Consider the following 112,312-nt stretch of genomic DNA (forward strand, 5'->3'; position numbering starts at 1 on the left):
CCGTGCGATCTTGGATGCCGAGCTGTGCGGCGATGTCGGCACGCTCGAGGGCAAGGGCGACGCCCGGATCACCGCGAAGGCTAAAGAGATCGCCTGCCGCCTCGATGTGCAGGCCGTGGTCGACCGGGCGGGCAAGGCGGAGGCGGATCGCACGGTGACCATTCGTCCGGCGCCGGATTGCATGACGTATGTGACCGTGCTGCTGCCGGTGGCCAAGGGGGTGGGGATGTATGCGGCGCTGAAACGGGCGGCCGACACCACCTTTGATGAGCGTTCGCGGGGGCAGGTGATGGCCGACACCGCCTATGAACGGGTGACCGGCAAGCCCGCTGACGAGCCTGCGCCGGTGGCGCTGAATGTGGTGATGTCGGATGCGGCGCTGTGGGGCCAAGACACCGCGCCTGCCGTGCTCGACGGGTATGGGCCGATTCCGGCGTCGCTGGCGCAACGGTTGGTGCGTGATGCGGTCGTTGATGACCGGTCGTTGGCGACGTTGCGGCGGCTGTATCGGCACCCCAGGAGTGGGGCGTTGGTGGCGATGGAGTCACGATCGCGGTTGTTCCCCAAAGGTCTGGCGGCGTTTATCGGCGTGCGGGACCGAACCTGTCGCACCCCGTATTGTGATGCGCCGATTCGGCATCGCGATCACGCCACCCCGCGTAACCGCGGTGGTCCGACCAGTGCGGTCAATGGGTTGGGGGAGTGCGAACGGTGCAACTACACCAAAGAAACACCCGGCTGGCGCGTGAGCACATCCGACGAGAACGATACGCACACAGCCGAATTCGTCACACCGACCGGTGCGCGTTATCGCTCGACAGCACCACCACTGCCCGGCGCTCCACTCATCACGGTCAGCGAAGTAGAGATCCGCATAGGCGTCGAACTCACCGACCTACACGCCGCGTAGCGTCAGATCGTCTGATCGCGGCACGCCAGCGCAGCGCTGACGAATGCGTCGCGGGCCGGGTTCTCGGTCGCGGCGTCCCAGATCAGCGTGACCTGGCTCGGACTGACGTCCTCGATCGGCAGCACCCTCACGTCAGGCCTGCGGTAGTAGGCCGTCGTTGAGCGCGGCAGGATCACGAATCCCTCACGCGCAGCGACGTGTTCGAGTTTCTCTTCCACGGTGTGCGCGGTCTGTCCTGCGCGTCGATGCTCGGGGGTCGCGACCGCATACCACTCCGGCACCGTCGCCGGATCCTGCAACAAGCGCTTGGATGCCAGATCGGCCAACCGCACGGAATCGTTCTCGGCGAGTGGATCACCGGCGGACAAGACGGCGACCCGTGGCTCCTCCAGCAGCGGCGCGGTGCCCAGTCCGTGGTGATCGATCGGCTCGCGCGCGTACACCACGTCGACTTCGCCGCGACGGACCACGTCGACTTGTTCGGCCCAGCCGACTTGCACCACGACGGCACGCCGCGAGGGAGCGTCGGCTTCGAACGCCGCCGCCGCGGCCGTCGCCAACAGGCCGGGCATGACGCCGACGGTTACCGTCACCGTCGGATCGGCGGCACGAGAAAGCCGCTGCTGCAAGGTTTTCGACTCGGCTAGCAGGAAACGGCCGTCCTCGAGTAGTTGCTTGCCCGCGATGGTCAATTCGGTTCCACGCGAGTCGCGTTCGAACAACCGCACGCCGAGTTCGTTTTCGAACGAACGAATCTGGCGCGAGAGCACCGGCTGTGCGATGTGCAGCCGCTCGGCGGCGCGGCCGAAGTTCAGTTCCTCGGCCACCGCGATGAAATAGCGGAGCTTGCGCATGTCGAGGTCGGCCGAGGCCATACCAAGAGGGTATCGCTTGGCGACGAAAAGAGTCTTGGACGCCGGCCACAGCTCGAACCGACAGTGGATGTATGAGCCTGAAGAACGCACGAGTCCTCGTCATCGGCGGCACCTCCGGCATCGGCCTGGGTGTCGCGTCCGCAGCGGCCGAACGGGGCGCCATCCCGATCGTCGTGTCCCGCCGGCAGTCCAGTGTCGAGCGCGCCCTTGCCCAACTGCCCGAAGAAGCCCGCGGCGCCACTGTCGACCTCACCGATCCGTCATCACTGGACCGGCTGGCCGGCGATGTCGGGGACATCGAGCACCTGGTCTTCACGGCGGGTGAGTCGCTGGCACTGGCGCCGCTCGCCGACCTCACTCCGGAAATCGTCAACGGGTATTACCAGACGCGGTTAGTGGGAGCGCTGAGCGCGGTGCGCAAATTCGGCCCACGCATCACCGCCGGCGGCTCCATCACACTCACCAGTGGCACGGCCGCCGAGCAGCCCGGCTTCGGGGCCATGCCCGTCAGCATCTGCGGCGCGATGAATGCGTTGACAAAGGCCCTCGCCGTCGAGCTCGCGCCCATCCGCGTGAACGCCGTCGCGCCCGGCGTCGTCCGTACCCCGTTGTGGGACTCGTTCAGCGATAAGGACCGGCAGACGTTGTTCGACCAAGCGGCCAAACGACTTCCGCTCGGACATGTCGGCGAGGTAGCCGATGTCGCCAGGGCCTACCTGTACTGCATGGAGCAGGAGTGGGGCACCGGCACCGTGCTTACGGTCGACGGCGGGACGCTATTGACCTAGGCCGCTGCCGCCGACGAGGCCGCTGATGCGGCTGGTGCGGTTCCGGTCGGGCGACGGCGATGGGTCCACCGAATTTCCGTTCGCCTGGCGCGATTTCGTGCAGCACGGGATGTGACCCGCCGCTGAACCTGGTGATCGTCGGCTTCACGCCGGCTTTGCGGGTCAGCTGGCGCACATCCGAGACCTGCTCGTCGATCATCAGCGTCACCACCGTGCCGTCGGCCCCGGCACGGGCCGTGCGGCCAGACCGGTGCAGGTACGCCTTGTGCTCGATGGGCGGGTCCGCGTGGACGACGAGGCTCACGTCGTCCACGTGGATACCGCGCGCGGCGATGTCAGTGGCCACCAGAACCACGGCCGTTCCGTCGGAGAAGGCCGCAAGATTGCGGGTACGGGCGTTCTGCGAGAGGTTGCCGTGCAACTCGACTGCGGCGACGCCTCGCGAATTCAACTGGCGGGCAAGGTTCTTGGCGCCGTGTTTGGTGCGTGCGAAGACGATCGTCCGCCCGGGCGATGCGGCGAGGTCGGCCAGCACGTTGATTCGGGCCGCCTTGTCTACGTGCAGCACGTGGTGGTCGATTTCGGCCACAGGCGATTGCGCCGAATCGACGCTGTGCACAACGGGTTCGGTCAGGTAGCGCTTGACCAGCACGTCGACCCCGCCGTCGAGCGTGGCCGAGAACAGCATTCGCTGACCGCTGCGCGGGGTCTTGTCCATCAGCCGCTTGACCGGCGGCAGGAATCCGAGATCCGCCATGTGATCGGCCTCGTCGAGGATGGTGATCTCGATTCCCGACAAGTCGGCGTGGCCGGACCGCACGTGGTCCTCCAGCCGGCCGGGGCAGGCAATGACGATGTCGACACCCTGACGCAGCTTCTGAATCTGTGGGCCGGGGCTGACTCCACCGAAGATGGTGACTGAGCGAAGGTTCGTCGCAGCGGCCAGGGGCGCAAGCGCCGCGTCGATCTGAGCGACGAGTTCGCGGGTGGGGGCGAGGATTAAGGCCCGAGGGCGGCCTGGGGCGCGCTTCGACGGGCTGGTTGTGAGTCTCGTCACCATCGGCAACAAGAACGCATATGTCTTGCCCGATCCGGTGCGGCCACGGCCTAAGACATCGCGCCCGTTCAACGAGTCGGGCAGCGTCGCCGCCTGAATCGGGAATGGGCTTTCGATGCCGTTGGCACTGAGTACGGCGACCACAGCCTGGGGCAGGCCGAGGTCGGAAAAGGTGGGCATGGTTGTCCCACTGGTGATTTGAACAGACAAGGGTTAAAGCTCCGAAAGTTAGAGTGGTCGTCCTGCCCGGCGCGGATGATCCGCGGCGCTCGGTATGACGATCGAGAAGCGGCAAAAGGCAGAACAGACGTTGCCGCTGCAGAACAGTCTACCGGTTCACAGGCGAACGGCTGTAATCGCTATGGCAATAGGTCGCGCAATTCCTCTACATACCGCACAGATTCGCGGCGGTCACCGGAGAGTGGATGCACCAACAGCGTCGTCACGCCGGCTTCGGCATAGGCGGCCAGGCGCTCCTTGACGAACCCGCGCGGGCCGACGAGCGACGTGTGGCGCACCAACTCGTCGGGAACCGCCTCGATGGCTTCGGCCTTCTTGCCGCTCAGATACAGATCCTGAATATGGTTGGCGACCTCGCCGAACCCGTAACGGGTGGCCAGGTCGTGATAGAAGTTGCGGCCACGCGCGCCCATGCCGCCGATGTAGAGCGCCAATTGTGGCTTCGCCCAAGCCAATCGGTCTTCGACGTCGTCGCCGATCGCCAAGTTCGCGCTCACCATGACGTCCAACGGACCCAGCGCCGGATCACGCTTGGCGAATCCCGCCTTCAGCGACTCACCCCACACGTCATCTGCCTTCTCCGGATAGAAGAACACCGGCTGCCAGCCCTCGGCGATCTCGGCGGTCAGCTCGACGTTCTTCGGGCCGAGCGACGCGATCGTGATCGGAATACGTTCGCGGACAGGGTGATTGATAAGCTGCAGCGGCTTGCCCAGACCGGTGCCCGCCTCGGGCGGCAGCGGGATCTTGTAGTACTTGCCGTCGTATTGCACCCGCTCGCGCCGCCACACCTGCCGGCATATCTCGACCACCTCGCGCGTACGGCCCAGCGGTGCGTCGAACGGGACGCCGTGAAACCCCTCCATCACCTGTGGGCCCGACGTGCCGATGCCCAGTCGGAACCGGCCGTCGGACACGTAGTCGAGCCCGGCCGCCGTCATCGCCAGCAGTGAGGGAGTGCGCGTGAAGATCGGCACCACGCCGGAGCCGAGCTCGATTCGCGACGTCCTCGCGGCCAGGAAGCCCAGCTGGCTGATCGCGTCGTACGAATACGCCTCGGCCACCAGCGCGATGTCGACGCCGAGCTTTTCCAGCTCGACGACCTCGTCGACGGCTTCGAGGAAGCCGCCTGCGTAGTTGAGAAAGATGCCGGTGCGCATAGTGTTGATGTATACACCCAACCGGTTGGTTGGCCGTCCTCAGGGCTTCAAAAGAGCGACGACCTTGTTTTCCAGGTCGACCGGATCGTCGGCGAAGGGATCCATCACGGGGGCCTTTGGCAGGTCGACCTCGGGATCGGCGAAATCCCGATATGCCTTATCGCCCGTCAGCGTGTACAGCAGATAACCGGTCATCAGCGCCCTGACAATCTTTTGGGTGCCGCGGTCGGCGCCTGGAAGGCCCACCACCCGGGCCAGCCGCCGTCCTTCGATCAATCCGCCGGCCTTCACCTTGTTCACCGAGCGCAGGGTCGCCGTCTTCCACACCCGCGCCAATTCGACGGCATTGGACCGCAGCGACATCGGATCGCCAGGATCGGCCAGTATCAAGCCAGGAACCTGCAGCGACACCGCCGGTTGTTCGGCCGGTGGCCTGGTCACCGTGGGAAACGCCGCGACGACAGCCTTCGGTTTGGCCGGCATGCCCGCGGCCGCGAACACCGCCGCCGATCCACCGAAACCGTGCCCGACGATGCCCAGCTTCGTCGGGTGCACGCTGATCTTGCCCGTCCCCAAACGCACGCCGGCGATGATGTCGAGCGTCGTGCCCAAGTCGAACGCGAGATTGAGGACCGACGGCGCCACGCTGGTCTCCGTGCCGGGCGCGGCCGCCACGATCCCCCACGACGCCAGGTGCTCGAGCGTGCCGTGATACCGGAATGCTCCTGCAAGCCAATCGTGACCAAAAGCAACCCCGGCTAGGTTCATGCCGGATTCAGGGGTGTACACGACGCCAGGCAATCCGGCGAAGGCCAGGTCACCGCGCAAAACGCGGTGCGGGCCGCGGCGGGTCAACGCGTTGAAGAGCTTCTTCGTGCCGGCCACGATCAGACCGTAGCGCAGCAGGGGTGACCGGGCTCTTGCACTACCCTGAATGGCTATGTGCGGAATCGTCGGCTACGTCGGGCAGCGCCCTGCCTGCGAGATCGTCGTCGACGCGCTTCGCCGCATGGAGTACCGCGGCTACGACTCGTCCGGAGTCGCGCTGCTCGACGGTCGAGGTGGCCTGACGGTGCGCCGTCGCGCGGGTCGGCTGGCCAACCTGGAGGCAGCGATTGCCGAGACGGACGCCGCCGGCTTGGCCGGCAGCACCGGGTTGGGCCACACGCGCTGGGCCACTCACGGCAGGCCCACCGACCGCAACGCGCACCCGCATCGCGACCCCTCCGGCAAGATCGCGGTCGTCCACAACGGGATCATCGAGAACTACGCCGCCCTGAAGCATGAACTCGAGGTCGTCGGGGTGGAGTTCGCCAGCGACACCGACACCGAGGTCGCGGTCCACCTAGTCGCGCGCGAGTACCACCACGGAGACACCGCCGGTGACTTCACCGCGTCCGTGCTGGCGGTGCTGCGCCGCCTGGAAGGCCACTTCACCCTCGTCTTCGCCAACGCCGACGAACCCGGCACGATCGTCGCGGCCCGCCGCTCCACGCCGCTCGTCGTCGGCGTCGGCGACGGCGAGATGTTCATCGGCTCCGACGTCGCGGCGTTTATCGAGCACACCCGCGACGCGATCGAACTCGGTCAGGACCAGGTGGTGGTGATCACCGCCGACGGCTATCGAATCAGCGACTTTTTCGGCAATACCGACGTCGATTTCCGAGAGTTTCACATCGACTGGGATCTGTCCGCCGCCGAAAAGGGCGGCTACGAGTACTTCATGCTCAAGGAGATCGCCGAGCAGCCCGCCGCGGTTTCCGACACCCTGCTCGGTCATTTCGTCGACGGCCGAATCGTGCTCGACGAGCAGCGGCTCTCCGATCAGGAGCTGCGCGAGATCGACAAGGTGTTCGTGGTGGCCTGCGGCACGGCGTATCACTCTGGGCTACTGGCCAAGTACGCGATCGAACACTGGACGCGGTTGCCCGTCGAGGTGGAGCTCGCGAGTGAGTTCCGCTACCGCGACGCGGTGTTGGACCGCCACACGCTCGTCGTGGCCATCTCGCAGTCCGGCGAGACCGCCGACACGCTCGAGGCGGTCCGGCACGCCAAGGAGCAGAAGGCCAAGGTGCTGGCCATCTGCAACACGAACGGTTCGCAGATTCCCCGGGAATGCGACGCGGTGCTCTACACCCGCGCCGGGCCGGAGATCGGCGTCGCGTCGACCAAGACGTTCTTGGCTCAGATCGCCGCGAATTACCTTGTGGGGCTTGCCCTTGCGCAGGCACGCGGCACCAAGTACCCCGACGAGGTCGAGCGCGAATACCGAGATCTGGAAGCGATGCCGGACCTCGTCGCGCGCGTGCTCGACACGGTCGAGCCGGTTTCGGCGCTGGCCCACCACTTCGCGAAGTCGCAGACCGTGCTGTTCATCGGCCGCCACGTCGGATATCCGGTTGCGTTGGAAGGCGCGTTGAAGCTCAAGGAACTGGCGTACATGCACGCCGAAGGATTCGCCGCCGGTGAGCTCAAGCACGGCCCGATCGCGCTGATCGAGGACGACGTGCCGGTGATCGTGGTCATGCCGTCGCCGAAGAACTCGCCGACGCTGCACGCCAAGCTGCTGTCGAACATTCGTGAGATTCAAGCCCGCGGCGCGGTCACCATCGTGATCGCCGAGGAAGGCGACGACACCGTGCGGCCCTACGCCGACCACTTGATCGAAATACCCGCGGTGTCAACGCTTTTCCAGCCGTTGCTGTCGACGATTCCGCTGCAGGTGTTCGCTGCCGGTGTCGCGCAGGCCCGCGGATATGACGTGGACAAGCCGCGCAACCTGGCCAAGTCCGTCACCGTCGAGTAGTGCCGTACCCGGACCAGATCGCCGAACGCGCGGCGGCATTCTGGGAAGAGGCGGGCGCCAGTAAAAATGGGGAGTTCACCCCATAGATCGTGCCGACGACTGGCCGCATTATTGGGATCGGTAGCCGTGCAGGCGGCTTGTGATGAGCCAATGCGGCGCACTGGTCGTCGCGCTGACCGGAGGGACGATGAACAGAACATTTATCGCCGGCGTAGCAGCGGCCGGCTTCATGGCATGCAGCCTGTCTCTGGGGGCGGGTACCGCCCACGCCGACGGACCCCACCGCTGGTGCCCAGGAGATCCCAAGAACATGCCGTACGTGGTGAACAGCATGATCGACTGGGATTGGAGTGTCTGCCACACCTGGTATTCCGCAAACTACGGGTGGGGAAATGTGACGATGAACGGTCAACCCACGTCGATCTGGGATGGCGATAACCCGCCGCCCGAGGCAATCGCGCCTCGGGTGTGCCCGCCCATCGCATTCATGTGTCCGTAACGGCCTCGCTGAACCCGAAACATTTGCCCTGCGAATCGGCCTGTCGCGCATAGGCTTCAGCGTCGCGGTGACACGATGACACCCATGGCTCTGGTCGACATCATCGAGGGCATCGGCACGGTGATCGACGCCATCGGTGTCGCCGTCATCGCAGGCGGCGCGCTGCTCGCGGTCTTCATGACGGTTGGCCGGATTCGTGGTGACGACGGAGGCGCCTACGAGTACTTTCGTCGGCGTCTGGGCCGCGCGATACTTCTCGGTCTCGAATTCCTGGTAGCCGCAGATATCATCCGCACCGTCGCCGTCACGCCGACCGCCGAGAGCGTCGCGGTGCTGGGGGGCATCGTGCTGATCCGAACATTCCTCAGCTTCGCCCTTCAACTCGAAGTCACGGGCGCCTGGCCGTGGCAGCAGCGCGCGGCGGCCTCTGACAAGCCGGCGGCGCGCCCAAACGACTAAACCCGAAACGTCGCTGTCAACGAGGTCGGCGTGGAATCCTGACAACGATGCGGCACTACTACACCGCCGATGAGATCCGCGAAGCCGAAGCGCCGCTGCTCGCGAGCCTTCCCGAAGGCGGACTGATGCGCCGGGCGGCGTTCGGATTGGCCACCGCGATCGCTCGCGAACTCGACACCCTGACCGGTGGCATCGCAGGACGCAAGGTCTGCGCCGTCGTCGGCTCCGGCGACAACGGTGGCGACGCGCTGTGGGCGGCCACCTTCCTGCGTCGCCGCGGTGCGGTTGCGGCAGCTGTTCTGCTCAATCCCGAACACACACACAAGGCAGCGTTGGCCGCGTTCATCCGCGCGGGCGGCAGGGTCGTGCAAACCGTCCCGGCGGCAACCGATCTGGTCATCGACGGCGTCGTCGGCATCTCCGGCTCCGGTCCACTCCGGCCCAATGCGGCCGAGGTGTTCGCCGCGGTCGACGACGCCCAGATCCCCGTCGTGGCCGTCGACATCCCCAGCGGCATCGACGTGCAGACCGGCGCCGCCGACGGCCCACACGTACACGCCGCGCTGACCGTGACCTTCGGCGGCCTCAAACCCGTTCACGCCCTTGGGGATTGCGGTCGAGTCGAGCTGATCGACATCGGCCTGGACCTGCCACACACCGACCTGATCGGATTCGATGCCGGCGACGTCGCCGCGCGCTGGCCGAAGCCCGGGCCCAAAGACGACAAGTACACCCAGGGCGTCACCGGCGTTCTGGCCGGTTCCGCGACATATCCCGGAGCGGCCGTCCTGTGCACCGGCGCGGCGGTGGCCGCCACGTCCGGCATGGTTCGCTACGCGGGAACCGCGGCGCAGCAAGTGCTTTCGCATTGGCCCGAAGTCATCGCCGCGCAGAGCCCGCAATCGTCGGGCCGCGTACAGGCGTGGGCGGTCGGTCCGGGCATCGGCACCGACGAGGCCGGTGCGGCGGCGCTGTGGTTCGCGCTCGAGACCGACCTGCCGGTCATCGTCGACGCCGATGCATTGACGATCCTGGCCGCTCACCCCGACCTCGTCGCGAACCGCAAGGCGCCCACCGTGCTGACGCCGCATGCGGGGGAGTTCAAGCGTCTCGCCGGCTCGCCGCACGGTGACGATCGTGTCGCGGCCACGCGCAAGCTCGCCGACCACCTCGGCGTCACCGTGCTGCTCAAGGGCAACATCACCGTCATCGCCGAACCCGACGGGCCCGTATACCTCAATCCCGCCGGCCAATCCTGGGCCGCCACCGCCGGATCCGGAGACGTCCTGTCCGGCATCATCGGCGCGCTACTGGCCGCGGGTCTGCCCGCCGGTGAAGCCGCCGCGGCGGCCGCCTTCGTGCACGCGCGCGCCGCGAACCTCTCGGCCGCCGATCCCGGGCCTAAGCCCGCGCCGACGTCAGCGTCGCGCATCCTCGCTCACGTTCGTGCTTCCATCGCCTCCCTATAGAAAGGCCTTTCCATGCCCCCCAAGCTCACTCACACGTCGAGCATCAACCCGGCCTACACCGGCCGGCTGGCGATGGCGCCCGTTCCGTCGCTGCGCATGCCCGACGAGGCGATGGATCCCGATGCGGCGTACCGGTTCATCCATGACGAATTGATGCTCGACGGCAGCAGCCGGCTGAATCTGGCGACGTTCGTCACCACGTGGATGGATCCGCAGGCCGAGGTCCTGATGGCCGAGACGTTCGACAAGAACATGATCGACAAGGACGAGTACCCGGCCACCGCCGCGATCGAGCAGCGCTGTGTGTGCATGGTTGCCGACCTGTTCCACGCCGAGGACCTTCGCGACGACGACCCCTCCAGCGCCACTGGCGTGTCGACGATCGGCTCGAGCGAAGCCGTCATGCTCGCGGGGCTTGCGCTCAAGTGGCGCTGGCGCGACAAGGTCGGTAAAGACTGGAAGGGCCGCACGCCAAATCTGGTGATGGGCTCGAATGTGCAGGTGGTGTGGGAGAAGTTCTGCCGCTACTTCGACGTCGAACCGCGGTACCTGCCGATGGAGAAGGGCCGCTACGTCATCACTCCCGAGCAGGTGCTGGACAACATCGACGAGGACACCATCGGCGTCGTAGCGATACTCGGCACGACGTTCACCGGTGAACTCGAGCCGATCGGCGAGATCTGCGCCGCGCTGGACAAACTGGCCGCCGGCGGCGGACTGGACATTCCCGTGCACGTCGACGCGGCCAGCGGCGGCTTCGTCGTGCCGTTCCTGCACCCCGACCTCGTGTGGGATTTCCGGCTGCCCAGGGTGGTATCGATCAACGTCAGCGGCCACAAGTACGGCCTGACGTATCCGGGCATCGGCTTTGTGGTGTGGCGCAGCAAGGAGCATCTGCCCGACGATCTGGTGTTCCGGGTCAACTATCTCGGCGGCGACATGCCGACGTTCACGCTGAACTTCTCCCGGCCGGGCAACCAGGTGGTGGGCCAGTACTACAACTTCCTGCGCCTGGGCCGCGAAGGTTATGCGCAGGTGATGGGGTGTCTGTCGACGACGGCGCGTTGGCTCGGTGATCAGCTGCGCGAAAGCGAGCATTTCGAGGTGATCTCTGACGGCTCGGCCATCCCCGTGGTGAGTTACCGGTTGGCGGGTGATTTCGGCTACACCGAGTTCGATGTCTCGCACGCGCTGCGTTCGTACGGCTGGCAGGTGCCCGCCTACACGATGCCGGACAACGCCACAGACGTCGCGGTGCTGCGCATCGTCGTGCGCGAAGGCTTCTCCGCCGACCTGGCGAGAGCCCTGCGCGACGACACGATCACGGCGCTCAGCCACCTCGACGAGCTCAAGCCGCGCGGCCACTTCGACCAGCTGCAGCCGTTCGCCCACTAGACGGCCCACCGCCGTCTCGGCCGGTTCTGGGACAATCGACAAGACCATGCAAACGACCGAGCTTTCGCTGACGCCCACCGCGGCCGCCGAGGCGGTGGTGGACCTCGACGCCATCGCCCACAACGTGCGGCTACTGCGTGAGCTTGCCGGATCCGCGCAGGTGATGGCCGTCGTCAAGGCCGACGGCTACGGCCACGGCGCGATACCTGTCGCCAGGGCCGCGCTGGCCGCCGGGGCGGCCGAACTCGGCGTGGCCACCATCGACGAGGCGCTCGCGCTGCGCCGCGACGGCATCCGCAGTCCCGTGCTGGCGTGGCTGCACCCCCCTGGTACCGACTTCGCGCCCGCCCTGACCGACGACATCGAGCTGGCGGTGTCCTCGGTGCGTCAGCTCGCGGACGTGCTCGACGCGGCCGAGCGGACCGGCCGCACCGCGACCGTCACCGTCAAGGTCGACACCGGGCTCAACCGCAACGGGGTCGGCGTCGCCGAGTATCCGCAGGTGCTCGCCCTGCTGCGCCGTGCGCACGCCGACGGTGCGGTCCGGCTGCGCGGCATCATGTCGCACCTCGTGCACGGCGACGACCCGGACAACCCCTTCAACGACCTGCAGTCTCAACGCCTGACCGACATGGTCGCCCACGCGCGCGATCAAGGTGTGCAGTTCGAGGTGGCGCATTTGTCCAACTCACCGGCGGCGATGACGCGGCCGGACCTGGCCTTCGACATGGTTCGTCCAGGGATCGCGGTCTACGGGCAGACTCCCATCCCTGAGCGTGGTGACATGGGGCTGCGGCCCGCGATGACGTTGAAATGCCCTGTGGTGCTTGTTCGTTCGGTACGCGCCGGTGACGGTGTGTCCTACGGCCACACCTGGATCGCCGAGCGCGACACCACGCTGGCCTTGTTGCCGATCGGATACGCCGACGGCGTGTTCCGCACGTTGAGCGGCCGCATCGACGTGCTGATCAACGGGCGGCTGCGCCGTAGCGTGGGCCGGATCTGCATGGACCAGTTCGTCGTCGACCTCGGCCCCGGGCACGCAGACGTCGCCGAGGGTGACGAGGCCATCTTGTTCGGGCCTGGCACCCAGGGCGAATCCACCGCGCAGGATTGGGCCGAATTGCTCGACACCATCAACTACGAAGTCGTCACCAGCCCCCGCGGCCGGGTCAGCAGAACGTATCGTGGGACGGCAGCGACGGGTCAAAGTCGTTGAGCGATAACAAGATCAGGCAACCGCGCAGCCGGAAGTCCAACGCGCGGTGGCTGGCAGGGGCGGCCGGGCTGACCGCTGTCGGCACGGCGGCCGGTGTCTCGGCAGCCCGGTCCATGCGCAGGCGCGTCACCAACGACGACCCCTATGCGGATGAGGACTTCTATCTCCTCGACGCCGACCGCGGCTACGTGGTGACGACGCCCGACGGCGTGGACCTCGCTGTGCGTGAGGTCGGACCCGAGGACGCGCGGCTCACCGTCGTCTTCGCGCACGGCTTCTGTCTTCGTATGGGCGCCTTCCACTTTCAGCGGGCACGGCTGGCCGAACAGTGGGGGCCGCAAGTGCGGATGGTGTTCTACGACCAACGCGGTCACGGGCAGTCGGGTGAGGCTTCGCCTGACTCGTACACCGTCCCGCAGCTGGGCCAGGACCTCGAAACCGTGCTCGCCGTGATGGCACCCCGCGGCCCGGTGGTGTTGGTCGGGCATTCGATGGGCGGAATGACGGTGCTGTCGCACGCGCGGCAATTCCCCCACCGGTATCCCACCCGCATCGTCGGCGCGGCGATCATCGCCTCTGCCGCTGAAGGAGTTTCGCGGTCTCCGCTCGGCGAGATCCTGAAGAACCCGGCGCTGGAAGCCGTTCGCTTCGCGGTCCGCTATGCCCCCAAGACCGTGCACCGCACCCGCGGCGCCGCGAAGTCGGTGATCGGGCCGATCCTGCGGGCGGCGTCCTACGGCGACGAGAAGATCAGCCCGAGCGTCGTGGCGTTCTCCGAAAAGATGATGCACGACACGCCGATCGCCACGCTGGTGGAATTCCTGCACGCGCTCGAGGTGCACGACGAGACGGCGGCATTGCCCACGCTGGCGAAGGTTCCCACCCTGATCGCGTGCGGTGACCGCGACCTGCTCACCCCGATGGAGTACTCGCAGCACATGGCCGCGGCCTTGCCGAAGTCGGAGCTGGTGATCGTCGGTGGCGCAGGGCATCTGGTGCAGCTGGAAGCCCCTGAGGTCATCGACGACGCGTTGGTGCGGTTGGTCGAGCGGGCTACACCGTCCAAGCTGGTTGCGCTGACCCGCCGCGTGCGCGAACGAGTACGCAACTATGGATGAACATCACTCCGGCACTGCCGAATTGCCGACCGCGCAGGACACCATTGCGCTTGGCGCGCGACTGGGCAAAGACTTGCGCGCCGGCGACGTCGTCGTGCTGTCCGGGCCGCTCGGTGCCGGAAAAACGGTGTTGGCCAAGGGAATCGCCGAAGCGATGGATGTCGAAGGTCCGGTGATCTCGCCGACCTTCGTGCTGGCGAGGGTGCACCGGGCCCGCCGCGCCGATGCTCCGGCGATGATCCACGTCGACTTGTACCGGCTGCTTGACCACGGCTCTGTCGACCTGCTCGCCGAACTCGACTCGCTGGACCTCGACACCGATCTCGACGACGCCGTCGTCGTCGTGGAGTGGGGCGAAGGCCTGGCGGAACGGCTCTCCGAAAGCCACCTCGACGTCCGGCTCGAACGCGGACACGACACCGACGTACGCACCGCCATGTGGCAGTGGAGCCGGCCATGCTGATCCTGGCCATCGACACCGCAACCCCTGCGGTCACGGCGGGGGTGGTTCGACGTGACGGCGACGCGGTCGATGTGCTCGCCGAACACGTCACCGTCGACGCCAGGGCGCACGCCGAACAGCTCACTCCCAACGCGGTGGCCGCCCTGGCCGACGCTGGTGTATCCGCCGATGACCTGGATGCGGTCGTGGTCGGTTGCGGCCCAGGCCCTTTCACAGGTCTGCGCGTCGGCATGGCCAGCGCTGCCGCCTACGGCCACGCGCTCGGCATTCCCGTGCACGGTGTCTGCAGCCTCGACGCGATAGGCATCGATACGGCGGCAGAAGCACTGGTGGTCACGGACGCGCGTCGCCGCGAGGTGTATTGGGCGCGTTACCGCGACGGTGTCCGCGTCGACGGGCCCGCCGTGAACTCACCCGCGGATGTGCCGGGCGCAACGAAGGTGTTGCAGCGGCCGCCGGCCTATCCGACGGCTGCCGGTCTCGTACGGGTCGTGCCCGACTGGACAGCCGAGCCAGCTCCGTTGGTGCCCCTGTATCTGCGGCGACCAGACGCCAAGCCGCAAGTGGTGGCCCGATGACCGTCGTCTATGGTCACCTCACGCGCGACGATGCCGCACGATGCGCGGAGCTGGAAAAGCAGTTGTTCGACGGCGACGATCCTTGGCCCGCAAGGGCTTTCATCGCCGAACTGGAAGCCAAGCACAACCACTACGTTGCGGCGCGCGACGACGACAAACTCATCGGGTACGGCGGCATTGCCCGGCTGGGCCGGCGCCGTCCGTTCGAATACGAAATCCACACCATCGGAGTCGACCCCGCCTACCAAGGTCAGGGCATCGGCAGGCAGCTGCTCATGGGCCTGCTCGAATATGCCAAGGGCGGAACCATTTTCCTCGAGGTTCGCACCGACAACGAGCCGGCCATCAACCTGTACGAGAGCGTGGGCTTTGTCCGGATGGGACTGCGCCGCAGGTATTACCGGGCCAGCGGCGCAGACGCCTACACCATGAGACGGGATCCGGTATGACGATCGTCCTCGCCATCGAAAGCTCCTGCGATGAAACCGGTGTCGGCATCGCGCGCCTCGACGACGACGGCGCGGTGACCTTGCTGGCCGACGAGGTCGCCTCCAGCGTCGACGAGCACGCCCGCTTCGGCGGTGTGGTTCCCGAGATCGCGTCGCGCGCACACCTCGAGGCGTTGGGCCCGACGATGCGACGGGCGCTGGAGGCCGCGCAGATTGACAAACCCGACATCGTCGCCGCGACCATCGGCCCGGGCCTTGCGGGTGCATTGCTGGTGGGAGTGGCTGCGGCCAAAGCCTATTCGGCCGCGTGGCAGGTGCCGTTCTACGCCGTCAACCATCTGGGCGGTCATCTGGCCGCCGATGTCTACGACCATGGCCCGCTTCCCGAGAGCGTGGGGTTGCTGGTGTCGGGCGGGCACACCAACCTGTTGCATGTGCGCTCGCTCGGCGAGCCGATCGTCGAACTCGGCAGCACCGTTGACGACGCCGCGGGCGAGGCCTACGACAAGGTCGCGCGGCTGCTTGGCCTCGGCTACCCCGGCGGCAAGGTGCTCGACGACCTGGCCCGCGAGGGCGATCGCGATGCAATCGTGTTCCCGCGCGGCATGACTGGGCCGCGCGACGACCCGTACGCGTTCAGCTTCTCGGGGCTGAAGACCGCCGTCGCCAGATACATAGAGAGCCATCCCGACGCGCCGCAGGCCGACGTCGCGGCGGGCTTCCAGGAAGCCGTCGCCGACGTGCTCACGCGCAAGGCGGTGCGCGCCGCCACCGACCTGAACGTCGACACGCTGCTGATCGCCGGTGGGGTGGCGGCGAATTCGCGGCTGCGTGAACTGGCCGAGGAACGCTGTCAGGCCAACGGCCTGACCCTGCGCATCCCGCGGCCGCGGCTGTGCACCGACAATGGCGCGATGATCGCGTCGTTCGCCGCACATCTGATCGCCGCGGGCGCTGCGCCGTCACCGCTGGATGCGGCGAGCGACCCGGGCCTGCCAATCGTGAAGGGACAGGTTTCATGACCGTCGAGGACCGGTTGGCCGTCACCGAGCTGCTGTACCGCTACGCCGAGCTGATCGACGCCGGGGATTTCGACGGAGTCGGGCAGCTGCTGGCCCGCGCCACGTTCGCAGGCACCCGTTCGCCGTCGACATCCGGCGCCGAGGCGATCGCCAAACTGTTCGCGATGACCACGCGCCGCTACCCGGAGACGGGCAATACCCCGCGCACCCGGCACCTCGTGCTCAACCCGATCGTCGACGTCACCGACCGGACGGCCACCGCCCGGTCGACCTTCTGCGTCGTGCAGAACACCGAGACCGTGCCGCTGCAGCCCATCGTGGTCGGCCGCTACTTCGACACCTTCAGCTGCGATGATGCCGGCTGGTACTTCACTGAACGGCAGGTCGACGTCGAGATGATCGGCGACATCTCCGCTCACCTGATGTTCAATCCGAGCGACTTCGACCGTTAGTCACGGGGTGACCTTGAGTGCTAGCACTCTCATGTATAGAGTGCTAGGTGGCAGGCGCCCAGCTCCTGTGCCGGCACCCGCGACGACGGCGCGAGGGCACGGACGCATGCCGAAACCTGTAACTCCCGCATCCGGGGATCCGCCCCGGATCGACACCCGAACTAAGTGGAGGGCTCCATCGTGGCGAGCGTGAACATCAAGCCACTCGAGGACAAGATCCTCGTACAGGCCAACGAGGCCGAGACCACGACCGCGTCCGGTCTGGTTATTCCCGACACCGCCAAGGAGAAGCCGCAAGAAGGCACCGTCGTCGCAGTCGGCCCCGGCCGCTGGGATGAGGACGGCGAGAAGCGGATTCCGCTGGACGTGTCGGAGGGCGATGTCGTCATCTACAGCAAGTACGGCGGCACCGAGATCAAGTACAACGGCGAGGAGTACCTGATCCTGTCGGCCCGCGACGTGCTGGCTGTCGTCAACAAGTAAGCACACGTATTCCGCCCCGGAGATCCCCGTAACCGCGGGCGATGTCCGGGGCGGCATGCGTATGAGCGAAAGACAACTATGAGCAAGCTGATTGAGTTCGACGAAACTGCGCGCCGCGCAATGGAAGCCGGCGTCGACAAGCTCGCCGACGCGGTACGCGTGACGCTCGGACCGCGCGGTCGGCACGTCGTGCTGGCCAAGGCATTCGGCGGTCCGACGGTGACCAACGACGGCGTCACCATCGCCCGCGAGATCGACCTGGAAGACCCGTTCGAAAACCTCGGTGCCCAGCTGGTGAAGTCGGTGGCCACCAAGACCAACGACGTCGCAGGCGACGGCACCACCACCGCGACCGTGCTGGCGCAGGCGCTCGTCAAGGCCGGTCTGCGCAACGTCGCGGCCGGCGCCAACCCGATCGCGCTGGGCTCGGGCATCTCCAAGGCCGCCGATGCCGTGTCGGAGGCGCTGCTTGCGTCCGCCACGCCGGTCAAGGACAAGAAGGGCATCGCACAGGTCGCCACCGTCTCCTCGCGTGATGAACAGATCGGCGAGCTGGTCGGCGAGGCGATGACCAAGGTGGGTCACGACGGCGTCGTCACCGTCGAGGAGTCGTCGACGCTGAACACCGAGCTGGAGATCACCGAGGGTGTCGGCTTCGACAAGGGCTACATCTCGGCGTACTTCATCACCGACTTCGACGCGCAGGAAGCGGTGCTCGAGGACGCCCTGGTGCTGCTGCACCGCGAGAAGATCAGCTCGTTGCCTGACCTTCTGCCGCTGCTCGAGAAGGTCGCCGAGGCGGGTAAGCCGCTGCTGATCGTCGCCGAAGACGTTGAGGGCGAGGCGCTTTCGACGTTGGTGGTCAACGCGATCCGCAAGACGCTCAAGGCCGTCGCGGTCAAGGCGCCGTTCTTCGGCGACCGCCGCAAGGCATTCCTCGACGACCTCGCCGTCGTCACCGGCGGTCAGGTCGTCAACCCCGACGTGGGCTTGGTGCTGCGCGAGGTCGGCATCGATGTGCTGGGCACCGCCCGGCGCGTCGTCGTCGACAAGGACAGCACGGTCATCGTCGACGGCGGCGGCACCAAGGAGGCCATCGACGCGCGCACCGCTCAGCTGAAGGGCGAGATCGAGAACACCGACTCCGACTGGGACCGCGAGAAGCTCGAGGAGCGGCTGGCCAAGCTGTCGGGCGGCGTCGCGGTCATCAAGGTCGGCGCAGCCACCGAGACGGCGCTCAAGGAGCGCAAGGAAAGCGTCGAGGACGCTGTCGCGGCGGCCAAGGCGGCGGTCGAGGAAGGCATCATCGCAGGCGGTGGCTCTGCCCTGGTCCGCGCTCGCAAGGTGCTGGCCAAGCTGCGCGGCGAGCTGACCGGCGACGAGGCGCTGGGTGTCGGGGTGTTCGAGTCCGCACTGCCGGCACCGTTGTACTGGATCGCCACCAACGCCGGGCTGGACGGGTCGGTCGTGGTGAACAAGGTCGCCGAGCTTCCTGACGGGCACGGCTTCAACGCCGCCACGCTGTCGTACGGCGATCTGGCCGCCGACGGCGTCGTCGATCCCGTCAAGGTGACCCGCTCGGCGGTGCTCAATGCGGCGTCGGTGGCCCGGATGATCCTCACCACCGAAACCGCGGTTGTGGAGAAGCCGGCCGAGGAAGACGACGCCGGCCACGGCCACGGGCATCACGGCCACGCGCACTAGAAGTTGAAAACAAGAAGCACCCCCGGCTTTTGGTCGGGGGTGCTTCTGTTTTGGGGCGGCGAGCCGCGAGTGGAACTTCAGGACATGTCTGCGCGGTCGTCAACCTCGCGATTGTGCTTGTATCGCACCACCTCGGACGGGAAAAGGAGCGCGGCCACCCAGAAGACGAGCTCGATACCCGCGAAATGCGACGACGCGCGAAGCGACAAGCCAAAGAGAACCGCACCGATGGCGACCACCACGGTCGCGGCGAAAACGGCCCAGAACGGAACAAAATTGAGTCGCCGCCAGGTCCACGGGAACCCAATGCGATGCTCCGGGTCGCGCTTTGACGCGTGCCAGGTGAGAACAGTCATCGAGCCAGAGGCGAGAACCGCACTCACCGTGAAGGCGATGAGCCACATGTCTACCTCGGGCTCAAGTCCCGCGGTTCACCCGCAGGGCATCCTGGCTAGTCATTCTTAAGAGCAGCCTTCCCCGCTGAGGACCCCACCGATGGCGGCGAGAGCGCCGCCTGAGCACTGCGGCAGGTCGCCGTAACCGAACGCAGGTTGCACTGGCGTATACGCAGGTTCAGGGGCTGGCGTATTAATCCCGGCAGCGGGGGAACAGTAATAACTGCCCTCCAAGGATCCGTAACAGGGGTCATCCGCGTGCGCGGTTCCTGCACCGGCGAACAGCAGGCCGGGTGCCACCGCGGCGCCTGCTGCCACCCCCAATGCCGCAATGAGCCGCTTTGTCTTGGTGTCGTGGGTGGTGTTCATGATCGTGTTTTCTCCTATCTGGTCGCACCCGAATGGGTGCGCCCACAGGTATGGACAGCAACCGGCCGCAGTGGGGACACTTTTTCGTGAAATTCGTGCACCACGGTCTGGGCCGGGTCACGAGCTCTGCGTGGCTTCGTCAAGCCGCACTACACGAACACGAAGCAGTCGACTACTCGGTTCACAGAGGATCTCGCGTGCACGCCCGGCCGACGGCATACGCTGCCAATGAAATCGGGCAGCTAGAGGACGAGGAAGTATGCCCCTAACGCGTCTGCGTCACGCAGCGGCCGGGCTTGTAGCAGCTGTGGCCGGGATCGTGTTCGCATCACCGGCCGGTGCAGCTCCGATGGATCCGATCCCGGGGAATGGTTTCTTTCTGGTCGGCCCCGACATTGCGCTGGGCCTTTATCACTCGGACGGGTCGGCGTCGACCTTCGGGGTGTGGATAAACGATGTGCCGACACAGGACTCGATGTGCGTGTGGTTTACGTACAGCACGCCTGATGCGAACAAGGACCATGTGGTCGCGACGAATATGTCTATCGGTCCGATGTACGCGAATATCAATCCGACGGTGAAGGCCTTCGAGTCGCAGAACTGTCAACCCTGGAGCCGGGTCACGTGACCCGGCTCGACGGCTAGGCGGGCATCCCCTTCAGTTCACCCTCGGGCGCCAAGTATCACTTGAGAACCCGCCAAGGCACCTTCTCCACTCTTTGGGTTACAGGCCACCACGGCCCGACCGACCCCGGAGAGGACCAATCATGAAGATCAAGATGATCGCGGCGTTTTCGATTGCGACCGCCGCAGCGTTGCCCCTTGCGGCCATCGCGAACGCCTGCGGCGGAGGCGGCGACTTCCCAACCGCCTACGAGTTTCTAACGCCGTCGGGCAACATCGCCTGCACGATGTACGGCGATGGGTCAGGCGCGAATTGCGAAGTCCGGGAACACACTTGGGTGGTACCGGCATCGACACACGGCCCGTACGGCAGGGCGTGCGACTTCAGCTTCGGAGGTCTGGAGGTCTACGTGAGTCAGGCCAAGCCAGCGAACCTCGGTTGCTACGAGGGGGTCAGCAAGTTCGACGGGCCCGACATGGAGACGCTCGACTATGGCCAGAGCTACTCGCGCGGCGCCATGACGTGCGACAGCGAGTTGTCCGGTGTGACCTGCACCGACACCGCCACCGGGCACTTCTTCCGCGTCTCACGCGAGAATTACGAGTTGGCGTGAACCGGAAAAGGCCCCATCCCGTGATCGTCGGGGTGGGGCCTTTTCGACGCTGGCGACTCAGGCGGTGCGGCGGATGCCTCGCTTGAGCAAGAGCTCGCGCTCGGACTCACTCAGGCCGCCCCAGATGCCGTAGGGCTCGCCGACGGCCAGCGCATGAGTGCGGCACTGGGTGATGACGGGGCAGCGACGGCACATCTCCTTGGCGCGCAACTCACGCTGGGCGCGAGCGCGGCCGCGCTCGCCGTCGGGATGGAAAAACATCGACGAGTCGACGCCCCGGCAAAGACCGGACATCTGCCAGTCCCAGATGTCGGCGTTGGGGCCGGGTAGTTGCTGCGGCTGTGGCATTGGAAAACCCCTCTCTACACACTCTTTTCGCGCACGCGCGAGTGCGTGAGTCGTGGAACCGATCCGAGCACATGTCGCCGATGACTACTCGTGCACACAAGGTAGGGGGGCTCTAGAAATTCCGTCAATAGCCCGCACATGTGCTCAACCACATAACCGCAGGCCCAGAATTTACATCACGTTCATCGTTGCGCCTCCCGCGCAAAGAGATGGGTGGTAACGAAACGCGCGCCGACCGATCACGACTTGTGTTTTCGCTGATCGCATCGAGCTGTGTCGCGCGCATCTTTTGCAGCGCTCAGTAGGCCGTTGACATCGAAGTAACACGGCCACCACAAAGTGTTAACGAGAACGGATTTTGGCCGGGGTCGCAATTGCGGGTCCGCCGGTATCGGTATTTGCGCGACGAATTGATAGCGTCGCGAGCCGATGAGCACAGTGCTGTCCAATGCCGCGTTCGGAGACGATCCGCAACGCTGGCCGCTTCCCCCGGCCACGACGCCGCACGCACTGTGGTTGCGCGCCGTCGTCGCCGGCGGCCAAGGCCGCTACGGCAGCGCCCTCACCGACTTGGGCAGCCTGCTCCGGCTGCAGCGCGGCGGTTCGGTGGTGTCGCTGGCACACAGCACTCGTGCGTCGTTTCTTCGTCAACTCGGGTGGCACGGCCACGCCCGCACTTGGGACGGGCGGGCGTTGGCGTGCGCCGGATCAGACGTCGAGGCGTCGGCGGACGCGTTCGTCGGTCTGGCCGCAGACGCGCTCGGAGTGGGCCGGTTCGCGGCGTCGGCGCGGGCGCTCGACCGCGCGCGGGAGCTCGTGACGGAATCCGCGCCTGCGCGCCTACCGGTGCGGTTGGCGTGGGTGTCTTCCGAGTTGGCGATGGCGCGCGGCGACGGGGAGACGGCCGTCGAGCAGGCCCGGCGAGCCGTCGACCTGGCCGCCAGCCTTGGCTCGGTGCGTCACGCCGTGAAATCCGACGTTGTGCTGGCCGCCGCATTGTGCAGCGCAGGCGACGTCGACCGGTCCAGACAGGTCGCCGACGACGCGCTGTCGGCATCGGAACGCCACGGAATGATTCCGTTGCGCTGGGCGTTGGCCTGCCTGCTGACCGACATCGGCAGCGCCACGCACTCGGCCGGTGACGTCGTCGCGATCCGGGACGAGTCCGCCGACACAGTACGGTCACGGGGCGGCGTGTGGGCGCTGCGGTGAGCCGGTTCACCCCATCCTGAAAGTTATTGTTTAGCTGAGCCACCCCTACCGGAATATGTCCGGTTCGTAACGCTGGAGAGATCGCCCACGATGACAATTTCGGGAGAACGTCTCGATGCTGTCGTTGCTGAGGCTGTGGCGGGCAACCGGGACGCGCTCCGGGAGGTGCTGGAGACCATCCGTCCCATCGTTGTTCGGTACTGCCGGGCAAGGGTTGGGGCGACCGAGCGAAGCGGTCTTTCAGCAGATGATGTCGCACAGGAGGTGTGCTTGGCCGCCATCACGGCGCTGCCGCGCTACAAGGATCAGGGACGACCGTTCCTGGCCTTCGTGTACGGCATCGCTGCACACAAGGTTGCTGACGCGCACCGCGCTGCCGGCAGGAACCGCGCTGACCCGACGGACGTCGTCCCGGAGCGGTTTTCGGTCGAGGCCGGTCCCGAGCAAATGGCCCTCGACTCCGAATCGTCGGCGCGGATGAACAAGCTGCTGGCGGTCCTGCCGGAAAAGCAGCGAGAAATTCTGATCCTGCGCGTCGTCGTCGGCATGAGCGCCGAAGAGACCGCCGAAGCGGTCGGCAGCACGCCTGGCGCCGTCCGGGTCGCACAGCATCGCGCACTTGCGCGGCTGAAGGCCGAAATCATTGCGACGGGGCACGACTATGCCTGACTTCGGACGCTGGACTTCCAACGGGGGCGATCCGTCGCTCAACGAGATCAACCGCACGGATCGGTTCCTCGACTCGTTGGCCTACAAGGAACCGGTGTATTCAACGGATCCCGGCGAGGCCGAGCTCGCGCAGCTGTTCGCCGGGTGGCGCGACGAGTTGCGCGATCCGCCGTTGATGGCGCCGGTGACACCTCGGGACGCGGCGATCACGTTGCGGCGCGCCGTCGAGTCGCGCAAGCGCACCCGCACGTCGATGGCCGTGGTGGGTTCCCTTGCCGCAGCGGTGTTGTGCCTCGGCGGCTTCGGCGCAGTCGTGGGCAGTGCGGGGCCCGGCGATGCGCTGTACGGCTTGCGCACCGCGCTGTTCGGCGAGCAACAGACCACCCGTACCGACGCCGTTGCTCTTGCCTCGCAGCAGCTGGCCGAGGTGCAGCAGCTGATCGACACGGGCCAGTGGGACGCGGCGCAAGACAAGCTGCAGACCCTCACCACAACCGTCGCGACGGTCAATGACGTTGAGCAGAAACAAGATTTGGTGGACAAGTGGCAGCAGCTGACCGTCAAGGTCGACGCCAAGGATGCGAATGCGACGCTGCCGCCGGGGGTGCCGCCTCCGGTGATGCCCGAGCCGGCGGTCGTCGAGCCGGGATCGTCGACGTCGACGAGTGCGACGAGTTCGTCTCCCTCGTCGGAAACCTCGACGAGCACGTCGCCGTCGTCTGACACCAGCACGTCGACCACGACGAGCCCCAGCACGTCGGTCGTCGAGCCGCCGCCCGTCACCACGACGCTGCCGGTGACGACGACCACGCCGCCGCCGGTGACAACGACCACGCCGCCGCCGGTGACCACGACGACGCCGCCGGTGACCACGACAACGACGGTCGCGACCACCACGCATGTGGTCACCACGACCACGACCGCACCGCCGGGTCCGGTGGCAGGTGGCAGTCCCGAGGTGGTCGCCCCGCCGACGGCAGTTGTGGAGGCACCCAAGTCGCAGTCGCAAGCGGTCGAGGCCCCGAAGACGCCAGCACCCCAGAGCCCCGTCATCGAAGCGCCTGCGACGGAGACCGTGCCGGTCACCACGACGACGTTGGTTATCGCACCGCCCAAAGCGGGCGCGCGGGGCGAATGACGGCTAAGCCGTCAGCGATATCCGTCGGACTCGGACGTCGCCTCGTTGAGTGAGGCGTCCGCGTAGCCCCGGCAGTAATCCCAGGTCACGTACGCGTCGGGTTCCGGATCATAGGCCGGCTCGTGTGGCCGCACCGTGCCATCGACCAGCAGCTGCAACAGGTTGGCGCGCAGCATGTCCCAGTCGTGGTAGTGGTCCTGTTGGCATTCGTCGCAGCAAACCACGAGGCCGCGAATCCCCTTGTGCGCCAACAGCGCCTCGTATACCGCCAGATCGGCGAGATCCGCCTCGACCGCCGTCCGCTCCTGCGGGTCCAGCGGCTGGCCCGGCTCGAGGGCGTCAAGCGCCGCCGATGGGTCGCACGGATCGTCGGCGAACGGATCGGGCGGCAAACCTGGTGGCAGGTGATCTCGCACGACTCCACATTACGCAGCCGCACGGGGATCGCGCCAGCCGTCGAGCCGGTCCCCACCTGGGTATCCGCAACGCAGTGCTGCAGCCAAAGCAGCGAGGTCAATGCCGATAAGATAGGTATCTAGCTCTGCCGATGGAAGGCCCCGCCCATGTCGATCGCTGAAAGCAGCATCCCCATCGCCGTTCCGGTGCCCACCGGCGGCGATGATCCGACCAAGGTCGCGATGCTCGGGCTCACCTTCGACGACGTGTTGCTGCTGCCCGCCGCCTCCGATGTGGTGCCCGCCACAGCCGACACCTCGAGCCAGCTCACTTCCAAGATCCGGCTGAAGGTGCCGTTGGTCAGCTCGGCGATGGACACCGTGACCGAGTCGCGGATGGCCATCGCGATGGCGCGCGCCGGCGGGATGGGCGTGCTGCACCGCAACCTTCCCGTCGCTGAACAGGCCGGCCAGGTCGAGACCGTCAAGCGCTCCGAAGCGGGCATGGTGACCGACCCGGTGACGTGCTCGCCGGACAACACCCTGGCCGAGGTCGACGCCATGTGCGCGCGGTTCCGGATTTCCGGGCTGCCCGTCGTCGACGACACCGGCTCGCTCGTCGGCATCATCACCAACCGCGACATGCGTTTTGAGGTCGATCAGGGCAAGCCGGTCTCCGAGGTGATGACCAAGGCACCGCTTATCACTGCGCAAGAGGGTGTTTCGGCCGAAGCGGCGTTAGGCCTGTTGCGCCGCCACAAGATTGAAAAGCTGCCGATCGTCGACGGCCACGGCAAGCTGACCGGGCTCATCACCGTCAAGGACTTCGTCAAGACCGAACAGTTCCCGCTAGCCACCAAAGACAGCGACGGTCGGCTGCTGGTCGGCGCCGCCGTCGGCGTGGGCGACGACGCGTGGACGCGGGCGATGACGCTGGTGGACGCGGGCGTCGACGTGGTGATCGTGGACACCGCGCACGCACACAACCGACTGGTGCTGGACATGGTGCACCGGCTCAAGACCGTGGTGGGCGACCGCGTCGAGGTGATCGGTGGCAATGTGGCCACCCGGGCCGCGGCGTCCGCGCTGGTGCAGGCCGGCGCCGACGCGGTCAAGGTCGGTGTCGGGCCCGGCTCGATCTGCACGACGCGCGTGGTCGCGGGCGTCGGCGCGCCGCAGATCACGGCGATCCTGGAGGCCGTCGCGGCCTGCGCGCCGCACGGCGTGCCCGTGATTGCCGACGGCGGATTGCAGTACTCCGGGGACATCGCCAAGGCCCTGGCCGCCGGGGCGTCGACGGCCATGCTGGGTTCACTGCTGGCAGGCACCGCCGAGGCGCCCGGTGAGCTGATCTTCGTCAACGGCAAGCAGTTCAAGAGCTACCGCGGCATGGGTTCGCTGGGTGCGATGCAGGGCCGGTCAGGCGCCAAGAGTTACTCCAAAGACCGCTATTTCCAAGACGATGCATTGAGCGAGGACAAGTTGGTGCCGGAGGGCATCGAGGGACGCGTGCCGTTCCGCGGTCCGCTCTCGACCGTCATCCACCAGCTCACCGGCGGGCTGCGCGCGGCCATGGGCTACACCGGCGCGGCCACCATCGAGCAGCTGCAGCAGGCGCAGTTCGTTCAGATCACCGCAGCGGGTCTGAAGGAGAGCCATCCGCACGACATACAGATGACCGTCGAGGCGCCGAACTACTACACCCGCTAGGGGTTCTGCATGCGAGACATGGTTGAAATCGGCATGGGCAGAACCGCCCGTCGCACTTACGAACTCGACGACATCAACATCGTGCCGTCGCGGCGCACCCGATCCAGCCAGGACGTGTCGACGGCCTGGCAGATCGACGCCTACCGGTTCGAGATCCCCGTCGTGTCGCATCCGACCGACGCCTTGGTATCGCCGGAGTTCGCGATCGAGCTGGGCCGCATCGGCGGGCTGGGGGTGCTCAACGGCGAAGGCCTGATCGGCCGCCACGCCGACGTCGAGGAGAAAATCGCGCAAGTCGTCGAGGCCGCGGAGAAGGAGCCCGAACCTGCCGCGGCGATCCGGCTGCTCCAGCAGCTGCACTCCGCGCCGCTGGACCCCGACCTACTCGGTGCCGCGGTGGCGCGTATCCGCGACGCGGGGGTGACCACGGCGGTGCGGGTCAGCCCGCAGAATGCACAGGCGCTGACGCCGTCGCTGGTCGCGGCCGGCATCGACTTGCTGGTCATTCAGGGCACCATCATCTCCGCCGAACGCGTCGCGCAGGACGGCGAGCCGCTGAACCTCAAGACGTTCATCTCCGAGCTCGACGTGCCGGTGGTGGCCGGCGGCGTGCTCGACCACCGCACCGCATTGCATTTGATGCGCACCGGCGCGGCCGGCGTGATCGTCGGCTACGGCTCCACATCCGGCGTCACCACCAGCGACGAGGTGCTTGGCATCAGCGTGCCGATGGCCACGGCGATCGCCGACGCGGCAGCGGCCCGGCGTGAATACCTCGACGAAACGGGCGGACGCTACGTGCACGTGCTGGCCGACGGCGACATGCACACCTCCGGCGACCTGGCCAAAGCCATTGCCTGCGGAGCCGACGCGGTGGTGCTCGGCACGCCGCTGGCGACCGCCGCCGAGGCCCTGGGCGACGGCTGGTTCTGGCCCGCCGCCGCGGCGCACCCGTCTCTGCCGCGCGGCGCATTGCTGCAGATCGCCCTCGGTGAGCGGCCGTCGTTGCGCCAAGTGCTCATGGGCCCGTCCGATGACCCGTTCGGCTCTCTCAACCTCGTCGGTGGCCTGCGCCGGTCGATGGCCAAGGCCGGCTATTGCGACCTGAAGGAATTCCAGAAAGTCGGCCTGACGGTCGGCAGCTGAGTTCCTCGGCGAGCAGACGCGAAGTGCACCTTTTCCTCGGCGTGTCGGGGACCTTTGGGTCTGTTCGCGGTGAGAACTGCTTTACAAATTAGGCCCCCCTGTCTAGAAGTTGCCTAGCGGTGAGTTCATACTGGTCGGATGAAACCTGACTATGACGTCTTGATCATCGGTTCGGGGTTCGGGGGGAGTGTCACCGCGCTGCGGCTCACGGAGAAGGGCTATCGCGTCGGGGTGCTCGAGGCGGGCCGGCGATTCAATGACGAAGACTTCGCCAAGACCTCGTGGAATCTGCGCAAGTTCTTGTGGGCGCCGAAGCTCGGGATGTACGGCATTCAGCGGATCCACCTGCTGCGCAACGTGATGATCCTCGCCGGCGCAGGCGTCGGCGGCGGGTCGCTCAACTACGCCAACACTTTGTATGTGCCGCCGGAGCCGTTCTTCGCCGACGGGCAGTGGTCGCACATCACCGACTGGCGCGCCGAGTTGATGCCCCATTACGACCAGGCGCAGCGGATGCTCGGTGTGGTCAAGAACCCGACGTTCACTGATGCCGACCGCATCGTCAAAGAGGTCGCCGACGAGATCGGCGTCGGTGACACGTTCGTGCCAACGCCCGTCGGGGTGTTCTTCGGTCCCGACGGCACCAAGGCCCCTGGCAAGACGGTGCCCGACCCGTATTTCGGGGGAGCGGGTCCCACGCGCACCGGCTGCATAGAATGCGGCTCCTGCATGACGGGCTGCCGTTACGGCGCCAAGAACACATTGGTCAAGAACTATCTCGGGTTGGCGGAAAAGGCTGGGGCAGAAGTCATTCCGATGACCACCGTCACTGGCTTCGAGCAGCGGCCCGACGGACTGTGGAAGGTGCGCACCACGAGGACCGGCTTGCTGCCCCGCAAGCGGCGCACCTACACCGCCTCACACGTCGTGCTGGCCGCCGGCACGTGGGGCACCCAGAAGCTGCTGTTCAAGATGCGCGACAAGGGCAAGCTGCCGAAGCTGTCCGACAAACTGGGCGTGCTGACCCGCACCAACTCGGAGTCGATCGTCGGCGCAGGACGCTTCGAAGTCTCGCCGGATCTGGACCTCACCCACGGCGTGGCGATCACGTCGTCGATCCACCCCACGCCGGATACACATATCGAACCGGTGCGCTACGGCAAGGGCTCAAATGCCATGGGCCTCTTGCAGACGCTGATGACCGACGGCGACGGGCCGGAGGGCAGCGATGTGCCTCGCTGGAAGCAGTTCTTCCGCAACGCCGCCGAAAGCCCGCGAAGCACACTGCGGATGCTCAACGTCAGGCAGTGGAGTGAGCGCACGGTGATCGCGTTGGTGATGCAGCATCTGGACAACTCGATCACGACCTTCACGGAGCGCACCAAACTCGGGTTCCGCCGGATGACCAGCAAGCAAGGTCATGGCCAGCCGAACCCGACGTGGATCCCGGTCGGCAACGAAGTCACTCGCCGCATCGCCGAGAAGATCGACGGCGTGGCAGGCGGAACCTGGGGTGAACTGTTCAACATCCCGCTCACCGCGCACTTCCTCGGCGGCGCGGCGATCGGTGACAGCCCGCAGACCGGTGTCATCGACCCATACCAGCGGGTGTACGGCTATCCGACGCTCGCCGTGATGGACGGTGCGGCGGTTTCAGCGAATCTCGGTGTCAACCCGTCGCTTTCGATCACCGCTCAGGCCGAGCGTGCGGCATCGTTGTGGCCCAACAAGGGGCAAGACGATCTGCGGCCGGCCCAGGGCGAGCCGTACAAGCGGCTGGCGCCTATCATGCCCGACAATCCCGTTGTGCCCGCTGATGCGCCTGCGGCGCTGCGGCGGCTGCCGATCGAGCCGGTCAGTTCGGCGGGTTAGAACGCCGCGGCCGCGGGTACCTACTAGTGCCATAACTGGCCGAGCAGGAGGTCGACCTATGCGGACCACTTTCCACCAGCAGTTGTCCGCGTTGTGCTCGCAGACAAGCGAAATGTGTGGCCTGGCAGCAGACGCGATGGAACATGCGACCCACGCCTTGCTGGAGGTCGACCTCTCCTTGGCCGAACAGGTCATCGCCGACCAGGAGCACATCGCCGTGATGAACCGGCGGGCCGAGGAGAACGCACTCAAACTGCTGGCATTGCAGCAGCCTGTTGCGACCGATTTGCGGATGATCGTTGGCTCCCTGCACATCGGCGCGGACATCGAGCGGATGGGCGCGCTCGCCGTGCACGTCGCCAGCATCACGCGGCTGCGACACCCCGACTGCGCGTTGCCGGGTGAGGTGCGCGCCAGCTTCACCGAAATGGGTGACATGGCAGTCCAATTGGCCAGGACCGCACAAGAAGTGTTGCTGACGCGCGATCCGCACAAGGCCGCCCGGCTGCGCGATCACGACGACGCAGTCGACGCCGAGCACCGGCACCTGTTCACCCTGCTGATCGATCACAAGTGGCAGGACGGTGTCTGCTCCGCAGTCGACGTCGCGCTGCTGGGACGCTTCTACGAACGGTTCGCCGACCACGCCGTGGAGATCGGACGTCGGGTGGTGTTCGAGGCGACCGGGGGCCTACCGCTGAACAAGCAGATGGCCTAGCTGCACTAGAGCAAAATCTCGGCGGCGATCATCGACGCCGAGATCGCTGCCGGGAAGCCGCCGTAGAACGCGCAGTGCGTGATGAGCGCAGAAATCTCATCGACCGTCAGGCCATTCTCGATGCCGCGGCGCAGATGTGCCGGGAACTCCTCCGGCCGGTAGAGCACGGTCAGCGCGGCCAGCGTCGCGATGCTGCGATCGCGTGGGCTCAGCCGTTCATCGGTCCATACGTCCGAGTACAGCGGGTTGTTGATCAGGTCTGTCAGCTCGGGTGTGAAGCGACGGGCGGCCTCGCGCGGCGAATCCGGGTAGTTGGTCATGGCTTATCCCTATCAGGACCGGGTTCGTCGGAATCGCTCCGAACAAAACATTGAGTACTTTATGGTTTGCGCGTGCAGACCTACAACGTCGCAGTCTGGGCGACCGGCGGAGTCGGGCGGTTCGCGATCCGCACGATCGTCGACCGGCCGAACCTGAAACTCGTGGGTGCATGGGTGCACTCGGCGCACAAGGACGGTGAGGACGTCGGCACGCTCGCCGGTATCGGGCCGGTCGGTGTGAACGCCAGCCGCCACGCGTCGGTGATTCTCGACGGTGACGCCGACTGCGTGATGTATGCGGCCCCTGCGGGTTCTCGCCCCAGGGAAGCGCTCGATGACCTCTGCCGAATATTGGCCGCTGGCAAGAACATCGTCACCACGTCCTTGCCGGGACTGGTGTACGAGAAGGGGTCACTTTCCGAGCGCTACCTCGACGCGATTCGCCAAGCCGCGCAAGCCGGTTCGAGTTCGATCTTTTCGTCGGGCATCGAACCCGGATTCGGTTGTGACCTGTTCCCGATCGCGTTGATGACGATGTCGCACAAGGTGTACTCCGTACGCGGCATCGAGATCACCGACTACTCGCGATACCCCGTCGAGTTCGACATGCGCGAACTGTTCGGCTTCGGCCAGCCTCTCGACTACCAAGGCGGTTTGAAGAGCCCGGGCGTTCTGAGGTGGGGTTGGGGCGCCGCGGTCACCATGGTCGCCGACGCGCTCGGCGTACAGCTCGACGAGATTCGCGAGGAATGTGACTTCCTGCCAACGCCGCGGCGGCTCGAAACCGCGTGCGGCGTCATCGAAGCCGGCACTGTTGGGGCGACCTACGCGCGGTGCATCGGTGTCGTCGACGGTGTCGACGTGATCACCATCGAGCATGTCGATCGGATGGCCGACGACCTCGCTCCCGACTGGCCGAAGAGCCGGACCGGGGGCATCGACGGCACGTGGCGCGTCATCATCGACGGCGAACCCAGCTTCGACGCCGAATTCGAAGTCGGCCATCGACCCGACGAGGATTCCAGTGAGCAGGGCCTGCTGGCCACCGGGATGCGCGCTGTGAACGCGATTCCATGGGTATGTGCAGCCGAGCCGGGGATCGTCGATGTGCTGCATCTGCCGCTGACCTCACCGCTGGGTGCGCTTCACCCACATCGCGACGGAATTCCGGCGTTCTGACATGGGCACACTCGATGGCAAGGTCGCGATTGTCACCGGCACCAGCCGCGGAGTCGGGGTGGGTATCGCGCATGAGCTGCTGCGTGCCGGCGCCACCGTCATCGGTTGCTCCCGCTCGAAGCTGGATGCGATACCGGGCATCGAACCGGAATGGGCGCAGCGAGCGTCGCAAATGGTTTGCGATCAAGGCGATTACCGCGCCATCGACGAGTTGGTGTCCGACGTGGCTGCGACGCATGGCCGCATCGACATCCTGGTGAACAACGCGGGCGGTACGGTGCCGACACCTCATGTCGAACACGTGCCTGCGCTGGTGCAGCAGATCCAGGGTGCACCTCGTAGCGATGACGACTTCGAACGGACCGTCCTGTTCCACTCGTTTGCGATCCAGATGAACCTGATCAGCCCGCTGTGGTTCGCCATTCGCGTCTGTCGCCAGATGCGCGACCAAGACGGCACCGGGGCGATCGTCAACATCTCCAGCGGCGCTGGGCATCCCGCCGGTTCGCCGACGCTGGTGTCCTACGGCGCCGCGAAGGCCGGGCTGAACCACATGACCCGATCGCTGGCGGAAGAGTGGGGGCCGCAAATCCGCGTCAACGCCTTGGCTCTCGGCCCGACCATGACCGACAACTTCCGCAGCTTCGTCCTGCCCCGCGACGATCCCGACGGCGCCGAGTATTTCCGCAACGTTCCGCTGCGCCGCGCGGGCGAACCCGCCGAAGTGGGCCGTGTCTGTGTGTTCTTATGCAGTGGCGCAGCCGATTTCATCAATGGAACCACGATCGAGATCGACGGCGGAATGCTGCCCGGGGTGCTGTACGACGCCGGGCTGAAAACCATCACCGATCTGCTCTGAAGGACACCGCATGCGACGAGTCATCCAGTTCTCGACGGGCAACGTGGGCCGCCACGCATTGCGGACGATCATTGAGCGGCCCGACCTCGAGCTGGTTGGCTTGCACGCCAACGGCGCCGACAAGATCGGCCGCGACGCCGCGGAATTGTGTGGCCTGGAAGCCAGGACCGGCGTGGTGGCCACCAACGACGTCGACGCCCTGCTCGCGCTGGACGCCGACTGTGTGGTCTACACCTCGCAGGCGGAGATGCGGCCTGCTGCCGCGATCGAGGAGATTTCACGGTTCTTGGCGGCGGGCACCAATGTCGTTGGCACATCGATGGTCTGGCTCGTCGCGCCGCAGCACGCCGACGACTGGCTTCGCGCGCCGCTGGAAAGCGCATGCAAGGCGGGCGACACGTCGCTCTATATCAACGGCATCGACCCGGGTTTCTCGGGCGACACCCTGGTCTACACCGCGTTGAGTCTGACCGCTCGCGCCACCGCGATCACCGTGCAGGAGATCTTCGACTACGGCAGCTACGACGACGCCGAATTCACCGGCGTCAGCATGGGATTCGGAACCACACCGGACCACACCCCGATCATGTTCCAGCCGGGTGTGCTGGCGTCGCTGTGGGGTGGCCAGGTCCGCAGCCTCGCCGACGAACTCGGCGTCGAGCTCGACGAGGTTCGCGAGCGTCACGAAACCTGGGTGACGCCCGACCCGATCGAGTGCGCGATGATGACCGTGCCGCCGGGCCATGTAGCGGCTGTGCGGTTCGCGGTCGAAGGGCGGCGCGACGGGGAGCCTGTCATCACGATGGAACACGTCAACCGGCTGACGGATGCGGCCGCGCCTGACTGGGCCTACCCGCCCGATGGACGCCCCGGCGTGCACCGGGTCACCGTCACAGGGGACCCCGGCGTCCAGATCAACACGCACGTCGGATTGGACGGGGTGGACCACAACCAAGGCGGGGTAATCGCCACCGCAGCCCGCGCCGTCAACGCGATCGATCCGGTATGCAGCGCGGCCAGCGGACTTCTTGCGGCCAAGGATCTGCCTGCCGGGCACATCCGCGGAGTGATGTGGTGAGTCAGGTGCGGGCGGAGCGCACGCGGGCCCTGGTAATCGACGAGACCATCCGTTGCATCCTCGACGAGGGCTTCGCCGCCGCGAGCGCCAAACACATCACTGAACGAGCCGGCGTGACCTGGGGCGTGGTGCAATACCACTTCGGAGACCGTGACGGCCTGCTGATGGCCGTCGTCGACAAGGGTTTCGCCGAGCTGCTGGACACCCTGCGCGGCTTGCCGATTGACGCTGAAAATGCCCGCGACCGAACGGAATTCATCGTGACAGCCGCGTGGGAGGCGTTCTCCAGTCCGACCTCCATGGCAGCGCTGGAGATCCTCATCGCCACCCGGGCCATGCGTGACGAGGGCGCCAGCCAGCACCTCGCCGAGTTGGGCAAGGCATTCGGCAAGCTCGGCAAGCACATCGGTGAAGGCCTTGATGCCCGGCACGCCGCGGCGATCGGCAATCTGATCTGGGCCACCCTGCGCGGGCTGATCGTGGCCCAGTTGGTGGTCCCCGAGCCGCTGGACACCCGTCGCGAGCGTCGCGCACTCGTCGACATGATCAGCCGATACGTCGTCGGCGCGGCGACATTGGATCGATAGCGCCGCACGCAGCAAACTCGTGCCTTATATTGAGCGGGCTTAGCGCCGGAGCTCGCTAACCTGCAGCGCCGAAACGGTTCTAGACAAAGGACTCTCAATATGACGTACCAGCCACCGCCATCCCCGCCTCCGCAACCGCCGTACGGACCGCCGCCGTACGGCGCGCCGCAGGGCGGTGTCCCGGCCCAACAGCCGGACAGCAATCTGGTGTGGGGCATCCTGTGCGCGGTGCTGTGCTGTCTGCCGCTGGGCGTCGTGTCGATCGTCTACTCGAGCAAGGTGTCCGGGTTGTGGGCACAAGGCCGCTACGCCGAGGCGCAGGCCGCGGCCGACACCGCCAAGAAGTGGGCCATTTGGGGTGCTGTCGCCGGAGTCGTCGTCGGCGTCATCTACGCCATCATCGCCGTCGCGGCCGGCGGCTTTTCCTACATGTCCTACTCATGATGAACGCGCGCTCGCTTGCCGCCCCGGTCGGCGTCGCCGCCGCGGCGGCGGGCGGGTGCGTATGTGTGTGGCTGGCCAACCCGACCGTGCCGGGCGGCATCCTTCCCGTATGCCCGACCAAGGCACTGCTGGGCATCGACTGCCCAGGCTGCGGCAGCCTGCGGATGATCTACTCCCTGCTGCATCTCGACTTCACGGCTGCCGTGCGCTACAACGCGGTGGGAATGGTGGCGGTGCTTCTGCTGGTGTGGGCGTTCGCCGCATGGACCTACGGCCGTGTCGCGGGCCGGCAGGTGCTCAGCTGGCAGCACCTGCGCTGGTCCGCGCCGACGGCGCTGGCCGTGACGCTGGCGTGGTTTGTGGTGCGTAACTTGGGTTTTGGGCCCTTCTCCGCGCTGTACGTCTAGAAGTCGCGTGGGTTGGGCCGTTCAACAGAACGGGGAATCAGGCCCAGTGTGCGGACGTGTGCCGCGATTGTGCCCAAATTGGTGACCCACACATCGTCATGTGAGCACACGTACTCGATCAAACCGTCCAGCGCGTGGGCCCGCGACGGACGCCCCGATAGGAACGGGTGGTTGGTCAACACGAAGCAACCGTTGGCGGCGCGCATCGCGTCGAACTCCAGCCGCCACATCTCGATGGTCTTGACCGGACTTTCGATCAGCCCGGAGCCGGAGAAGTCCGGCACATAGCAGTACTGTTCCCAATCGTCGAGGGCCCATTGGATCGGGATCTCGACGAGGGGGCCGCCCGAGCCGACGTCGAGCTCGTAAGGGTGGTCGGTGTCCATCAGACTGCTGTCGTACAAAAAGCCCCTGTCGCGCAGCAGCTTTGGTGAGTGCCAATTCAGTTCCCACATCGGTGCGCGATAGCCGCTGGGCCGCACACCAGCGACGGCGTCCAAGGCATCCAGGCCGCGGTCGAGTATGGCTGCCTCTTGGTCTTCCGTGAGCCCGAACATCGGTTCGTGCAGGTAGCCGTGGTGCGCGATCTCGTGTCCGCCGTCGACGATCGCCTTGATGACGTCCGGGTATCGCACGGCGGTGTAGCCGGGGACGAAGAAGGTTGACGTGACACCATGTCTAGCAAGGATTTTCAGCAAGCGTGGCACGCCGGTAAGTGGCCCGTAGGCCTGATGGCTGATCGCTGACATCCGGCTGGCGTGCTTGGTGGACACGCCGAGCATCGCGGACTCGGCGTCGACATCGAAAGTGAACGACGCGGCGGAGCGCGCTCCGTGCGGCCACGAGACGGGGGCTGCCGGGACACTCATCGGCTGGCCTTGCCTGCCAGCAAGGAGACGAATTCGTACGCCAGATACGCTGCGGCGATCCCGGTGATTTCCGCGTGATCGTAGGCAGGCGCGACCTCGACGATGTCCGCCCCAACCAGGTTGAGTCCCTCGAAACCGCGTACCAGTCCCAGTAGTTCGCGGCTCGACAGGCCGCCGATCTCGGGTGTGCCGGTGGCAGGAGCGTGGGCTGGGTCAAGGACGTCGATGTCGATCGAGACGTAGAGCGGATGGTCGCCGATGGTCGAGCGCAGCTGTTCAACCACGTCGGCGACCGCGCGGGACTCGAAGGCCGAACAATGCACGATGGTAAAACCCAGTTCGGCATCGTCATCGAGGTCGTCGGGCGTGTACAACGCGCCACGAATGCCGACATGCGCACTGTGGCCCGCGATGAAGAGGCCCTCCTCGGCTGCGCGCCTAAACGGCGTCCCGTGGGTCAACGGCGCGTCGAAATACGTGTCCCAGGTGTCGAGGTGTGCGTCGAAATGCACCAGTGCTACCGGCCCGTACTGGCGGTGATGCGCTCGCAGCAGCGGGTAGGCGATGGTGTGATCGCCGCCGAGGCTGACAAGCTTGACGCCGCTTTCGATCAGCACCGACGCTTGCTCCTCGATCTGGCGCACGGCAGCGGCGATGTCAAATGGGGTGCACGCGATGTCACCCGCGTCTACGACCTGCTGACTGGCGAATGGGGAAACGTCCAAGGCGGGGTTGTACGGCCGCAGCACGCGTGAGCACTGCCGGATGTGGGCAGGTCCGAATCGCGCTCCCGGCCGGTAGCTGACCCCGGTGTCGAACGGAATCCCGACCACCGCGACGTCGCAGCCGTCGACGTCTTCGATGCGGGGCAGCCGCGCGAACGTCGTCAGCCCGGCATACCGTGGCACGACACGGCCGTCGACCGGCCCGACCGGGTCGCTCATGCCCGGCATCGCGTCGAGCCGCCGTTGATCTGGATCGTCTGTCCGACGAATGCACCGAGGTCCTTACGGACCAATAGTGCTACGGCTGAAGCAATTTCGTCGGCTCTGCCGATTCGGCCGATTGGTATGCCGCGGCTGTATTCCTCATGCATCTCGGCCAAGCTCACTTTCGCATTGTCGGCGTCCACCTGTAGTTGCGGGGTGTCGATCACCCCCGGTGCGACGGCGTTGACTGTGATGTTCTCGGGCGCCAGCTCGCGGCCAAGCGTCTTCGTGAGCGCGATGAGTCCCGCTTTGGACGCCGAATACGCGCTGGCCTCCGGCCACCCGATCACTCCCCATTCGGACGCGATGATGACGATATGTCCGCTGCCGGCCCGGCGCATCCCGGGTAGCACCGCCTGGATCAGATAAAACGTGGCCGCGAGGTTCGTGTCGATGATCTTCCACCAGTCCTCCTCGTCGTGGTCGAGGAAGGGCGCCATGGTCATGTAGGCGGCGTTGCACACCAAGATGTCTACGGGCCCGCGCGTAGTCTCGATGTCATCGACGAGCCGGGAGACCACATCGGGATCCGAAATGTCTCCGGCCGCAGGGAATCCCGCGGTTTCGGCGACGACAGCACCCATCCGCTCGTCGGATGAGCGCCCATTGACCGCGACGATGGCGCCTTCGCGCGCCAGCTTTCGCGCGATCGCCGCACCGATCCCCTGGGTGGCGCCCGTGACCAGCGCGATGCGTCCTCGCTGTACCGGCATCGATCAGATCACCACCCCGCCGTTGGGCGAGAGGACTTCACCGACACAGAAGTTGGCATCGTCGTCGCACAGGAACCTGACGACTTCGGCAACCTCATCGGGACGGGTGAGTCGCCCGTTGGGGATTGTTGCCAGGTATTCCGGTGCACGCCAGGGCGAGTCGGCGGTGAGCAGAGGAGTGTCGGCGGGGCCCGGCGCGATCGCATTGACGCGCACACCGCAGCCGGCGACCTCGACCGCGAGGCTGCGGACCAGCCCGATGATCGCGCCCTTGGCCGCCGCGTAGTGAGCGTCGCCGTCACCGCCACCAACTGCCAGTTCCGACGTGATCGCGATGATCGAGCCGGTGCCCCGCTCGAGCATCGATGGCAGCACGCTGCGGACCAAGTTGCGCAGCCCACCGAGGTGCACCCGCAGCATGCGATGCAACTGCTGTCGCGTGATCTCCGACATCGGCACCATTTGGTAATGGCCGGCCGCGGACACCACGACGTCAACGGGACCGATGGCGGCGGTCACTCGCGCGACGGTTTCGGCGACCGCGGCCGGGTCTGCGACGTCGACGACGTAGGGGGCCTCAGCGCTGATATCAAGTCCCGCAACGGTGTACCCGTCTTTCGTCAGCGACGTGGCGACGGCGGCGCCGATTCCGGAGGCCGATCCGGTGACGATTGCGGTACGGGTCACGAAGCGTCTGCGCCCAGCCGTTGTGCGATCGGGTCCTCGATGCGATGGCGCACCGTGAGGTAGATGATCAGACCGACAACCGCCAGCGCAACGGTCGTGATGATGCTGGCCCAGTTGATGTACCAGGGCTGTTCGGGTTGTGTGCGCGGCCAGGCCACGTTGACGGTTTCGAAGATGATCCACAGCGACGCCAGGTACGTCACCGGCGCACCCCACCGGCCCAGGTTGAACGGCCCGGGCCGCCACTTGCCTGTCAGTCGTGCAATAGCCGCGCCGATCACAGGAACGCCGAACGCGATGTAAAACCCGATGATGTTGAAGTTGACCAGCACGCTATAGAACTTCGAACCGGCCATCAGGACGAACACGACCGCGACGATGGCGGTCAGCGCGATGGCGTAAACGGGCAGCCGCTCCGGACCCGCCAGACCGCCGAGCAGCTTCGAACCGGGAAGACTGCGATCGCGCGCCGCTCCCCAGATGCATCGCGATACCGCGGCCTGCACAGCGAGAAAGCTTGAAACAAAACCAATTACGAACATCGCCAGCAGCGGCTTGGTGACTCCAGTCCCGAGATGCGCGGCGAGGGTGTCAGACACAACGTCACCGGATTGGGCCGCGACGACCGAAGGTAGGTCGGGGATGGACAGAATGAGCGCCGCGCTGGAGAACATCACGACCAGTCCCACGAGGAGCAGTGCCAGGATGATCGCTTTGGGCACGTTACGTTCGGGCTCGTCGACCTCTTCTGCGACCGACCCGGCGGCCTCGAAGCCGAGGAATGACCAGCCGACGTAGGCAATCGCGAGCAACATCGGTCCTGAGACCCACGCGTCCGCGTCCGGTATCCCGGCGCTGGAGAACAGCGCGGAAAATGGATTCTCCCGATAGAACAACAGGAGCACCGCCCCAAGGCCGACCGAGCCGACGACTTCGCACGTGATGCTAATGGCCACAACGATCTTCAGGAATCTGCGACCGACCATATTGATCAGCGTGCCCAGCGCGATGATGCAGATGGCGACGCTGGCGATCTGCCAGCGATTGGGTTCGCCGACACCGAAGATCTGCAGCAGGAACCCGCTTGCGGCGTACGACAGCGTGCCGAGGGCCAGGGTGAGGCCCCACATGTATGCCCATGCGGCGGCCCAGCCCCAGGTTGTGCTGCGGACATGGCGTGACCACTGGTAGACGCTCCCGGCGTACGGCCAGCGTGATGCCAACTCGCCGAAGACCGCCGCGACGAGCAGCTGACCGACGAGCACGATCGGGAAGGCCCAGAAGAACTTTGGCCCCGCGGCGAACAACCCCAGGGTGAAGATCGCGTAGACCGCGGCGATCGGCGATACATCGGCGAACGCCAGTGACAGCGCTGACCGGAAGCTGAAGCCGCGCATCAGCCGGGGCGGTTGGTGCTCGGGGAATGCCTGCATTTCCAGCGGCTGGGCCATCGTCGCCTCCCATGGTTTATGGCACTGAGGCGTCACTGTGGGCCCGCCACTGCGAGAACTGAAGTAGCTGTTCGTATAGATAAACCATAAAGATTTAGATGATCGTCTAGCATCGACGATCGAAGCGACACGTCGTCGACGCGGATCGACTTCATACACGAGCCCTGAGCAGGCGCTTTTCGTGAAACGACCCGCCACGACAGACACGCAACCGCACATTTCGGTTACGTGAAACTTCTCGAGAATGTGATGACAGCGATGGCTTACCGGGTTGCCGATCTGGTCGACACCCCGCATCTACGCGTAGAGGTACGTGCTGGTGCGGCCGGCTTGGACCGGCCGGTCGCGTGGGCGCAGACATCCGACCTCGAGGAGCCATGGTCGTATATGGCAGGTGGAGAGCTGCTGATGAAAAACGGCCAGACACTGCCTGAATCGACCCGCGGGCAGACAGCATTGATCAGAGGCCTCGCCGAGAGAGGTATGTGCGGCCTGGTGATCGGACTCGATGCGGCAACGCCCGAACTTACCACTGCCGCAAAGGCTTTGGCTGACGAGCTGCGCTTCCCGGTAATGGTGGTGCCCTATTCGATCGGCTTCGGAGCGATAGGGCGAGCCGTGGCGGACGCCGACGTAAACAGCGGCAGGGTCGTCGCAACCGAGCGTGTATACAACGTCATCCGGAAGTCGGTCAGCGACTCCTCCCGCTCGAATGTGTTGGGCCAGCTTGGACGGGACCTGTCCTGTCGCCTGGCGGTGCTCGATGCGACGACAGGGGAGGTGGCGCTGGACGGTTCCAAACCGGTGCCAGCCGACTTGCGCCGGGCGATCGTCGATGAAATCGCGGGCCGGCGCGGTGCGGTTCCCGGCGTCTTGCATGTGAACGTCGACCGCGGTAGGGCACTGGTCGTGGAAGTTCCTGACGAGGAACCCACGGTCCTCGTCACCTACGACTTCCGCGGTCCTGCAATCGATCTCGTTTATCTACAGCATCTGGCGTCGGCCGCAGCCGTCCTGCTGGCGCAACAGAACGTCCGACTCGAGCACGAACGACGCATCGGCGGAGAGGTGATGGCGCAACTGTGTGACGGCAGGCTGACCACTCGCGAGGCCGACCGGGAACTCGCTGAGCGGGGGCTAAGGCCGCAAGATTGCTCGATCGTGGCGGCCGGCGGTGTCTTGCCCGCCGGAGAGCGGGAACTGCACCTCAAGCTCGGCCGGCGCGCCGTGCCGCACCTGTTGCTTCGCCGTGGTGACCTGCTGTACGCGCTGATGCCGATCACCGATAAGTCGTTGGCGGCGTTGCGCCAGCGGCTAGGAGGCCAGGCGACAGTAGGTATCAGCGATCCACTGGCTCGTCCCGGTCGCGCCCCGACGGCGGTGCGGGAGGCGACATGGGCGGCGCGGGTCGCGCGGACAGCCCCCGAGCGCATCGCCCGCTTCCACAACGCAACGATGTTCTCGGCGCTGCGCGACACGGAGGAGGCCCAAGTAGTCGTCGACCGTGTGCTGGGTCCCTTGATCGCCTACGACGCGCGCCATTCCGTCGAGATGATCAAGACGCTGGACGTCTATCTGCAGTGCGACAGATCGTGGGTCCAGACGGCGGCGGCGCTGAACGTGCACCGCCAGACCGTCGTGTACCGGATCCAGCGCATCGAACAAATTACTGGGCGCGCCATCGCGGAAACCGCCACGATCGCGGAGTTCTGGTTAGCCTTGCGCGCAAGAGACTTGCTGGCACTGCCGCGCCAGTAGGGCGAGTCGCCCGCCTCTAGACTGGGCCGGTGGAATCAGCATCGCCCCGCCCTGTGTTGGTGGTCGACTTCGGCGCGCAGTATGCGCAGCTGATCGCGCGGCGGGTCCGCGAAGCCAGGGTGTATTCGGAGGTCATCCCCCACACCGCCAGTGTCGAGGAGATCAAGGACAAGGATCCGCAGGCCATCGTGTTGTCGGGCGGACCGGCCAGTGTTTACGAGGACGGCGCGCCGCAGCTGAATCCGGGGGTGTTCGATCTCGGGGTGCCGGTGTTCGGCATCTGCTACGGATTCCAGGCGATGGCCCAGACACTCGGCGGGACGGTCGCGAGGACCGGAACCAGCGAGTACGGCCGCACGGAGTTGAATGTCTCTGGGGGACAGCTACATTCAGATCTTCCCGCCACCCAGCCGGTGTGGATGAGCCACGGCGATGCTGTCACGGCCGCGCCAGAGGGATTCGAGGTGGTGGCCACCAGCGCCGGAGCGCCGGTGGCGGCGTTCGAGAACCGGGCGCGCCTGCTTGCGGGTGTGCAGTATCACCCCGAGGTGTTGCATTCGCCGCACGGACAGCAGGTGCTGAGCCGTTTCCTGCACGAGTTCGCCGGGATCGGTGCGACGTGGACTCCCGCGAATATCGCCGACTCCCTGGTCGAACAGGTGCGAACCCAGATCGGCGACGGCAGGGCTATCTGCGGTCTGTCCGGCGGGGTGGACTCCGCGGTGGCGGCGGCGCTGGTGCAGCGTGCCATCGGTGACCGGTTGACCTGTGTGTTCGTCGACCACGGCCTGTTGCGCGACGGCGAGCGGGCGCAGGTGCAGCGCGATTTCGTGGCCGCTACCGGCGCCAATCTGGTCACCGTCGATGTCGCGGACCGCTTCCTTGACGCGCTGGCCGGTGTGACCAATCCCGAAGGCAAGCGCAAGATCATCGGACGCGAGTTCATCAGGGCGTTCGAGGGTGCGGTGCGAGACATCGTGGGAGACAGCGGGTCCGATGTCGAGTTCCTGGTCCAGGGCACGCTGTATCCCGACGTGGTCGAGTCTGGTGGGGGCACTGGCACCGCAAACATCAAGAGCCACCACAACGTCGGCGGCCTGCCCGGCGATCTGAAGTTCAAACTCGTCGAGCCGCTGCGGCTGTTGTTCAAGGACGAGGTGCGGGCGGTGGGCCGCGAGCTCGGCCTGCCCGAGGAAATCGTTGCGCGCCAACCATTCCCGGGTCCCGGGCTGGGTATCCGCATTGTCGGTGAGGTCACCGCCGCGCGGCTGGATACGTTGCGGCGGGCCGACGCGATCGCTCGCGAAGAGCTGACGGCGGCCGGGCTGGACAACCAGATATGGCAGTGCCCAGTGGTGCTGCTTGCCGACATCCGTTCGGTCGGGGTGCAGGGCGACGGCCGTACCTACGGCCACCCGATCGTGCTGCGGCCGGTGTCCAGCGAGGACGCCATGACCGCCGACTGGACTCGGGTGCCCTACGAAGTGCTCGAACGCATCTCCACCCGCATCACCAACGAGGTTCCCGAGGTCAACCGGGTCGTGCTGGACGTCACCAGCAAGCCGCCCGGCACCATCGAATGGGAGTGATTTCTTCTCGCTGAGCAGACGCAAACTGCCCCCTTTTTGCGGCGTGTCGGGGACCTTTTGCGTTCCCCTACCTGCGGTGTGGGCCCAGCTCGCGCAATCAAAGTCCGCTTGACGGTGTCGGTGGCCCGGTGTTTACTCGATGTATCGAACATACTTTCGAATATAGAGTGATTCGCGTGATGCAGGAGGTGCTGCTGTGACGGCAGCTATGACCCTCGATCAGCGCCGGCTTAACCGCGCTGAGCAGGTAGAACACCTGCGTCGCAAGATTGCGGCGGTATCGAGCAAGGTGGGCGGCGGGCGTCGCGGCCCCGAGCCGTCAGTCGATGTGTTGCCGGACTCGGAATCTTTGCTGCCGCTCCCCGAATCCCTGGCCGAACTCTCCCCCTGCCCTTCGGGCGGGCGGTACCCCCAGCCAACGTCGTTGCCCCGCGGGACGGTCGCAGTGGTGTCGGGCGCCCGCTCACTGTCGCTGAGCATGGTCGCGGCGGTGACGGCGGAAGGCGGGCACGCCGCGATCGTCGGCCAGCCCGACGTCGGCCTGCTGGCGGCGGTCGAGATGGGAGCGGATCTGAGCAGGATCGCGGTCATCCCCGAACCAGGAACCGATCCGGTCGAGGTGGCCGCGGTGCTGATGGACGGGATGGATCTGGTAGTGCTCGGCCTCGGCGGTCGGTCGGTACCGGTCACCCGCGCGCGGGCCGTGGTGGCGCGCGCCCGGCAGAAAGGCTGCACACTCTTGGTCACCGGCGGCGATTGGCAGGGGGCGGCCACCCGGCTGGAGGCCAGGGTCTGCGGCTACGAGATCGCGGGTCCCGGCCGTCCCGGTGTTGGCCGCATCAGCAAGGTGCGGCTGGCCATGCGGGGCAGGGGACGGTCGTTCGGGACCGTGCGTGCGGTAGGCGGATGAGGTGGCTTCCGGGTCTGCCTCCCGGGTGCTGGCCATCTGGTGCATGGACTGGCCCGCGGTCGCCGCCGCGGTCGCGGCAGGCCTAGCCCCCACGGTGCCTGTCGCGGTCACACTGGCCAACCGGGTCATTGCGTGCTCCGCGTCGGCTCGCGCTGCGGGGGTGCGCCGTGGGCTGCGCCGCCGGGAAGCGCAGGCGCGATGCCCGGAACTACACGTCGTCACCGCCGATCCCGCGCGCGACGCCCGCCACTTCGAAGGGGTGACGGCCGCGGTGGACGACCTCGTTCCGCGGGCAGAGGTGCTGCGGCCCGGTCTGCTGGTGTTGCCGGTGCGCGGAGCGGCCCGCTACTTCAGGTCCGAAGAGGCCGCCGCCGAACGGCTGGTCGACGCGGTGGCCGCGGCCGGGGCCGAATGCCAGGTCGGCATCGCCGACCAGTTGCCCACCGCCGTGTTCGCCGCACGGGCAGGACGGATCGTCGAACCCGGCAAGGATGCGACGTTCTTGTCCGCGCTGTCGATCCGGCAACTGGCCACCGAACCGAGCCTGGCCGCGCCTGGGCGCGAGGACCTGGCAGACCTGTTGTGGCGCATGGGAATCCGCAACATCGGGCAGTTCGCGGCACTATCTCGCAGCGATGTGGCTTCGCGGTTCGGTGCCGACGCGGTGGCCGCGCACCGATTCGCCCGCGGTGAACCCACCCGCGGTCCGTCGGGACGTGAGCCCGCGGCCGAGCTCGACGCCGTGATGAACTGCGATCCGCCGATCGAGCGGGTGGATGCCGCCGCATTCGCGGGACGGTCGCTCGCCAGCACCCTGCACCGCAGTCTCGAGGCGTCCGGCGTGGGTTGCACCCGGCTGGCCATCCATGCCGTCACCGCCAACGGCGAAGAGCTGGAACGGGTTTGGCGATGCGCCGAGCCGCTGACCGAGGACGCCACCGCCGACCGGGTGCGGTGGCAGCTGGACGGCTGGCTCAACAAGCGTAATCCGGGGGACCGGCCGACCGCGCCGGTGACGGTGATACGGCTGCGCCCGGTGGAGGTGGTTTCGGCCGAGGCCCTGCAACTGCCGCTGTGGGGTGGTGTCGGTGAAGAAGATCGGCTGCGGGCACGGCGGGCACTGGTGCGGGTGCAAGGCTTGCTCGGACCCGAGGCGGTGCAGATGCCGGTGCTCAGCGGCGGTCGCGGGCCTGCCGAACGCATCACCTTCACACCCCTTGGCGACGAACTCGTGCCACGTGCCGATCCGGGCCAGCCGTGGCCGGGGCAGCTCCCCGAGCCGTCGCCGACGGTGCTGCTCGACGACCCGGTCGAGCTGCTCGATGCCGACGGCAACCCGGTGCGGGTGAGTAGTCGCGGGCTGTTCACCGCCCACCCGTCACGACTGTCCGCGCCAGGACGGGAAGGCCTGCTGTCGTGGTGGGCCGGGCCCTGGCCCGTCGACGAACGGTGGTGGGACCCCGAACAAGCCAAGGCGGGACGCACCGCAAGGGCGCAGGTACTGCTGGGCGGCAATCCTGCACAGGCACTGCTGCTGTGTTACCGGCAGCGGCGGTGGTACGTCGAAGGGATCTACGAATAGTTTAGTTGTGCACAATTGAATTGTGCGCTACTGTAGCCGCATGGCCGCAATGAGCCTCGACCGTCAACTCTGCTTCGCCCTGTACTCCGCGTCACGGGCTATGACGGCGGCCTACCGGCCGATCCTGGCCGAGCTGAACCTCACATACCCGCAGTACTTGGTGCTGCTGGTGCTGTGGGAAGAGGGACGCGTCACCGTCGGCAGGCTGGGGGAGCGGCTGCAACTGGACTCCGGAACGCTCTCGCCGCTGCTGAAGCGCTTGGAAGCCAACGGGTTTGTCCGACGCGAACGTTCGCCCGACGACGAGCGCCTGGTCGACGTCACCCTCACACCCGCGGGCCGTCGGCTCGAACGCAAGGCCCAGTGCATTCCCGAACAGCTCTTCAGCTCGACCGGGGTGAACGAACGAGAAGCCGCGGACCTGCGCGATGCGGTCCGTCAACTCACCGATGCGCTCATCGCATCACAACGAAAGGAATCCGCGTGAAATCGCTCTACACCGCCGAAGCCCTCGCTACCGGAGAAGGCCGCGACGGCCACGGCCGCACGTCCGACGGCAAGCTCGATCTCGACCTCGCAATCCCGAAGGAAATGGGTGGCAGCGGCAACGGCACCAACCCCGAGCAGCTGTTCGCTATCGGCTATGCCGCCTGCTTCCACTCCGCGCTGCGGCTGGTCGGCCGTCAAGAAAAGGCCGATGTCTCGGATTCAGCTGTCGGAGCGCGGGTTTCACTCGGCCAGCTCGACAACGGCGGCTTCGGTCTTGCCGTCGAGTTGGAGGTCACACTGCCCAACCTCGACCACGACGCCGCACAGCAGCTCACCGAGAAGGCTCACCAGGTGTGTCCGTACTCGAACGCCACCCGCGGCAACATCGACGTCAAGCTCGTCGTCACCGACGACTGAACGTCAGCCCAGCCGCTTCGCGAACGGGCCCACCCGGCCGATGAACCGGTCGAAGAACGCGCCGGGGTCGACCTCAACCCCGATGAGCGCGTTGGCTTCTCGGCCCCAGTGCCCGCTCCAGTCGGCGACCGTCATGCCGCGGGTCAGGGTGCCGGTCAGTTCCACGTCGATCGCGGCGGGCCTGCACCGCACCAGATCCGGATCCAGTGCCACGGCCGCTGCCAGGGGATCGTGCAGGTGTGCCAGATAGCCTTCGCCCTGGTCGAAGTGGAACTCGAAGTAGAACCGCATCGCGTCCTCGAGCACCCGGATCAGCGGGTTCGATGCCGCTGACCGGGTGCCGCGGTCGTCGAGCACGCTCATTGGCGCCGAGGACGACTCGGCCGCGGCCGCAAGCCTGCTCAGGATGGCCGGCGTCATCGCGATGTTCTCGGTGAGGTTGAGGCCCAACACGATCGGAATGTGCTTCGGTGGTTCCAGTCCCCACGCCGCGCCCCATACGGCGAACACCTCCGCCGCGGCCTCGGGGTCGACGCTGATGTTCCATTCGGCCACCGGCGTGGTGTTGCCGCGGTAGTCGAAGGCGCCGCCCATGATCACCAGCCGCCGTAGCAGTTTCGGCAGCATCGGTTCGCGCCGCAGAGCCAGCGCCAGGTTGGTCAGCGGCCCGGTCGCCACGGCGATCAGCTCGCCGGGATAGGCGTGCGCCGCGCGTACCCACGCCTCGGCGGCGTCGTGGGCGGTCAGCTCCCACTCGCTCGCCGGCAGCTGGGCGTAACCCAAACCCTCGGGGCCGTGCGTGTCCTCGGCGGTGCGCAACGGCGCGCTGACCGGCTGTTCGGACCCCTTCGACACCGGCACGCCCGTGATTTGACACAACTCCATCAGGGCGAGATTGTTCTGGCAAACCTGTTGCACCGGAACGTTTCCCGCGGTTGACGCGATGCCGACGACATCGACATCGTCACTGGCGAACAGGTACACCAGCGCCATCGCATCGTCGACGCCGGTATCGACGTCGACGAACACCGGCAGCGGAGTGGTCACCCCGTCACGATAAGGCGCGTCAATTACCAGTGCACACCGGGCACCAGTCGCACAGCGCGCTTGACCGGGCGGGTAACCGGCCGCAGGGCCTTGAGTGTCTTCGCAGCGCGTGCCGGGCGTTTCGGCCGCCGAGACGGCGTGTGCTCGACGCGAGGCTCCTCACCGCGCGCGGCCGCGGAGTCCGGATAGCCCAGGTAGAGCTGATGCAGGATGCGCCGCGACAGCTTGGGTGTCATGTAGTTGCCGAAATCGGCGAGCGTGCCGACCGGCGTATCGATCCGCGCCGGCTTCTCCACCAAACCGCGCACCACCATCGCCGCGGCGTGCTCGGGGCTGATCGGCGGAATCGGATTGAGCCGTCGCGACGGCACGATCATCGGTGTCTTCACCAGTGGCATGTGAATGTTGGTGAACGTGATGTGGTCCGACAGTGTCTCCGTCGACACCACGTCGGCGAACGCATCCAGCGCCGCCTTGCTCGGCAGATACGCGCTGTACTTCGGGCCGTTGGCCTGCACGCCGGCACTCGACACGTTCACCACGTGACCGAACCGTCGCTCGCGCCAGTGCGGCAGCAGCGCGAGCACCATCCGCACCGCGCCGAAATAGTTGACCGCCATCACCCGCTCATAGTCGTGCAGCCGGTCGGTGGAGTTGACCACCGAGCGGCGGATCGACCGCCCGGCATTGTTGACCAGATAGTCGACGTGACCGAAGCGGCCCAGGATGTCTTTGACCGTGTGCTCGACCGACGTGGAATCGGTGACGTCACACGTGAATGCGTACGCATTCCCGCCCGCAGAACGGATCTCGGCGATCAGGTCATCAAGTGCTTCGGCGTTGCGCGCCAACGCGAACACGGTCGCTCCGCGTTCGGCGACCGCGATCGCCGACGCCCGTCCGATACCGCTGGACGCACCGGTGATGATCACATGCTTGCCGACGAGCGGTCCGTCTGGGTCATCGCGGCGGGCCCGATCAGGGTCCAGATGCTCGGCCCAGTAGTGCCACAATTTCGGTGCGTACGAAGGGAATTCAGGGACCGTGATCCCGGTACCGCGCAGCGATTCCGCCGTGTTGTCGGATGTGAACGTCGGCATTAGGTCGACGACGTCGAGGATCTCCGCCGGTATGCCGAGCTGTGTTGCCGCCATATTCCGCCACACCTTCGCCCGCCCCGTCGCCTTCAGCACCGGCGCGGCGACTGAACCCGGCAGCGAACCGCGTAGTGGCGGTAATCCCGCCGCGTCGGCCACGCCACGGTAAATGCCACGCAGCCCAACGGGTTTCGATGCAACCAGGTGAAAGGTCTGGCCGTCGCGCTCCTCGGCATGCATCAACGCCACAAGAGCATCGACAACGTAGTCGACAGGAACGATGTTGGTGCGTCCGGTGTCTGGCAGCACCATTGGCGTGAAGCCTGGCAGCATCGCCAGCTTCGCCAGGAGCGGGAAGAAGTAGTACGGGCCGTCGACCTTGTCCATTTCGCCGGTGCGCGAATCGCCGACGACGACCGCCGGCCGGTACACCCGATACCGCAGCCCCGGCGTAGACCGGACCAGCAGCTCGGCCTCGAACTTCGTCTGGTGATAGGGCGTCGGCAGATCCTGCGCGACGTCGAAGTCGTCCTCGGTGAACTCGCCGCGGTAGGTGCCCGCGACGGCGATGGACGACACGTGGTGCAGGGTCGCGTCGAGGCGGCGCGCAAGATCGATGACTGCGCGAGTGCCCTCCACATTGGCGGCGCGCTGCGCGGCCTCGGCCGCGGTGAGGTCGTAGATCGCCGCGCAATGTACGACGTGGTCAACGGCGCCCAACTCGGCGAGGTCGTCGTCGGTGAGGCCAAGGCCCGCGGCGGTCAGGTCGCCGACCAGCGGTTTGGCCCGCGGGCCCCAGTCCAGAGCGAGGCGCTCAAACCGTGCCAGCGATTCGCGTCTGACCAGCACCCACACCTCGGCGTCCTCGCCACGGGCCAAGATCTGCGACACCACTCGGCGGCCAATAAACCCGGTACCGCCGGTAACGACATAGCGCATGCGAGCCATGGTCACCCCTGACGGGACAAAGGTCAACTGGGCCCACCGGGTGAGTGGGAGAAACTTCCACTCACCGGGGGAGGACGCGGTCGGCGGGCGGCCGATATCGTCCGACTATGCCGATCGACGCAGGCGCCATAGGCGCGAAAACAAAACCACAACTGTTCGAATGGACCGACCGCGACACCCTGCTCTACGCGCTCGGCGTCGGTTGCGGTGCCGCGGACCTGGCCTTCACAACCGAGAACAGCCACGACATCAAGCAACAAGTGCTGCCCACCTATGCGGTCATCGCCTGCCTGCCCTTCGCGGCTGCGGGCAAGATCGGCTCGTTCAACTTCGCGATGCTGCTGCACGGATCCCAGGAGATCCGGCTGTTCAAGCCGCTGCCGGCGGCGGGCAAGCTCAGCGTGGTCGCCGAGGTCGCCGACATCCAGGACAAGGGCGAGGGCAAGAACGCGATCGTGATGTTGAAGGCGACGGGCACCGACCCGGATACGTCGGAAGTCGTCACAGAGACGCTGATGACCGCGGTTATCCGCGGCGAGGGCGGTTTCGGCGGCCAGCCCGGACAGCGTCCGGTCGCCCCGGAGATTCCAGACCGCGAGCCCGACGCCCAAGTGGCGCTGCCGACTCGCGAAGACCAGGCGCTCATCTACCGGCTCTCCGGCGACCGCAATCCGTTGCACAGCGACCCGTGGTTCGCGCGCGAAATGGCCGGATTCCCAAAGCCAATCCTGCACGGGCTGTGCACATATGGGGTCGCCGGCCGCGCCTTAGTCGGCGAGCTCGGTGGCGGCGACGCGACGAAGGTGAGCGCGATCGCGGCGCGGTTCACCTCGCCGGTGTTTCCCGGTGAGACGCTGACGACGTCCATCTGGCGCACGGAGTCTGGGCGGGCAGTGTTCCGCACCGAGGCCTCCAACCCCGACGGATCGAATGCCCGGCTGGTTCTCGAGGACGGCGCAGCCGAATACCACACCTGACAATTGCTTGAACCGCCCATAATCGCCGTCCCGTATTGACAGGATGTCTGGGGGCGGGGTGTCAGAACGGCGGTGGTTCCTAAATGAAATTGGTCGTCGGTTACCTGGCAACCGGGGGCGGCGCGGACGCCATGGCGCTCGCCGTGCGGCTTGCCCGCACGCTCGGAGCCGCTGTCGAAGCCTGCATGGTCCTGCCGCCCGATCGGCCGCTTCTCGCAGCTGCCACCGGCTACGACGAGCTCCTGACCGAACAGGCAGAGAAATGGCTTGCCGAAGCGCTCGCAACGGTCCCCGATGGGATTGACGCGCACGGCCACGTGAGTTTCGACGACTCTTTCGCCGACGGGCTGATCCGGGAGGTCGCCCGCCTCGAGGCCGACATCATGGTGGTGGGTGGCTCGGGTGGCGGCTTGGCCGGCAGCTATTCCTTGGGTTCTGTCGTCAACGAGCTGTTGCACTCTTCTCCGGTTCCGGTAGTCGTGGCGCCGCGCGGTACGAGGGATTCGTCGGTGGATCGGGTTCGCGAGGTGACGTGTGCGATCGGCCGGCGGCAAGGCGCGGATCTCTTGCTAGACACCGCGGTCCGATTCAGCAAGGCGGCGGGCACACCGCTGCGACTGGTTTCGCTGGTGGCGCTGGACCCGACGTTCGGAAGTCTGCGCGGCGACGAAGAGGCCGTTCGTGAGCGCGCGATGGCTCACGCCCGCCAAGCGTTGGAAACCGCGAAAGCTGGACTGCCGGAAGGCTCTTCGATCACCTCCACCATTGTCGACGGTTCCACCGTTGAGGATGCGGTCAACAAGCTCGAGTGGCACGACGGGGATCTGATCATGGTGGGGTCCAGCCGGCTGAGCGCGCCCAAACGCCTGTTCCTCGGATCGACGGCCGCAAAGATGCTGCGGGTGCTCGAAGTGCCGATGATGGTCGTGCCGAGGGATCAACTCGGCGTAGAGGATTTGCCTTGATCCACAGAAGCCAAGTGATGTCGCGAGCGTGTTTGCTGCGGCTGGTAACCTTCGGCTGTGCGCCGGCGCATGTTTCTGACGAAAGCACTTGACCGGCCGATGCGCGAAATTTTCACGGTTCCGGGTGATAGTCGATGACCACAACACGGGTTTGGCTGGCTCGCCCAGACCACTACTACTGGTTTACTGCGTTACTCGCCGCGCGCGGTTTGAGGGCGACGACGTCCCGCATCGTGGCGGGGATCATCTTCGGCCTCGGCGCAATTCCGGTGATCCTGATCGGCAGCGATGTCGGTCCACAGACACGGCTTGAACGAATCCTGGCAATCGGTGTGGCGACCTGTTGCGTCGTCATGGCGCTGAGCTGGTTGCGTCATCAGTGGCCGACGAGGTTCCAGTCGCTGCTGTGTGTGGTCGCCGGAACGATATGTATCGCTGTGGCAGCGCTCATCGTCGCCAGTCCGATCTGTGGGGTTCTCGGCACGACGACGTTTGCTGTACTCGGCGCCTATGTGGTGTGCTTTCACACCACGCGGCTACTGGCCTTCACGTGGACGGTTGCCGGAATCACGTTGGGCGTGCTGTTTTTTCGGTTGGCCCAAAGCGACATAGCCCTGGCGGTGACCAGCATCGCCGTGGCGTCGATGGTCAACGTCTTCGTCGTTTACGCCTGCCGGGCGGCTATTCGGTTGATTCGTCCGGACATCCACCATGGTGACATCGAGCAACTCACAGGGCTATTGCACCGTGACGGCTTTTACCAGAAAACCGCAACGCTGTTGGCTTCCCGCAACCGCCTCGACGACCGCTACCTCGTCGTCATCGCCGTCAACATCGACAGCTTTTCGCTCCTGCTCGGAATCGCAGGCGCACGCGGTGGCAATCAGGCCCGCGTCGCGGTCAGCGAGGCCCTGCGCGAGACCGTGCGCCACGACGCAGTGCTGGCACATGTCGCCGACGACGACTTCCTGATCGCCGACAGCTTCTTGACGGCCGAACCGACGGCGCTCGTCGAGCGCGTTCGCGGTTCTATCGCCACCACGCCGCCGCATCTGACGGCCAGCATCGGCGTCGTCAGCACGCTTCTTGGTCCGTTGACCGACTACCCGCCGTACGACGTCATCGACACCCTCGTCGGCATCGCCAACAACGCGATGGACGAGGCCCGCAGGGCCGGGGGTAACCAAGTCCGGTATGTCGTGCGGCCCACGCTCGCGATGGGGCACGACGAGGACAGTTCGGTCTAGCTCCGGGGTTTCTCTTCGAACATGCGTTCGATACACTTGTAAGGTGGGCTGGCATAACGGGCCGCCGAGCTGGACGGAAATGGAGCGGGTGCTCAACGGCAAGCCGCGCCGTGCCGGGTGGCCTATTGACGAGCAAGCGGGCGACGGCGGTGACAGCCCGGCCTGGTCGCGCAAGCGCGGGGAGTATCAGCCGGTCGAGATCGACAGGCCTATGTCGTCGGTCCCGTACGCCGAACTGCACGCGCATTCTGCATACAGCTTTCTCGACGGCGCCAGCACACCAGAGGAACTGGTCGAAGAGGCCGCCCGGCTCGATCTGCGCGCCATCGCGCTGACCGATCACGACGGCCTGTACGGCGTGGTGCGCTTCGCCGAGGCCGCCAAGGAATTGGATGTGGCCACGGTGTTCGGCGCGGAGTTGTCGCTCGGCGGCGGTGACCGGACAGAAGTGCCCGACCCGCCGGGACCGCATCTGCTGGTGCTGGCTCGCGGGCCGGAAGGATATCGGCGGCTGTCACGTGAGCTCGCCAAGGCGCATCTGGCGGGTGGCGAGAAAGGCGTGCTCCGCTACGACTACGACGCACTCACCGAGGCGGCAGGCGGGCATTGGCATATCCTGACTGGTTGCCGCAAAGGTCATGTGCGCCATGCCCTTTCGTCGGGCGGTTCCGAAGCCGCAGGAAAGGCGCTTGCGGATCTGATCGACCGCTTCGGCCGCGACCGGGTCAGCATCGAGCTGAGCCACCACGGTCATCCGCTCGACGATGAGCGCAATGCCGCACTGGTCGAGCTGGCACCGAAGTTCGGTGTCGGTATCGTCGCCACCACCGCAGCCCACTTCGCCGAACCGTCACGCGGGCGACTGGCCATGGCGATGGGGGCGATCCGGGCCCGCAATTCGATGGACGAGGCGGCCGGTTTCCTTGCGCCGCTTGGCGGCTCACATCTGCGGTCGGGGGAGGAGATGGCGCGGCTGTTCGCGCACTGCCCAGAGGTGGTGACGGCCGCGGCCGATCTCGGCGAGCAGTGCGCGTTCGGCCTGGCATTGATCGCCCCTCAGTTGCCGCCGTTCGACGTCCCCGACGGGCACACCGAGGACAGCTGGCTGCGACATCTGGTGATGCAGGGCGCTCGCGGCCGGTATGGCCCGCCGGAACGGGCGCCACGTGCCTATGCACAAATCGAGCACGAGCTGAAAGTTATTGAGGCGCTGAAGTTCCCAGGCTATTTCCTGGTGGTGCACGACATCACGCGGTTCTGCAAACAGAACAACATCCTGGCCCAGGGCAGGGGATCGGCGGCGAACTCGGCGGTCTGCTACGCCCTCGGCGTGACCAACGTCGACCCGATCGCCAACGAGCTGCTGTTCGAACGCTTCCTGTCTCCGGCGCGCGACGGTCCACCGGACATCGACATCGACATCGAATCGGACCTGCGGGAGAAGGCCATCCAGTACGTATACGACCGGTATGGCCGCGACTACGCCGCGCAGGTCGCCAACGTCATCACCTATCGCGGTCGCAGCGCGGTCCGCGACATGGCCCGCGCGCTGGGATTCTCGCAAGGTCAGCAAGACGCGTGGAGCAAGCAGATCAGCAGGTGGAACGGACTCGACGATTCACCCGACATCGAGGACATCCCCGAACCGGTGATCGAGCTGGCCACGCAGATCCACAACCTGCCCCGCCATATGGGCATCCACTCCGGCGGCATGGTGATCTGCGACCGGCCGATCGCCGATGTGTGCCCGGTGGAATGGGCGCGTATGGAGAACCGCAGCGTCTTGCAATGGGACAAAGACGACTGTGCGGCAATCGGTTTGGTGAAGTTCGACATGCTCGGCCTTGGTATGCTCTCGGCCCTGCACTACGTCATCGACCTGGTCGCCGAGCACAAGGGCATCGAGGTGGACCTGGCCAAGTTGGACCTGTCCGAACCGGCCGTGTACGAGATGCTGCAGCGCGCCGATTCCGTCGGAGTCTTCCAAGTGGAGTCACGGGCACAGATGGCCACGCTGCCGCGGCTGAAGCCGCGCGTGTTCTACGACCTGGTGGTCGAGGTCGCTCTGATCCGTCCCGGGCCGATCCAGGGCGGGTCGGTGCATCCCTACATCAAGCGGCGCAACGGCATCGAACCGATCACCTACGACCATCCGTCGATGGAGTCCGCGCTGCGGAAGACATTGGGGGTGCCGCTGTTTCAGGAACAGCTCATGCAGCTCGCGGTCGACTGCGCGGGCTTCTCCGCCGCCGAGGCAGATCAGTTGCGGAGGGCGATGGGATCCAAGCGGTCTACAGAGCGGATGCGCCGGCTGCGCGGCAGGTTCTACGACGGCATGCGCGAGCGGCACGGCATCACCGGCGAGGTGGCCGACCGGATCTACGAGAAACTGGAAGCGTTCGCGAACTTCGGTTTCCCGGAAAGCCACTCGTTGTCCTTCGCGTCGCTGGTGTTCTACTCGTCGTGGTTCAAGCTGCACCACCCGGCCGCGTTCTGCGCCGCGTTGCTGCGGGCACAGCCGATGGGCTTCTACTCACCGCAGTCGCTGGTGGCCGACGCGCGCAGGCACGGGGTGACGGTGCACGGACCTGACGTCAATGCCAGCCTGGCCCACGCGACACTGGAGAACGAGGGCCTCGAGGTGCGGATGGGGCTTGGCAGCGTTCGCCACATCGGCGACGAGCTTGCCGAGCGGATGGTCGAGGAGCGAAACGCCAACGGGCCGTTCACATCTCTGCTTGACCTAACCGGACGGCTGCAGTTGTCCGTACCTCAGACCGAGGCGCTGGCCACCGCGGGAGCACTGGGTTGTTTCGGGATCACCCGCCGCGAGGGGTTATGGGCCGCGGGCGCTGCGGCCACCCAGCGTCCGGATCGGCTGCCGGGGGTCGGGTCGTCGTCACACATCCCGTCGTTACCCGGTATGACCGAACTGGAACTGGCCGCCGCCGACGTGTGGGCAACCGGTATCTCACCGGACAGCTATCCCACCCAGTTCCTGCGCGAGGACCTGGATGCGCTTGGCGTCGTGCCAGCGGCCCAATTGTTGGACGTTCCCGACGGGACCAGGGTGCTGGTGGCCGGGGCGGTGACGCATCGCCAGCGGCCCGCGACGGCCCAGGGAGTGACGTTCATCAACCTCGAGGACGAGACAGGGATGGTCAATGTCCTTTGTTCGCCTGGGATTTGGGCACGGCATCGCCGGTTGGCGCAGACGGCGCCTGCGCTGCTGATACGAGGTCAGGTGCAGAACGCAAGTGGTGCGGTGACCGTGGTAGCCGACCGCCTGGCGAAGCTCGCCATGGCGGTCGGCTCCCGCAGCCGCGACTTTCGCTAACTCGCCCCTCTCGAGTCCGACTCGCCCGAACCCGACGTTGCCGTCGAGCCCGTCGTGCCGCCGGTCGTGTCGCCGTTCGATGTGGAGGTCGCTGACCCCTCAGTGCCGCCGGTGGCGGCCTTCGTCGGGCGGACTACCACCTCTGTCCGCGTGGGTTCGCGCGACTCCGTGCTTGTGGCAGCCCCTGTAGTGGAACCCGTATCCGTTTGTGCCGACGGTGGTGTCTTGGTTGCTTCCGCGTCCGTCTTCACCGTGGTGTCCGACTTGGTGGTGCCGTCGGTGGACGACTTCGCGTCGGCGGTGGACGACTTCGTGCCTTCGGTCGTCGACTTTTCTGTGTCGGAGGCCTTGGCATCCGCTGTCGCAGGCGTGGACTCCTCGGTCTTGGCCGTCGTCGCCGATATCGTGGAAGCTTCCGCCGCGGCCGTCGTCGTAGCAGTCGAAACATCTTCTGCTGCAACGTCTGCCGTAGCGGTGGCCTCCGCGGCGTCGGGCTTCGCCGCGTCAGACCCCGATGTATCCGAGGCTGTGGTCGTATCTTCCTTCACCGCCTTGGCGGCCATGGTGGTTCCTTCGGCGACCTGGGCCTGCATCGTTGCGGGCACCGAGGACGCGGCTGCACCGCCCGGGTTGAAGATGTTGGCTATTGCCTGGGCGATGGAGTTGACAAACGAGTTCCAGGAATTGACGAAGCCCTGGAAGGCCGTTCGTACTTGGTCGAAGAACGCCTGCAGCGCCTGGGATAGCTGGGTGCCGAGATCCGGCGGAGTCGCGGGGCCCCCGGGGTCGGTCGGTGTCTGGTGGGCCGCGATGAAGTCCTTGATGACTTGAGCGGCCAGCTTCGCGGTCCAGTCGTAGTTGAACAGGCCGAAAGATCCGTCCTCGGTCTGGGTGCCGTCGATGCGGTCGCGAGTGGTGTAGATGAACGACGGGCCCGTGTAGTCGAGCTTTGACCACGCGTTCAGGAAGTCCTTGATGAACGCAGACTGCTGTTCCTGCGTGACGGCATTCGGACCGGCGGTGGGCAGCCCGTACTCGCTGGCCCAGATCCGCAAGGCCGCGTCCCCGTTATCGATCATCAGCTGCCGGATGGCGATCAGCTGCTGCAGTGGCGAGTCGGCATTCCACGGCTTCCACCACGTGTAATCGCCCTCCGAGAACTTCGTCGTGTACTGGTACGGGTGGATCGACAGCGCGTCGAAGAAACCCTTCGCGCCGTTCGCGTACATCGTCTCGACGAAGTCACGTGCATCCATCGTGACGCCGCCGAAGTTGACGACCGTGCCGAGCACGCCGGCAACGACCAGCGCGTCACTGTTGGCGGCCTTGATCGCCGTGTAGACCTGTTTCAGAACCTCCGTGTATGACACGGGATCGATTGCTGGAGACCAGGATTGGATGTAGTTCGGCTCATTCCACACTTCGTAGGCCGAGATGTCGCCCCCGAAATGTGCGGCGACTTCTGCTGCGAAGGCGGCGAACTTCTGCGGGTCGGGCGCTGCGCCGTAGCAGCCGAGGCAGCCATTGCCATCCTGTGCGCCCCAGTACGGCGTGGAGTTCAGCACGCCAAGCACGGCCATGTTGCGCTCGACCGCCTGATTGACGATGAAGTCGACCTTGGACCAGTCGCGGTACCCGGAGAAGAGACCGAACAAGGCATTGGGGTCGTACGGCTGTACCCCGCCCCACGGAACCAGCACCCGAACCGTGTCGACGCCAAGCGACTGCATTTCGTCGAATGTCTTGATGATGTCGGCGTCAGACATGCCATATAGATCGGAATCGGCGATGCCGACCGTTGTCGACGATTCCTCGATTGCTACGACGGGCATGAAGTCCAGCTCGATCGGTTTGGGTTTGGGGTTGAGCAAATAGGCCATCGCAGCACACATAGCCGCCAGCGGCATTGCGGCTATTACCGCCGCGATCGCATATCGCTGGAGCCGACGAGTTGTTTGACGCCTCATATCGCTCCCCCTGAGTCCCCGATCAGTGAATCTTTGACTGTGGAACAACAAATTAACCGACATGACAGTTAATTACGAGCCGAATGTTGATATTGAACTTTCGTCGGTTTCTGGTGACCTCTGGGTCAGCCTTCGCGTGGTTCTCCGGGTCGGGTTGCGCGGTGAAATACGTGACCCGAATGGGCAGGTTTGGCAACTGTCTTAGCGGCGCAGATGGCCGAAGTATATAAATTGGCTAAGAGGACAGGCAATCGGCGTCGGTACTGCTCACAACCATAATATGGCGTAGTTTATCGGTAACTCCAATGGGCTAAAGTAGTTGAAAACGATATGAAAATGCGAAGTTAGCAACATTTGAGAACGCTCGTCTAGTCGAATTGCATGGTGGTTGTTTCGGGCTTGAGCATTTGCTCTAGCTGACCGGTACCGTCGTATTCTGATCTTGATTGGATCGGTATTGGCGGCCGGCGAAGGGGGTCGGGCAAGCCGCGACCGTCGGCCGCGTCCGATATTCGGCGGCGTATGGGCCCACCCGGACTGGTCGCTCAAACCCACACAAACGGACACAAACCGCGACGGCTCCCCGGCGTGTGCTGGCCTGGCACCTTGTGACTTCCGAAAGCAAAACGCTCTGGGCCCCTCGTAAAGCCGCCCCGGCGATATATTCCATTTCGCTGTGGACGGCTCGAGGTCGATCCCTCGGTTGGAGTCGTCCAGACCTTGTCGGATCGACTGCCGTGAGACCGAATGTAATCTCGGCGAAATGACAGCCGAAGAGACACTGAACTTGTCCGTCGACGAACTGCTGACCACGACCCGCTCGGTTCGCAAGCGACTGGACTTCGAAAGGCCGGTGTCCCGTGAGGTGTTGATGGAGTGCCTCGAACTCGCGCTGCAGGCGCCCACTGGGTCCAACGCTCAGGGATGGCAGTGGGTATTCGTCGAAGACGCTGCCAAGAAGAAGGCGCTCGCGGACATCTACCGAGCCAACGCGACGCCCTATCTCGACCTTCCCAAGCCCGAGCGGGGCGACATCCGTGATGAGCAGATCGGCGCGGTGATGAGTTCGGCCAAGTACCTCAACGAGCACATGCAAGACGCGCCGGTGTTGATGATCCCGTGTCTGGAGGGCCGGCCAGACGGCGCACCGTCAGGTATGTCGGCCTCGTACTGGGGATCGCTATTGCCCGCTGTGTGGAGCTTCATGCTCGCGTTGCGGTCACGCGGGCTGGGATCGGCGTGGACGACGCTTCACCTGATCGGCGACGGTGAAAAGCAGGCGGCGGAGCTACTGGGGATCCCGTTCGACCAGTACGCGCAGGGCGGGCTGTTCCCGATCGCCTACACCAAAGGAACGGACTTTCGTCCAGCCAAACGGCTGCCCGCCGAGCAGCTGACGCACTGGGACACCTGGTAGACCGTCACACCGCGCCGCTGAACCCGTGTTGCCGCCACGCCTCGTAGACTGCCACCGCCGCGGCGTTGGACAGGTTCAGTGACCGTCGGCCCGGCAGCATCGGGATGCGCACCTGCGCCGTGATGTGAGGGTCGGCCAGCGTTTCGTCATGCAGCCCGGTCGGCTCAGGGCCGAACATCAAGACATCGCCGGGGCGGTAGCTGATGTCGGCGAACGACGATGTCGCGTGCGCGGTGAACGCATAGACCCGTTCGGGTGACAGCGCGTCCCACGCGGACCCGAGGTCGGGGTGCACGGTGACCGATGCCAGGTCGTGATAGTCAAGGCCGGCTCGGCGCAACTTGGGTTCGGACAGGTCGAATCCGAGCGGCTCGACAAGATGCAATTCGCACCCCGTGGCGGCGACCATCCGGATCGCGTTGCCGGTGTTGGGCGCGATCCGCGGCGAGTAGAACATCAGCCGAAACATTCGACGATGATGTCAGTCGTGAATGCGGCCGAGCCATCAACCATTTGCTCGTATGGCACAAAAGAGCTTGCCGCAGCGGTTATGAACTCTGTCTGTTCAGTAAGAATTGTGGAAACGACCGGGTGTGACTGGCATACTCGACCAATTGCCAGGCGTAGAACGCCCGCCCGCAGGAGGGCGAAATCAGCAGGAAGCCTTATGAACAACGCTGGACTACTGAAATGCGGACAGGCGGCCGATAGCACCGGCGGGCGCCGATGACCGCGTTCTCGCAGCTGAAGCAGGCTGACGGCACGCTCGTCGATTTCGAACCCAAGACGCAGCCGCCGGCTAAGCGGCCCTCACGTTGGGCGCTCTCAAATTGGTCGGTGCGCTGGAAAGTGTTCGCGATCGTTTTGGTGCCGCTGGTGTTGGCCGGAACGTTCGGCGGATTACGCATCTACTCGTCCGCGACCGCCGCGTCGGATTTGCGGCGCGCCGCCGATCGCGCGGAAATGGTGCCGGCCATCGAGGGCTATATGGCCTCGCTCGAGGGCGCAATGCTGGCAAGTTCGACAGGCGGCGACACCCAGTCCGCGCTGACCAAATTCGACTCGAGCAGGCAGGAACTGCAGCGCCGGCTCGCCGACACCGACGTCGCACCCGATGTGAGCAAGGGCGTCAACGCGATGATCGCCGGCGGCCAGGGCCTGATCGACAAGGTCACATCGAACAGCATCGGACTGCGCGACCGCGTGCAGGCGTACACGCCGATCCTGCTCACCGCCGAAGACGCCATCAACGGCTCCGTTCGAGTCGACGACGAACGCATCCGCGCCGAAACGCTCGGCCTGAGCCGCGCCGTCGGCGCCCGCGGGCAGATGATGATTCAGCAGCTGCTCGTGAACCTCGGCGGCGAGCTGCCCGACCCCGAGCTGCGCCTGTCGATGACGACGGTGGCAGGTACCGAACCGTCGACGCTGTTCGGCATGAGCCAGGTGCTCGGGGTCGGGTCACCTGAGGCCCAGAAGCTGCAGCAAGAGTTCGTCAAGCGGATGGCAATCATGTCCGATCCGGCGGCGCTGCTGGTCAACAACCCGGATCTGAATGCGTCGATCCAGGTCACCAACCAAATTGCGGGCAAGATCATCGCCGACACCACGAACGCGGTGACCAGCGCGGTCGAAGACAAGGCATCGGCGCAGCGCACCGCCGCGATCCGGGACTCCGCGATCGTCATCGGCTCGATGCTGCTGGCCTTGCTGCTCGTCATCCTGGTGGCCCGAACGCTGGTCCGTCCGTTGCGCAAACTGCGCGACAGCGCGCTGCAGGTGGCCCACGACGACCTTGCTCGCGAGCTCGAACGCGTCCGCGCAGGCGGCGAGCCCGGGTCGGTGCAGCCCATCCCGGTACACACCTCCGAAGAGGTCGGCCAGGTCGCGCACGCCGTCGACGAGCTGCACGAGCAGGCGGTCCTGCTGGCCGCCGAGCAGTCCCGTCTGCAGCTGCAGGTGAGCGACATGTTCGAGACGCTGTCGCGGCGCAGCCGCTCGCTGGTCGACCAGCAGCTGTCGCTGATCGACCGCCTCGAGCGCAACGAAGAGGATCCCGACCGGCTGGAGAGCCTCTTCCGCCTCGACCACCTCGCCGCCCGCATGCGCCGCAACGGCGCCAACCTCCTCGTGCTCGCGGGCGCCAAGGTGCCGCGCGAACAGGCTGAGCCCGTGCCCGTTTCGGCGATCATCAACGCCGCGGCGTCTGAGGTCGAGGACTACACCCGCGTGGTCACCGCGACGGTCCCCGATAGCGAGATCCTCGGAGCCGTCGCGGGCGACCTGGTCCACCTGCTGGCCGAGCTGCTCGACAATGCGCTGCGCTATTCGCCGCCGATCTCGCAAGTGCGGGTGTCGGCGGTACACACCGGCAACGGCGGCCTCGTCATCGAGGTGAGCGACATCGGGATCGGCATGACCGATTCGGATCTGCGCGTCGCCAACACCCGTCTGCAGTCCGGTGGTGAAGTGAACCCGTACACCGCACGGCACATGGGCCTGTTCGTAGTCGGACGGCTCGCCAGGCAGCACGGGCTAGTGGTGCGGTTGCGCAGCACCATTGCGGGCGAACCGAATTCGGGCACAACGGCTGGCGTGTATGTGCCGTCCGAACTGCTCATGCGCGGCGGTGTGCCCGATCAGTTCGGCGGCCCGGAATATGCCACACCTGCCGACGCGCACGCCGGGATCGCCACGGCGCTGGCGCTCGACGAGGATCACGAGGACTATCCCGACTACTCCGATGAGCCGATAGGGCAGGAGTACAGCAACGGCCACGGTGATCTGCCCATCTCGCTGTTGCCGCAACGTAATCCGGGCGCCAGCGGGATCTCCGACATCCCGGCATCACTTGCGGTGCCCGAGGAACCCGAAGCCGAACAGTGGCCTTCGCAGGAGTACTGGCCGGCCGACTCCATGCCGGCGCAAACGGTTGAGCCAACCCCGTGGGAAGAGCCACAGCGTTCGGCCGCTCCGACAGACACGTCCGCCTTCTTCGCGTCCCGCCAGGCCGCCAGCAACGGCGTGCCAACCCCGCCGCCGGCGCCAGAGCCGGAGCACGAGCCCCCGCGCCAGGTGGAGCAACCCGAAGAGCAACTGGTGCGCGAGGAACCCGTCCACCAAGCGGCGCCCGAACCGTCCTCGACTGCGGGAGCGGACGACGCCATCTATCAGAAGATGCTCTCGGAGTGGCTGGTGGACCCCACCGAGCTGGCCAACAGCGAGGATCTCAACTGGGAGTCGGTGTGGGATCACGGCTGGTCGGCGGCCGCGGCCGCGGAGGACGCGCCCGTCCGCGAACACACCGAGGAGGGGCTGCCGATGCGCGATCCGGGTGCCAGGCTGGTGCCCGGTGCGGCGGATTCTGCTGGTCTCGACAGCCCGTCGAACGGTGGTCAGCATCGCAACGGGGGCGCGCACAGGAACGACAAGGATGACGACGAGGTAGCATCGGCGGCTGAGTTCGATGCCGGCCCGCAAGCGACGTCGCTGCGGGATCCGGACGCCGTCCGCGCAAGCATCAGCAACCATTTCGGTGGTGTGCACGCAGGCCGATCACAGGCCCAAGAAGTAAGAGGAACAGATAACGAATGAGCTATCCGCCAAGTTCGACGCAGCGTGAGTCGCTCGACTGGCTGGTCTCCAAGTTCGCCCGCGAAGTCGCCGGCGTGTCCCACGCGGTGCTGGTGTCGGCCGACGGCCTGCTGATGGCAGCCAGCGAGCACATGCCGATCGAACGCGCCGACCAGCTCGCCGCGGTGGCTTCGGGGCTCGCAAGCCTGTCGACTGGGGCAGCGCAGCTGTTTGACGGCGGATATGTGCTCCAGTCGGTCGTCGAGATGGAGAACGGCTACCTGCTACTGATGCGCGTCGGTGACGGTTCCAATCTGGCGACACTGGCCACCCGCAACTGCGACATCGGCCAAATCGGTTATGAGATGGCGATTTTGGTGGAGCGCGTAGGCGCGATGGTCCAGTCGTCACGGCGCCGCGCCGCGCAGCACTCGTGAGCGGCCTATGGATGACTGGGAGCGGGAAGCGGAGGCGGAACCGAGCCTGGTCCGTCCCTACACGCTGACGTCCGGACGTACCAGTTCCCGCATCGATCTCCCGCTTGAAGCTGCGGTCGGGACCCTTGAGTCCACCAAACCGGCACGCTGGCCCGGTAACGACGTCCGCGGCCAGATCCTGGTCCTGTGCGCCGCGAGTCCATCGGTCGCCGAGATCGCGTCTCGTCTATCCTTGCCGCTCGGCGTGGCGCGGGTACTGGTCGGCGATCTGGTGACGCAGGGTTATCTGCGGGTGCACGCCACCCTTGGCGATTCGACAACGACCGACGAACGACGCGAACTGATAGGAAGGACGCTGCGTGGCCTTAGGGCGCTCTGAGAGACACCTCGCGACCAACGCCGCCGCGAGGCGGGAGGCCGCGTCGACGAAGATCGTCATCTCGGGCGGGTTCGGCGCAGGCAAGACGACGTTTGTGGGTGCGGTCTCCGAAATCATGCCGCTGAGAACCGAGGCGTTGGTCACCAACGCGTCGGCGGGCGTCGACGGTCTCGAGGCCACCCCGGCGAAGAACACCACCACCGTTGCGATGGACTTCGGCCGGATAACACTCGATGAAGAGCTGGTGCTGTATCTGTTCGGCACGCCGGGGCAGCGGCGGTTCTGGTTCATGTGGGACGACCTGGTGCGCGGCGCCATCGGGGCGGTCATCCTGGTGGATGTCCGCCGGCTGCAGGACAGCTTCGCCGCGGTCGACTTCTTCGAGGCGCGCAAACTCCCGTTTATCATCGCGATCAACGAATTCGACGGAGCGCCAAGACATCCCGCACACGCGGTGCGTAAGGCGCTGGCGCTGCGCGATAACATCCCGGTGATCACCGTCGACGCCCGCGACCGGCACTCGACAAGGGCTGCGCTGATCGCCGTCACCGAGTACGCGCTGGACATCCTTTCGCTGCACGGCTGATCCGTGAGCGACGACGAAACAGCCTGGGTCGAGCGAGAATTCGAAGGTCACGACTTTCGCGACGACGATCTGAGCCGACTGAAGACCGAGCGGGCGATCTTCACCGAATGCGACTTCAGTGGCGTCGACTTGTCCGAATCCGAGCACATCGGATCCGCGTTTCGCAACTGCACTTTCCGGCGGACGAACCTGTTGCACAGCACCTTTCGGCACTGCAGCTTTCTCGGCTCGGTCTTCACCGAATGCCGCATGCGGCCACTGAGGCTGGTTGAAGTGGACTTCACGCTGGCCGTCCTCGCCGGCGCCGACTTGCGTGGCGTTGACCTGTCCGACTGCCGCCTGCGGGAAGCCAGCCTGGTGCAGGCCGATCTCCGTAAGGCGGTGCTGCGGCGCGCAGACTTGACCGGCGCGCGAACCCAAGGCGCCCGCCTCGACGAGGCCGACCTACGGGGTGCGCGGGTGGATCCGACGCTGTGGACCACCGCGGCGCTGCGCGGCGCCAGGATCGACATCGATCAGGCGCTGGCCTACGCCGTCGCGCACGGCCTCGACATCCACGGGGAATAAGCGCCGCCGATAGGAGTTGACGCTGGCATGCGAGCAGTCATCTACGACCCGCAAGCGCGTGCTGCCCTGCGGTTGGCCGAGGTCGACGAGCCTGTCCCCACCGAGTCCGAAGCCCTTGTCGAGGTGCGAGCGACGGCGCTGAACTTTGGCGAGGTGCACTTCATCGATCGCATGCGCAAGCCAGGCGAGGTACCCGGGTGGGACGCGGCCGGCGTCGTCGTGCAGGCCGCGGCCGACGGGTCCGGCCCGCCGAAGGGCAGCCGGGTTGTCGGTTTTGACGGTGCAGGAGGATGGGCCGAGCGGCGGGCCGTGCCGACGGAAAACCTTGCGGTGTTACCGGATTCGGTTGAGTTCGGGCAGGCTGCGGCGTTGCCCGTCGCCGGGGTGACAGCACTGCAGGCGTTGCGCGCACTCGGCCCGGTGGTCGGCCGTCGAGTGCTCATCACCGGTGCATCGGGCGGGGTGGGCCGGTTCGCCGTCCAGTTGGCCGCAAGGGCCGGCGCCCATGTGGTCGCCGCGGTCGGATCCGCGGCCCGCGGCGCCGGGCTTACCGAGTTGGGCGCGGCGGAGGTCGTGGTGGGCCTGGCCGACGTCACCCAGCCCGTGTTCGGTGTGCTTGACAACGTCGGCGGGCAGCTGCTCGCCGACGCGTTCAGCCTCCTGGAGGAAGGCGGCTCTGCGCAATCCATTGGGATGGCGTCAAACCAGCCCACGACCATCGACTTCGAGGCCGAGCGGCAGAACCCGGCGCGTAGACGGTTGGAACCGTTTACCGTTCGTGCGCCCTTCGGAACGGACCTGAATTACCTGCTGAAACTGCTCGGGGCCGGCGAGCTGGATCCGCAGATCGGTCTGCGGGCGTCGTGGGAGGACGTTTCGGAAGCCGCCGAGGCACTGCTTGGCCGCCGAGTCGCCGGCAAGGCGGTATTGGACGTGAGCTGATGGTCAAAGAAGGCTTCCACGACGGCGAACTCGCCGTCCAGCGCCGCGCGGGTGTGCTTGCCCAGACGGCACGCCTTGGCGCGGCCATGCTGGCGACGCCCGACCTCGACGGCGGCATCGGCCGGTTCCTGGCCGACCGCGACTTCGCCGTCATCACCGCGCGAGATACCGGCGGTCGACTATGGACCTCTCCGCTTTTCGCGCCCGCCGGCTTCCTCGAAGCGAGTGGTCGAACGCTGACGGTGCACACCACACCCGACCGCGACGACCCCCTCCGCGGCCTTGCCGAAGGGCAGGCAGTGGGCTTGCTCGCCATCGAATTCGCCACAAGGCGCCGGGTCCGCGTGAACGGCATTTTGACGGGCGCCGGTACCGACCGGCTGCAGATCTCTGTCGATCAAGCATTCGGCAACTGCCCCAAGTACATTCAGCAACGCCACCTCGAGCACATCGACCGCGCACCGCTGGGCGCGGACGTCGAGCGGACGAAGCGCCTCGGCCCCGCAGAGACTGCACTGATCACCGCTGCCGACACGTTCTTCCTGGGCACAATCCACCCGAGCCGCGGCGCGGACGCCTCGCATCGCGGCGGTCCGCCTGGCTTTGTGCGCGTCGAGGGCGACCAGCTGTGGTGGCCGGACTATCCCGGCAACAACATGTTCAACAGCTTCGGCAACCTCGCGGTCGATCCCAGCGCGGCCTTGCTGTTCATCGACTTCGACACCGGAGCGACTCTTCACATCTCAGGCACCGCGGCGGTCGATTGGACAACCCCAAACGTCCGCGGTGACGACGGCGGCGTCGGGCGCCGGGTGAGATTCACCGTCGACTCAGTCGTCTCGAGGCCAGGATCGCGCGTCCAGAGCGGTCCAGCCCAACCATCTCCGCACAACCCGCGGCTCACCTGAGATTCCGTCTCACTCAACAAGACGAATCCTGCGTGCACCGGCCCCGCCAAGGGAAGGATGGGGCAATGGCTGCTACCTGGGACACGATCGATCGCTACGTCGTCATCTCGACGGACACCCACGCCGGGGCCGATCTGTACGACTACAAGCCGTACCTGCCGACCCGACTGCACGACGAATTCGACGCGTGGGCCAAGACCTATGTCAGCCCGTTCGACGACCTGGTCGTCGCCACCGCTCAGCGCAACTGGGACCACGAGATGCGGATGTCGGAGATGGACGCCGACGGGGTGGCCGCCGAAGTGCTGCTCCCCAACACGATTCCGCCGTTCTTCCCGACCACACCCAACATCACGATCAGCCTGCCGCGCACTCGCGACGAGTTCGAAAAGCGTTGGGCCGGTGTGCAGGCCCACAACCGCTGGCAGGTCGACTTCTGTTCGCTGGCCCCTGCGCGGCGGAGAGGGTTGATTCAGGTCTTCCCGAACGACATCGACCTGGCCCTGGAGGAGATCCGCTGGGGTGCGCAGCAGGACTGCTTCGGCGGCGTGCTGGTGCCACCGGTCTCACCTGGCGATCCGAGCGTCGCGCCGCTGTTTCATACCCGCTACGAGCCGCTCTGGTCGCTGTGCACCGAGCTGGACCTCACCGTCGTTCAGCACGCCGGCGCAGGAAGCCCGATGATGCCGATGGATCAGCCCGCCTCCAACGCGGTCTTGATCACCGAGATGGCGATGTGGGCCCAGCGCACCGTGTCCCATCTGATCCTTGCCGGGGTTTTCGAACGCCACCCGACGCTGCGATTCGTCCCGACGGAACAGGGCACCATGTGGCTGCAGTTCCAGATGATGACGCTCGACGCGATGGTGCCCAGCATGAAAACCGAAGCGGGCAACCGGACTTACGGGATGTTCGGCGGCTCGTCGATCGACGAGCTGACCATGGCGCCGAGCGACTATGCGAAGCGCAATTGCTATCTGGCTTCCGAACTCATGCCATTCGAGTCGTCGATGATCGACTACATGGGCGCGGACCACATCATGTGGGGCAGCGACTATCCGCACGAGGAAGGCTTTGCGCCCCACTCCAAGCTGGCCATCAGATGGGCGCTGCACGACCAGACCGAGGACGCCTGCCGCAAGATCCTCGCCGGCAACGCCGGGCGTCTGTACCGGTTCGACCTGGAGGCACTGGCGCCCGTCGCCGCTGAGATCGGTCCGACGGTCGCCGAGGTGCGTACTCCGTTAAGGGACACCGGCTATCAGGCCCCCGCGGCGTTCGGTTACCGGCCTTTCGAGGGTGGGCTGGCGCTCAAACGGCTTGCCCCGGCACGCAACTAGCCGCCGATGTAGGCCGCCAGGTGCTCGCCGGTCAGGGTGGACCGGTCAGCGACGAGTTCGGCTGGGGTGCCCTCGAAGACGATACGGCCGCCGTCGTGCCCGGCCCCGGGCCCGAGGTCGATGATCCAGTCGGCGTGCGCCATGACCGCCTGGTGGTGCTCGATCACGACGACCGACTTGCCGGCGTCGACGAGCCGATCGAGCAGGGCGAGCAGCTGCTCGACGTCGGCGAGATGCAGACCGGTGGTTGGCTCGTCCAGGACGAAGACGCCGCCGTCGACGCCGATATTCGTCGCGAGCTTGAGCCGCTGCCGCTCGCCGCCCGACAATGTCGTAAGCGGCTGGCCCAGGCTGACGTAGCCAAGCCCGACGTCGGCGAGATGAGTCAGGATCTTGTGTGCGGCAGGCACTTTCGCGTCGTCAGAGCCGAAGAACTCCAGGGCGTCGGTCACCGGCATCTCCAGCACCTCGCTGATGTCGCGGCCCGCGAACTTGTAATCCAGCACCGACGCGTCGAACCGTTTACCCTCGCATTCCTCACAGGTGGTCGCGACGCCGGCCATCATCGCGAGGTCGGTGTAGACAACCCCGGCGCCGTTGCAGTTGGGGCAGGCGCCTTCGGAGTTGGCGGAGAACAGCGCCGGCTTGACGCCGTTGGCCTTCGCGAACGCCTTGCGGATCGGGTCGAGTAGCCCGGTGTACGTCGCCGGGTTGCTGCGCCTTGAGCCACGGATCGGCGTCTGATCCACCGACACCACGCCGTCACGCCCGGCCACCGAGTCACTGATCAGCGAGCTCTTGCCCGAGCCCGCCACCCCGGTCAGCACGACCATCACGCCGAGCGGGATGTCGACGTCCACGTTCTGCAGGTTGTGCGTCGACGCGCCGCGAATCTCCAACGCGCCGTTGGGTTTCCGTACGGATTCCTTTAGTCCGGCCCGGTCGTCGAGGTGGCGGCCGGTGATGGTGCCGCTGCCCCGCAAGCCCTTGACGGTGCCCTCGAAACACACCTCGCCGCCTGCCGTACCGGCGCCGGGCCCGAGGTCGACGACGTGGTCGGCGATCTCGATCGTCTCCGGCTCGTGCTCCACGACGAGTACGGTGTTGCCCTTGTCCCGCAGGCGCAGCAGCAGGTCGTTCATCCGCTGGATGTCATGGGGGTGCAGGCCGGTGGTGGGCTCGTCGAAGACGTAGGTGACATCGGTGAGCGACGACCCTAGTTGCCGAATCATCTTGGTACGCTGCGCCTCACCGCCCGAGAGCGTGCCCGACGGCCGGTCGAGGCTCAGATAGCCGAGCCCGATCTCGACGAACGAGTCGAGCGTGTGCTGCAACGCGCCGAGCAGCGGCGCGACGGACGGTTCGTCCAGCTCTTTGATCCACTCGGCCAGGTCGCTTATCTGCATCGCGCAGGCGTCGGCGATGTTGATGCCCTTGATCTTTGACGACCTGGCCAGCTCGGACAGCCGCGTGCCGTCGCATTCGGGACACGTGGTGAACGTGATCGCCCGCTCCACGAACGTCCGGATGTGCGGCTGCATCGCGTCGACGTCCTTGGACAGCATCGACTTCTGGATCGTCGGGATCAGCCCCGCATACGTCAGGTTGACACCGTCGACCTTGATCTTGGTCGGCTCCTTGTAGAGCAGATCATTCAGTTCCTTCTTGGTGTACTTGCGGATTGGCTTGTCCGGGTCGAAGAAGCCGCAGCCGCGGAAGATGCGCCCGTACCAACCGTCCATGCTGTAGCCGGGGATGGTCAAAGCGCCCTCGTTCAGCGACTTGCTGTCGTCGTACAGCGCGGTCAGGTCGAAGTCGCTGACCGAACCCCGGCCCTCGCACCGGGGACACATGCCGCCGGTGATCGAGAAGCTGCGCCGCTCCTTGACCGTCTTGCCGCCCCGCTCGAATGTCACGGCCCCACCGCCGCTGATCGAGGCGACGTTGAACGAAAACGCCTGGGGCGAACCGATATACGGCTTGCCGAGGCGGCTGAACAGGATGCGCAGCATCGCCCCGGTGTCGGTGGCGGTGCCGACCGTCGAGCGGGGATCGGCACCCATCCGTTCCTGGTTGACGATGATCGCGGTCGTCAGCCCTTCGAGCACGTCGACGTCGGGTCGCGCCAGCGTCGGCATGAAGCCCTGCACGAACGCGCTGTACGTCTCGTTGATCAGCCGCTGCGACTCCGCGGCGATCGTGTCGAATACCAAAGAGCTTTTGCCCGAACCCGATACGCCGGTGAACACAGTCAGCCGGCGCTTCGGGATCTCGATGCTGACGTCGCGGAGGTTGTTCTCGCGCGCGCCGTGCACGCGGATCAGATCGTGACTGTCAGCAGCGTGCAGAGCAGGCGATTTGGTCGTCTTGCCCATGTGTCAGTGCAACTCCTGGATGCGGATCATGTTGCCGGCCGGATCGCGAAGAGCGCAGTCGCGAACCCCGTAGGGCTGCTCGGTCGGCTCCTGGACGACCTCGCCGTCGCCGGCCTGTACTCGCTCGAATGTGCCGTCGAGATCCTTGGTGGCCAGATTGACTTGAGCGTAGGTGCCCTTGGCCATCATCTCGTGGATCAGTCGGCGCTCGTCGTCGGTGAGTCCGGGCGTGGCGTCCGGCGGGTAGAGGACGATGTTCGTGTCGGGTTGGTTCGGCGGGCCGACCGTGATCCAGCGCATCTTGCCGCCTCCGACGTCGAGGCGGACCTCGAAGCCGAGGGTGTCGCGGTAGAACGCGAGGGAAACTTCTGGATCTTCGTGGGGGAGCATGCTCGAGTGAATGGTGATGTCCATGGCCCTCACGCTAAATGCAGCTTGACGGCTGGCGCTTCTCGATTCCTGATCGGTCTGGTGACTTGCTTCTCCAGGCATGCCGGAATGCCCGGAGTCTGACCCGCCGTCTGTTCTCGGTAGGCGCTGGGCGGCATCCCGACCAGCTCGTTGAAGCGCGTGCTGAACGTGCCCAGCGACGAGAAGCCCACCGCGAAACACACCTCGGTGACGGACATGTCGCCGCCGCGCAGCAGAGCCATCGCGCGTTCGATGCGCCGTGTCATGAGATACGAGTACGGGGATTCGCCGTAGGCGAGTTTGAACTGACGCGACAGGTGCCCGGCCGACATATGCGCGTCGCGGGCAAGCTTGTCGACGTCCAGCGGCTGCGCGTACTCGCGGTCGATACGGTCTTTGACGCGGCGCAGCCGCACCAGGTCGCGCAGGCGCTCCTCGTCGGAGGGTCTGGCAGTCACCGGGTCATCCGCCCTTGAGCCGGATCTTCCAGCGCACGAAGCTCAGATATCCGACGCAGATCGCGCCGAGCATGGCCATGTTGAACCACCACGCACCCGGGGTGTGCCGCCAATGCGAATCCTGCGGAGTCAGCGGACCGGGGACGAGTCTGAGCAGGTCGATCGTCGACGCGGTAGTGGCGAATCCCCACCGCGCCGGCGTGAACCACGACAACTGGTCGAGCACTACGCGGCCGGTCACCGGGATCATGCCGCCCTGGAACACCAGCTGCGACATGATCGCGATCACCAGCAGCGGCATGATCTGTTCGTTCGACTTGGCCAGCGCCGAGAGTGCCAGGCCGGTCATCGCCGCTGCCACACAGCAGGCCGCGACGTCGACGTACAGCTCCAAAGTCCGAGGAGGTATCACCGCACCGCTTGTCACGGCCCCAGGGCCCCACTTCTTGCCCCACACGTTGATGCCGACGACGATCGCCGACTGCAGCAACGCGAACCCGGCGAAGACGAAGACCTTGGCCAAGATGTACGCAGTTGTGGACAGCCCGACCGCTTGCTCACGCAGGAAGATCGCTCGCTCACCGATGAGGGCGCGGATCGTCAACGCGGTGCCCATGAAGATGGCACCCACGTTGAGCAGAACCAGGATCTGGCCCGGCTCGTTCGGCGCCTCGCCACCCTGTATCGCGGGAACGGGGACGCCGAACCCGACGTCGCCGGGCACTGACAGCGACAGCACACCCATGATGAATGGCAGGAACGCCAGGAAGACGAAGTAACCGCGATCGGACACGATCAGCCGCATCTGGCGACGAGAGATCGTCGAGAATTGTTTTCGCAGGCTGGTTTTCGTGGGCGCGCCGAGGTCCGTCGGTTGTTGCGCCGCCGGCTGCGGGGGCGGAGGGCCGTGCTGGGCGATGAACCGCTGGTTGGCCGCGTCGGGGTCGCTGGCGACGGTGCTGAAGATGTCGGCCCAGTTGGTGGTGCCCATCGACGGGCCGATTTGGTCGGGCGGACCATAGAACGCCGTCTTGCCGCCGGGGGCCAGCAGCAGAACCTGATCGCACACGTCGAGGTAGGTCAGTGAGTGCGTGACCACCAGCACCACGCGGCCGGCGTCGGCAAGCTGGCGCAGCATCGTCATCACCTGGCGGTCCAGCGCAGGGTCCAGACCAGAGGTCGGCTCGTCGAGGATCAGCAGCGACGGGCCGGTCAGCAGCTCCAGCGCCACCGAGGCGCGCTTGCGCTGGCCGCCCGAGAGCTTGTCAACGCGGGTGTCCAGGTGCTTGGTCATCTCGAGTTCCTCGAGCACCTGCATCACGACTTGCTCCCGGTCGGCCTTGTTCGTATCGGGTGGCAGCCTGAGTTCTGCCGCGTACATCAGCGCCTGCCGAACCGTCAGCTGTCCGTGCACGACGTCGTCCTGCGGCACCATCCCGATCCGGGAGCGCAGCGAGGCGTACTCGGCGTGGACGTCGTGTCCTTCGAACGACACCGTGCCCGTCGTCGGGTGGGTGTAGCCAGCCACCAGCCGGGCGAACGTCGACTTGCCAGCACCCGACGGCCCGATAACCGCGGTCAGCATGCCGGGGCGCGCGGCGACCGAGATGTTGTCCAGCAGCGTCTTGTTGCCCTCGATCGTCCACGTCACGCCGTGGACTTCGAGCCCGCCGGTGCGGGTCGCGGCCTCGGTTTCGGTGCGACGCACCAGCGTTCCGCCGGAAAACACGAGGTCGACGTTGCCGATCGTGACGGTGTCGCCGTCGCGCAGCACCGCCGACTCAATGCGCGCACCGTTGACGAATGTGCCGTTGATGCTTCGGTTGTCGATGATCTCGGTGCCGACGGCAGCCGGTACCAACGTCGCGTGGTGACGCGACGCGAGCACGTCGGGGATGACGATGTCGTTGTCGGTGGCCCGACCGATCTTGATCGACCCCGGCGGCGCCTTCGGAGGGCTCCCGGGCCGCAGGATCTTGAGCATGCTCGTCGCGAGGTTGCCCTCACTCGTGCGCGGAGCGGCGGTCGGACCCATCGCGGTGACCGACTCCAGCGACGGCGACGAGATCGGCACCGCCGGGGCCGACACCACCGAGGCCGGCGCCGCGGTACTCGGTGCATGCGCAGCCGGGGCGCTCGGATATCCGGACTGGGGACCCGAGGGATATCTCGGTTGCGAGGTGGACGGATGGCCCGACTGCGGGCCGGACGGATACATCGGCTGCGGGTGCGACGTCGCAGGCTGCGGGATCTGTGGCCGCGATGTGTGCGGCGGCGGCGGTGTCTGGGTGGGCCACGACGCAGGTCGCGCGGCCACCGGCACCGACGTGGTCTGCGGCGGCGTGCCCGCCGATCCCTGGTGGCGGCCCACCTCGAACGTGAGGCGCGGGCCGTCGGGATTGCCGATGTTGATCTGCTGGCCGTCGTGAATGTCGACGGCGGGCACGCGGCGGCCGTTGACGAACATCCCGTTGAGGCTGCCGTTGTCGATCGCTACCCAGCGGCCCTGGTCGAATCGCACCACCAGGTGCGCACGAGAAATCAGCGGGTGGGCAATGCGGACGTCGGCGCGCAGGTCTCGGCCAATGACGACATCGTTGCCGGGTGCGAAGGTCCGCGTAGAGCCGTCGTACCGAACGGTCAGCGCGGCTGGTGCTGGTCGGCTCATCGGCACCAACTCTATCCGCAACGCCGCCGCATGCGGACGCAGTGCAGTGGGCGCGTCAGGACGCGGCCGGCAGGCGCCAACGCGCAGTGTCGGTGATCTGTTGCAGCGCCGCCACCCGGTCACCGCGAATCGTGATGATGTGGGCGAACGCCGCGTCGACCGAAGAGGACCCGTCGCGGGCCGCGTTGTGCGGTGAACTGCGGATCCGCACCGAAGCGCGATGTGTCGCGGGCGCCCGGTTCACCGTGCAGTGGTGCCATGAGCACCCACGTGACGCACAGGTGCTGCTGGTCGGCGCTGACGCGCTGGGGCTGGCGCAGTGGCCGCAGGAGTTGGTGGTCCGCAGGAGACGTTTGCACCGCAAATTACGCAGGACCTTGTCTGGCTTGCAGGCGGACCCCGACCGTGTGAACGCCGCCCTGATCGACATCCCCTATGCGGTCGTGCGTCGCCACTTGCTGTCCGGTGCCTCCATCCCCGCGAGCACCGATGCGATTGTCGAAGATTGCGCGCGGGCGCTCATCCCGCATAGTTAATTCGTGTGCCGTGATTCGGCGAGTCGGGTTGTGCGTCGGTATGCAGCGTGATCTGCTATGTAGTGGTCACCATGAACGAGATGACGCGCAGGCCGGGCAAACCCGGTCGCTTGACGCTTGCGACAATTTTGGGCGGTGTCGCGGCGAGCACATTTTCGGGCGTGATCGGTTTGCTCCCGTCCGCCGGTGCGCAGCCAGAATCGTTCTCAATCGACGATCGCGGATTCATCAACACGGCGGCGCGCTGCGAAAAGCCGAAGTTCGCCGTTGCCATCGGCCGTACTGATCAATCGCTGGTGGCGATCTGCGTCGACGGGCGCGGGCATTACGAGTATCACGGCATGCGGCTGAAGGACCGATCGGTGCTGACGGTTCCGGCCAAGCCCACGGCCGATGGCAAGTTCATCATCGAGAACGCGGGCTTCACCTATACGTTCTCGCCGAAGGAACTTGCAATTGCCCAGGGGCCGCGCGTGATCCGCACAGAAGCGATGGTCGCCTACGTCGAGCCGCGAATGGCGTCAGAGGCGCCTTAGCCCGGCGAGCCGGTCACCACGCAGTGGGTGTGGCTGTAGATCGTGGCCATGCACTGGTTGCAGTGCGTGCACTTGGAGAAAACCGAATGCGCGTCGCCGTCGGCCTGAATCCGGTTGATCAAGTCGGGCTCGGCCAGTAGTGCCCGTCCCATCGCGACGAAGTCGAAGCCTTCGGCCATCGCGAGGTCCATGGTTTCGCGGTTGGTGATGCCGCCGAGCAGGATCAGCGGCATCTTCAATTCGGCGCGGAACAGTTTGGCGTCGCGCAGGAGATAGGCCTCGCGGTAGGGATATTCGCGGAAGAACTTCTTGCCGGTCATCCGGATGCCCCACCGCAGCGGCGGTTTGAACGCTTCCGCGAATTGTTTGACGGGCGCATCGCCGCGGAACAGGTACATAGGGTTGACCAAGGAACTGCCCGCGGTGAGCTCGATGGCGTCAAGGCCGCCGTCCTCTTCGAGCCATTTGGCGGTCTGCACTGACTCGTCGGTGGAGATGCCAGCGCGCACGCCGTCGGACATGTTCAGTTTGGCCGTCACCGCGATCTGGTCTTTCACCGCGCGCCGAACCGCCATGACCATGCCGCGTGCCACCTTGGCGCGGTTCTCGAGCGACCCGCCGAACTCGTCGTCGCGTCGGTTGATCAGCGGGCTGAGAAACGAGCTTGCGAAATAGTTATGGCCCAAATGGATTTCGACCGCGTCGAAGCCGGCGTCAATCGCATACCGAGCCGCGGCGGCGTGCGCGTCGATGACGTCCTTGATGTCGTCTTTGGTGGCCTTCTTCGCGAAGCGCATGGAGAGCGGGTTGAAGAACCGCACCGGCGCGTACGCCGTCGCCTTCGTCGAGCGGGCATTGGCCACGGGCCCGGCATGACCGATTTGCGCGCTGATCGCGGCGCCCTCTGCGTGGATGGCCGCCGTGAGTTTCTGCAGCCCGGGGATGGCCTCGGGACGCCACCAGATCACGTTGCCCTCGGTGCGCCCACCTTTCGTCACCGCCAGGTACGCGACGGTCGTCATCCCGACGCCGCCGGCGGCGGGCAGCCGGTGATAGGTGATCAGGTCGTCGGTGACGAGCGCGTTTGGCGTCGACGCCTCGAATGTCGCGGCCTTGATAATGCGGTTGCGCAGCGTCACCGGGCCGAGTTTGGCCGGGGTGAACACATTGGGCTGAGTGTTCATAGCAGGGGAGCCTGCCACAATGGTCGCCGTGGGTGCGATCACACTGGACGGCAAGGCCACGCGCGACGAGATTTTCGTCGATCTCACCGAACGGGTCGCGGCGCTTACCGCCGCTGGACGGACGCCCGGTCTGGGCACCGTGCTCGTCGGCGACGACCCTGGCTCACACGCTTACGTGCGAGGCAAGCACGCAGACTGCGCGAAGGTCGGCATCAATTCGATCCGCCGCGACCTGCCTGCCGACATCAGCCAGGCCAAGCTCGACGAGACGATCGACGAGTTGAACGCCAACCCCGAGTGCACGGGGTACATCGTGCAGCTGCCGCTGCCTAAGCACCTCAACGAGAACGCGGCGCTGGAGCGCGTCGACCCAGGCAAGGACGCCGACGGTCTGCATCCGACGAACCTCGGCCGGTTGGTACTCAACGAACCCGCGCCGCTGCCGTGCACGCCCCGCGGGATCGTGCACCTGCTGCGCCGCTACGAGGTCGAGATCGCAGGCGCGCATGTCGTGGTCATCGGCCGCGGTGTCACGGTCGGTCGCCCGCTGGGCCTGTTGCTCACCCGGCGATCCGAGAACGCGACAGTGACGTTGTGCCACACCGCAACTCGGCATCTGCCGCAGTTGACGCGCGAGGCCGACATCATCATCGCAGCCGCGGGTGTGCCGCACATGGTGACCGCGGAGATGGTGCGTCCCGGCGCGGCCGTCGTCGATGTCGGTGTCAGTCGTGACGACGCGGGCAAGCTGGTCGGCGACGTGCATCCCGACGTCTGGGACGTCGCGGGCCATGTGTCGCCAAACCCGGGCGGGGTCGGTCCGTTGACTCGGGCGTTCCTGCTGACCAACGTCGTTGAGCGGGCAGAAGTCTTGCAGTGACCGTTCGCGAGTTCGCCCGCAAGGTGTTCGGTGGGCAGTGGCCGATACTCGTGGTCGGACTGATTTTCATCGCCGCGTTCGGCCTGGTGGTCGCTGGCTACTGGCGTCGAGGCGCCTTGGTGCTCGCGATCGGTGTGGGTGTGGCCGCGGCCTTTCGGCTCGCGCTGCCCGAGGACCGCGCGGGGCTGCTGGCGGTGCGAAGCAGGATGCTCGACTTCGTCACGACTGCGACGGTCAGCGCGGCCATGCTCTATGTCGCCTGGACGATCGACCCGCTGGGCACCAGCTAGCTTTCGCGCTGGGTGCGCCGTTGCATTCCTCGTCTACACCTGGCCGAATTACCGTTGTTGAGATACCTGGTGAATCAAGTGAGCCACGACCCTTGGACTGCCGAATCTGACTCCCGAAAGCTAGGCGATCGCGCGCCAGATGGTCTCCATGCTGGCTGTCTGAGTGTCCGCGATTGTCTGAATCGTTGCTCGCAAATCGTGCATCATGCCTTCGAATTGCTGCATGAATTCCAGCTGGCCCTCGGGAGACTTCGTGAACGCTTCTTGACGTGCGCGCTCCATTTCCGCTGCGGCTTCTTCCGATGCCGCGATCATGTCCGATTGCGAGCTCGTGAGCCCCGAGAGTGCGGACCCTATCGACGACCACTTTGTCGAATCGGCCAACTTGGTAATCGTGCTGATCTGCTCCGACTGCTTCGCAATGAGTTCCTCATTGGTCGTCTTGCTTTTTAAGACGAGCGTGCTCATGTCTTCGCGCACCTTTTCGGCCGTTCCGGTCCGGAGGGCGGCGAGGGCCGCGGCTTCTTCAGCGGCCACTGTCTTCTGCCATTCCAGCGTCTCAGCGGCTAAGTTTCGCGACGCGACCAGTGCAGCCTTTTCGGTCGCCAAGTCGGCATCGACTAATTCCTGTTGCGCGCCGGCTCCGCCGTCCTGCGCACGTTCCGATATTGCGGCAGCCTCTTTCGTGGCGAGTGCATCGCTTTCCAGCTGCGCCACCTTTGCGGCTTCGCCTGACGTCTCGGCTTCGGTTTCCTGCCACGCGCGTTCCTCGGACTCCGCGTCCGCCTTCGCGTCGGGCTCGGACCCGACCTTCGAGTCAGGCTCGGACCCGACCTTGGAATCGGGTGCATCGGCGGGTCCGGCGTTCGCTGCTGTAGCTGCGTCTGATCCTGCATTGTCGGTAGGAGCGTTGTCCTGTTGGGGGCCGGGCGCCGCTGACGAATCCGAATCGGTGGGTTCGGCAAACGCGATTGCTGGTGTCAACGCGATCGCAACGCCGACGCTCGCGCCGACGGCGGCCATAAAGATGCTTTGTAATTCGTATTTCATGTGCCATGGCCCCTTCGCCAGACGAGCGGTTCGTCGTCTGCCACGGCAAACTCACACTGACAGTAGCTAGTAATTGGCGACCGCGACAGTAAATCGGTGATTGGTGCGGTTCGTGCCTGCCGCACCTTGATAACTTTGCCTGACGGGCAATCTTGCCCGGCGTGCAAGATTTGGTTACCGTGGTCTGCGTGAGCGAAACACTGGGACTTCGGGAGCGCAAGAAGCTCGGCACCCGTTGGGCGCTGAGCGACGCCGCCCTGGAACTCGCGTTGGAACGAGGGCTCGAGAACGTCACTCGCGAAGACATCGCCAACAGGGCCGGCGTATCGCTGCGGACGTTCAACAACTACTTCACGGGCAAGTACGAGGCGGTGGCCTTCCGGCAGGTCGATCGAACGCGACAGAGCCTCGCGGCGTTCCGTGAGCGACCCGCCGACGAGCCGTTGTGGTCGGCGATCACGGAGGCGATGCTTGCGCCGCTGGAAGCCGAGGGCGCCGCGGACATGCGGCCGACCCCGGAAGAGCTGGCCGTGATCCGGGAACTCCTATCCGCTCGTGATCTGCGTGCCGCGCTCACAAGGGACGTGCTCGCCGACTGGGTCGACGCGATCGCGGAACGCACCGGGACCGATCCGGCGCGCGATATGTACCCACGATTGGTAACTGCCGTCGTCAGGGCAGTTGGTGAGACGGCGATGGAGGCCTACGCCAATGCCGATCCGCCCGTGGCCTATACCGAACTCCTTCGTCGTGGCCTCGCCGACGTCGCTGCCGGACTACCCGAACCAGGAGCACACTGATGCCCGAATCCGTCGTCATTTCAGGAGCAGGCCCGAACGGGCTGATGCTCGCGTGCGAACTCGCACTTGCTGGTGTCAGGCCCATCGTGCTGGAGCGTCTGCCCGCACCCAGCGATGAGCCGAAGGCCAACGGCCTTGTCGGGCAGGTGATTCGGCTACTCGACATGCGTGGCCTGTACCAGCGGCTCAGTGGTTCAGACGATTCGCCACACCCCGTGTACGAGTGGATCTTCAGTGGTATGTCCGTGCCGTTGTTCGGCGTCCCCGACAATCCGATATACGCACTGATGATCCCGCAGCCTCGGCTCGTCCAACTGCTCGACGCGCATGCCCGCGAGCTCGGCGTAGAAGTACGGTGGGGACACGAGCTGATCGGGGTCGAATCTTGTTCGGACAGTGCGAAAGTCAGCGTCTCGACGGCCGATGAGACGTACACGCTCGAAGCGACTTACCTTGTGGGCGCCGACGGTGGACGCAGCACTGTGCGAAAGTTGGCAGGCATCGAATTTCCTGGCCACACGTCGAACACCGTCGCCCGCATCGCGCACGTCCGCGTCCCTGACGAAATGCTCACCGCCAACGGCGCTCTCGACGTGCCCGGCGTGGGGACACTGCCGTTCGGCCATAACCGACTCGACCGCGGTGGGCTCATCTATGCGCCGTTCGAACGTGATCGCCAGATGGTCGGCACCATCGAGTACGACCAGTACGCGGACGAATCCGAGCCCATGTCCCTCGATGAGCTACGCGACAGCGCCCGTCGGGTGCTCGGTGTCGATCTACCCATCGAGCCGCCCATCGGTGACGGACCGCATGCCTTGCGCCGCATCGCCGGCCAGAACACTCGTCAGGCAGACCGATACCGCGCCGGAAACATCTTCCTGCTCGGTGATTCCGCGCATGTGCATTCCGCGATGGGTGGACCCGGTCTGAACCTGGGTCTGCAGGACGCGATGAACCTCGGCTGGAAACTGGCTGCCGCGGTCAACGGCTGGGCGCCCGCCGATCTGCTCGACACCTATCACAGCGAGCGGTATCCCGTTGGCGAGCGGGTGATGATGCAGTCGATGTCTCAGACCGCCCTTTTCGGCCCTGGACCCGAGATCGCAGCGCTGCGTGACCTTTTCAAGGAGCTATTGCAGCTGCCGAGCGTCGCGGAACACATGGCACATCTGCTCGCCGGCTCCGACGTCCGCTACGACGTGGGCGATGAGCATCCACTTGCGGGACGGCTTGTGCCCGACTTGACCCTCGACGACGGGCGACGTGTCGCCGCGCTGTTACACGCCGGGCGTCCACTGGTGCTGGACTTCGTAGGCGGTAAGCCGGCTGCGGCCGCACAGGATTGGGCAGACCGCGTGGACACGGTGGTGAGTTCGATCGACGATTATCCAGTGCGCGCCATGCTGATTCGGCCCGACGGCTACGTCGCCTGGGCGGCGAACACTTTCGAGGACGACGACGAAGGCCGGCTACGCGTGGCGCTGGCCCGCTGGTTCGGGCCTGCGGCGTAGCGCCCGGCGGACCACGCCGGGATGCCGGGCGAGCTTGGGTCCGAGCAGCAGGGTGAACAGTATGGTCGCCAGCAAGGGCCGCAGATGAGGCCGAATACGGCTGATCCGCCCGGCGTCGTCGAGTCCGAGCACCATCGCATCCGTGATCGTCACGCCGGCGATCCGCGCATCGCTCACCGCGACCCGCGTGGACCCGTCGCCGATCACCTCGCGCCAGACCAAGCCAGTCAGCCCGCCGTAGACCGCGCCGAGCAGCACCCGCAGGTCTTCGCGACCGCGGAACACCATCCGCCCAGACAGCGGCGAAACCAGCTCGGCATCGGCCGCCAGCGCGCCGACGATTCCCTCGATGTCGTTGCGCCGGGTCGCATCGCAGAACCGGGCCACCGCGTCCTTCGTTTCCATCAGAGCCATGAAACCCACCGTAAACAGCTAAGTTGCAAAAAGCAATGGACTATCATGGCGGCATGCCGAAGCAGTCGTTTGCGGACATCTCGTGTTCGATCGCACGCGCTGTCGACGTGGTGGGCCAGCGGTGGACGCCGCTGATCCTGCGCGACCTGTTCGCCGGGATGACCCGGTTCGAGGACATCCGGCGCGACCTCGGTATCGCGTCCAACGTGCTCGCCGCGCGCCTGGAGGATCTGGAGCGCCACGACATCGTCGAACGTCGTCGATACCAGTCAATGCCGGTGCGACATGAATACGTGCTCACCGAAAAGGGTCGTGACCTTTATCCAGTCATCGCCACGCTGCTGGCGTGGGGTGACAAGTGGCTGGCCGACTCCGATGGCCCGCCCGCGCTGACCCGCCACGCCGACTGCGGACACGTCACAACCGCGAAGACCGTCTGCGCCGAATGCGGTGGAGAACTCAACGCCGCCAACGCAATTCCCGCCGCGGGACCCGGTGCCAAGCCAGGTCCGGGCACCGCGCTCATCGGCAACTACATCAGCTCAGCGTCGCGCGGACGCACACCGTGACATAGGGCAGCGCCAGCCCGTTGGTGTTGGCCAAGGCCGGGTGGGTGGCCAACAGTTCACGGACACGGTCGAGCGTGCGCGTGCGCACCTTCTCCGGCGAGGTGATGCAGTAACTGCGAGACGCGACGAGGTCGATAAGCGCCTGCGGTGTCAGGTAATTCGTCCACTCGACCTTGTGATGCTCGACATCGGCGAACACGTCGGGAAGCGTTGTGTCCTCGTTGAACTGCGCGTCCTCGTGGCCGATGATGCGGCCCAAGTCCTTGACCCAGCCGAGCCGCTCGTCGCGAGCGTTCCACACGAGGCCCAGCCCCCCGCCCGGGCGTAGTACCCGCGCGACCTCCTTGACGGCGAGCTCGGTGTCGAACCAGTGCCAGGCCTGCGCGACGAGTACGGCGTCGACGCTGTCGTCGGGCAGCGGTATCTCTTCGGCAGTGCCCAGCAGTGCAGGCGTGTCGGGCAGTGAATTGCTCAGCAGCTCGAGCATTTCCGGGATCGGGTCGACCGCGACGACATCGAGTCCGCGTTCGACGAGCCGGGTGGTCAGCTTGCCGGTGCCCGCCCCTAGATCGAGGACGTCGCGGGCGCCGGAAGGCAGCAGCCAATCGATCGCCTCTGGTGGATAGGAGGGCCGGCCCCGCTCGTATGCCGCGGCTTCCGCGCCGAAGGACAGTGAGCGTTGCCTCGATCGGGTCACCGTGCGGCCAACTCCAACGTCTCGCGGATCAATTTCCCGACCGCCTCGGTCTCCAGCAGAAATCCGTCGTGACCGTAGATCGAGTCGATCAGGTTCAACCCCGTACAACCTGGCAACAGCTCGGCTAATTCCTGCTGCAGCCGAAGCGGGTACAGCCGGTCGGAGGTGATGCCGCCGACGACCACCGGCACGGGACAGTTGCGCAGGGCGGCTTCCACGCCGCCGCGGCCCCGGCCCACGTCGTGGCTGGACAGCGCCTCCGTCAGCGCGACATACGTGCCTGCGTCGAAACGCGCCAGCAGCTTGCGGCCTTGATACTCGAGGTAGCTCTGCACGGCATATCGGCCACCCGTCAAAGGGTTTTCGTCGCCCTGCGGGTCGTTGCCGAACCGGCTGTCCAGCTCAGCCTCACCCCGATACGTCAAGTGCGCGAAGCGCCTGGCGATCTCCATGCCCAGATCGGGCGAGCGGCCGGTGCCGTAATAGTCGCCGTTGCACCAGTTCGGATCGGACTTGATCGCGGCGACCTGTGTGCTCTGGGTGCCGATCTGGTCGGCGGTCGCGCGCGCCCCGACGGCCAGCACCAACGCCGAGCGCACCTTGTCCGGATGGCTGACGACCCACTCCAACGCGCGAGCGCCGCCCATCGAGCCGCCCACCACCGCGGCGACCTCAGTGATGCCCAGCGCCGCAAGCGCCGCGACGTCGGCCTCGACCTGGTCGCGCACGGACGTCAACGGAAACCTTGAGCCCCAAGGCTTTCCGTCGGGGGCGATCGAACTGGGACCCGTCGACCCGCGAAAGCCGCCCAGCACGTTGGTGGCAATCGCACACCACCGGTCGGTATCGATCGGGGCACCGGGTCCGGCTACGCCTTCCCACCAGCCTTCTGTCTCGTCGCCTGGACCCGTCGGCCCGGTGACGTGCGAGTCGCCTGTCAGCGCATGCAGCACCACCACCACGTTGTCGCGGTTCGGCGACAGCTCGCCCCATCGCTGTACCGCGATCGTGACGTCGTCGATGACGGCGCCGTTCTCCAAAGTGATTGAGCCGATGTCGACAAGCCCGACTTCACCCTCGGCCGGCAGCGTCGCGGTAGACACGTCGAAGACCGTCATGACGCCGCCCGGAACGGTTTAGCCGCCGCGAATCCCTGCTCGAGGTCGGCGATGATGTCGTCGATTCCCTCGATGCCGACCGCGAGCCGCACCAACCCGGGCGTGACTCCTGTGGCCAACTGTTCCTCGGGCGTGAGCTGGGCGTGCGTCGTCGACGCCGGATGAATGACCAGCGACCGCACGTCTCCGATGTTGGCCACATGGCTGTGCAGCGTCAGAGCGTTGACGAACGCCTTGCCTGCGTCGACCCCACCGGCCAGCTCGAAGGCCAGCACCGCGCCGGTTCCCTTCGGCGCCAGCTTCTTTCCGAGCTCGTACCACGGCGAAGTGGGCAGCCCGGCATAGTTCACCGAGATCACGTCCTCGTGCCCGGCCAGATACTCGGCCACCTTCTGCGCATTCTCCACATGTCGCTCAACGCGCAGGCTCAGCGTCTCCAATCCCTGCGCGATCAGGAACGCGTTGAACGGCGCGGCGGCCGAACCGAGATCGCGCAGCAACTGCACCCGTGCCTTGAGAGCGAACGCCGGCGGGCCCAGCTCGGCGAAGATCACGCCGTGGTAGCTCGGGTCGGGGGTGGTGAAGCCGGGGAACTTGCCGTTGGTCCAGTCGAATGTGCCGCCGTCGACGATCACACCGGCGATCGCCGAGCCGTGCCCGCCGAGGTACTTCGTCGCCGAATGCACGACGATGTCCGCGCCGTGGCTAAGTGGCTGGATCAGGTACGGGGTGGCGACGGTGTTGTCGACGATCAACGGCACACCGGCGTCGTGCGCGACCGCCGCGACGTTGGGGATGTCGAGGATGTCGTTCTGCGGGTTGGAGATGGTCTCGGCGAAGAACGCCTTGGTGTTCGGCCGCACCGCAGCGCGCCAGGAGTCGAGGTCGTCCGGGTTCTCCACGAAGCTGACTTCGATGCCGAGCTTGGGCAGCGTGTAGTGGAACAGGTTGTACGTGCCGCCGTAGAGCCGCGGGCTGGACACGATGTGGTCCCCCGCGTTGGCGAGGTTGAGGAGGGCGAAGGTTTCCGCGGCCTGGCCGGAGGCGAGGAACAACGCCGCGACGCCGCCCTCCAGCGCGGCGATGCGCTGTTCGACGACGTCCTGCGTCGGGTTCATGATCCGCGTGTAGATGTTGCCCGTTTCGGCAAGGCCGAACAGCGCGGCGGCGTGGTCGGTGTCGCGGAACGTGTAGCTGGTGGTCTGGTAGATCGGCAACGCGCGGGCATTGGTCGCGGCGTCGGGCGTCTGACCGGCGTGGATCTGCTTGGTTTCGAACGACCAGTGCGCGGTCGGATCTTCTGGCGTGCTCATGCGAAACGGACCTCCGTCTGTCTTCTCTGGGGGCCCGTCTCAACGGACCCGCGCTTGCCGGTAGCCGGGTTGGGGCTACTCAACCTGGTCATCACCCGGGGCACCCCACCGCGGTTGGAGGGTTGCCGGCCAGCAAGCCGGGGCTAAACGCTGGCACTCATGACCGAAGAGAAGAGTATCGCATGCCGCTGACTGGGTGCCACCGGCGCGTTTGTTCTCAGTCGGTCACGGTTCTGCAGCGAAGAAGCTACTGGTCAGTAGCCAAAGCTGGCCCTTCGCGCCCGCAGCACTGCTTGTAGTCTGGCGCCGTTGAATGCGACCGAATCTGACGTGGGAGAACAGCCATGAGCGCCGAGCAGCCGACCATCATCTACACGCTGACCGACGAAGCGCCGCTGCTTGCGACCTACGCGTTCCTTCCGATCATCCGGACCTTCACCGAGCCCGCGGGGATCAACGTCGAAAGCAGTGACATCTCGGTCGCGGCGCGCATCCTGTCCGAGTTCTCCGACCGCTTGACCGACGAGCAGAAGGTGCCCGACAACCTGGCCCGACTGGGTGAGCTCACGCAGGACCCGGAGACCAACATCATCAAGCTGCCCAACATCAGCGCCTCGGTGCCCCAATTGCTGGCCGCCATCAAGGAGTTGAAGGCCAAGGGCTACGACATCCCTGACTACCCAGGAGATCCGAAGTCCGACGAGGACAAGAAGATCAAGGAGCGCTACGCCAAGGTTCTCGGTAGCGCGGTCAATCCTGTTCTGCGGCAAGGCAATTCGGACCGTCGCGCGCCAAAGGCCGTCAAAGAGTACGCGCGCAAACACCCGCACAGCATGAGCAAGTGGTCGCAGGCCTCCCGCACCCATGTGGCCACCATGAGGGGCGGCGACTTCTACCACGGCGAGAAGTCGATGACGCTCGACAAGGCGCGCAACGTCAAGATGGTGCTCGAAACCAAGCGCGGCGAGACCATCGTGCTCAAGCCCGAGGTCAAGCTCGACGAGGGCGACATCATCGACAGCATGTTCATGAGCAAGAAGGCGCTGTGCGACTTCTACGAAGAACAGATCCAGGACGCGTACGAGACCGGCGTGATGTTCTCCCTGCACGTCAAGGCGACGATGATGAAGGTGTCACACCCCATCGTGTTCGGCCACGCGGTGAAGGTCTTCTACAAGGACGCGTTCGCCAAGCACCAGGAGCTGTTCGACGAACTGGGCGTCAACGTCAACAACGGGATGTCCGACCTGTACGACAAGATCGAGTCGCTGCCGGCGTCGCTGCGCGAAGAGATCATCCAGGACATCCACGCCGTCCACGAACACCGGCCAGAACTGGCCATGGTCGATTCGGCCAGGGGCATCACGAACTTCCACTCACCCAGCGATGTGATCGTCGACGCGTCGATGCCCGCCATGATCCGGCTGGGCGGCAAGATGTACGGCGCCGACGGCCGGACCAAGGACACCAAGGCGGTGAACCCCGAGTCCACGTTCTCCCGCATCTATCAGGAGATGATCAACTGGTGTAAGACCAACGGCCAGTTCGACCCGACGACCATGGGCACCGTGCCGAACGTCGGTCTGATGGCCCAGCAGGCCGAGGAGTACGGCTCGCACGACAAGACGTTCGAGATTCCCGAAGACGGCGCCGCCAACATCGTCGACATCGACACCGGCGAGGTGCTGCTGACGCAGAACGTCGAAACCGGTGACATCTGGCGCATGCCGGTCGTCAAGGACGCACCGATCCGGGACTGGGTGAAACTGGCCGTGACCCGCGCGCGTGCGTCGGGCATGACGGTGGTGTTCTGGCTAGATACCGAACGTCCGCACGAGGCCGAGCTGCGCAACAAGGTGAAGGCCTACTTGAAGGACCACGACACCGAGGGCCTGCACATCCAGATCATGCCGCAGGTGTGGGCCATGCGGTACACGCTGGAGCGCGTCGTCCGCGGACAGGACACCATCGCCGCGACCGGCAACATCCTGCGCGACTACCTGACCGACCTGTTCCCGATCCTGGAGCTGGGCACCAGCGCCAAGATGCTGTCCATCGTTCCGCTGATGGCTGGCGGCGGAATGTACGAGACGGGGGCGGGCGGTTCGGCGCCCAAGCACGTCCACCAGCTGGTGGAGGAGAATCACCTGCGCTGGGATTCGCTCGGTGAATACCTAGCGCTGGGCGCCTGTTTCGAAGATCTGGGCCGCAAGACCGACAACGAGCGGGCCACGCTTCTTGGGAAGACGCTCGACTCCGCGATCGGAAAGCTGTTGGAGAACAACAAGAGCCCGTCGCGCAAGACCGGCGAGCTCGACAACCGGGGCAGCCAGTTCTACCTCGCCATGTACTGGGCGCAAGAACTCGCGGAGCAGACCGACGACAAAGAACTGGCCGATCACTTCGCCTCGCTGGCGAAGACGTTGGCGGAGAACGAGGACACCATCCTCTCCGAACTCGCTGAGGTGCAAGGCAATTCGGTAGATATCGGCGGCTACTACTACCCGGACCGGGAGAAGACCACGTCGGTGATGCGGCCGAGCAAGACGCTCAACGCGTTGTTGGAAGGCGCGCAGGGCTGACGGTCGGCTCGATCGCCGACAACCTCGAGAAGGCGCTGGCGGACTAGCCGATTGCCGTTTTCGGCGGCGGAGTCGCGTAGCGGTCGGTGAATTCGACGATCAAGTCCGCAACCCGCTGCGGCGCTTCGAACATCGGGATGTGCCCCACGCCGTCGAGGTGGGTGATCTCGGTGGTAGCCGGCAGATGCGTCGTGAAGTGCCGGGTGAACCGCGGATGCGGCAGAACGTGGTCCTTCTCGCAGATGACGAGGTGGGTCGGCGCACTGCCCTCGGCGAGCTCCAGCAGACCCGGCAGCAGCAGCGACTTGACCAACAGCTGGTAGTAGGCCGGGCAGTGAGTGACGTCGTCGATGATGTCCAGCCAATCCTCATCGCTCAGGCGGTCGGCGCTCGCGCTGATCGGCACGTAGGCGAGCTGGCGCACATACGGCAGTTTCAGTGCACGCGGACCGAGCGCCTTGGCGGTGAGCCAAACGGGCAAGCCGGCCAGGAACTTGAACACGATCTCGAACTTGGCGGGCGTGAAGTGACGCCACCCGCCAGCGGGCGCGATACCCGTCAGCGTGCGGGCCCTGCCGCGTCTTTCAAGTTCGAAGGCGACCCAGCCGCCGAGCGAGTTGCCGACGATGTGCGCTGTGCCCCAGCCCAGCGCGTCGAGCCGGCGTTCGACATCGTCGGCCAGCGAAGCCGAATCCAGGAAGAACGGCCCTTTGGTGCCGCCGTTGTGCCCGGGCAAAGTCGGTGCGAAGACCTCATACCGGCCGGTCTCAGCAATCAGCGGCGCGACCGTTTTCCACACCGTCTGGGACATCATGAACGGGTGCAGCAAAAGGATTGGCTCGCCGGAACCCAGGTGAATCGGTGCACGCTCGGTCATGGGCCCGACACTAAAGGTGATACCGCTGGTACCGCAAGCCCGTCCGTTAGGGTCTGGCGACGTGATCGTCAGCACAATCAACGTCAACGGCATTGGCGCGGCGATCAAGCAGCGCTCTGACCAGAACCTCGGGCTGCTGCCGTGGCTGGCCGATACGCGGGCCGACGTGGTGTGTCTGCAGGAGGTCCGCGCCGACGACGACCAACTGGCCTCGGCTTTGGCGCCCGCGTTGGCCGACGGCTGGCATCTGGCGTCCGCAGGTGGAGATCTCAAGGGCCGCAACGGGGTTGCCGTGCTCAGCCGCCACCCGATCGAGGCGAAGCGCGATCTGGGCGTCGATGAGTTTGCGCTTCACGGCCGCTACTTGGAGGTGGATATCGCCGGGCTGACGGTGGCCAGCGTCTACATCCAGACCGGTGAAGCGGGGACCGATCGTCAGCTCGAGAAGGAACGCTTCATGGCCGCGCTCGCGCACCGGATGTCGACGCTGACCGATCGCGACGCCGTCGTCTGCGGCGACTGGAACATCGCGCACACCGAGAACGACATCAAGAATTGGAAGGGCAACGTCAAGAAGTCGGGTTTCTTGCCGAGTGAGCGTCAGTGGCTCACCGAGCTGTTGGCCTCAGGCTGGGTCGACGTGCTCCGGGTATTGCATCCCGATGTCGCAGGCCCGTACTCCTGGTGGTCGTGGCGGGGGAGGGCCTTCGACAACGACGCCGGTTGGCGTATCGACTATCAGTTGGCGACACACGGATTGGCTGCGCGGGCGGTGGCCGCACGGGTCGAACGCGCCGCGGCGTACGCGTTGCGGTGGTCGGATCACTCGCCGGTGACCGTCGAATACACGGGCTAGGTGGTCGGGCAGCCCTCGCGGGTGAGGTGTAGACGGTGTTGCCCGCGGCCGAACCCGCCCGGCTTGACGATCTTTGTGCAGAAACCCGCGCTCAACGCGGTCAATTGCACAAAAGCTGGTGTGAAAAGATCGGTGCATCATGAGCACTTCCACCAAGCGCGTCGTCTTCTCCGGCGTGCAGCCCACGTCTGACTCCCTGCATCTCGGCAACGCGTTGGGGGCCATCAGCCAGTGGGTGGGCCTGCAGGACGAGTTCGACGCGTTCTTCTGCGTCGTCGACCTGCACGCGATCACGATCCCGCAGGATCCCGAGCAGCTGAAGCGGCGCACGCTGGTCACCGCGGCGCAGTACCTGGCGCTGGGCATCGACCCGTCGCGATGCACGATCTTTGTGCAGAGCCACGTGCCGGCCCACGCCGAACTCGCTTGGGTGCTGGGCTGTTTCACCGGGTTCGGCCAAGCATCGAGGATGACTCAGTTCAAGGACAAGTCGCAGAAGGAAGGCACCGAAGCCACCACCGTCGGGCTGTTCACCTATCCGGTCCTGATGGCCGCCGACGTGTTGCTCTACGACACCGACGTGGTGCCGGTCGGTGAGGACCAGCGCCAACACCTGGAGCTGGCGCGCGACGTCGCGCAGCGGTTCAACTCGCGCTTCCCGGACACGTTCGTCGTGCCCGACGTGCTGATCCAGAAGGCCACCGCGAAGATTTACGACCTGCAGGATCCGACGTCGAAGATGAGCAAGTCCGCCGCCACCGAAGCGGGGCTGATCAGCCTGCTCGACGACCCGAAGGTGTCGGCCAAGAAGATCCGCTCGGCCGTCACGGACAGCGAGCGCGATGTGCGCTACGACCCCGCGGAAAAACCGGGGGTGTCCAATCTGCTGACCATCCAGTCGGCGGTGACCGGCACCGATATCGACAAGCTCGTCGAGGGCTATGCAGGTCGCGGATACGGCGACCTGAAGGCCGACACCGCTGAGGCCGTGGTCGAATTCGTCACCCCGCTCAAGGCGCGTGTCGACGAACTGCTCGCCGATCGGACCGAACTCGAGTCGGTGCTCGCGGCCGGCGCGGAGCGCGCAAAGGACGTGTCTGCAAAGACATTGCAGCGGGTATATGACCGGTTAGGGTTCTTGCAGCCACGCGGATAACGCCTTCGGGAGGCTGGTCATGTCGGAGCCGGCCAAACCGGGCATTCTCGACCGGCTGCGCGCGCGGTACGGCTGGTTCGACCACGTGATGCGTGCGCAGGGGCGGTATCAAGACAGTAAGGGCGACTTCTACGCCGCAGGTATCACCTACTTCACCGTGTTCGCGTTGTTCCCCTTGCTGATGGTGGCATTCGCCGTCGGCGGCTTCGTGCTCGCCAGCCAGCCCGACCTGCTCGCCGAAATCGAGGACAAGATCAAGTCGACGGTGTCCGGCGATTTCGCCCAGCAGCTTGTGGACCTGATGGAGTCGGCGATCAAGTCGCGCACCTCGGTGGGAATCATCGGCCTGGCCACCGCCGCCTGGGCCGGGCTCGGTTGGATGGCGAACCTGCGTGAGGCGCTCACCCAGATGTGGGGCCTGATGCGACACGAGCCGCCCGGTTTCCTCCGAACCAAGCTGTCCGATCTGGTCGCCATCGTGGGCTTCTTCGTCGCGATCGTAGTCACGATCGCGCTTACCGTGCTTGGCAGTTCGGACCTGATGAAGCACCTACTGGAATGGCTTGGTCTACAAGATGTTCCGGGAGTTGGCGCGGTCCTGCGTGTGGTGTCGCTGCTCGTGTCGGTGTTTGTTTCGTGGATGTTGTTCACGTGGGTGATCGCGCGGCTGCCCCGGGAGACCGTGACTTTCCGCAGCGCGATGAGGGCGGGCTTGTTGGCGGCGGTCGGTTTCGAGGTCTTCAAACAGGTGGGGTCGATATATCTGCAGGCGGTGGTTCATGGCCCAGCCGGTGCGACGTTCGGGCCGGTGCTGGGCTTGATGGTGTTCGCGTATATCACCGCGCGGCTGATCCTGTTCGCGACGGCTTGGGCGGCGACGTCGGCCGAAAACCTCGTGGAGGAGCCCGTTGAGCCGCCGTCGCCGGCGCAGATCACGGTGCGAGTTCAGGAGCGCGAGGGCATGGGTGCGCGGGGAGCGTTGGCCGCCGCTGCGATGGGAGCGGTTGGGGCGCTTGGCGTTTCGCGGCTACGGCGGCACTAGGGCCTGGGTAGCGAAGGTTAGTATCCGCAACTGCGGATGGAATCCGCATCTTGCGCCGCATATGCGGCATTGCGCTACTATTCCGCCGTGCCGATGATCCGGGTCCGCGAAGCAGCCGACCTCTTGGGTGTCAGCGACGACACTGTGCGGCGATGGATCGATGACGGCAGCCTTCCCGTCAGCCAAGACACGTCAGGGCGCAAAGTGATCGACGGCGCCGCGCTCGCCAAGTTCGCACGGGCCAACGCGGCGACCGCGCCAAAGGATCCTCTTAGCGTCGCGAGCTCTGCGCGGAATCGCTTCGCCGGACTCGTCACCAATGTCGTGACTGACAAGGTCATGGCACAGGTCGAAATGCAATGCGGGCCCTTCACGGTGGTGTCGTTGCTGAGCGCAGAAGCTGTGCGCGAATTGCATCTCGAACCGGGCAGCATCGCCGTCGCCGTCGTCAAGGCGACCACGGTCATCGTGGAAACTCCAGGAGGTCAGTCGTGAAACGTGCTCTCGTCGTCCTGCTGCTGGTACTGACGGCCGGCTGCGGCTCGACGAGCGAATCACTCCCGGCGGGCGGCGGAAAGATCATCGTTTTCGCGGCCGCCTCGCTGAAGGAGGCGTTCACCGGCATCGGGAAACAGTTCCAGGCCGCCAATCCCGGTGCATCGGTGGAGTTCTCGTTCGCAGGGTCCTCGGATCTGGTCACGCAACTGACCCAAGGCGCGCAGGCGGATGTCTTCGCTTCCGCCGACACCAAGAACATGGACAAGGCAGCGCAGGCCGGACTGCTGGCGGCTGACCCCGTCAACTTCGCGTCGAACACCCTCAACATCGTTGTCGCGCCGGGAAACCCCAAGAAGATCACGGCATTTCGAGATCTGACGAAGCCGGGCACCACCGTCGTCGTCTGCGCGCCGCAGGTTCCTTGTGGTTCGGCGACGCAAAAGGTCGAGAAGTCCACAGGTGTCGACCTGGCGCCGGTGAGCGAGGAGTCCTCGGTGAGCGATGTCCTCAACAAGGTCACGTCCGGTCAAGCCGACGCGGGCGTCGTCTACGTCACCGACGCGATCGCAGCGGGCGACAAGGCCACCGCCGTCCCGTTTCCCGAAGCTGCCGGTGCGGTGAACACCTATCCGATCGCCGCGCTCAAACAGTCCCAACACCCCGAACTGGCAAGGAAATTCATCGACCTTGTCACCAGCACAGCGGGGCAGGAGACCCTGAGCGCAGCGGGTTTCGCCAAGCCCTGACTAGCGCGCGGGGCGGCGGTTCAGCGACCGCGCGCCCATGATGAGCCCGAACACAATCACCGAGCCGACGATGCCGACGCCGATGCGCACCGGCATGGCGTCGATATCCGGTAGCGGTGTGGACGCGGCACTCACAGCAGAGTCGCTGGCAGCGTCCGGCTTTCGCGCCATCAGCGATGGATCGGGTTCGATCAGCGTGCCCACTTTGGTGCCCGGCGCGGTCGCGAACCCGTAGTCCAGCAGGTGCGCCGCCTGCTCCCAGGGCGCGATCGGCTGGCGGGTGCCGTGCATAAGCACCGCAACCAGCCGGCGGCCGTCGTGGTTGGCGGCGCCCACGAAGGTTTGGCCCGCGTCGTCGGTGTAACCGGTCTTGCCGCCGAGCGCGCCGGGGTAGTTGTAGAGCAGCTGGTTGTCGTTCTCCACCGGATAGCCGGCGTCGCCGCGGCCCGGGAAGTCGAAGCTGCGGGTGGCGACGATGTCGCTGAAAATCGGGTTCTGCCAGGCGTACCGGTAGAACAGACCGATGTCGTAGGCCGACGTGCTCATGCCAGGCCCGTCGAGGCCCGATGGCGTGGCGGCCCGGGTGTCGCGGCCGCCGAGCTTGCCTGCGAGGTCGTTGATCTTCTGCAGTGCGGCGTCCATCCCGCCGAGCTGGGCGGCCAGCGCATGGGCGGCGTCGTTACCGGAATGCATCAGCAGGCCGTGCAGCAGGTCGTTGATCGAGTAGAAGCCCTGGGGCCCGACGCCGACCTTGGTGCCTTCGGCGTTCGCGTCGTCTTGCGTGCCGGCCACAACCTTGTGGATGGGCAGTTCCTTGATGGCCTGCATCGCGATCAGCACCTTGATGATGCTGGCGGGCCGGTGCCTGCCGTGCGGATCCTTGGCGGCGATGATGTCGCCGCTGTCGAGGTCGGCGACCAGCCATGCATCGGCGGACACGTCGTCCGGCAGCGGGGGAGTGCCAGCCGCGGTGATCACACCGCAGCCGGACAGCGCGTCACCGCCGAGCGGCTTGGCGGGCACTGGCAGCGGGCCCGGCGGATCGCCGGCCTCCGGCACCTCCGACGAGTCGACGGCCGGTGGTGTGGATTCGCGGTACGGGCAGGTGGCCCCCTCCGGCGCAGCATTCGGTTCGGCGCTTGCCACTGCCGGGGCCAATGCCAGGAACAGGCCTGCTGCCAGCGCTGCAGCGCGATAGAACGTCGGTCGCGAGGTAGCCATCGGGATAGCAGCGTAGGGGAGAAACCACGGGACATCGGGGAGCCGCGCTGTGACTGGTGGGGACGAAGTTACAAAAGTGAGACCGTCGTGTAGGCGACGGCCGGAAAGCCGATCGTCGCCATCCACAGCTTGCCGTCGGCTTCGACCAGTCCGGTGACCATCCCGAACGACGGGTGCTCGGTGCGCAGGCCGGCCACCGCCTCGCCGCTGTCGGGATCGAACGCGACGGCCCAGACCTCGGGCTTGATCTGGGGCTGCAGCCGGTCCGGGAGCTTCCACAGCAGCTTGCGCAACACGGGCGCGCGTGGCGCCAGCCAGTCGGCCGCGGCGTTGACCGGCGATACGAGCGCAACCCAGATGCGCCCGTCGGCGCCGGTGGAGATGTTGTCGGGATGCCCGGGCAGGTTGACCGCCAGCGGTGTGACGGTTCCGGCCTGCGGACCGGTGAGCCAGTACTTCGACAGTCGTCGTCCCAGTGTCTCGGCGAACACCAATGCTGACCCGTCGGCCGTCTGTGTGACGCCGTTGGCGAAGTACAGTCCCGGCACCACGGTGAGCACGGTGCCGTCGGGGTCGCGACGGAACAGGCTGCCACGCGCCCGCGCCTCTAGCACTGCTCCTTTGAAATATGCGTAGGTGAATGCGCTTGTTGACTCGGTGAAATAGATTGTGCCGTCGGGTGTTTCGGTGACATTCGAGCAGAACTGCAAGCGCCTGCCGTCGACCTCGTCGACCAGCGTCTCGAACGCACCGCTGCTTGTGTCCATGGCGAGCAGACCGCCAGGGCTTGTGCAGACGAGCAGCCGCCCATCGCGCGCGACGGCAAGGCCGAGTGGGCGGCCGCTGGTGCGGCCCACCACCGCGGTCTCGCCGCCGTCAGGGGAGACCCGCACGATACGCCCGTCGATCAGGCCGGCCCAGAGGTAGCCGTCGGCATCGACGACGACGTCTTCTGGTGCGTCACCCGGCATCGGGACAACGGTCAGCTCAGCGGGACCGAAATCCGGCAGCGGATCGATGGGCGGCGGTTGCCAGCGGACAGGATCGACGGGTGGCTTCGTCGTTGAGGTCACGCGCCCGACGCTACGCCGAAGGCTCAGTGCCAGGCATCACCACGGGTCTGCAAGTGATCCCACGCTCGCGTCAGCACGCTGCGCAGAATCTGCTCGATCTCGTCGAACTCCGCCTGGCCGCTGATGAGTGGCGGCGCCAGCTGGACCACCGAGTCGCCGCGGTCGTCGGCCCGGCAGTACAGGCCCGCCTCGAACAGCTCCGTCGATAGGAAGCTGCGCAGCAGCCACTCGCTGAGCTCGTCGTCGAGGACCTGCTTGGTCGCTTTGTCCTTGACCAGCTCGATGCCGTAGAAGTACCCCTCGCCGCGCACGTCGCCGACGATCGGCAGATCGAGCAGCTTTTCCAGAGTGGCGCGGAATGCCGGCGCGTTCTGCTTGACCCGGTCGTTGAGGCCCTCGCGCTCGAAGATATCGAGGTTGGCCAGCGCCACCGCAGCCGAAACGGGATGCCCGCCAAAGGTATAGCCGTGCGTGAACGTCGTCTTGCCGTCGTTGAACGGCTCGAACAACCGGTCGGAGGCGATCATCGCGCCGATCGGCGAGTAGCCCGACGTCATGCCCTTGGCGCAGGTGATGATGTCGGGCACATAGCCGAAGTCGTCACAGGCGAACATCGAACCGATGCGGCCGAACGCGCAGATCACCTCATCGGACACCAGCAGCACGTCGTACTCGTCGCAGATCTCCCGGACACGTTCGAAATACCCTGGGGGAGGCGGGAAACAGCCGCCGGCGTTCTGAACCGGCTCCAGGAACACCGCGGCGACGGAGTCCGGTCCCTCGAACTCGATCGCCTCGGCGATGCGGTTGGCCGCCCACTGACCGAACTCCTTCTCGTCCTTGTCGTACGGCGCCGGAGCCCGGTAGAAGTTGGTGTTGGGCACCCGGAAACCGCCAGGGGTGATCGGTTCGAACGGTGCCTTGAACGTCGGCAGACCGGTAATGGCCAGCGCGCCGTGCGGGGTGCCGTGGTATGCGATCGCACGCGAAATCGCCTTGTATTTCCCGGGTTTGCCGGTCACTTTGAAGTACTGCTTGGCCAGCTTCCATGCGGACTCGACGGCCTCGCCGCCGCCGGTGGTGAAAAACACCCGGTTGAGGTCGCCCGGCGCGTAGTGGGCGAGTCGTTCAGCGAGCTCGATGGCCGGCGGAGTGGCATAGGACCACAGCGGGAAGAACGACAGCTTCTCGGCTTGCTTGGCTGCGGCCTCGGCCAGCTCCGCGCGACCGTGTCCGGCCTGGACCACGAACAGGCCCGATAGCCCGTCGAGGTAGCTCTTGCCCTTGTCGTCCCAGATCCGCACGCCTTCGCCGCGAGTAATGATCGGCGGGGTGATATCGGCGCCGTGGCGGGCGAAGTGTCCCCACAGGTGCCGGTTCGCCTTTGCGCCCAGTCCGGTCGAAATCTCTTGAGTGGTATCAGTCGTAGTCATCTCGTACCCCAATTGTATTGCTGCTTAACAAGTTTCAGATAGACGAGCGTTTCGGTTGATATCACCCCAGGAAGTGCGCGGATCTGCGTGTTGAGTAGGTCAAGGAGGTCGTCGTCGTCCTCGCAGACGACTTCGACGATGGCGTCGAACGAGCCGGCTGTAAGCACCACGTAGTCGACGGCCTCGATGGCGGCCAACTTCTCGGCCACGCGAGTGGTGTCGCCGGTACAGCGGATGCCGATCATCGCCTGGCGCGCGAAACCCAGCTGCATCGGGTCGGTGACCGCGACGATCTGCATGACGCCGGCGTCGACCATACGCTGGACACGTTGACGCACGGCGGCCTCGGACAACCCGACCGCCTTGCCGATGCCCGCATACGACCGACGGCCGTCCTGCTGCAGCTTCTCGATGATCTGCTTCGACAACTCGTCGAGCTGGAACGCCGCGCCCGGCCGCGAAGTGTTTACGCGGAGCGAGATGGGCGCCATGCCGTGCGAAGCACCCGTATTAGCCATGCCTGTGATTGTGCACGGAATCCGTCGTAGCAAGCAACCATAGCGATGAAATCACGCGTTTGAGGGGGTGCCCGCTGCGGGAATGCGTAGCCGCGTCCGTTCGGGTCGGCTAGCGTTGGGCCATGACTGTGACCGTGTCTACCAGCGTGGCAGGCAGCTGGATCGACGGCGCCCCGGTCCTGACCGGCGGCGGCCTGCATCGGGTCATCAACCCGGCGACCGGCGACGCCGTCACCGACTACGCGCTGGCTGCGCCGACCGATGTCGATTTGGCCGTCGCATCCGCCCGCGCCGCGCTCACGGGATGGGCGACGGCGACGCCGGCGGAGCGGTCGGCGGTGCTGTTCAAGCTCGCCCAGCTGGCAGGAGAGCACGCCGACGACCTGGTGGCCGAGGAGGTCAGCCAGACCGGCAAGCCGGTGCGGCTGGCCGCGGAGTTCGACGTCCCCGGCAGCGTCGACAACATCGACTTCTTCGCGGGCGCAGCCCGCCACCTCGAGGGCAAGGCCACCGCGGAGTACTCCGGCGATCACACGTCGAGCATCCGGCGCGAGGCGATCGGCGTCGTCGGCACCATCACGCCGTGGAACTACCCGTTGCAGATGGCGGTGTGGAAAGTGTTGCCCGCGTTGGCCGCCGGCTGCACCGTGGTGATCAAACCGTGCGAGCTGACGCCGCTGACCACGCTGACGCTGGCCCGTCTCGCGAGTGAGGCCGGGCTGCCCGACGGTGTGTTCAACGTGGTGACGGGTCTGGGCGCCGACGTGGGCACCGCGCTGGCCGGGCACCGGGACGTGGATCTGGTGACGTTCACAGGGTCGACGGCAGTGGGCCGCAAGGTCATGGCCGCCGCGGCCGACCACGGCCACCGCGTGCAACTCGAACTCGGCGGCAAGGCGCCGTTCGTGGTGTTCGACGACGCCGACCTGGACGCCGCCATTCAGGGTGCGGCCGCAGGTGCGCTGATCAACACCGGCCAGGACTGCACGGCCGCGACGCGAGCGATCGTGGCGCGAGAGCTGTACGACGACTTCGTCGCCGGCGTCGGCGAGCTGTTCGGGAAAGTGGTGGTTGGCCTGCCGGACGACCCGGATACCGACCTGGGCCCCCTGATCACCATGGCGCACCGCGAGAAAGTGGCGGGCATGGTCGCGCGTGCGCCGGGGCAGGGCGGCCGCATCGTCACCGGCGGCAGCGCCCCGGATCTACCGGGTTCGTTTTACCGGCCGACGGTCATCGCCGATGTCGACGAGCAGTCCGAGGTGTACCGCGACGAAATCTTCGGCCCGGTGCTGACGGTGCGCCCGTTCACCGACGACGACGACGCGCTACGGCAGGCCAACGACACCGACTACGGTCTGGCGGCATCGGCGTGGACCCGCGACGTGTATCGCGCGCAGCGGGCGTCACGCGAGATCAAGGCGGGCTGTGTGTGGATCAACGACCACATCCCGATCATCAGCGAGATGCCGCACGGCGGCGTCGGCGCTTCCGGCTTCGGTAAGGACATGAGCGACTACTCGCTCGAGGAGTACCTCACGATCAAGCACGTGATGAGCGACATCACCGGCGTCGCCGAAAAAGGCTGGCACCGAACGGTTTTCACCAAGCGCTAATTCTTCGTGAACTCCTCGCCGGTCTGCGGGTCGACGGCCTTCTCGCCATGCGGCAGGTTGGATAGGTCGGGGGAGATGACCGTCGGCATGTCACCGGAGTCAGGCAGCCCGAAGCGCGGCGTCGCTGCGGTGGCCGGTTCGAGCAGCAGGTCGCTGCGGCGCGGCAGGGTGATGCCCTTGAAGAATTCGGGGGACATCATCCGCCAGATCACCATCAAGATGAGGCCGAGAACCAGTGCGCCGATGCCGACGACGGCGACTGCGCCAAACCCGAAGATCGTGACGTTGTTGCCATCGTCATCGGTCAGCCAGTCGGCCTTCGCGTACTGCAGCAGGCCGTAGATGAACACGACCAGCAGCACCACCCCACCCAGCAGGGGGACGACGCCGCGCATGACGAAATCGCGCACATTGCCGGTGAGGGTCTTGCGGTAGAACCACACGCAGGCAAAACCGGTGAGGCCGTAGTAGAACGCGATCATCAAACCGACGGAGCCGATCAGAGCCGTCAGAAGGTTCGTGCTGATGACGGTGAACAGCACGTAGAACACCGCCGAGACCACGCCCATCACGATCGTGGACGTCGTCGGGGTCAGGTACCTGCGGTGAATCTTGGCGAAGGACTCCGGCAGCGCCTTGTAAACCCCCATCGACAGCGTCGTGCGCGCGGTGGGCAGGATCGTGGTCTGCGTCGACGCCGAGGCCGATGTCAGGATCGACGCGGACAGCAGCAGCATCCCGATGTGGCCAAGGACGCTGTCGCCGAACAGATCCGGCCCTATCGCGGCGAACACGTCCGCGGAGTTGTCCGGGTTGCCCAGGCCGATGCCGTCGGTGCCGACGCCGGCGAAGGCGACCGCAGCGACGCTCACCAACGCGTACGTGGCCAGCAGCAGGAAGGTCGAGATCACCGCGGCGCGCCCGGGTGTGCGCCCCGGGTCGTCGGACTCCTCGTTGCACGCCACCGCGGTGTCCCAGCCCCAGTAGATGAAGATGGTGGTGAGCACCGCGGGTGCGATGACGGTGCCGAAGTCCAGCCCGCCGGGCCAGAACCAGGACAGCTGTGGGAACAGCGAGTAGTCCTCCGCGTGGTGCGTGTACACCTTGTAAAGCGCCACGATCGACAAGATGATCAGCACGACGATCTCGATGGAGAGCAGCGCGTATTGGATTCGCGCAGACACTTCGATGCCGCGGTAGCAGATGTAGGTCATCACGGCGATCCAGACGACGCCGGCCACGGTCGCCCAGAACGTGTTGTCGGCCAGGTCGGCGGCCGAATGCCAACCGAGGTCGCCCACGAAGGTGAACGAGTAAGCCCCGGCGATCTGCGCGAGGTTCGCCATCACGATGACGTCGGCGGCGATGATGCCCCAGCCGCCCAGCCAGCCGATGATCGGACCGAATGCCCGCGACGCCCACGTGAACGTGGTGCCGCAGTCGGGTTCCGCCTTGTTCAATTCCTGGTAGGCGACGGCTATCAGGTACATCGGGATGAAGGAGATCAGGACGATCGCAGGCGCCTTCACGCCAGACAGCAGCGCACCGCCGCTGGCGATGATCAGGCCTAGCGTCGCGGCGAGGCTGTAGGCCGGTGCCGTGGATGCCATGCCGACGACCACGCTGGACAGCAGCCCGAGCGCGCCGCCCTTGAGGCCCTTACTCTCGACCGTCGACCCCGAGGGTTCGCCGGTCGGCTCGAGCGTGAGCTCTCCTTTACTCATGCCATCTCCCTTGTGCGAGGCTTCTCCAGCTTTTGAGACAATACGGTTTCAGTCGCTGATCTGCGCTGTAACCACGGAATTATCTGCCGAACACCGGCTATGCGGCGAAATCAGTCGATGGAGCCGGCGAACTAAGCTGATTTCATGACTGCGAGCACGCGCGTCGACGAGTTCGAGCAGCTACGGCCCCATCTGCTGGCCGTTGCGTATCGGCTCACGGGCACCGTCGCCGATGCCGAAGACGTGGTTCAGGATGCGTGGATCCGCTGGGACGGCAGCGATGCCGATGCGATCAGCGATCTGCGGGCGTGGCTGACGACGGTCGTGAGCCGGCTGAGCCTGGACCGGCTGCGCTCGGCGGCGCACCGGCGCGAAGCCTATTTCGGCGAGTGGCTGCCCGAACCGGTGGTGACGGGTTTCGACGGCAACGATCCACTCGCCGCGGTGGTGGCCGCCGACGACGCCAGGTTCGCGGCGATGGTCGTGCTGGAGCGGCTGACTCCTGACCAGCGGGTGGCGTTCGTCCTGCACGACGGTTTTGCGGTGCCGTTCGGCGAGATCGCGTCGGTGCTCGGGATCAGCGACGCGGCCGCGCGGCAGCTGGCCTCCCGTGCGCGGCGGGCGGTTGCGTCGGCGCCGGCACCGGTCGCGGACGACTCGCACAACGAAGTCGCGGGCACGCTGATGGCAGCCCTTGCCGCCGGTGACATGGAAGGCGTTGTGCGCCTTCTGCATCCAGAGGTCACGTTCACCGGTGACTCGAACCGCCGGGCCCCGACCGCCGCCCGCGTCATCCACGGGCCCGACAAGGTCGCGCGCTTCCTGTTCGGCTTGGCCCGCCGCTACGGGCCGAACTGGCTGGCGGGTGCCCAGCTGGCGTTGATCAACGGCCAGCTGGGCAGCTACACCGAAGGCGCCCCGCCTCGCGACGGCTACCCGGAGCTGATGCCAAGGGTCACCGCGATGACCGTGCGCGACGGAAAGGTCTGCGCCATATGGGATATCGCGAACCCGGACAAGTTCACCGGCTCGCCGCTTGCTCCTCGGTCTGCCACGGAACCCGGCACGCGTCACCGGAACTGAAGCCCTGCTCGGTGATTCCGAGCGCCGAATACATGCGCGCCCGCATGTTCTCCACTCCGACCTGATACGTCAGCTCGATCACCCCGTCGTCGCCGAACCGGTTGCGTAGGTCGGCCACCTGCTCGTCGGTCACCGTATGCGGGTCGGTGGTCATCGCATTGGCGTAGGCGATCGCGGCGCGTTCGTCGTCGGTGAAAAGCGGCGAGGTCGCATAGCTGTCGATGTCCTTGAGCCGGTCCACATCCAGGCCGTCGAGCCGCTGCAGCATCGAACCGAAGTCGACGCACCACGAGCAGCCGATGGTGCGGGCCGTCCAGAACACCGCGAGCTCGCGGACGTTCTTCGGCAGCTTCTTCGACCCGGACTCCAGCAGCGTCTCATGTACGGCATTGGCGACCAGCAGCCTTGGGTGATGCGCGGCGACCGCAAACGGCTCGGGCACCTCGCCGAAGCGGCGTTTCGCCACACGGTAGAAGATCTTCGTCAGCAGCGAGGCCTGCTTCGGGGGCACCGGATCGATACGCGTCTTTTGTGTCATATCGGTTAGACGAGACAGCCCGCCGAAGTGTGACATGCCCTTGCCGAGCAGACGCAAAAGGCCGCGACACGCCGCTTGGGTTCTGGGGGTGAATGCAACAGCCATCTAGTTGGAGGTTGTTGTGTACCTGAAGGCCTACCGGTCGGTCGTGCGTCAGTTTTGGGATCACATTCGCGACGGCCTGTCTGCCGGCGAGGCGGGAGTCGCTGTCGGCGTGTCGGTTCACGCCGGCCAGAATTGGTTTGCCCAGGCTGGCGGGGTGAGACCAAAATTCACTGATACCGGGCCGCGTAAGTGGTCCCCGCTGTGCCTAGATGAACGCATTGAGATCCACGTCGGCGTCAAGACTGGAGAGTCCATCCGCTCGATCGCCCGCCGACTCGGCCGTCCGGCGTCGACCATCATGCGCGAGATCAACCGAAATGCGTTCTGCTACGGGCGCTATCGCGCCCGCTATCGGTTCGGCGCCGACTGGCACGGTGGTTGGGACCCCACCCCGCGCTACAGCGCGACCGCAGCCCAGGCCCACGCCGAGATGCGAGGGCGCCGACCCAAACCCGGCAAGCTTGCGGTCCACGAACGGTTGCATGATGAGGTGCAGAATCGGCTCGAAGACAAATACAGCCCCGAGCAGATCTCCCGGCGACTGCGGTTGGACTTTCCTGACGATGTGGAGATGCGGGTGTCCCACGAAACCATCTATCAATCGATCTACGTGCAAGGACGCGGCAGTTTACGTCGCGAGCTGCACCAATGCCTACGCACTGGGCGTGCGGTGCGCCGACCCCAACGCCGAGCCGATGCCCGCCGCACCCGCATCCGCGACATGGTCAACATCAGCGAGCGCCCCGCTGAGGTCGAAGACCGCGCGGTGCCCGGACATTGGGAGGGCGATCTGATCCTGGGCGCACAGGGTAAATCCGCGATCGGCACCCTGGTGGAACGGTCCACCCGGTTCGTGATGTTGCTGCACCTGCCCGACGACCACGGTGCGCTGGCCGTGCAAGAAGCGATCGTGGCGAAAATGGCGCAGCTGCCGTCGATCCTGCGTAAGACCTTGACCTGGGATCAGGGCATCGAGATGGCCAACCACGCCGCCATCGCCCAAGCCACCGAACTCGACATCTACTTTTGCGATCCACACTCGCCCTGGCAGCGCGGCAGCAACGAAAACACCAATGGGCTGCTGCGCCAATACTTTGCCAAAGGCACTGACCTATCAGTGTTTCCCGCCGATTACCTCGATTACGTCGCCGCCCAACTCAACACCCGACCGCGTGAAACACTGGGCTGGAAGAAACCCGCCGAAGTCCTCGACGAACTACTCTCAAACCCGCCCAAACCACCCGCTGTTGCAATCACCGGCTGAAACCGCCCCGACGAAAAGGACCACTTTGCGTCTGCTCGCGCAGAGATCAGCGGGCGAACATCAACGCGCGCTTGACTTCCTGGATGGCCTGCGTCACCTGGATGCCGCGCGGGCATGACTCCGTGCAGTTGAACGTCGTACGGCAGCGCCAGACGCCGTCGACGTCGTTGAGGATGTCGAGCCGCTCGGCGGCGCCCTCGTCGCGGCTGTCGAAGATGAACCGGTGCGCGTTGACGATCGCGGCCGGCCCGAAGTACGAGCCCTCGCTCCAGTACACCGGGCAGCTCGTCGTGCAGCACGCGCACAGGATGCACTTCGTCGTGTCGTCGTAGCGCATCCGGTCGGTCTGGCTCTGAATCCGTTCGCGCGTAGGAGGATTGCCACTGGTGATCAAGTACGGCTTGATCGCGCGGTACGCGTCGAAGAAGGGCTCCATGTCGACGATCAGGTCCTTCTCGACGGGCAGACCGCGGATCGGCTCGATGGTGATGGTGAGCTGCTTGCCGGGCTTCTTCGGCAGCAGATCACGCATCAGCACCTTGCAGGCCAGCCGGTTGACGCCGTTGATGCGCATCGCATCCGAACCGCACACACCGTGCGCGCAGGACCGCCGGAACGTCAAAGTGCCGTCCAGATACCACTTCACGTAGTGCAACAGGTTCAGCAGCCGGTCGCTGGGCAGGCAGGGCACGCGGAAGCTCTGCCAGCCCGCGGCGTCGGGGTTCTCCGGGTTGAAGCGGGCGATCTTCAGCGTCACCATCACCGAGCCCTCGGGCACCGGGGGAGTGGTGGCGTCGTTCTTCTCGACTGCGGGGGCGCTCATCAGTACTTCCGTTCCATCGGCTCATAGCGCGTCTGCACCACCGGCTTGTAGTCCAGCCGGATATCGGACAGCAGCTCGGTGCCCTCCTTGTAGGCCATGGTGTGGCGCATGTAGTTGGTGTCGTCGCGGTTGGGGTAGTCCTCGCGGGCATGGCCGCCGCGGGACTCCTTGCGGTTCAACGCACCGACGACGGTGACCTCCGCCAGCTCGAGCAGGAATCCCAGCTCGATCGCCTCGAGCAGATCGCTGTTGTAGCGTTTACCCTTGTCGTGCACCGTGATTCGGGCATACCGCTCTTTCAAGGCGTGGATGTCCGTCAACGCCTGCTTCAACGTTTCCTCGGTGCGGAACACCGCGGCGTTGTTGTCCATCGACTGCTGCAGCGCGCCCCGGATGTCGGCGACGCGCTCGTTGCCCTGTTCGGACAGGATGTCACCGACCCAGCCGGTGACCATCTCCGCCGGCTTATCCGGCAGGTCGACGAAGTCATGGCCCAGTGCGTAATTCGCCGCGGCGATGCCGGCGCGACGGCCGAACACGTTGATGTCGAGCAGCGAGTTGGTGCCCAGCCGGTTGGCGCCATGCACCGAAACGCACGCGCATTCGCCGGCCGCGTACAGCCCCGGGACGATCGTCGTGTTGTCCCGCAACACCTGACCGTTCACGGTCGTCGGGATGCCGCCCATCACGTAGTGGCATGTCGGATAGACCGGCACCAGCTCCGTGACCGGGTCGACACCGAGATACGTGCGGGCGAACTCGGTGATGTCGGGCAGCTTCGCTTCCAGGACGTCCTCACCGAGGTGGCGCACGTCGATGTAGACGTAGTCCTTGTTCGGTCCGGCGCCACGGCCCTCGAGCACCTCGAGCACCATGGAGCGGGCGACGATGTCGCGCGGCGCCAGGTCGACGATCGTCGGCGCGTAGCGCTCCATGAAGCGTTCGCCCTCGCCGTTGAGCAGCCGGCCGCCCTCGCCGCGGACCGCCTCGGAGATCAGGATGCCCAGCCCGGCAAGGCCCGTCGGGTGGAACTGGTGAAACTCCATGTCCTCCAACGGAAGTCCCTTACGGAACACAATGCCAAGGCCGTCGCCGGTCAGGGTGTGCGCGTTGGACGTGGTCTTGTACATCCGGCCAGAGCCGCCGGTGGCGAACACGATCGCCTTGGCGTGGAACACGTGGATGTCGCCGGTGGCGAACTCGTAGGCGACGACGCCGGTCGCCACCGGTCCGGCCTGCGTCTCGGTCATCGCGATGTCGAGCGCATAGAACTCGTTGAAGAACTCGACGTCGTGTTTGACGCAGTTCTGATACAGCGTCTGCAGGATCATGTGGCCGGTGCGGTCGGCGGCGTAGCAGGCCCGGCGCACAGGCGCCTTGCCGTGGTCGCGGGTGTGGCCGCCGAACCGGCGCTGGTCGATGCGGCCCTCGGGGGTCCGGTTGAACGGCATCCCCATCTTCTCGAGGTCGAGCACCGCGTCGATGGCTTCCTTGCACATGATCTCGACCGCGTCCTGGTCGGCGAGGTAGTCGCCGCCCTTGACGGTGTCGAACGTGTGCCACTCCCAGTTGTCCTCTTCGACGTTGGCCAGTGCCGCGCACATACCGCCCTGGGCTGCGCCGGTGTGGCTGCGCGTCGGATACAGCTTGGTCAGCACGGCGGTGCGTGCCCGCGGACCGGCCTCGACCGCCGCGCGCATCCCCGCGCCGCCGGCCCCGACGATGACGACGTCGTAGCGATGTTCAACAAGCATCTCGGATACCTCTTATGCGATGTTCGCGTCGAAGGTCAGCAGCACGTAGGTGCCCAGCACCAGAGTGAACGCCATGGACAGTGCCAGCAGCGCGTTCAGCCAGAACTTCGTCGAGTCTTTGCGCGTGTAGTCGGCGATGATCGTGCGTATGCCGTTGCCGCCGTGCAGCTGCGCCAGCCACAGCAGCAGCAGGTCCCAGGTCTGCCAGAACGGCGAGGCCCAGCGTTGCGCGACGTAGTTGAAGTCGATGCGGTACACGCCGTCGTCCCACATCAGCATCACGAACAGGTGGCCAAGCGCGAGGAAAACCAGCACGATTCCGGAGAACCGCATGAACAGCCAGGCGTACTTCTCGAAGTTGGGCATGCCACCCTTGCGCCGCGGCGCGCGCGGGTTGTCCAGCCCGGGCGGGCGGTCGTAGCTGCGCTGCAGCACGGGGGCGGGGCCGCCGCGGTCGCTGATGTGGTCGTAAGGGTTTTCGGTCATAGGAATCGCTCCGCCATGTGCATGCCGAGCACGCCCAGCGACGGGATCAGGACCGCAAGCGTGACGCCGACCACGATCCACAACATCAGGCGCTGGTACTTGGCGCCGTGCTGCCAGAAGTCGATCAGGATGACCCGGATGCCGTTGAGGGCGTGGTAGACGACGGCGACCACGAGGCCCATCTCCATCAGCCCGACGATCGGGGTCTTGTACGTCTCGATGACCTCGTTGTAGGCCTGCGGGCTGACCCGCACCAGCGCGGTGTCGAGAACGTGCACGAACAGAAAGAAGAAGATCGTCGCACCCGTGATGCGGTGCAGTACCCAGGACCACATGCCGGGATCACCGCGATAGAGGGTGCGCCTGCGCGACGGTTGAGATCGCGGTGCCGGCACCGCCGGACTCGCGGGTGTCGCTGTACTCATCGGGCCTCCAACGCCTTCGGTGGACGCTTGGGCCGGCCTACCACCCAGCCCAAACCTCGGGGCGACTCTAAACCCAGTTTGCCTGGTTAACGAACTACCGTTTAGCCGTTGGCGGCCCAAAATTCGCGAAAGTTAGGGTGACCTATCTAGTTGGTCGGGCCACGGGACGGGGGCTTCGGAATGCATTCAGAGTTGTTGCGATGGGATTGACGTGAAGACGGATATCGATTGGAAAATGTTGCGCCACAAGGCAACTGAAGCGTCTACGCATGCGTATGCGCCGTATTCGGGATTTTCCGTCGGGGCGGCCGCGCTGGTCGACGATCACCGAATGGTGGCCGGCTGCAATGTGGAGAATGTCTCATATGGCCTAGGTCTCTGTGCCGAGTGCGCTGTGGTCTGCGCCCTGCATTCCGGCGGCGGCGGCAGGCTGATCGCGCTGTCGTGCGTGGACGCGACGGGTGAGGTGTTGATGCCATGTGGACGGTGCAGGCAGGTGCTCATGGAGCACGGCGGGCCCGAGATGCTGATCGACCATCCGATGGGACCGCGACCGCTTGGCGAACTGCTGCCCGATGCCTTCGGGCCTCACGACATGGCCTCGTCGCAGCGGCAGCACGAAGAGGAAGTGCCGTGACACAGTTCACAATTGACGCCCGTGCAGCGTTTGGGGCGGCCCAGCCCGGGTAATTCCGTTGCCGTCACGCATTTGCTTTAAGGAGGCGGCAATGCAGAGTCGCGCAAAGGCGTTGGGACACGCGATCCACCCGATGCTGATCCCGTTCCCGCTGGGGCTTCTGGCCACCGCGGTGGTATTCGACATCGTCTACCTTTTCACCGACCGACCCGGGTTCGCCGTCGCGGCGGCCTACATGATCGGCGCCGGAGTCATCGGCGGACTGCTCGCCGCGCCGTTCGGCTGGATCGACTGGTTCAAGATCCCTGCGGGCACCCGGGCCAAGAGCATCGGGCTGTTGCACGGCCTCGGCAACATCGTCGTCGTCGTGTTGTTCGCAGTCAGCTGGCTGCTTCGTGTGAACGCGGGCTGGGAGCCGACCACATGGGCGTTGGTGTGCAGCTTCGTCGCGGTGGTGCTGGCCGTCGCGACGGCGTGGATGGGCGGCGAACTGGTCGAGCGTCTCGGGGTCGGTGTCGACGAGGGCGCAGGCGTCGACGCGCCCAGCTCGCTGAGCCACAAGCACGTGGCCGCGTAGCGGCATTCGCGCGTCACCGCCGTCGGTAAGGTAACGGCGGTGACGCGGCTCGCCTTTGATGCCCCGACGGTCATCCGGACCAAGCGCGACGGCGGTGAGTTGTCGGATGAGGCGATCGACTGGGTGATCGACGCTTACACCCACGGCAAGGTCGCGCACGAGCAGATGTCGGCGCTGCTGATGGCGATCTTCCTGCGCGGCATGACCGGCCGCGAGATCACGCGGTGGACCGCGGCCATGGTGGACTCCGGCGAAAGGCTGGATTTCACGGATCTGCGACGCGACGGCAAGCCATTGGCGTTGGTGGACAAGCACTCCACCGGTGGGGTCGGCGACAAAATCACCATTCCCTTGGTGCCCGTCGTAATGGCTTGTGGGGGCGCGGTTCCCCAAGCGGCCGGGCGCGGCCTCGGCCATACCGGCGGAACGCTCGACAAGCTGGAATCCATCCCGGGTTTCACCGCAGAGATCTCCAAAGACCAAATCCGGCAACAACTTTGCGACCTCGGTGCGGCGATCTTCGCCGCCGGTGAGCTGGCACCCGCCGACCGCAAGATCTACGCCCTGCGCGACGTCACCGCTACCACCGAATCGCTGCCGCTGATCGCCAGCTCGGTGATGAGCAAGAAGATCGCCGAGGGCACGCGGGCGCTGGTGCTCGACACCAAGGTCGGGTCGGGCGCCTTCCTTCCCACCGAAGCCGAGGCACGCGAGCTCGCCAGCACGATGGTCGAGCTGGGCAACGCGGCGGGATTGGTGACGCGCGCGCTGCTGACCGACATGGAGACCCCGCTGGGCCGCGCGGTCGGCAACGCCGTCGAGGTGGCCGAATCGCTGGAGGTACTGGCCGGCGGCGGCCCGGCCGACGTCGTCGACCTGACGCTGGCGCTGGCCACCGAGATGCTCGACGCCGCCGGGCTCGACAGGGTCGCTCCCGCCGAGACGCTCAGGGATGGCTCGGCGATGGATCGGTTCCGGGAGCTGGTGGCCGCGCAGGGCGGCGACCTGTCCCGACCGCTGCCGGTCGGTGCGCATTCCGAGACCATCTCGGCACCTCGCAATGGCACGATGGGCGGTATCGACGCGATGGCGGTGGGACTGACGGTGTGGCGGCTCGGGGCGGGCCGCTCCCTCCCCGGTGAGCGAGTGCAGGCAGGTGCTGGACTGCGCATCCATCGCCGTCCCGGCGAGCCAGTCGCGGCAGGCGAACCGCTGTTCACGCTCTATACCGACACCCCGGAGCGGTTCGAGGCGGCCATGGCCGAACTCGACGGTGGCTTTAGCGTCGGCGACCATGCACCCGAACAGCGCCCGTTGATCATCGATCGGATCACCGCATGACGACGCCGTTGACGCTCGACTCGATCGGACACGCGCCCAAGGCGCTGCTGCACGACCACCTCGACGGCGGGCTGCGTCCGGCCACGGTGCTGGAGCTGGCCGGCCAGAACGGCTACGACGAGCTGCCCGCGACCGAGGTTGATGAACTCGCGACCTGGTTCCGCACCGCGGCGCACAGCGGATCGCTGGTGCGCTACCTCGAGCCGTTCGCTCACACGGTCGGGGTGATGCAGACGCCGGAAGCGCTGCACCGGGTGGCCTACGAATGCGTCGAGGACCTCGCCGCCGACCACGTGGTCTACGCCGAAATCCGGTTTGCCCCAGAGCTTCACATCGACGGCGGCTTGTCACTCGACGCGGTCGTCGACGCCGTGCTGTCCGGCTTCGCCGACGGCGAGAAGGCCGCCAGCGCCGAGGGCCGGATGATCACCGTGCGTTGCCTCGTCACCGCAATGCGCCACGCCGCGCGCTCGCGAGAGATCGCCGAGTTGGCGATCCGGTTCCGTGACAAGGGCGTGGTGGGTTTCGACATCGCCGGCGCCGAAGCGGGTTACCCGCCAACCCGCCACCTTGACGCATTCGAGTACATGCGAGGTAACAACGCCCGCTTCACAATTCACGCGGGCGAAGCGTTTGGTTTGCCCTCCATTCACGAGGCCATCGCGTTCTGCGGCGCCGACCGGCTCGGCCACGGCGTGCGGATCGTCGATGACATCACCGTGGCCCCCGACGGCACCGCGAAACTGGGCCGGCTCGCATCGCTGTTGCGCGACAAGCGAATTCCGTTCGAGATGTGCCCGAGCAGCAACGTGCAGACCGGCGCGGTCGGCAGCATCGCCGAGCATCCGTTCGATCGGCTGGCGCGGCTGCGTTTCCGCGTGACCGTCAATACGGACAACCGGTTGATGAGTGACACCACGATGAGCCAGGAGATGCTGCGGCTGGTGGAGGCGTTCGGCTACGGCTGGAGTGACCTGGAGCGCTTCACCATCAACGCGATGAAATCGGCGTTCATCCCGTTCGACGAGCGGCTGGCGATCATCGACGAAGTAATCAAGCCGCGCTTCGCCGTGCTGATCGGCTAACTAGCCAAATTAGCCAACCTCCGGGACGGGTGCGGCGTAACGTCATACGGCGCATCACTCGTCGAGGGGAGAATTCGATGCGCAAATTCACGATGACAGTTGCCGGGGTGGCGATGCTGTTCGGTTCGTTGATCACCGCGCAGCCCGCACAGGCCGCACAGCCGTCGCACGACACGGTCGTCTACACACAGCCGGCAATGCCGAAGGTGAAGGCGTTCGACTGCCAGGGCGGGACGGGCAACATGGGCTGCGGCCCGGGCTGGTTCTGGCGTGACGGCTGGCGTGGCTGGGGGTGCTACCCGTGCTAGATGTGTCCGCTGTCCGTGGCCTGATCGTGACGGCCGCGGCGCTGACCGGTTTGACCATCGCCGGGATGGGCTCTGCCGCAGCACAACCGGATTACAGCACTCTGCCGGTGGATCCCAACGCAGTCACCGACTCGAACGCTTACATCGCCGAGGCGCCCAGGCTGAATCCGAACGGCAAGCCGGGCATCGAAGCGGTGTATTCACACCGTGACGGCAGTCGCAAGGTCACCGACACGATTTGGGTGCTGGACAGTCCTCAGGCGGCGTCGGCCGCGATGGACCAGACAAGGGGAGCGTTGTCCGGCGAGGTCGTTGGCACGCCACAGGTCGCGCCAGTGGGCACCGGTGGTTCGATCGTCAGCGGGAATTCTCCGGACGGGACGAAATCCGTTACGGTCCTGACGTTCACCGAAGGTGACGCGTTCACAGCGATCGAGTTCGACGGTCCCGCCAACGACCCGGTGCCGGTAGACCTCGTCACCGACTACGGACAGAAGCAGGCGGCCGTCATTCGGGACGCGCTGAGCGCATAGAGGTTTAGCCGCGGAGCACCTCGGTGAGCCGGCGTGCGAAAGCATCTGGCGCACCGAGGAATCCGCCGTGGTCTCCGGGGAACTCCACCGGGGTGGTGCCGAGCAGCTCGGCCAGCGCCGTTGATGTCCGATGAGTGACAAGCCGACCGGAATCCACGCCGAGGCCGACAAGAACCCGTGAGGAGCTGGTCTTCAACGCCGCGATGTCGGGCATGTACCGCGTCGTCGGCCGCAACTCATGGTCGAAGAACCGCGCGGCTTCGGCGCGGTCGTTGTCGGACGGTTCCGGCGGCGCCTCCACCGGCGCACCGTCGGGTGCGGAGATGTCGAACCCCGCGTTGACCATGAACTTGTACCAGGCGGCCTGCAGACCGGCCGTGTGAAACGTGTCGACGATGTCGTCGGTGTTCGCCCGCTGCTGCGCGGCGTCGGGCAGTAGCTCGAGTAGCGGCGGCTCGTGAGCGACGAGTGTGCGCACTCGGCCTGGATGCCGGGACACCAGCGCCAGCCCCGTCACCGCCCCGCCGCTGGACCCGAACACGTCGGCCGCCTCGGCACCGAGATCGTCCAGGATCGCGGCGATATCGTCGGCGCGCGACTCTGCGGTGGCGTCTTCGTTGGGGTCGTCGATCGTGCTGTTGGCATGTCCGCGTGGGTCATAGGTGACGACGGTGTAATCGCCGGCCAGTGCGTCGGCCAGTGAGGCGAATTCGGCCGCGGCCATCGGCGAGCCGATGACGAGCAGCAGCGGCCCTGCCCCTCGGGTCTCGTAGTGCAGAC

The 112,312-nt window shown here is 65.9% G+C and carries 110 protein-coding genes, 1 pseudogene and 1 riboswitch (2 of these 112 cut by a window edge); of the genes and pseudogenes, 72 read left to right on the forward strand and 39 right to left on the reverse strand.

Going from position 1 to position 112,312, the window contains the following annotated elements; translation table 11 throughout:
• A protein-coding gene (locus tag ACWW36_RS15260) for an HNH endonuclease (RefSeq protein WP_456136855.1) crosses the window boundary here: on the forward strand, positions 1-910 show its 3' portion. The gene continues 377 nt to the left of window position 1, outside the view; 910 of the gene's 1,287 nt are visible here — the last part of the coding sequence; the start codon falls outside the window, past its left edge; its stop codon occupies positions 908-910.
• 2 nt (positions 911-912) lie between these two features.
• On the opposite strand, the gene ACWW36_RS15265 is transcribed toward ACWW36_RS15260, so the two are convergent.
• On the reverse strand, positions 913-1,785 hold the full coding sequence (locus ACWW36_RS15265) for a LysR family transcriptional regulator (protein ID WP_456136856.1): 873 nt from the start codon (positions 1,783-1,785) through the stop codon (positions 913-915).
• A gap of 71 nt (positions 1,786-1,856) precedes the next feature.
• Here ACWW36_RS15265 and ACWW36_RS15270 point away from each other — a divergent pair, with 71 nt between their 5' ends.
• Positions 1,857-2,573 carry an SDR family oxidoreductase gene (locus ACWW36_RS15270; protein WP_456136857.1) on the forward strand — a complete coding sequence of 239 codons (717 nt, stop codon included), beginning with the start codon at positions 1,857-1,859 and terminating at the stop codon, positions 2,571-2,573.
• Here ACWW36_RS15270 and ACWW36_RS15275 read toward each other — a convergent pair.
• The 3 genes from ACWW36_RS15275 to ACWW36_RS15285 form a co-directional block, all read right to left on the reverse strand.
• On the reverse strand, positions 2,542-3,810 hold the full coding sequence (locus ACWW36_RS15275) for a DEAD/DEAH box helicase (protein WP_456136858.1): 1,269 nt from the start codon (positions 3,808-3,810) through the stop codon (positions 2,542-2,544). The two genes, ACWW36_RS15270 and ACWW36_RS15275, sit on opposite strands and share 32 nt — an antisense overlap.
• A gap of 179 nt (positions 3,811-3,989) precedes the next feature.
• The gene (locus tag ACWW36_RS15280; protein WP_456136859.1) at positions 3,990-5,030 is read right to left on the reverse strand and encodes an LLM class F420-dependent oxidoreductase; all 1,041 of its coding nucleotides are present in this window, start codon (positions 5,028-5,030) and stop codon (positions 3,990-3,992) included.
• Positions 5,031-5,069: 39 nt separating this feature from the next.
• Positions 5,070-5,915: a dienelactone hydrolase family protein gene (locus tag ACWW36_RS15285; protein WP_456136860.1), complete on the reverse strand. Its 846-nt coding sequence runs from the start codon at positions 5,913-5,915 to the stop codon at positions 5,070-5,072.
• 55 nt (positions 5,916-5,970) lie between these two features.
• Between ACWW36_RS15285 and glmS the strand changes: the two genes are divergently transcribed.
• The 14 genes from glmS to groL all read left to right on the forward strand — a co-directional run bounded on the left by glmS (position 5,971) and on the right by groL (position 19,146).
• Entirely contained in the window at positions 5,971-7,836 is a 1,866-nt protein-coding gene (gene glmS, locus ACWW36_RS15290) for a glutamine--fructose-6-phosphate transaminase (isomerizing) (protein WP_456136861.1), read from the forward strand.
• Between the two features lie 142 nt (positions 7,837-7,978).
• Positions 7,979-8,335: a hypothetical protein gene (locus ACWW36_RS15295; protein WP_456136862.1), complete on the forward strand. Its 357-nt coding sequence runs from the start codon at positions 7,979-7,981 to the stop codon at positions 8,333-8,335.
• 84 nt (positions 8,336-8,419) lie between these two features.
• Positions 8,420-8,794, forward strand: a complete 375-nt coding sequence (locus ACWW36_RS15300) for a DUF1622 domain-containing protein (protein WP_456136863.1) — start codon at positions 8,420-8,422, stop codon at positions 8,792-8,794.
• Positions 8,795-8,841: 47 nt separating this feature from the next.
• Positions 8,842-10,263: an NAD(P)H-hydrate dehydratase gene (locus tag ACWW36_RS15305; protein WP_456136864.1), complete on the forward strand. Its 1,422-nt coding sequence runs from the start codon at positions 8,842-8,844 to the stop codon at positions 10,261-10,263.
• Positions 10,264-10,275: 12 nt separating this feature from the next.
• Positions 10,276-11,658, forward strand: a complete 1,383-nt coding sequence (locus ACWW36_RS15310; RefSeq protein ID WP_456136865.1) for a glutamate decarboxylase — start codon at positions 10,276-10,278, stop codon at positions 11,656-11,658.
• A gap of 46 nt (positions 11,659-11,704) precedes the next feature.
• Positions 11,705-12,877 carry an alanine racemase gene (gene alr / locus ACWW36_RS15315; protein WP_456136866.1) on the forward strand — a complete coding sequence of 391 codons (1,173 nt, stop codon included), beginning with the start codon at positions 11,705-11,707 and terminating at the stop codon, positions 12,875-12,877.
• Positions 12,878-12,945: 68 nt separating this feature from the next.
• Complete coding sequence (locus ACWW36_RS15320; RefSeq protein WP_456142497.1) at positions 12,946-13,995, forward strand: alpha/beta fold hydrolase; 1,050 nt, start codon at positions 12,946-12,948, stop codon at positions 13,993-13,995.
• A complete protein-coding gene (gene tsaE / locus ACWW36_RS15325; RefSeq protein WP_456136867.1) occupies positions 13,988-14,458 on the forward strand; it encodes a tRNA (adenosine(37)-N6)-threonylcarbamoyltransferase complex ATPase subunit type 1 TsaE in 471 nt (156 codons plus the stop codon). The genes ACWW36_RS15320 and tsaE overlap by 8 nt, the downstream gene beginning before the upstream one ends.
• The gene (gene tsaB / locus ACWW36_RS15330) at positions 14,452-15,036 is read left to right on the forward strand and encodes a tRNA (adenosine(37)-N6)-threonylcarbamoyltransferase complex dimerization subunit type 1 TsaB (protein WP_456142498.1); all 585 of its coding nucleotides are present in this window, start codon (positions 14,452-14,454) and stop codon (positions 15,034-15,036) included. The genes tsaE and tsaB overlap by 7 nt, the downstream gene beginning before the upstream one ends.
• Complete coding sequence (gene rimI / locus ACWW36_RS15335; RefSeq protein WP_456136868.1) at positions 15,033-15,485, forward strand: ribosomal protein S18-alanine N-acetyltransferase; 453 nt, start codon at positions 15,033-15,035, stop codon at positions 15,483-15,485. Before tsaB ends, rimI begins: the two co-directional genes overlap by 4 nt.
• Positions 15,482-16,507 (forward strand): tRNA (adenosine(37)-N6)-threonylcarbamoyltransferase complex transferase subunit TsaD, encoded by a 1,026-nt coding sequence (gene tsaD, locus ACWW36_RS15340; protein WP_456136869.1) that lies wholly within the window; start codon positions 15,482-15,484, stop codon positions 16,505-16,507. Before rimI ends, tsaD begins: the two co-directional genes overlap by 4 nt.
• Positions 16,504-16,959 carry a nuclear transport factor 2 family protein gene (locus ACWW36_RS15345; protein WP_456136870.1) on the forward strand — a complete coding sequence of 152 codons (456 nt, stop codon included), beginning with the start codon at positions 16,504-16,506 and terminating at the stop codon, positions 16,957-16,959. The genes tsaD and ACWW36_RS15345 overlap by 4 nt, the downstream gene beginning before the upstream one ends.
• A 180-nt stretch (positions 16,960-17,139) precedes the next feature.
• Complete coding sequence (gene groES / locus ACWW36_RS15350) at positions 17,140-17,442, forward strand: co-chaperone GroES (RefSeq protein ID WP_015305122.1); 303 nt, start codon at positions 17,140-17,142, stop codon at positions 17,440-17,442.
• 78 nt (positions 17,443-17,520) lie between these two features.
• Entirely contained in the window at positions 17,521-19,146 is a 1,626-nt protein-coding gene (gene groL, locus ACWW36_RS15355) for a chaperonin GroEL (protein ID WP_456136871.1), read from the forward strand.
• Between the two features lie 77 nt (positions 19,147-19,223).
• On the opposite strand, the gene ACWW36_RS15360 is transcribed toward groL, so the two are convergent.
• On the reverse strand, positions 19,224-19,502 hold the full coding sequence (locus ACWW36_RS15360) for a hypothetical protein (RefSeq protein ID WP_456136872.1): 279 nt from the start codon (positions 19,500-19,502) through the stop codon (positions 19,224-19,226).
• Positions 19,503-20,169: 667 nt separating this feature from the next.
• Between ACWW36_RS15360 and ACWW36_RS15365 the strand changes: the two genes are divergently transcribed.
• Together ACWW36_RS15365 and ACWW36_RS15370 are read left to right on the forward strand one after the other, a co-directional pair.
• Positions 20,170-20,538: a hypothetical protein gene (locus tag ACWW36_RS15365; protein WP_456136873.1), complete on the forward strand. Its 369-nt coding sequence runs from the start codon at positions 20,170-20,172 to the stop codon at positions 20,536-20,538.
• Between the two features lie 139 nt (positions 20,539-20,677).
• Positions 20,678-21,148 carry a hypothetical protein gene (locus ACWW36_RS15370; RefSeq protein WP_456136874.1) on the forward strand — a complete coding sequence of 157 codons (471 nt, stop codon included), beginning with the start codon at positions 20,678-20,680 and terminating at the stop codon, positions 21,146-21,148.
• 57 nt (positions 21,149-21,205) lie between these two features.
• Here the strand turns inward: ACWW36_RS15370 and ACWW36_RS15375 are convergent, their stop codons facing one another.
• A complete protein-coding gene (locus ACWW36_RS15375; RefSeq protein ID WP_456136875.1) occupies positions 21,206-21,496 on the reverse strand; it encodes a WhiB family transcriptional regulator in 291 nt (96 codons plus the stop codon).
• 429 nt (positions 21,497-21,925) lie between these two features.
• Between ACWW36_RS15375 and ACWW36_RS15380 the strand changes: the two genes are divergently transcribed.
• From ACWW36_RS15380 to ACWW36_RS15390, 3 genes are all read left to right on the forward strand, one after another.
• The gene (locus ACWW36_RS15380; RefSeq protein WP_456136876.1) at positions 21,926-22,708 is read left to right on the forward strand and encodes a hypothetical protein; all 783 of its coding nucleotides are present in this window, start codon (positions 21,926-21,928) and stop codon (positions 22,706-22,708) included.
• A gap of 90 nt (positions 22,709-22,798) precedes the next feature.
• Positions 22,799-23,377 (forward strand): sigma-70 family RNA polymerase sigma factor, encoded by a 579-nt coding sequence (locus ACWW36_RS15385; RefSeq protein WP_456136877.1) that lies wholly within the window; start codon positions 22,799-22,801, stop codon positions 23,375-23,377.
• Complete coding sequence (locus ACWW36_RS15390) at positions 23,370-24,515, forward strand: anti-sigma-D factor RsdA (protein ID WP_456136878.1); 1,146 nt, start codon at positions 23,370-23,372, stop codon at positions 24,513-24,515. Before ACWW36_RS15385 ends, ACWW36_RS15390 begins: the two co-directional genes overlap by 8 nt.
• 11 nt (positions 24,516-24,526) lie before the next feature.
• On the opposite strand, the gene ACWW36_RS15395 is transcribed toward ACWW36_RS15390, so the two are convergent.
• On the reverse strand, positions 24,527-24,931 hold the full coding sequence (locus ACWW36_RS15395; RefSeq protein WP_085192450.1) for a DUF5319 domain-containing protein: 405 nt from the start codon (positions 24,929-24,931) through the stop codon (positions 24,527-24,529).
• A 147-nt stretch (positions 24,932-25,078) separates the two neighbouring features.
• Here ACWW36_RS15395 and guaB point away from each other — a divergent pair, with 147 nt between their 5' ends.
• From guaB to phoU, 4 genes are all read left to right on the forward strand, one after another.
• Positions 25,079-26,620: an IMP dehydrogenase gene (gene guaB / locus ACWW36_RS15400; RefSeq protein WP_456136879.1), complete on the forward strand. Its 1,542-nt coding sequence runs from the start codon at positions 25,079-25,081 to the stop codon at positions 26,618-26,620.
• A gap of 18 nt (positions 26,621-26,638) precedes the next feature.
• On the forward strand, positions 26,639-27,766 hold the full coding sequence (locus ACWW36_RS15405) for a GuaB3 family IMP dehydrogenase-related protein (RefSeq protein ID WP_456142499.1): 1,128 nt from the start codon (positions 26,639-26,641) through the stop codon (positions 27,764-27,766).
• A 138-nt stretch (positions 27,767-27,904) separates the two neighbouring features.
• The gene (locus ACWW36_RS15410) at positions 27,905-29,638 is read left to right on the forward strand and encodes an FAD-dependent oxidoreductase (protein ID WP_456136880.1); all 1,734 of its coding nucleotides are present in this window, start codon (positions 27,905-27,907) and stop codon (positions 29,636-29,638) included.
• Positions 29,639-29,696: 58 nt separating this feature from the next.
• Positions 29,697-30,356: a phosphate signaling complex protein PhoU gene (gene phoU, locus ACWW36_RS15415; protein ID WP_456136881.1), complete on the forward strand. Its 660-nt coding sequence runs from the start codon at positions 29,697-29,699 to the stop codon at positions 30,354-30,356.
• Between the two features lie 5 nt (positions 30,357-30,361).
• Here phoU and ACWW36_RS15420 read toward each other — a convergent pair whose 3' ends face one another.
• The gene (locus ACWW36_RS15420) at positions 30,362-30,676 is read right to left on the reverse strand and encodes a carboxymuconolactone decarboxylase family protein (RefSeq protein ID WP_456136882.1); all 315 of its coding nucleotides are present in this window, start codon (positions 30,674-30,676) and stop codon (positions 30,362-30,364) included.
• Positions 30,677-30,748: 72 nt separating this feature from the next.
• On the opposite strand from ACWW36_RS15420, the gene ACWW36_RS15425 reads away from it, so the two are divergent.
• From ACWW36_RS15425 to ACWW36_RS15450, 6 genes are all read left to right on the forward strand, one after another.
• On the forward strand, positions 30,749-31,855 hold the full coding sequence (locus ACWW36_RS15425; protein WP_456136883.1) for an NAD(P)H-dependent amine dehydrogenase family protein: 1,107 nt from the start codon (positions 30,749-30,751) through the stop codon (positions 31,853-31,855).
• 1 nt (position 31,856) lies between these two features.
• A complete protein-coding gene (locus tag ACWW36_RS15430; RefSeq protein ID WP_456136884.1) occupies positions 31,857-32,714 on the forward strand; it encodes an SDR family NAD(P)-dependent oxidoreductase in 858 nt (285 codons plus the stop codon).
• Between the two features lie 10 nt (positions 32,715-32,724).
• Complete coding sequence (locus ACWW36_RS15435; protein WP_456136885.1) at positions 32,725-33,792, forward strand: NAD(P)H-dependent amine dehydrogenase family protein; 1,068 nt, start codon at positions 32,725-32,727, stop codon at positions 33,790-33,792.
• Positions 33,720-34,379 carry a TetR/AcrR family transcriptional regulator gene (locus tag ACWW36_RS15440; RefSeq protein ID WP_456136886.1) on the forward strand — a complete coding sequence of 220 codons (660 nt, stop codon included), beginning with the start codon at positions 33,720-33,722 and terminating at the stop codon, positions 34,377-34,379. The genes ACWW36_RS15435 and ACWW36_RS15440 overlap by 73 nt, the downstream gene beginning before the upstream one ends.
• A gap of 99 nt (positions 34,380-34,478) precedes the next feature.
• Positions 34,479-34,823, forward strand: a complete 345-nt coding sequence (locus ACWW36_RS15445; RefSeq protein ID WP_456136887.1) for a CD225/dispanin family protein — start codon at positions 34,479-34,481, stop codon at positions 34,821-34,823.
• Positions 34,823-35,230 carry a DUF2752 domain-containing protein gene (locus tag ACWW36_RS15450; protein ID WP_456136888.1) on the forward strand — a complete coding sequence of 136 codons (408 nt, stop codon included), beginning with the start codon at positions 34,823-34,825 and terminating at the stop codon, positions 35,228-35,230. The genes ACWW36_RS15445 and ACWW36_RS15450 overlap by 1 nt, the downstream gene beginning before the upstream one ends.
• On the opposite strand, the gene ACWW36_RS15455 is transcribed toward ACWW36_RS15450, so the two are convergent.
• The 5 genes from ACWW36_RS15455 to ACWW36_RS15475 are packed head-to-tail and all read right to left on the reverse strand — an operon-like array spanning position 35,227 to position 39,939.
• Complete coding sequence (locus tag ACWW36_RS15455) at positions 35,227-36,099, reverse strand: polysaccharide deacetylase family protein (RefSeq protein ID WP_456136889.1); 873 nt, start codon at positions 36,097-36,099, stop codon at positions 35,227-35,229. The genes ACWW36_RS15450 and ACWW36_RS15455 overlap by 4 nt on opposite strands.
• A complete protein-coding gene (gene speB / locus ACWW36_RS15460; protein ID WP_456136890.1) occupies positions 36,096-37,052 on the reverse strand; it encodes an agmatinase in 957 nt (318 codons plus the stop codon). Before speB ends, ACWW36_RS15455 begins: the two co-directional genes overlap by 4 nt.
• Positions 37,040-37,801 (reverse strand): SDR family NAD(P)-dependent oxidoreductase, encoded by a 762-nt coding sequence (locus ACWW36_RS15465; protein ID WP_456136891.1) that lies wholly within the window; start codon positions 37,799-37,801, stop codon positions 37,040-37,042. The genes speB and ACWW36_RS15465 overlap by 13 nt, the downstream gene beginning before the upstream one ends.
• A gap of 3 nt (positions 37,802-37,804) precedes the next feature.
• Complete coding sequence (locus ACWW36_RS15470) at positions 37,805-38,488, reverse strand: SDR family NAD(P)-dependent oxidoreductase (protein WP_456136892.1); 684 nt, start codon at positions 38,486-38,488, stop codon at positions 37,805-37,807.
• Positions 38,485-39,939, reverse strand: a complete 1,455-nt coding sequence (locus ACWW36_RS15475) for an APC family permease (RefSeq protein ID WP_456136893.1) — start codon at positions 39,937-39,939, stop codon at positions 38,485-38,487. The genes ACWW36_RS15470 and ACWW36_RS15475 overlap by 4 nt, the downstream gene beginning before the upstream one ends.
• 228 nt (positions 39,940-40,167) lie before the next feature.
• Between ACWW36_RS15475 and ACWW36_RS15480 the strand changes: the two genes are divergently transcribed.
• The 6 genes from ACWW36_RS15480 (at position 40,168) to ACWW36_RS15505 (ending at position 46,684) form a co-directional block, all read left to right on the forward strand.
• Entirely contained in the window at positions 40,168-41,697 is a 1,530-nt protein-coding gene (locus tag ACWW36_RS15480; protein ID WP_456136894.1) for a PucR family transcriptional regulator, read from the forward strand.
• A gap of 29 nt (positions 41,698-41,726) precedes the next feature.
• Positions 41,727-43,286 carry a glutamine-hydrolyzing GMP synthase gene (gene guaA / locus ACWW36_RS15485; protein ID WP_456136895.1) on the forward strand — a complete coding sequence of 520 codons (1,560 nt, stop codon included), beginning with the start codon at positions 41,727-41,729 and terminating at the stop codon, positions 43,284-43,286.
• 196 nt (positions 43,287-43,482) lie between these two features.
• A complete protein-coding gene (locus tag ACWW36_RS15490; RefSeq protein WP_456136896.1) occupies positions 43,483-44,196 on the forward strand; it encodes a hypothetical protein in 714 nt (237 codons plus the stop codon).
• 43 nt (positions 44,197-44,239) lie between these two features.
• Positions 44,240-45,778 (forward strand): DNA polymerase Y family protein, encoded by a 1,539-nt coding sequence (locus ACWW36_RS15495; protein WP_456142500.1) that lies wholly within the window; start codon positions 44,240-44,242, stop codon positions 45,776-45,778.
• A 40-nt stretch (positions 45,779-45,818) separates the two neighbouring features.
• On the forward strand, positions 45,819-46,265 hold the full coding sequence (locus ACWW36_RS15500; RefSeq protein ID WP_456136897.1) for a MarR family winged helix-turn-helix transcriptional regulator: 447 nt from the start codon (positions 45,819-45,821) through the stop codon (positions 46,263-46,265).
• Complete coding sequence (locus ACWW36_RS15505; RefSeq protein WP_456136898.1) at positions 46,262-46,684, forward strand: organic hydroperoxide resistance protein; 423 nt, start codon at positions 46,262-46,264, stop codon at positions 46,682-46,684. The genes ACWW36_RS15500 and ACWW36_RS15505 overlap by 4 nt, the downstream gene beginning before the upstream one ends.
• 3 nt (positions 46,685-46,687) lie before the next feature.
• Here ACWW36_RS15505 and ACWW36_RS15510 read toward each other — a convergent pair whose 3' ends face one another.
• The gene (locus ACWW36_RS15510) at positions 46,688-47,719 is read right to left on the reverse strand and encodes a nucleoside hydrolase (RefSeq protein WP_456142501.1); all 1,032 of its coding nucleotides are present in this window, start codon (positions 47,717-47,719) and stop codon (positions 46,688-46,690) included.
• A 35-nt stretch (positions 47,720-47,754) separates the two neighbouring features.
• Positions 47,755-49,767 carry an SDR family oxidoreductase gene (locus tag ACWW36_RS15515; RefSeq protein ID WP_456136899.1) on the reverse strand — a complete coding sequence of 671 codons (2,013 nt, stop codon included), beginning with the start codon at positions 49,765-49,767 and terminating at the stop codon, positions 47,755-47,757.
• A gap of 116 nt (positions 49,768-49,883) precedes the next feature.
• Here ACWW36_RS15515 and ACWW36_RS15520 point away from each other — a divergent pair, with 116 nt between their 5' ends.
• The 4 genes from ACWW36_RS15520 to ACWW36_RS15535 all read left to right on the forward strand — a co-directional run bounded on the left by ACWW36_RS15520 (position 49,884) and on the right by ACWW36_RS15535 (position 56,302).
• Positions 49,884-50,753: a MaoC/PaaZ C-terminal domain-containing protein gene (locus ACWW36_RS15520; protein ID WP_456136900.1), complete on the forward strand. Its 870-nt coding sequence runs from the start codon at positions 49,884-49,886 to the stop codon at positions 50,751-50,753.
• Positions 50,754-50,836: 83 nt separating this feature from the next.
• A complete protein-coding gene (locus ACWW36_RS15525; protein ID WP_456136901.1) occupies positions 50,837-51,718 on the forward strand; it encodes a universal stress protein in 882 nt (293 codons plus the stop codon).
• Positions 51,719-51,852: 134 nt separating this feature from the next.
• Positions 51,853-52,965 carry a diguanylate cyclase domain-containing protein gene (locus ACWW36_RS15530; RefSeq protein WP_456136902.1) on the forward strand — a complete coding sequence of 371 codons (1,113 nt, stop codon included), beginning with the start codon at positions 51,853-51,855 and terminating at the stop codon, positions 52,963-52,965.
• A gap of 43 nt (positions 52,966-53,008) precedes the next feature.
• The gene (locus tag ACWW36_RS15535; RefSeq protein WP_456136903.1) at positions 53,009-56,302 is read left to right on the forward strand and encodes an error-prone DNA polymerase; all 3,294 of its coding nucleotides are present in this window, start codon (positions 53,009-53,011) and stop codon (positions 56,300-56,302) included.
• On the opposite strand, the gene ACWW36_RS15540 is transcribed toward ACWW36_RS15535, so the two are convergent.
• On the reverse strand, positions 56,299-58,269 hold the full coding sequence (locus tag ACWW36_RS15540) for a cellulase family glycosylhydrolase (RefSeq protein WP_456136904.1): 1,971 nt from the start codon (positions 58,267-58,269) through the stop codon (positions 56,299-56,301). The two genes, ACWW36_RS15535 and ACWW36_RS15540, sit on opposite strands and share 4 nt — an antisense overlap.
• A 763-nt stretch (positions 58,270-59,032) precedes the next feature.
• Here ACWW36_RS15540 and ACWW36_RS15545 point away from each other — a divergent pair.
• The gene (locus ACWW36_RS15545; protein ID WP_456136905.1) at positions 59,033-59,686 is read left to right on the forward strand and encodes a nitroreductase family protein; all 654 of its coding nucleotides are present in this window, start codon (positions 59,033-59,035) and stop codon (positions 59,684-59,686) included.
• Positions 59,687-59,690: 4 nt separating this feature from the next.
• Here ACWW36_RS15545 and ACWW36_RS15550 read toward each other — a convergent pair whose 3' ends face one another.
• Positions 59,691-60,155: a tRNA (cytidine(34)-2'-O)-methyltransferase gene (locus ACWW36_RS15550; protein WP_456136906.1), complete on the reverse strand. Its 465-nt coding sequence runs from the start codon at positions 60,153-60,155 to the stop codon at positions 59,691-59,693.
• A gap of 257 nt (positions 60,156-60,412) precedes the next feature.
• Here ACWW36_RS15550 and ACWW36_RS15555 point away from each other — a divergent pair, with 257 nt between their 5' ends.
• From ACWW36_RS15555 to ACWW36_RS15590, 8 genes are all read left to right on the forward strand, one after another.
• A complete protein-coding gene (locus ACWW36_RS15555) occupies positions 60,413-63,280 on the forward strand; it encodes an ATP-binding protein (protein WP_456136907.1) in 2,868 nt (955 codons plus the stop codon).
• Positions 63,277-63,696, forward strand: a complete 420-nt coding sequence (locus ACWW36_RS15560) for a roadblock/LC7 domain-containing protein (protein WP_456136908.1) — start codon at positions 63,277-63,279, stop codon at positions 63,694-63,696. The genes ACWW36_RS15555 and ACWW36_RS15560 overlap by 4 nt, the downstream gene beginning before the upstream one ends.
• A gap of 7 nt (positions 63,697-63,703) precedes the next feature.
• A complete protein-coding gene (locus ACWW36_RS15565) occupies positions 63,704-64,075 on the forward strand; it encodes a DUF742 domain-containing protein (protein WP_456136909.1) in 372 nt (123 codons plus the stop codon).
• Positions 64,056-64,661: a GTP-binding protein gene (locus tag ACWW36_RS15570; protein WP_456136910.1), complete on the forward strand. Its 606-nt coding sequence runs from the start codon at positions 64,056-64,058 to the stop codon at positions 64,659-64,661. The genes ACWW36_RS15565 and ACWW36_RS15570 overlap by 20 nt, the downstream gene beginning before the upstream one ends.
• A 3-nt stretch (positions 64,662-64,664) precedes the next feature.
• Positions 64,665-65,228, forward strand: coding sequence for a pentapeptide repeat-containing protein (locus ACWW36_RS15575; protein ID WP_456136911.1), 564 nt, complete (start codon positions 64,665-64,667; stop codon positions 65,226-65,228).
• A 27-nt stretch (positions 65,229-65,255) separates the two neighbouring features.
• On the forward strand, positions 65,256-66,170 hold the full coding sequence (locus ACWW36_RS15580; protein ID WP_456136912.1) for a zinc-binding dehydrogenase: 915 nt from the start codon (positions 65,256-65,258) through the stop codon (positions 66,168-66,170).
• A complete protein-coding gene (locus tag ACWW36_RS15585; RefSeq protein WP_456136913.1) occupies positions 66,170-67,078 on the forward strand; it encodes a pyridoxamine 5'-phosphate oxidase family protein in 909 nt (302 codons plus the stop codon). The genes ACWW36_RS15580 and ACWW36_RS15585 overlap by 1 nt, the downstream gene beginning before the upstream one ends.
• 65 nt (positions 67,079-67,143) lie before the next feature.
• Positions 67,144-68,418 (forward strand): amidohydrolase family protein, encoded by a 1,275-nt coding sequence (locus tag ACWW36_RS15590; RefSeq protein ID WP_456136914.1) that lies wholly within the window; start codon positions 67,144-67,146, stop codon positions 68,416-68,418.
• Here the strand turns inward: ACWW36_RS15590 and ACWW36_RS15595 are convergent.
• From ACWW36_RS15595 to ACWW36_RS15610, 4 genes are read right to left on the reverse strand one after another with little or no spacing between them, the layout of a single operon-like run.
• Positions 68,415-70,793, reverse strand: a complete 2,379-nt coding sequence (locus ACWW36_RS15595; RefSeq protein ID WP_456136915.1) for an ATP-binding cassette domain-containing protein — start codon at positions 70,791-70,793, stop codon at positions 68,415-68,417. The two genes, ACWW36_RS15590 and ACWW36_RS15595, sit on opposite strands and share 4 nt — an antisense overlap.
• Positions 70,794-70,796: 3 nt before the next feature.
• Positions 70,797-71,207 (reverse strand): VOC family protein, encoded by a 411-nt coding sequence (locus tag ACWW36_RS15600; RefSeq protein ID WP_456136916.1) that lies wholly within the window; start codon positions 71,205-71,207, stop codon positions 70,797-70,799.
• Between the two features lie 5 nt (positions 71,208-71,212).
• The gene (locus ACWW36_RS15605) at positions 71,213-71,662 is read right to left on the reverse strand and encodes a helix-turn-helix transcriptional regulator (RefSeq protein WP_456136917.1); all 450 of its coding nucleotides are present in this window, start codon (positions 71,660-71,662) and stop codon (positions 71,213-71,215) included.
• 4 nt (positions 71,663-71,666) lie between these two features.
• On the reverse strand, positions 71,667-74,336 hold the full coding sequence (locus ACWW36_RS15610) for an FHA domain-containing protein (RefSeq protein WP_456136918.1): 2,670 nt from the start codon (positions 74,334-74,336) through the stop codon (positions 71,667-71,669).
• 35 nt (positions 74,337-74,371) lie between these two features.
• Between ACWW36_RS15610 and ACWW36_RS15615 the strand changes: the two genes are divergently transcribed.
• Together ACWW36_RS15615 and ACWW36_RS15620 are read left to right on the forward strand one after the other, a co-directional pair.
• Positions 74,372-74,866, forward strand: coding sequence for a TetR/AcrR family transcriptional regulator (locus ACWW36_RS15615; protein WP_456136919.1), 495 nt, complete (start codon positions 74,372-74,374; stop codon positions 74,864-74,866).
• A gap of 71 nt (positions 74,867-74,937) precedes the next feature.
• Complete coding sequence (locus ACWW36_RS15620) at positions 74,938-75,402, forward strand: hypothetical protein (RefSeq protein WP_456136920.1); 465 nt, start codon at positions 74,938-74,940, stop codon at positions 75,400-75,402.
• Here the strand turns inward: ACWW36_RS15620 and ACWW36_RS15625 are convergent.
• The gene (locus ACWW36_RS15625; protein WP_456136921.1) at positions 75,399-76,586 is read right to left on the reverse strand and encodes an NADH:flavin oxidoreductase; all 1,188 of its coding nucleotides are present in this window, start codon (positions 76,584-76,586) and stop codon (positions 75,399-75,401) included. The two genes, ACWW36_RS15620 and ACWW36_RS15625, sit on opposite strands and share 4 nt — an antisense overlap.
• Before the next feature lie 28 nt (positions 76,587-76,614).
• Between ACWW36_RS15625 and ACWW36_RS15630 the strand changes: the two genes are divergently transcribed.
• The gene (locus tag ACWW36_RS15630; RefSeq protein WP_456136922.1) at positions 76,615-77,466 is read left to right on the forward strand and encodes a bifunctional methylenetetrahydrofolate dehydrogenase/methenyltetrahydrofolate cyclohydrolase; all 852 of its coding nucleotides are present in this window, start codon (positions 76,615-76,617) and stop codon (positions 77,464-77,466) included.
• The gene (locus ACWW36_RS15635) at positions 77,463-77,756 is read left to right on the forward strand and encodes a DUF3017 domain-containing protein (protein ID WP_456136923.1); all 294 of its coding nucleotides are present in this window, start codon (positions 77,463-77,465) and stop codon (positions 77,754-77,756) included. Before ACWW36_RS15630 ends, ACWW36_RS15635 begins: the two co-directional genes overlap by 4 nt.
• Positions 77,757-77,876: 120 nt before the next feature.
• On the opposite strand, the gene ACWW36_RS15640 is transcribed toward ACWW36_RS15635, so the two are convergent.
• Entirely contained in the window at positions 77,877-78,806 is a 930-nt protein-coding gene (locus ACWW36_RS15640; RefSeq protein WP_456136924.1) for a hypothetical protein, read from the reverse strand.
• Between the two features lie 188 nt (positions 78,807-78,994).
• Between ACWW36_RS15640 and ACWW36_RS15645 the strand changes: the two genes are divergently transcribed.
• Both ACWW36_RS15645 and ACWW36_RS15650 read left to right on the forward strand, forming a co-directional pair.
• Complete coding sequence (locus ACWW36_RS15645) at positions 78,995-79,606, forward strand: TetR family transcriptional regulator (RefSeq protein ID WP_456136925.1); 612 nt, start codon at positions 78,995-78,997, stop codon at positions 79,604-79,606.
• Entirely contained in the window at positions 79,606-81,120 is a 1,515-nt protein-coding gene (locus tag ACWW36_RS15650) for an FAD-dependent monooxygenase (RefSeq protein ID WP_456136926.1), read from the forward strand. Before ACWW36_RS15645 ends, ACWW36_RS15650 begins: the two co-directional genes overlap by 1 nt.
• Here ACWW36_RS15650 and ACWW36_RS15655 read toward each other — a convergent pair.
• Positions 81,079-81,534, reverse strand: coding sequence for a nuclear transport factor 2 family protein (locus ACWW36_RS15655; RefSeq protein WP_456136927.1), 456 nt, complete (start codon positions 81,532-81,534; stop codon positions 81,079-81,081). The two genes, ACWW36_RS15650 and ACWW36_RS15655, sit on opposite strands and share 42 nt — an antisense overlap.
• A gap of 53 nt (positions 81,535-81,587) precedes the next feature.
• Between ACWW36_RS15655 and ACWW36_RS15660 the strand changes: the two genes are divergently transcribed.
• On the forward strand, positions 81,588-82,103 hold the full coding sequence (locus ACWW36_RS15660) for a winged helix-turn-helix transcriptional regulator (protein WP_456136928.1): 516 nt from the start codon (positions 81,588-81,590) through the stop codon (positions 82,101-82,103).
• On the opposite strand, the gene ACWW36_RS15665 is transcribed toward ACWW36_RS15660, so the two are convergent.
• From ACWW36_RS15665 to ACWW36_RS15675, 3 genes are read right to left on the reverse strand one after another with little or no spacing between them, the layout of a single operon-like run.
• A complete protein-coding gene (locus ACWW36_RS15665) occupies positions 82,072-82,800 on the reverse strand; it encodes a class I SAM-dependent methyltransferase (RefSeq protein ID WP_456136929.1) in 729 nt (242 codons plus the stop codon). The genes ACWW36_RS15660 and ACWW36_RS15665 overlap by 32 nt on opposite strands.
• The gene (metX, locus tag ACWW36_RS15670; RefSeq protein ID WP_456136930.1) at positions 82,797-83,918 is read right to left on the reverse strand and encodes a homoserine O-acetyltransferase MetX; all 1,122 of its coding nucleotides are present in this window, start codon (positions 83,916-83,918) and stop codon (positions 82,797-82,799) included. Before metX ends, ACWW36_RS15665 begins: the two co-directional genes overlap by 4 nt.
• A complete protein-coding gene (locus ACWW36_RS15675) occupies positions 83,915-85,231 on the reverse strand; it encodes a bifunctional o-acetylhomoserine/o-acetylserine sulfhydrylase (RefSeq protein WP_456136931.1) in 1,317 nt (438 codons plus the stop codon). The genes metX and ACWW36_RS15675 overlap by 4 nt, the downstream gene beginning before the upstream one ends.
• 45 nt (positions 85,232-85,276) lie before the next feature.
• Positions 85,277-85,396, reverse strand: a riboswitch (SAM riboswitch).
• A gap of 179 nt (positions 85,397-85,575) precedes the next feature.
• Here ACWW36_RS15675 and ACWW36_RS15680 point away from each other — a divergent pair.
• Positions 85,576-87,813: an NADP-dependent isocitrate dehydrogenase gene (locus ACWW36_RS15680; protein WP_456136932.1), complete on the forward strand. Its 2,238-nt coding sequence runs from the start codon at positions 85,576-85,578 to the stop codon at positions 87,811-87,813.
• Between the two features lie 43 nt (positions 87,814-87,856).
• On the opposite strand, the gene ACWW36_RS15685 is transcribed toward ACWW36_RS15680, so the two are convergent.
• Positions 87,857-88,690 carry an alpha/beta fold hydrolase gene (locus ACWW36_RS15685; protein ID WP_456136933.1) on the reverse strand — a complete coding sequence of 278 codons (834 nt, stop codon included), beginning with the start codon at positions 88,688-88,690 and terminating at the stop codon, positions 87,857-87,859.
• Between the two features lie 61 nt (positions 88,691-88,751).
• Between ACWW36_RS15685 and ACWW36_RS15690 the strand changes: the two genes are divergently transcribed.
• The 5 genes from ACWW36_RS15690 to modA all read left to right on the forward strand — a co-directional run bounded on the left by ACWW36_RS15690 (position 88,752) and on the right by modA (position 92,988).
• The gene (locus ACWW36_RS15690) at positions 88,752-89,546 is read left to right on the forward strand and encodes an exodeoxyribonuclease III (RefSeq protein WP_456136934.1); all 795 of its coding nucleotides are present in this window, start codon (positions 88,752-88,754) and stop codon (positions 89,544-89,546) included.
• 139 nt (positions 89,547-89,685) lie between these two features.
• Complete coding sequence (trpS, locus tag ACWW36_RS15695; RefSeq protein ID WP_456136935.1) at positions 89,686-90,702, forward strand: tryptophan--tRNA ligase; 1,017 nt, start codon at positions 89,686-89,688, stop codon at positions 90,700-90,702.
• A 19-nt stretch (positions 90,703-90,721) separates the two neighbouring features.
• Positions 90,722-91,744: an inner membrane protein YhjD gene (yhjD, locus tag ACWW36_RS15700; RefSeq protein WP_456136936.1), complete on the forward strand. Its 1,023-nt coding sequence runs from the start codon at positions 90,722-90,724 to the stop codon at positions 91,742-91,744.
• A gap of 87 nt (positions 91,745-91,831) precedes the next feature.
• On the forward strand, positions 91,832-92,239 hold the full coding sequence (locus tag ACWW36_RS15705) for a TOBE domain-containing protein (protein WP_456136937.1): 408 nt from the start codon (positions 91,832-91,834) through the stop codon (positions 92,237-92,239).
• Positions 92,236-92,988 carry a molybdate ABC transporter substrate-binding protein gene (modA, locus tag ACWW36_RS15710; protein WP_456136938.1) on the forward strand — a complete coding sequence of 251 codons (753 nt, stop codon included), beginning with the start codon at positions 92,236-92,238 and terminating at the stop codon, positions 92,986-92,988. The genes ACWW36_RS15705 and modA overlap by 4 nt, the downstream gene beginning before the upstream one ends.
• On the opposite strand, the gene ACWW36_RS15715 is transcribed toward modA, so the two are convergent.
• From ACWW36_RS15715 to ACWW36_RS15730, 4 genes are all read right to left on the reverse strand, one after another.
• Positions 92,989-94,209, reverse strand: a complete 1,221-nt coding sequence (locus tag ACWW36_RS15715; protein ID WP_456136939.1) for a D-alanyl-D-alanine carboxypeptidase family protein — start codon at positions 94,207-94,209, stop codon at positions 92,989-92,991. It lies immediately after the preceding gene.
• 68 nt (positions 94,210-94,277) lie between these two features.
• Positions 94,278-95,282 carry an SMP-30/gluconolactonase/LRE family protein gene (locus ACWW36_RS15720; protein WP_456136940.1) on the reverse strand — a complete coding sequence of 335 codons (1,005 nt, stop codon included), beginning with the start codon at positions 95,280-95,282 and terminating at the stop codon, positions 94,278-94,280.
• Between the two features lie 23 nt (positions 95,283-95,305).
• Complete coding sequence (locus ACWW36_RS15725; protein WP_456136941.1) at positions 95,306-96,715, reverse strand: aspartate aminotransferase family protein; 1,410 nt, start codon at positions 96,713-96,715, stop codon at positions 95,306-95,308.
• Complete coding sequence (locus tag ACWW36_RS15730; protein WP_325333587.1) at positions 96,712-97,233, reverse strand: Lrp/AsnC family transcriptional regulator; 522 nt, start codon at positions 97,231-97,233, stop codon at positions 96,712-96,714. Before ACWW36_RS15730 ends, ACWW36_RS15725 begins: the two co-directional genes overlap by 4 nt.
• A gap of 122 nt (positions 97,234-97,355) precedes the next feature.
• On the opposite strand from ACWW36_RS15730, the gene ACWW36_RS15735 reads away from it, so the two are divergent.
• Positions 97,356-98,849 carry a gamma-aminobutyraldehyde dehydrogenase gene (locus ACWW36_RS15735; protein WP_456136942.1) on the forward strand — a complete coding sequence of 498 codons (1,494 nt, stop codon included), beginning with the start codon at positions 97,356-97,358 and terminating at the stop codon, positions 98,847-98,849.
• Here the strand turns inward: ACWW36_RS15735 and ACWW36_RS15740 are convergent.
• Complete coding sequence (locus tag ACWW36_RS15740) at positions 98,846-100,573, reverse strand: APC family permease (RefSeq protein WP_456136943.1); 1,728 nt, start codon at positions 100,571-100,573, stop codon at positions 98,846-98,848. The genes ACWW36_RS15735 and ACWW36_RS15740 overlap by 4 nt on opposite strands.
• Positions 100,574-100,717: 144 nt before the next feature.
• Here ACWW36_RS15740 and ACWW36_RS15745 point away from each other — a divergent pair, with 144 nt between their 5' ends.
• Entirely contained in the window at positions 100,718-101,656 is a 939-nt protein-coding gene (locus ACWW36_RS15745) for a sigma-70 family RNA polymerase sigma factor (RefSeq protein ID WP_456136944.1), read from the forward strand.
• On the opposite strand, the pseudogene ACWW36_RS15750 reads toward ACWW36_RS15745, so the two are convergent.
• A pseudogene (locus tag ACWW36_RS15750) lies at positions 101,595-102,227 on the reverse strand (carboxymuconolactone decarboxylase family protein); the annotation flags it as partial. The gene ACWW36_RS15745 and the pseudogene ACWW36_RS15750 overlap by 62 nt on opposite strands.
• Before the next feature lie 148 nt (positions 102,228-102,375).
• On the opposite strand from ACWW36_RS15750, the gene ACWW36_RS15755 reads away from it, so the two are divergent.
• A complete protein-coding gene (locus ACWW36_RS15755) occupies positions 102,376-103,563 on the forward strand; it encodes an IS30 family transposase (RefSeq protein ID WP_456142502.1) in 1,188 nt (395 codons plus the stop codon).
• A 46-nt stretch (positions 103,564-103,609) separates the two neighbouring features.
• Here ACWW36_RS15755 and ACWW36_RS15760 read toward each other — a convergent pair whose 3' ends face one another.
• From ACWW36_RS15760 to sdhC, 4 genes are read right to left on the reverse strand one after another with little or no spacing between them, the layout of a single operon-like run.
• Entirely contained in the window at positions 103,610-104,386 is a 777-nt protein-coding gene (locus ACWW36_RS15760; protein WP_456136945.1) for a succinate dehydrogenase iron-sulfur subunit, read from the reverse strand.
• Positions 104,386-106,140 carry a succinate dehydrogenase flavoprotein subunit gene (sdhA, locus tag ACWW36_RS15765; protein ID WP_456136946.1) on the reverse strand — a complete coding sequence of 585 codons (1,755 nt, stop codon included), beginning with the start codon at positions 106,138-106,140 and terminating at the stop codon, positions 104,386-104,388. Before sdhA ends, ACWW36_RS15760 begins: the two co-directional genes overlap by 1 nt.
• A 12-nt stretch (positions 106,141-106,152) precedes the next feature.
• Positions 106,153-106,626 carry a succinate dehydrogenase hydrophobic membrane anchor subunit gene (locus ACWW36_RS15770; protein WP_456136947.1) on the reverse strand — a complete coding sequence of 158 codons (474 nt, stop codon included), beginning with the start codon at positions 106,624-106,626 and terminating at the stop codon, positions 106,153-106,155.
• Positions 106,623-107,051 (reverse strand): succinate dehydrogenase, cytochrome b556 subunit, encoded by a 429-nt coding sequence (gene sdhC, locus ACWW36_RS15775; protein ID WP_456136948.1) that lies wholly within the window; start codon positions 107,049-107,051, stop codon positions 106,623-106,625. Before sdhC ends, ACWW36_RS15770 begins: the two co-directional genes overlap by 4 nt.
• Before the next feature lie 211 nt (positions 107,052-107,262).
• Here sdhC and ACWW36_RS15780 point away from each other — a divergent pair, with 211 nt between their 5' ends.
• The 6 genes from ACWW36_RS15780 (at position 107,263) to ACWW36_RS15805 (ending at position 111,532) form a co-directional block, all read left to right on the forward strand.
• Positions 107,263-107,688, forward strand: a complete 426-nt coding sequence (locus tag ACWW36_RS15780) for a cytidine deaminase (protein WP_456136949.1) — start codon at positions 107,263-107,265, stop codon at positions 107,686-107,688.
• A gap of 91 nt (positions 107,689-107,779) precedes the next feature.
• Entirely contained in the window at positions 107,780-108,265 is a 486-nt protein-coding gene (locus ACWW36_RS15785; RefSeq protein WP_456136950.1) for a DUF2231 domain-containing protein, read from the forward strand.
• Between the two features lie 39 nt (positions 108,266-108,304).
• Entirely contained in the window at positions 108,305-109,606 is a 1,302-nt protein-coding gene (locus ACWW36_RS15790; RefSeq protein ID WP_456136951.1) for a thymidine phosphorylase, read from the forward strand.
• Positions 109,603-110,691 (forward strand): adenosine deaminase, encoded by a 1,089-nt coding sequence (locus tag ACWW36_RS15795; protein WP_456136952.1) that lies wholly within the window; start codon positions 109,603-109,605, stop codon positions 110,689-110,691. Before ACWW36_RS15790 ends, ACWW36_RS15795 begins: the two co-directional genes overlap by 4 nt.
• A gap of 77 nt (positions 110,692-110,768) precedes the next feature.
• On the forward strand, positions 110,769-110,999 hold the full coding sequence (locus tag ACWW36_RS15800; protein ID WP_456136953.1) for a hypothetical protein: 231 nt from the start codon (positions 110,769-110,771) through the stop codon (positions 110,997-110,999).
• Positions 111,000-111,001: 2 nt separating this feature from the next.
• Positions 111,002-111,532 carry a hypothetical protein gene (locus ACWW36_RS15805; RefSeq protein WP_456136954.1) on the forward strand — a complete coding sequence of 177 codons (531 nt, stop codon included), beginning with the start codon at positions 111,002-111,004 and terminating at the stop codon, positions 111,530-111,532.
• 4 nt (positions 111,533-111,536) lie between these two features.
• On the opposite strand, the gene ACWW36_RS15810 is transcribed toward ACWW36_RS15805, so the two are convergent.
• A protein-coding gene (locus ACWW36_RS15810) for an alpha/beta fold hydrolase (protein WP_456136955.1) crosses the window boundary here: on the reverse strand, positions 111,537-112,312 show its 3' portion. It continues 52 nt past the right edge of the window; the window shows 776 of its 828 coding nt (coding positions 53-828); the start codon falls outside the window, past its right edge; it ends in the stop codon at positions 111,537-111,539.

Source organism: Mycobacterium sp. MMS18-G62 (assembly GCF_053877835.1).

Bases quoted from the DNA above. Each gene is read 5' to 3' on its own strand.
- ACWW36_RS15265 (WP_456136856.1), bottom strand. From the start codon at position 1,785: ATGGCCTCGGCCGACCTCGACATGCGCAAGCTCCGCTATTTCATCGCG.
- ACWW36_RS15270 (WP_456136857.1), top strand. From the start codon at position 1,857: ATGAGCCTGAAGAACGCACGAGTCCTCGTCATCGGCGGCACCTCCGGC.
- ACWW36_RS15275 (WP_456136858.1), bottom strand. From the start codon at position 3,810: ATGCCCACCTTTTCCGACCTCGGCCTGCCCCAGGCTGTGGTCGCCGTA.
- ACWW36_RS15280 (WP_456136859.1), bottom strand. From the start codon at position 5,030: ATGCGCACCGGCATCTTTCTCAACTACGCAGGCGGCTTCCTCGAAGCC.
- glmS (WP_456136861.1), top strand. From the start codon at position 5,971: ATGTGCGGAATCGTCGGCTACGTCGGGCAGCGCCCTGCCTGCGAGATC.
- ACWW36_RS15295 (WP_456136862.1), top strand. From the start codon at position 7,979: ATGAGCCAATGCGGCGCACTGGTCGTCGCGCTGACCGGAGGGACGATG.
- ACWW36_RS15300 (WP_456136863.1), top strand. From the start codon at position 8,420: ATGGCTCTGGTCGACATCATCGAGGGCATCGGCACGGTGATCGACGCC.
- ACWW36_RS15305 (WP_456136864.1), top strand. From the start codon at position 8,842: ATGCGGCACTACTACACCGCCGATGAGATCCGCGAAGCCGAAGCGCCG.
- ACWW36_RS15310 (WP_456136865.1), top strand. From the start codon at position 10,276: ATGCCCCCCAAGCTCACTCACACGTCGAGCATCAACCCGGCCTACACC.
- alr (WP_456136866.1), top strand. From the start codon at position 11,705: ATGCAAACGACCGAGCTTTCGCTGACGCCCACCGCGGCCGCCGAGGCG.
- tsaE (WP_456136867.1), top strand. From the start codon at position 13,988: ATGGATGAACATCACTCCGGCACTGCCGAATTGCCGACCGCGCAGGAC.
- tsaB (WP_456142498.1), top strand. From the start codon at position 14,452: ATGCTGATCCTGGCCATCGACACCGCAACCCCTGCGGTCACGGCGGGG.
- rimI (WP_456136868.1), top strand. From the start codon at position 15,033: ATGACCGTCGTCTATGGTCACCTCACGCGCGACGATGCCGCACGATGC.
- tsaD (WP_456136869.1), top strand. From the start codon at position 15,482: ATGACGATCGTCCTCGCCATCGAAAGCTCCTGCGATGAAACCGGTGTC.
- ACWW36_RS15345 (WP_456136870.1), top strand. From the start codon at position 16,504: ATGACCGTCGAGGACCGGTTGGCCGTCACCGAGCTGCTGTACCGCTAC.
- groL (WP_456136871.1), top strand. From the start codon at position 17,521: ATGAGCAAGCTGATTGAGTTCGACGAAACTGCGCGCCGCGCAATGGAA.
- ACWW36_RS15360 (WP_456136872.1), bottom strand. From the start codon at position 19,502: ATGACTGTTCTCACCTGGCACGCGTCAAAGCGCGACCCGGAGCATCGC.
- ACWW36_RS15365 (WP_456136873.1), top strand. From the start codon at position 20,170: ATGCCCCTAACGCGTCTGCGTCACGCAGCGGCCGGGCTTGTAGCAGCT.
- ACWW36_RS15370 (WP_456136874.1), top strand. From the start codon at position 20,678: ATGAAGATCAAGATGATCGCGGCGTTTTCGATTGCGACCGCCGCAGCG.
- ACWW36_RS15375 (WP_456136875.1), bottom strand. From the start codon at position 21,496: ATGCCACAGCCGCAGCAACTACCCGGCCCCAACGCCGACATCTGGGAC.
- ACWW36_RS15380 (WP_456136876.1), top strand. From the start codon at position 21,926: ATGAGCACAGTGCTGTCCAATGCCGCGTTCGGAGACGATCCGCAACGC.
- ACWW36_RS15385 (WP_456136877.1), top strand. From the start codon at position 22,799: ATGACAATTTCGGGAGAACGTCTCGATGCTGTCGTTGCTGAGGCTGTG.
- ACWW36_RS15390 (WP_456136878.1), top strand. From the start codon at position 23,370: ATGCCTGACTTCGGACGCTGGACTTCCAACGGGGGCGATCCGTCGCTC.
- guaB (WP_456136879.1), top strand. From the start codon at position 25,079: ATGTCGATCGCTGAAAGCAGCATCCCCATCGCCGTTCCGGTGCCCACC.
- ACWW36_RS15405 (WP_456142499.1), top strand. From the start codon at position 26,639: ATGGTTGAAATCGGCATGGGCAGAACCGCCCGTCGCACTTACGAACTC.
- ACWW36_RS15410 (WP_456136880.1), top strand. From the start codon at position 27,905: ATGAAACCTGACTATGACGTCTTGATCATCGGTTCGGGGTTCGGGGGG.
- phoU (WP_456136881.1), top strand. From the start codon at position 29,697: ATGCGGACCACTTTCCACCAGCAGTTGTCCGCGTTGTGCTCGCAGACA.
- ACWW36_RS15420 (WP_456136882.1), bottom strand. From the start codon at position 30,676: ATGACCAACTACCCGGATTCGCCGCGCGAGGCCGCCCGTCGCTTCACA.
- ACWW36_RS15430 (WP_456136884.1), top strand. From the start codon at position 31,857: ATGGGCACACTCGATGGCAAGGTCGCGATTGTCACCGGCACCAGCCGC.
- ACWW36_RS15435 (WP_456136885.1), top strand. From the start codon at position 32,725: ATGCGACGAGTCATCCAGTTCTCGACGGGCAACGTGGGCCGCCACGCA.
- ACWW36_RS15440 (WP_456136886.1), top strand. From the start codon at position 33,720: ATGCAGCGCGGCCAGCGGACTTCTTGCGGCCAAGGATCTGCCTGCCGG.
- ACWW36_RS15445 (WP_456136887.1), top strand. From the start codon at position 34,479: ATGACGTACCAGCCACCGCCATCCCCGCCTCCGCAACCGCCGTACGGA.
- ACWW36_RS15450 (WP_456136888.1), top strand. From the start codon at position 34,823: ATGAACGCGCGCTCGCTTGCCGCCCCGGTCGGCGTCGCCGCCGCGGCG.
- ACWW36_RS15455 (WP_456136889.1), bottom strand. From the start codon at position 36,099: ATGAGTGTCCCGGCAGCCCCCGTCTCGTGGCCGCACGGAGCGCGCTCC.
- speB (WP_456136890.1), bottom strand. From the start codon at position 37,052: ATGCCGGGCATGAGCGACCCGGTCGGGCCGGTCGACGGCCGTGTCGTG.
- ACWW36_RS15465 (WP_456136891.1), bottom strand. From the start codon at position 37,801: ATGCCGGTACAGCGAGGACGCATCGCGCTGGTCACGGGCGCCACCCAG.
- ACWW36_RS15475 (WP_456136893.1), bottom strand. From the start codon at position 39,939: ATGGCCCAGCCGCTGGAAATGCAGGCATTCCCCGAGCACCAACCGCCC.
- ACWW36_RS15495 (WP_456142500.1), top strand. From the start codon at position 44,240: ATGGACTGGCCCGCGGTCGCCGCCGCGGTCGCGGCAGGCCTAGCCCCC.
- ACWW36_RS15500 (WP_456136897.1), top strand. From the start codon at position 45,819: ATGGCCGCAATGAGCCTCGACCGTCAACTCTGCTTCGCCCTGTACTCC.
- ACWW36_RS15515 (WP_456136899.1), bottom strand. From the start codon at position 49,767: ATGCGCTATGTCGTTACCGGCGGTACCGGGTTTATTGGCCGCCGAGTG.
- ACWW36_RS15520 (WP_456136900.1), top strand. From the start codon at position 49,884: ATGCCGATCGACGCAGGCGCCATAGGCGCGAAAACAAAACCACAACTG.
- ACWW36_RS15525 (WP_456136901.1), top strand. From the start codon at position 50,837: ATGAAATTGGTCGTCGGTTACCTGGCAACCGGGGGCGGCGCGGACGCC.
- ACWW36_RS15530 (WP_456136902.1), top strand. From the start codon at position 51,853: ATGACCACAACACGGGTTTGGCTGGCTCGCCCAGACCACTACTACTGG.
- ACWW36_RS15540 (WP_456136904.1), bottom strand. From the start codon at position 58,269: ATGAGGCGTCAAACAACTCGTCGGCTCCAGCGATATGCGATCGCGGCG.
- ACWW36_RS15545 (WP_456136905.1), top strand. From the start codon at position 59,033: ATGACAGCCGAAGAGACACTGAACTTGTCCGTCGACGAACTGCTGACC.
- ACWW36_RS15550 (WP_456136906.1), bottom strand. From the start codon at position 60,155: ATGTTTCGGCTGATGTTCTACTCGCCGCGGATCGCGCCCAACACCGGC.
- ACWW36_RS15555 (WP_456136907.1), top strand. From the start codon at position 60,413: ATGACCGCGTTCTCGCAGCTGAAGCAGGCTGACGGCACGCTCGTCGAT.
- ACWW36_RS15560 (WP_456136908.1), top strand. From the start codon at position 63,277: ATGAGCTATCCGCCAAGTTCGACGCAGCGTGAGTCGCTCGACTGGCTG.
- ACWW36_RS15565 (WP_456136909.1), top strand. From the start codon at position 63,704: ATGGATGACTGGGAGCGGGAAGCGGAGGCGGAACCGAGCCTGGTCCGT.
- ACWW36_RS15580 (WP_456136912.1), top strand. From the start codon at position 65,256: ATGCGAGCAGTCATCTACGACCCGCAAGCGCGTGCTGCCCTGCGGTTG.
- ACWW36_RS15585 (WP_456136913.1), top strand. From the start codon at position 66,170: ATGGTCAAAGAAGGCTTCCACGACGGCGAACTCGCCGTCCAGCGCCGC.
- ACWW36_RS15590 (WP_456136914.1), top strand. From the start codon at position 67,144: ATGGCTGCTACCTGGGACACGATCGATCGCTACGTCGTCATCTCGACG.
- ACWW36_RS15595 (WP_456136915.1), bottom strand. From the start codon at position 70,793: ATGGGCAAGACGACCAAATCGCCTGCTCTGCACGCTGCTGACAGTCAC.
- ACWW36_RS15600 (WP_456136916.1), bottom strand. From the start codon at position 71,207: ATGGACATCACCATTCACTCGAGCATGCTCCCCCACGAAGATCCAGAA.
- ACWW36_RS15620 (WP_456136920.1), top strand. From the start codon at position 74,938: ATGAACGAGATGACGCGCAGGCCGGGCAAACCCGGTCGCTTGACGCTT.
- ACWW36_RS15625 (WP_456136921.1), bottom strand. From the start codon at position 76,586: ATGAACACTCAGCCCAATGTGTTCACCCCGGCCAAACTCGGCCCGGTG.
- ACWW36_RS15640 (WP_456136924.1), bottom strand. From the start codon at position 78,806: ATGAAATACGAATTACAAAGCATCTTTATGGCCGCCGTCGGCGCGAGC.
- ACWW36_RS15650 (WP_456136926.1), top strand. From the start codon at position 79,606: ATGCCCGAATCCGTCGTCATTTCAGGAGCAGGCCCGAACGGGCTGATG.
- ACWW36_RS15655 (WP_456136927.1), bottom strand. From the start codon at position 81,534: ATGGCTCTGATGGAAACGAAGGACGCGGTGGCCCGGTTCTGCGATGCG.
- ACWW36_RS15660 (WP_456136928.1), top strand. From the start codon at position 81,588: ATGCCGAAGCAGTCGTTTGCGGACATCTCGTGTTCGATCGCACGCGCT.
- metX (WP_456136930.1), bottom strand. From the start codon at position 83,918: ATGACGGTCTTCGACGTGTCTACCGCGACGCTGCCGGCCGAGGGTGAA.
- ACWW36_RS15675 (WP_456136931.1), bottom strand. From the start codon at position 85,231: ATGAGCACGCCAGAAGATCCGACCGCGCACTGGTCGTTCGAAACCAAG.
- ACWW36_RS15680 (WP_456136932.1), top strand. From the start codon at position 85,576: ATGAGCGCCGAGCAGCCGACCATCATCTACACGCTGACCGACGAAGCG.
- ACWW36_RS15685 (WP_456136933.1), bottom strand. From the start codon at position 88,690: ATGACCGAGCGTGCACCGATTCACCTGGGTTCCGGCGAGCCAATCCTT.
- trpS (WP_456136935.1), top strand. From the start codon at position 89,686: ATGAGCACTTCCACCAAGCGCGTCGTCTTCTCCGGCGTGCAGCCCACG.
- yhjD (WP_456136936.1), top strand. From the start codon at position 90,722: ATGTCGGAGCCGGCCAAACCGGGCATTCTCGACCGGCTGCGCGCGCGG.
- ACWW36_RS15715 (WP_456136939.1), bottom strand. From the start codon at position 94,209: ATGGCTACCTCGCGACCGACGTTCTATCGCGCTGCAGCGCTGGCAGCA.
- ACWW36_RS15725 (WP_456136941.1), bottom strand. From the start codon at position 96,715: ATGACTACGACTGATACCACTCAAGAGATTTCGACCGGACTGGGCGCA.
- ACWW36_RS15730 (WP_325333587.1), bottom strand. From the start codon at position 97,233: ATGGCTAATACGGGTGCTTCGCACGGCATGGCGCCCATCTCGCTCCGC.
- ACWW36_RS15735 (WP_456136942.1), top strand. From the start codon at position 97,356: ATGACTGTGACCGTGTCTACCAGCGTGGCAGGCAGCTGGATCGACGGC.
- ACWW36_RS15740 (WP_456136943.1), bottom strand. From the start codon at position 100,573: ATGAGTAAAGGAGAGCTCACGCTCGAGCCGACCGGCGAACCCTCGGGG.
- ACWW36_RS15745 (WP_456136944.1), top strand. From the start codon at position 100,718: ATGACTGCGAGCACGCGCGTCGACGAGTTCGAGCAGCTACGGCCCCAT.
- ACWW36_RS15760 (WP_456136945.1), bottom strand. From the start codon at position 104,386: ATGAGCGCCCCCGCAGTCGAGAAGAACGACGCCACCACTCCCCCGGTG.
- sdhA (WP_456136946.1), bottom strand. From the start codon at position 106,140: ATGCTTGTTGAACATCGCTACGACGTCGTCATCGTCGGGGCCGGCGGC.
- ACWW36_RS15770 (WP_456136947.1), bottom strand. From the start codon at position 106,626: ATGACCGAAAACCCTTACGACCACATCAGCGACCGCGGCGGCCCCGCC.
- sdhC (WP_456136948.1), bottom strand. From the start codon at position 107,051: ATGAGTACAGCGACACCCGCGAGTCCGGCGGTGCCGGCACCGCGATCT.
- ACWW36_RS15785 (WP_456136950.1), top strand. From the start codon at position 107,780: ATGCAGAGTCGCGCAAAGGCGTTGGGACACGCGATCCACCCGATGCTG.
- ACWW36_RS15795 (WP_456136952.1), top strand. From the start codon at position 109,603: ATGACGACGCCGTTGACGCTCGACTCGATCGGACACGCGCCCAAGGCG.
- ACWW36_RS15800 (WP_456136953.1), top strand. From the start codon at position 110,769: ATGCGCAAATTCACGATGACAGTTGCCGGGGTGGCGATGCTGTTCGGT.